General features: G+C 59.6%; 114 protein-coding genes (1 of these 114 cut by a window edge). 51 read left to right on the top strand and 63 right to left on the bottom strand.

The features are described from left to right. Positions 1-150 precede the first annotated feature (150 nt). Positions 151-1,866: a tetratricopeptide repeat protein gene (locus ACP15L_RS11975; RefSeq protein ID WP_425084325.1), complete on the top strand. Its 1,716-nt coding sequence runs from the start codon at positions 151-153 to the stop codon at positions 1,864-1,866. Further along, on the top strand, positions 1,856-2,677 hold the full coding sequence (locus ACP15L_RS11970) for a 4-(cytidine 5'-diphospho)-2-C-methyl-D-erythritol kinase (RefSeq protein ID WP_425084324.1): 822 nt from the start codon (positions 1,856-1,858) through the stop codon (positions 2,675-2,677). Before ACP15L_RS11975 ends, ACP15L_RS11970 begins: the two co-directional genes overlap by 11 nt. On the opposite strand, the gene ACP15L_RS11965 is transcribed toward ACP15L_RS11970, so the two are convergent. Beyond that, complete coding sequence (locus tag ACP15L_RS11965; protein WP_425084323.1) at positions 2,670-3,668, bottom strand: polyprenyl synthetase family protein; 999 nt, start codon at positions 3,666-3,668, stop codon at positions 2,670-2,672. The two genes, ACP15L_RS11970 and ACP15L_RS11965, sit on opposite strands and share 8 nt — an antisense overlap. A gap of 56 nt (positions 3,669-3,724) precedes the next feature. Between ACP15L_RS11965 and ACP15L_RS11960 the strand changes: the two genes are divergently transcribed. The 3 genes from ACP15L_RS11960 (at position 3,725) to ACP15L_RS11950 (ending at position 4,996) form a co-directional block, all read left to right on the top strand. Then, a complete protein-coding gene (locus ACP15L_RS11960) occupies positions 3,725-3,940 on the top strand; it encodes a DUF2007 domain-containing protein (RefSeq protein ID WP_037316655.1) in 216 nt (71 codons plus the stop codon). Continuing rightward, entirely contained in the window at positions 3,937-4,716 is a 780-nt protein-coding gene (locus tag ACP15L_RS11955) for a tRNA1(Val) (adenine(37)-N6)-methyltransferase (RefSeq protein ID WP_425084322.1), read from the top strand. The genes ACP15L_RS11960 and ACP15L_RS11955 overlap by 4 nt, the downstream gene beginning before the upstream one ends. 115 nt (positions 4,717-4,831) lie before the next feature. Continuing rightward, positions 4,832-4,996 (top strand): YdcH family protein, encoded by a 165-nt coding sequence (locus ACP15L_RS11950; protein WP_170379030.1) that lies wholly within the window; start codon positions 4,832-4,834, stop codon positions 4,994-4,996. Here ACP15L_RS11950 and ACP15L_RS11945 read toward each other — a convergent pair. From ACP15L_RS11945 to ACP15L_RS11900, 10 genes are all read right to left on the bottom strand, one after another. Beyond that, complete coding sequence (locus ACP15L_RS11945) at positions 4,993-5,859, bottom strand: EamA family transporter (RefSeq protein ID WP_170661210.1); 867 nt, start codon at positions 5,857-5,859, stop codon at positions 4,993-4,995. The genes ACP15L_RS11950 and ACP15L_RS11945 overlap by 4 nt on opposite strands. Next, positions 5,856-6,803, bottom strand: a complete 948-nt coding sequence (locus tag ACP15L_RS11940) for a transcriptional regulator GcvA (protein WP_170462641.1) — start codon at positions 6,801-6,803, stop codon at positions 5,856-5,858. Before ACP15L_RS11940 ends, ACP15L_RS11945 begins: the two co-directional genes overlap by 4 nt. A gap of 300 nt (positions 6,804-7,103) precedes the next feature. Next, entirely contained in the window at positions 7,104-7,826 is a 723-nt protein-coding gene (phbB, locus tag ACP15L_RS11935; RefSeq protein WP_425084321.1) for an acetoacetyl-CoA reductase, read from the bottom strand. 187 nt (positions 7,827-8,013) lie between these two features. Further along, positions 8,014-9,189: an acetyl-CoA C-acetyltransferase gene (locus ACP15L_RS11930; RefSeq protein WP_170379022.1), complete on the bottom strand. Its 1,176-nt coding sequence runs from the start codon at positions 9,187-9,189 to the stop codon at positions 8,014-8,016. A 195-nt stretch (positions 9,190-9,384) separates the two neighbouring features. Continuing rightward, complete coding sequence (locus tag ACP15L_RS11925; RefSeq protein WP_170553627.1) at positions 9,385-10,218, bottom strand: EAL domain-containing protein; 834 nt, start codon at positions 10,216-10,218, stop codon at positions 9,385-9,387. A gap of 76 nt (positions 10,219-10,294) precedes the next feature. Beyond that, positions 10,295-10,483, bottom strand: coding sequence for a hypothetical protein (locus ACP15L_RS11920; protein ID WP_170553624.1), 189 nt, complete (start codon positions 10,481-10,483; stop codon positions 10,295-10,297). Between the two features lie 94 nt (positions 10,484-10,577). Continuing rightward, a complete protein-coding gene (locus ACP15L_RS11915; protein WP_425084320.1) occupies positions 10,578-11,549 on the bottom strand; it encodes a sterol desaturase family protein in 972 nt (323 codons plus the stop codon). Then, entirely contained in the window at positions 11,546-11,932 is a 387-nt protein-coding gene (locus tag ACP15L_RS11910; RefSeq protein ID WP_170379014.1) for a hypothetical protein, read from the bottom strand. Before ACP15L_RS11910 ends, ACP15L_RS11915 begins: the two co-directional genes overlap by 4 nt. 106 nt (positions 11,933-12,038) lie before the next feature. Next, the gene (locus tag ACP15L_RS11905) at positions 12,039-12,401 is read right to left on the bottom strand and encodes a hypothetical protein (protein ID WP_425084319.1); all 363 of its coding nucleotides are present in this window, start codon (positions 12,399-12,401) and stop codon (positions 12,039-12,041) included. 62 nt (positions 12,402-12,463) lie between these two features. Then, positions 12,464-13,030 (bottom strand): TlpA disulfide reductase family protein, encoded by a 567-nt coding sequence (locus ACP15L_RS11900; RefSeq protein ID WP_170462648.1) that lies wholly within the window; start codon positions 13,028-13,030, stop codon positions 12,464-12,466. A 21-nt stretch (positions 13,031-13,051) separates the two neighbouring features. Here ACP15L_RS11900 and argH point away from each other — a divergent pair, with 21 nt between their 5' ends. The 4 genes from argH (at position 13,052) to ACP15L_RS11880 (ending at position 18,784) form a co-directional block, all read left to right on the top strand. Next, the gene (gene argH / locus ACP15L_RS11895; protein ID WP_425084318.1) at positions 13,052-14,440 is read left to right on the top strand and encodes an argininosuccinate lyase; all 1,389 of its coding nucleotides are present in this window, start codon (positions 13,052-13,054) and stop codon (positions 14,438-14,440) included. After that, on the top strand, positions 14,440-14,622 hold the full coding sequence (locus tag ACP15L_RS11890; protein WP_170469036.1) for an argininosuccinate lyase: 183 nt from the start codon (positions 14,440-14,442) through the stop codon (positions 14,620-14,622). The genes argH and ACP15L_RS11890 overlap by 1 nt, the downstream gene beginning before the upstream one ends. A 315-nt stretch (positions 14,623-14,937) precedes the next feature. Next, positions 14,938-16,203 carry a diaminopimelate decarboxylase gene (gene lysA / locus ACP15L_RS11885; RefSeq protein ID WP_425084317.1) on the top strand — a complete coding sequence of 422 codons (1,266 nt, stop codon included), beginning with the start codon at positions 14,938-14,940 and terminating at the stop codon, positions 16,201-16,203. A 37-nt stretch (positions 16,204-16,240) separates the two neighbouring features. Next, positions 16,241-18,784 carry a TIGR02302 family protein gene (locus ACP15L_RS11880; protein WP_425084316.1) on the top strand — a complete coding sequence of 848 codons (2,544 nt, stop codon included), beginning with the start codon at positions 16,241-16,243 and terminating at the stop codon, positions 18,782-18,784. A 108-nt stretch (positions 18,785-18,892) separates the two neighbouring features. Here the strand turns inward: ACP15L_RS11880 and ACP15L_RS11875 are convergent, their stop codons facing one another. Continuing rightward, the gene (locus ACP15L_RS11875) at positions 18,893-19,603 is read right to left on the bottom strand and encodes a zinc-ribbon domain-containing protein (RefSeq protein ID WP_425084315.1); all 711 of its coding nucleotides are present in this window, start codon (positions 19,601-19,603) and stop codon (positions 18,893-18,895) included. A 184-nt stretch (positions 19,604-19,787) separates the two neighbouring features. On the opposite strand from ACP15L_RS11875, the gene ACP15L_RS11870 reads away from it, so the two are divergent. The 4 genes from ACP15L_RS11870 to ACP15L_RS11855 are packed head-to-tail and all read left to right on the top strand — an operon-like array spanning position 19,788 to position 22,693. Beyond that, positions 19,788-20,465 carry a cell division ATP-binding protein FtsE gene (locus ACP15L_RS11870; protein ID WP_425084314.1) on the top strand — a complete coding sequence of 226 codons (678 nt, stop codon included), beginning with the start codon at positions 19,788-19,790 and terminating at the stop codon, positions 20,463-20,465. Further along, positions 20,462-21,361: a cell division protein FtsX gene (locus tag ACP15L_RS11865; protein ID WP_425084313.1), complete on the top strand. Its 900-nt coding sequence runs from the start codon at positions 20,462-20,464 to the stop codon at positions 21,359-21,361. Before ACP15L_RS11870 ends, ACP15L_RS11865 begins: the two co-directional genes overlap by 4 nt. Further along, positions 21,361-22,101 carry a lysophospholipid acyltransferase family protein gene (locus ACP15L_RS11860; RefSeq protein WP_425084312.1) on the top strand — a complete coding sequence of 247 codons (741 nt, stop codon included), beginning with the start codon at positions 21,361-21,363 and terminating at the stop codon, positions 22,099-22,101. Before ACP15L_RS11865 ends, ACP15L_RS11860 begins: the two co-directional genes overlap by 1 nt. After that, positions 22,088-22,693 carry a pyridoxamine 5'-phosphate oxidase family protein gene (locus ACP15L_RS11855; protein WP_425084311.1) on the top strand — a complete coding sequence of 202 codons (606 nt, stop codon included), beginning with the start codon at positions 22,088-22,090 and terminating at the stop codon, positions 22,691-22,693. Before ACP15L_RS11860 ends, ACP15L_RS11855 begins: the two co-directional genes overlap by 14 nt. A gap of 9 nt (positions 22,694-22,702) precedes the next feature. On the opposite strand, the gene ACP15L_RS11850 is transcribed toward ACP15L_RS11855, so the two are convergent. Further along, positions 22,703-23,296, bottom strand: coding sequence for an NAD(P)H-dependent oxidoreductase (locus ACP15L_RS11850; protein WP_170553580.1), 594 nt, complete (start codon positions 23,294-23,296; stop codon positions 22,703-22,705). Positions 23,297-23,398: 102 nt separating this feature from the next. Between ACP15L_RS11850 and ACP15L_RS11845 the strand changes: the two genes are divergently transcribed. After that, positions 23,399-23,977 (top strand): TetR/AcrR family transcriptional regulator, encoded by a 579-nt coding sequence (locus ACP15L_RS11845; RefSeq protein WP_425084310.1) that lies wholly within the window; start codon positions 23,399-23,401, stop codon positions 23,975-23,977. 22 nt (positions 23,978-23,999) lie between these two features. Here the strand turns inward: ACP15L_RS11845 and lpdA are convergent, their stop codons facing one another. The 10 genes from lpdA to mdh all read right to left on the bottom strand — a co-directional run bounded on the left by lpdA (position 24,000) and on the right by mdh (position 35,136). Beyond that, a complete protein-coding gene (gene lpdA / locus ACP15L_RS11840; protein WP_425084309.1) occupies positions 24,000-25,388 on the bottom strand; it encodes a dihydrolipoyl dehydrogenase in 1,389 nt (462 codons plus the stop codon). Between the two features lie 51 nt (positions 25,389-25,439). Beyond that, the gene (locus ACP15L_RS11835; protein ID WP_170469016.1) at positions 25,440-25,832 is read right to left on the bottom strand and encodes an MAPEG family protein; all 393 of its coding nucleotides are present in this window, start codon (positions 25,830-25,832) and stop codon (positions 25,440-25,442) included. Between the two features lie 123 nt (positions 25,833-25,955). Further along, on the bottom strand, positions 25,956-26,231 hold the full coding sequence (locus tag ACP15L_RS11830) for a hypothetical protein (protein ID WP_170469015.1): 276 nt from the start codon (positions 26,229-26,231) through the stop codon (positions 25,956-25,958). Between the two features lie 2 nt (positions 26,232-26,233). After that, on the bottom strand, positions 26,234-27,742 hold the full coding sequence (gene odhB, locus ACP15L_RS11825; protein ID WP_425084308.1) for a 2-oxoglutarate dehydrogenase complex dihydrolipoyllysine-residue succinyltransferase: 1,509 nt from the start codon (positions 27,740-27,742) through the stop codon (positions 26,234-26,236). 3 nt (positions 27,743-27,745) lie between these two features. Then, positions 27,746-30,703 (bottom strand): 2-oxoglutarate dehydrogenase E1 component, encoded by a 2,958-nt coding sequence (locus tag ACP15L_RS11820; RefSeq protein WP_425084307.1) that lies wholly within the window; start codon positions 30,701-30,703, stop codon positions 27,746-27,748. Next, positions 30,700-31,242, bottom strand: a complete 543-nt coding sequence (locus ACP15L_RS11815; protein ID WP_170378982.1) for a DUF805 domain-containing protein — start codon at positions 31,240-31,242, stop codon at positions 30,700-30,702. The genes ACP15L_RS11820 and ACP15L_RS11815 overlap by 4 nt, the downstream gene beginning before the upstream one ends. Before the next feature lie 10 nt (positions 31,243-31,252). Beyond that, entirely contained in the window at positions 31,253-31,693 is a 441-nt protein-coding gene (locus tag ACP15L_RS11810) for a hypothetical protein (protein ID WP_170691506.1), read from the bottom strand. Continuing rightward, positions 31,694-32,575 carry a succinate--CoA ligase subunit alpha gene (gene sucD, locus ACP15L_RS11805; protein WP_170378979.1) on the bottom strand — a complete coding sequence of 294 codons (882 nt, stop codon included), beginning with the start codon at positions 32,573-32,575 and terminating at the stop codon, positions 31,694-31,696. A gap of 84 nt (positions 32,576-32,659) precedes the next feature. Continuing rightward, the gene (gene sucC / locus ACP15L_RS11800; protein ID WP_170469002.1) at positions 32,660-33,853 is read right to left on the bottom strand and encodes an ADP-forming succinate--CoA ligase subunit beta; all 1,194 of its coding nucleotides are present in this window, start codon (positions 33,851-33,853) and stop codon (positions 32,660-32,662) included. A gap of 320 nt (positions 33,854-34,173) precedes the next feature. Further along, complete coding sequence (mdh, locus tag ACP15L_RS11795; RefSeq protein ID WP_170378975.1) at positions 34,174-35,136, bottom strand: malate dehydrogenase; 963 nt, start codon at positions 35,134-35,136, stop codon at positions 34,174-34,176. A gap of 161 nt (positions 35,137-35,297) precedes the next feature. On the opposite strand from mdh, the gene ACP15L_RS11790 reads away from it, so the two are divergent. After that, positions 35,298-36,053, top strand: coding sequence for a sulfite exporter TauE/SafE family protein (locus ACP15L_RS11790; protein ID WP_170378973.1), 756 nt, complete (start codon positions 35,298-35,300; stop codon positions 36,051-36,053). On the opposite strand, the gene ACP15L_RS11785 is transcribed toward ACP15L_RS11790, so the two are convergent. Next, on the bottom strand, positions 36,050-36,355 hold the full coding sequence (locus ACP15L_RS11785; RefSeq protein ID WP_425084306.1) for a hypothetical protein: 306 nt from the start codon (positions 36,353-36,355) through the stop codon (positions 36,050-36,052). The two genes, ACP15L_RS11790 and ACP15L_RS11785, sit on opposite strands and share 4 nt — an antisense overlap. Before the next feature lie 169 nt (positions 36,356-36,524). Here ACP15L_RS11785 and ACP15L_RS11780 point away from each other — a divergent pair, with 169 nt between their 5' ends. The 11 genes from ACP15L_RS11780 (at position 36,525) to ACP15L_RS11730 (ending at position 44,599) form a co-directional block, all read left to right on the top strand. Beyond that, the gene (locus tag ACP15L_RS11780; RefSeq protein ID WP_425084305.1) at positions 36,525-37,382 is read left to right on the top strand and encodes an HpcH/HpaI aldolase/citrate lyase family protein; all 858 of its coding nucleotides are present in this window, start codon (positions 36,525-36,527) and stop codon (positions 37,380-37,382) included. A 6-nt stretch (positions 37,383-37,388) separates the two neighbouring features. Then, entirely contained in the window at positions 37,389-37,940 is a 552-nt protein-coding gene (locus ACP15L_RS11775; protein WP_425084304.1) for an NnrU family protein, read from the top strand. 15 nt (positions 37,941-37,955) lie between these two features. Further along, positions 37,956-38,162, top strand: coding sequence for a DUF1737 domain-containing protein (locus ACP15L_RS11770; RefSeq protein ID WP_425084303.1), 207 nt, complete (start codon positions 37,956-37,958; stop codon positions 38,160-38,162). Then, positions 38,162-39,190 carry a MaoC family dehydratase gene (locus ACP15L_RS11765; protein WP_425084302.1) on the top strand — a complete coding sequence of 343 codons (1,029 nt, stop codon included), beginning with the start codon at positions 38,162-38,164 and terminating at the stop codon, positions 39,188-39,190. Before ACP15L_RS11770 ends, ACP15L_RS11765 begins: the two co-directional genes overlap by 1 nt. A 157-nt stretch (positions 39,191-39,347) precedes the next feature. Next, entirely contained in the window at positions 39,348-40,007 is a 660-nt protein-coding gene (locus tag ACP15L_RS11760; protein ID WP_425084301.1) for a DUF1194 domain-containing protein, read from the top strand. A 213-nt stretch (positions 40,008-40,220) separates the two neighbouring features. After that, a complete protein-coding gene (gene sdhC, locus ACP15L_RS11755; protein ID WP_425084300.1) occupies positions 40,221-40,604 on the top strand; it encodes a succinate dehydrogenase, cytochrome b556 subunit in 384 nt (127 codons plus the stop codon). 10 nt (positions 40,605-40,614) lie between these two features. Then, entirely contained in the window at positions 40,615-40,986 is a 372-nt protein-coding gene (locus ACP15L_RS11750) for a succinate dehydrogenase, hydrophobic membrane anchor protein (protein ID WP_425084299.1), read from the top strand. A 22-nt stretch (positions 40,987-41,008) separates the two neighbouring features. Continuing rightward, positions 41,009-42,817: a succinate dehydrogenase flavoprotein subunit gene (gene sdhA, locus ACP15L_RS11745; RefSeq protein WP_170378956.1), complete on the top strand. Its 1,809-nt coding sequence runs from the start codon at positions 41,009-41,011 to the stop codon at positions 42,815-42,817. A 91-nt stretch (positions 42,818-42,908) separates the two neighbouring features. Beyond that, a complete protein-coding gene (locus ACP15L_RS11740; RefSeq protein ID WP_425084298.1) occupies positions 42,909-43,535 on the top strand; it encodes a sulfotransferase in 627 nt (208 codons plus the stop codon). 13 nt (positions 43,536-43,548) lie between these two features. Further along, the gene (locus ACP15L_RS11735) at positions 43,549-44,328 is read left to right on the top strand and encodes a succinate dehydrogenase iron-sulfur subunit (protein WP_425084297.1); all 780 of its coding nucleotides are present in this window, start codon (positions 43,549-43,551) and stop codon (positions 44,326-44,328) included. A gap of 124 nt (positions 44,329-44,452) precedes the next feature. Further along, entirely contained in the window at positions 44,453-44,599 is a 147-nt protein-coding gene (locus ACP15L_RS11730; RefSeq protein WP_170468964.1) for a hypothetical protein, read from the top strand. A 275-nt stretch (positions 44,600-44,874) separates the two neighbouring features. On the opposite strand, the gene deoD is transcribed toward ACP15L_RS11730, so the two are convergent. From deoD to ACP15L_RS11715, 3 genes are all read right to left on the bottom strand, one after another. Further along, positions 44,875-45,588 (bottom strand): purine-nucleoside phosphorylase, encoded by a 714-nt coding sequence (deoD, locus tag ACP15L_RS11725; RefSeq protein WP_425084296.1) that lies wholly within the window; start codon positions 45,586-45,588, stop codon positions 44,875-44,877. Positions 45,589-45,607: 19 nt separating this feature from the next. Continuing rightward, on the bottom strand, positions 45,608-45,925 hold the full coding sequence (locus ACP15L_RS11720) for an H-NS family nucleoid-associated regulatory protein (protein ID WP_425084295.1): 318 nt from the start codon (positions 45,923-45,925) through the stop codon (positions 45,608-45,610). A 123-nt stretch (positions 45,926-46,048) separates the two neighbouring features. Further along, positions 46,049-48,016, bottom strand: a complete 1,968-nt coding sequence (locus ACP15L_RS11715) for a methylmalonyl-CoA mutase family protein (RefSeq protein WP_425084294.1) — start codon at positions 48,014-48,016, stop codon at positions 46,049-46,051. Between the two features lie 144 nt (positions 48,017-48,160). Between ACP15L_RS11715 and ACP15L_RS11710 the strand changes: the two genes are divergently transcribed. The 6 genes from ACP15L_RS11710 to ACP15L_RS11685 all read left to right on the top strand — a co-directional run bounded on the left by ACP15L_RS11710 (position 48,161) and on the right by ACP15L_RS11685 (position 55,071). Further along, the gene (locus ACP15L_RS11710; protein ID WP_425084293.1) at positions 48,161-49,549 is read left to right on the top strand and encodes a 1-acyl-sn-glycerol-3-phosphate acyltransferase; all 1,389 of its coding nucleotides are present in this window, start codon (positions 48,161-48,163) and stop codon (positions 49,547-49,549) included. Positions 49,550-49,660: 111 nt separating this feature from the next. Continuing rightward, complete coding sequence (gene ccrA, locus ACP15L_RS11705) at positions 49,661-50,947, top strand: crotonyl-CoA carboxylase/reductase (protein ID WP_425084292.1); 1,287 nt, start codon at positions 49,661-49,663, stop codon at positions 50,945-50,947. 364 nt (positions 50,948-51,311) lie between these two features. Further along, complete coding sequence (locus ACP15L_RS11700) at positions 51,312-52,031, top strand: helix-turn-helix transcriptional regulator (RefSeq protein WP_425084291.1); 720 nt, start codon at positions 51,312-51,314, stop codon at positions 52,029-52,031. 83 nt (positions 52,032-52,114) lie between these two features. Further along, positions 52,115-52,753 (top strand): acyl-homoserine-lactone synthase, encoded by a 639-nt coding sequence (locus ACP15L_RS11695; RefSeq protein ID WP_425084290.1) that lies wholly within the window; start codon positions 52,115-52,117, stop codon positions 52,751-52,753. 60 nt (positions 52,754-52,813) lie between these two features. Next, positions 52,814-54,346 carry an ATP-dependent DNA helicase gene (locus ACP15L_RS11690; RefSeq protein WP_425084289.1) on the top strand — a complete coding sequence of 511 codons (1,533 nt, stop codon included), beginning with the start codon at positions 52,814-52,816 and terminating at the stop codon, positions 54,344-54,346. Further along, positions 54,343-55,071, top strand: coding sequence for an SDR family oxidoreductase (locus tag ACP15L_RS11685; protein ID WP_425084288.1), 729 nt, complete (start codon positions 54,343-54,345; stop codon positions 55,069-55,071). The genes ACP15L_RS11690 and ACP15L_RS11685 overlap by 4 nt, the downstream gene beginning before the upstream one ends. A 3-nt stretch (positions 55,072-55,074) precedes the next feature. On the opposite strand, the gene ACP15L_RS11680 is transcribed toward ACP15L_RS11685, so the two are convergent. The 13 genes from ACP15L_RS11680 to trpS all read right to left on the bottom strand — a co-directional run bounded on the left by ACP15L_RS11680 (position 55,075) and on the right by trpS (position 66,549). After that, complete coding sequence (locus ACP15L_RS11680; RefSeq protein WP_170378931.1) at positions 55,075-55,842, bottom strand: TIGR02186 family protein; 768 nt, start codon at positions 55,840-55,842, stop codon at positions 55,075-55,077. Between the two features lie 2 nt (positions 55,843-55,844). Continuing rightward, complete coding sequence (locus ACP15L_RS11675; protein ID WP_170378929.1) at positions 55,845-56,765, bottom strand: sulfite exporter TauE/SafE family protein; 921 nt, start codon at positions 56,763-56,765, stop codon at positions 55,845-55,847. 257 nt (positions 56,766-57,022) lie between these two features. After that, entirely contained in the window at positions 57,023-57,991 is a 969-nt protein-coding gene (locus ACP15L_RS11670) for an ABC transporter permease (RefSeq protein WP_170691467.1), read from the bottom strand. Beyond that, the gene (locus ACP15L_RS11665) at positions 57,991-59,085 is read right to left on the bottom strand and encodes an ABC transporter permease (protein WP_170378926.1); all 1,095 of its coding nucleotides are present in this window, start codon (positions 59,083-59,085) and stop codon (positions 57,991-57,993) included. Before ACP15L_RS11665 ends, ACP15L_RS11670 begins: the two co-directional genes overlap by 1 nt. 1 nt (position 59,086) lies before the next feature. Then, positions 59,087-60,616, bottom strand: coding sequence for an ABC transporter ATP-binding protein (locus ACP15L_RS11660; RefSeq protein ID WP_425084287.1), 1,530 nt, complete (start codon positions 60,614-60,616; stop codon positions 59,087-59,089). Positions 60,617-60,700: 84 nt separating this feature from the next. Next, positions 60,701-61,699 (bottom strand): BMP family lipoprotein, encoded by a 999-nt coding sequence (locus tag ACP15L_RS11655; RefSeq protein ID WP_425084286.1) that lies wholly within the window; start codon positions 61,697-61,699, stop codon positions 60,701-60,703. A gap of 157 nt (positions 61,700-61,856) precedes the next feature. Continuing rightward, positions 61,857-62,270 (bottom strand): GNAT family N-acetyltransferase, encoded by a 414-nt coding sequence (locus ACP15L_RS11650; protein WP_425084285.1) that lies wholly within the window; start codon positions 62,268-62,270, stop codon positions 61,857-61,859. Next, positions 62,267-62,854: a tRNA (adenosine(37)-N6)-threonylcarbamoyltransferase complex dimerization subunit type 1 TsaB gene (gene tsaB / locus ACP15L_RS11645; RefSeq protein ID WP_170661170.1), complete on the bottom strand. Its 588-nt coding sequence runs from the start codon at positions 62,852-62,854 to the stop codon at positions 62,267-62,269. Before tsaB ends, ACP15L_RS11650 begins: the two co-directional genes overlap by 4 nt. Continuing rightward, positions 62,844-63,407 carry a NifU family protein gene (locus ACP15L_RS11640; RefSeq protein WP_170462695.1) on the bottom strand — a complete coding sequence of 188 codons (564 nt, stop codon included), beginning with the start codon at positions 63,405-63,407 and terminating at the stop codon, positions 62,844-62,846. Before ACP15L_RS11640 ends, tsaB begins: the two co-directional genes overlap by 11 nt. 69 nt (positions 63,408-63,476) lie before the next feature. Continuing rightward, entirely contained in the window at positions 63,477-64,070 is a 594-nt protein-coding gene (locus ACP15L_RS11635; protein ID WP_425084284.1) for a 2-hydroxychromene-2-carboxylate isomerase, read from the bottom strand. A gap of 6 nt (positions 64,071-64,076) precedes the next feature. Continuing rightward, on the bottom strand, positions 64,077-64,532 hold the full coding sequence (locus tag ACP15L_RS11630; protein WP_170378913.1) for a universal stress protein: 456 nt from the start codon (positions 64,530-64,532) through the stop codon (positions 64,077-64,079). 65 nt (positions 64,533-64,597) lie between these two features. After that, entirely contained in the window at positions 64,598-65,461 is an 864-nt protein-coding gene (locus tag ACP15L_RS11625; protein WP_425084283.1) for a branched-chain amino acid aminotransferase, read from the bottom strand. A 59-nt stretch (positions 65,462-65,520) separates the two neighbouring features. Further along, the gene (gene trpS / locus ACP15L_RS11620; protein ID WP_170639940.1) at positions 65,521-66,549 is read right to left on the bottom strand and encodes a tryptophan--tRNA ligase; all 1,029 of its coding nucleotides are present in this window, start codon (positions 66,547-66,549) and stop codon (positions 65,521-65,523) included. A gap of 86 nt (positions 66,550-66,635) precedes the next feature. Between trpS and ACP15L_RS11615 the strand changes: the two genes are divergently transcribed. After that, positions 66,636-67,322 (top strand): rhomboid family intramembrane serine protease, encoded by a 687-nt coding sequence (locus ACP15L_RS11615; protein ID WP_425084282.1) that lies wholly within the window; start codon positions 66,636-66,638, stop codon positions 67,320-67,322. Here ACP15L_RS11615 and murJ read toward each other — a convergent pair whose 3' ends face one another. Genes murJ through ACP15L_RS11600 form a run of 3 tightly spaced genes read right to left on the bottom strand, consistent with a single transcriptional unit; the run spans position 67,323 to position 72,812 of the window. Further along, positions 67,323-68,864 (bottom strand): murein biosynthesis integral membrane protein MurJ, encoded by a 1,542-nt coding sequence (gene murJ / locus ACP15L_RS11610; protein WP_425084281.1) that lies wholly within the window; start codon positions 68,862-68,864, stop codon positions 67,323-67,325. Then, positions 68,861-71,680: a [protein-PII] uridylyltransferase gene (locus ACP15L_RS11605; protein ID WP_425084280.1), complete on the bottom strand. Its 2,820-nt coding sequence runs from the start codon at positions 71,678-71,680 to the stop codon at positions 68,861-68,863. The genes murJ and ACP15L_RS11605 overlap by 4 nt, the downstream gene beginning before the upstream one ends. After that, the gene (locus ACP15L_RS11600; RefSeq protein ID WP_170378902.1) at positions 71,640-72,812 is read right to left on the bottom strand and encodes a penicillin-binding protein activator; all 1,173 of its coding nucleotides are present in this window, start codon (positions 72,810-72,812) and stop codon (positions 71,640-71,642) included. The genes ACP15L_RS11605 and ACP15L_RS11600 overlap by 41 nt, the downstream gene beginning before the upstream one ends. Positions 72,813-72,900: 88 nt before the next feature. Here ACP15L_RS11600 and rsmI point away from each other — a divergent pair, with 88 nt between their 5' ends. The 3 genes from rsmI to gshB all read left to right on the top strand — a co-directional run bounded on the left by rsmI (position 72,901) and on the right by gshB (position 75,125). Then, positions 72,901-73,758: a 16S rRNA (cytidine(1402)-2'-O)-methyltransferase gene (rsmI, locus tag ACP15L_RS11595; RefSeq protein WP_425084279.1), complete on the top strand. Its 858-nt coding sequence runs from the start codon at positions 72,901-72,903 to the stop codon at positions 73,756-73,758. Between the two features lies 1 nt (position 73,759). Continuing rightward, entirely contained in the window at positions 73,760-74,131 is a 372-nt protein-coding gene (locus tag ACP15L_RS11590) for a YraN family protein (protein ID WP_170639945.1), read from the top strand. A gap of 61 nt (positions 74,132-74,192) precedes the next feature. Continuing rightward, positions 74,193-75,125 (top strand): glutathione synthase, encoded by a 933-nt coding sequence (gene gshB / locus ACP15L_RS11585; RefSeq protein WP_425084278.1) that lies wholly within the window; start codon positions 74,193-74,195, stop codon positions 75,123-75,125. A gap of 195 nt (positions 75,126-75,320) precedes the next feature. Here gshB and ACP15L_RS11580 read toward each other — a convergent pair whose 3' ends face one another. The 4 genes from ACP15L_RS11580 to cobU are packed head-to-tail and all read right to left on the bottom strand — an operon-like array spanning position 75,321 to position 78,922. Next, positions 75,321-76,835 carry a YifB family Mg chelatase-like AAA ATPase gene (locus ACP15L_RS11580; protein ID WP_425084277.1) on the bottom strand — a complete coding sequence of 505 codons (1,515 nt, stop codon included), beginning with the start codon at positions 76,833-76,835 and terminating at the stop codon, positions 75,321-75,323. A gap of 47 nt (positions 76,836-76,882) precedes the next feature. Continuing rightward, entirely contained in the window at positions 76,883-77,767 is an 885-nt protein-coding gene (locus tag ACP15L_RS11575) for a glutathione S-transferase (protein WP_425084276.1), read from the bottom strand. Positions 77,768-77,825: 58 nt separating this feature from the next. Next, positions 77,826-78,404 carry a histidine phosphatase family protein gene (locus ACP15L_RS11570; protein WP_425084275.1) on the bottom strand — a complete coding sequence of 193 codons (579 nt, stop codon included), beginning with the start codon at positions 78,402-78,404 and terminating at the stop codon, positions 77,826-77,828. Further along, a complete protein-coding gene (cobU, locus tag ACP15L_RS11565) occupies positions 78,401-78,922 on the bottom strand; it encodes a bifunctional adenosylcobinamide kinase/adenosylcobinamide-phosphate guanylyltransferase (RefSeq protein ID WP_425084274.1) in 522 nt (173 codons plus the stop codon). The genes ACP15L_RS11570 and cobU overlap by 4 nt, the downstream gene beginning before the upstream one ends. Before the next feature lie 99 nt (positions 78,923-79,021). Between cobU and ACP15L_RS11560 the strand changes: the two genes are divergently transcribed. From ACP15L_RS11560 to ACP15L_RS11535, 6 genes are all read left to right on the top strand, one after another. Further along, entirely contained in the window at positions 79,022-79,900 is an 879-nt protein-coding gene (locus tag ACP15L_RS11560) for an RNA polymerase factor sigma-32 (protein WP_170378887.1), read from the top strand. Further along, positions 79,897-80,721, top strand: a complete 825-nt coding sequence (locus tag ACP15L_RS11555; RefSeq protein WP_425084273.1) for a ChaN family lipoprotein — start codon at positions 79,897-79,899, stop codon at positions 80,719-80,721. The genes ACP15L_RS11560 and ACP15L_RS11555 overlap by 4 nt, the downstream gene beginning before the upstream one ends. 63 nt (positions 80,722-80,784) lie before the next feature. Beyond that, complete coding sequence (coaBC, locus tag ACP15L_RS11550) at positions 80,785-81,981, top strand: bifunctional phosphopantothenoylcysteine decarboxylase/phosphopantothenate--cysteine ligase CoaBC (RefSeq protein ID WP_425084272.1); 1,197 nt, start codon at positions 80,785-80,787, stop codon at positions 81,979-81,981. A gap of 16 nt (positions 81,982-81,997) precedes the next feature. Further along, complete coding sequence (gene dut, locus ACP15L_RS11545; RefSeq protein WP_170642802.1) at positions 81,998-82,453, top strand: dUTP diphosphatase; 456 nt, start codon at positions 81,998-82,000, stop codon at positions 82,451-82,453. Further along, positions 82,453-83,502, top strand: a complete 1,050-nt coding sequence (locus tag ACP15L_RS11540) for a HesA/MoeB/ThiF family protein (protein ID WP_425084271.1) — start codon at positions 82,453-82,455, stop codon at positions 83,500-83,502. Before dut ends, ACP15L_RS11540 begins: the two co-directional genes overlap by 1 nt. A 62-nt stretch (positions 83,503-83,564) precedes the next feature. Further along, positions 83,565-85,580 (top strand): M3 family metallopeptidase, encoded by a 2,016-nt coding sequence (locus ACP15L_RS11535; RefSeq protein WP_425084270.1) that lies wholly within the window; start codon positions 83,565-83,567, stop codon positions 85,578-85,580. 27 nt (positions 85,581-85,607) lie between these two features. Here ACP15L_RS11535 and ACP15L_RS11530 read toward each other — a convergent pair whose 3' ends face one another. The 6 genes from ACP15L_RS11530 to ACP15L_RS11505 are packed head-to-tail and all read right to left on the bottom strand — an operon-like array spanning position 85,608 to position 92,175. Continuing rightward, positions 85,608-86,540 carry a 2-hydroxyacid dehydrogenase gene (locus ACP15L_RS11530; protein ID WP_425084269.1) on the bottom strand — a complete coding sequence of 311 codons (933 nt, stop codon included), beginning with the start codon at positions 86,538-86,540 and terminating at the stop codon, positions 85,608-85,610. Between the two features lie 15 nt (positions 86,541-86,555). Continuing rightward, positions 86,556-87,695 carry a rod shape-determining protein RodA gene (rodA, locus tag ACP15L_RS11525; protein WP_170462716.1) on the bottom strand — a complete coding sequence of 380 codons (1,140 nt, stop codon included), beginning with the start codon at positions 87,693-87,695 and terminating at the stop codon, positions 86,556-86,558. Next, on the bottom strand, positions 87,692-89,641 hold the full coding sequence (mrdA, locus tag ACP15L_RS11520; protein ID WP_170707286.1) for a penicillin-binding protein 2: 1,950 nt from the start codon (positions 89,639-89,641) through the stop codon (positions 87,692-87,694). Before mrdA ends, rodA begins: the two co-directional genes overlap by 4 nt. Then, entirely contained in the window at positions 89,638-90,174 is a 537-nt protein-coding gene (locus tag ACP15L_RS11515; protein ID WP_425084268.1) for a rod shape-determining protein MreD, read from the bottom strand. The genes mrdA and ACP15L_RS11515 overlap by 4 nt, the downstream gene beginning before the upstream one ends. Continuing rightward, the gene (mreC, locus tag ACP15L_RS11510; protein WP_170378866.1) at positions 90,167-91,069 is read right to left on the bottom strand and encodes a rod shape-determining protein MreC; all 903 of its coding nucleotides are present in this window, start codon (positions 91,067-91,069) and stop codon (positions 90,167-90,169) included. The genes ACP15L_RS11515 and mreC overlap by 8 nt, the downstream gene beginning before the upstream one ends. 59 nt (positions 91,070-91,128) lie before the next feature. Then, entirely contained in the window at positions 91,129-92,175 is a 1,047-nt protein-coding gene (locus tag ACP15L_RS11505) for a rod shape-determining protein (protein WP_039523195.1), read from the bottom strand. A 155-nt stretch (positions 92,176-92,330) separates the two neighbouring features. Here ACP15L_RS11505 and ACP15L_RS11500 point away from each other — a divergent pair, with 155 nt between their 5' ends. After that, on the top strand, positions 92,331-93,116 hold the full coding sequence (locus tag ACP15L_RS11500) for a 23S rRNA (adenine(2030)-N(6))-methyltransferase RlmJ (RefSeq protein ID WP_425084267.1): 786 nt from the start codon (positions 92,331-92,333) through the stop codon (positions 93,114-93,116). A 165-nt stretch (positions 93,117-93,281) separates the two neighbouring features. Here ACP15L_RS11500 and ACP15L_RS11495 read toward each other — a convergent pair whose 3' ends face one another. Continuing rightward, positions 93,282-94,850 carry a 2-isopropylmalate synthase gene (locus ACP15L_RS11495; protein ID WP_425084266.1) on the bottom strand — a complete coding sequence of 523 codons (1,569 nt, stop codon included), beginning with the start codon at positions 94,848-94,850 and terminating at the stop codon, positions 93,282-93,284. A 291-nt stretch (positions 94,851-95,141) separates the two neighbouring features. Between ACP15L_RS11495 and ACP15L_RS11490 the strand changes: the two genes are divergently transcribed. After that, positions 95,142-95,807, top strand: coding sequence for an SDR family NAD(P)-dependent oxidoreductase (locus ACP15L_RS11490; protein WP_425084265.1), 666 nt, complete (start codon positions 95,142-95,144; stop codon positions 95,805-95,807). Positions 95,808-95,811: 4 nt separating this feature from the next. On the opposite strand, the gene ACP15L_RS11485 is transcribed toward ACP15L_RS11490, so the two are convergent. Continuing rightward, the gene (locus ACP15L_RS11485) at positions 95,812-97,323 is read right to left on the bottom strand and encodes an MORN repeat-containing protein (protein ID WP_425084264.1); all 1,512 of its coding nucleotides are present in this window, start codon (positions 97,321-97,323) and stop codon (positions 95,812-95,814) included. 127 nt (positions 97,324-97,450) lie between these two features. On the opposite strand from ACP15L_RS11485, the gene ACP15L_RS11480 reads away from it, so the two are divergent. The 3 genes from ACP15L_RS11480 (at position 97,451) to ACP15L_RS11470 (ending at position 101,148) form a co-directional block, all read left to right on the top strand. Further along, complete coding sequence (locus ACP15L_RS11480) at positions 97,451-99,109, top strand: NAD+ synthase (RefSeq protein WP_425084263.1); 1,659 nt, start codon at positions 97,451-97,453, stop codon at positions 99,107-99,109. 324 nt (positions 99,110-99,433) lie between these two features. After that, entirely contained in the window at positions 99,434-99,655 is a 222-nt protein-coding gene (locus ACP15L_RS11475; RefSeq protein WP_425084262.1) for a hypothetical protein, read from the top strand. A gap of 161 nt (positions 99,656-99,816) precedes the next feature. Then, complete coding sequence (locus tag ACP15L_RS11470; RefSeq protein ID WP_425084261.1) at positions 99,817-101,148, top strand: NAD(P)/FAD-dependent oxidoreductase; 1,332 nt, start codon at positions 99,817-99,819, stop codon at positions 101,146-101,148. Between the two features lie 4 nt (positions 101,149-101,152). Here the strand turns inward: ACP15L_RS11470 and ACP15L_RS11465 are convergent, their stop codons facing one another. Continuing rightward, complete coding sequence (locus ACP15L_RS11465; protein WP_425084260.1) at positions 101,153-102,085, bottom strand: MBL fold metallo-hydrolase; 933 nt, start codon at positions 102,083-102,085, stop codon at positions 101,153-101,155. Positions 102,086-102,300: 215 nt separating this feature from the next. On the opposite strand from ACP15L_RS11465, the gene gltX reads away from it, so the two are divergent. Further along, positions 102,301-103,626 carry a glutamate--tRNA ligase gene (gene gltX, locus ACP15L_RS11460; protein ID WP_425084259.1) on the top strand — a complete coding sequence of 442 codons (1,326 nt, stop codon included), beginning with the start codon at positions 102,301-102,303 and terminating at the stop codon, positions 103,624-103,626. 10 nt (positions 103,627-103,636) lie between these two features. Here gltX and ACP15L_RS11455 read toward each other — a convergent pair whose 3' ends face one another. After that, on the bottom strand, positions 103,637-104,248 hold the full coding sequence (locus ACP15L_RS11455) for a gamma-glutamylcyclotransferase family protein (protein WP_425084258.1): 612 nt from the start codon (positions 104,246-104,248) through the stop codon (positions 103,637-103,639). A 95-nt stretch (positions 104,249-104,343) separates the two neighbouring features. Here ACP15L_RS11455 and ACP15L_RS11450 point away from each other — a divergent pair, with 95 nt between their 5' ends. Beyond that, positions 104,344-104,790, top strand: coding sequence for an RrF2 family transcriptional regulator (locus ACP15L_RS11450; protein ID WP_425084257.1), 447 nt, complete (start codon positions 104,344-104,346; stop codon positions 104,788-104,790). A gap of 4 nt (positions 104,791-104,794) precedes the next feature. On the opposite strand, the gene ACP15L_RS11445 is transcribed toward ACP15L_RS11450, so the two are convergent. Both ACP15L_RS11445 and ACP15L_RS11440 read right to left on the bottom strand, forming a co-directional pair. Then, positions 104,795-107,323 carry an ABC transporter permease gene (locus ACP15L_RS11445; protein WP_425084256.1) on the bottom strand — a complete coding sequence of 843 codons (2,529 nt, stop codon included), beginning with the start codon at positions 107,321-107,323 and terminating at the stop codon, positions 104,795-104,797. Further along, positions 107,320-108,015 (bottom strand): ABC transporter ATP-binding protein, encoded by a 696-nt coding sequence (locus ACP15L_RS11440; protein WP_425084255.1) that lies wholly within the window; start codon positions 108,013-108,015, stop codon positions 107,320-107,322. The genes ACP15L_RS11445 and ACP15L_RS11440 overlap by 4 nt, the downstream gene beginning before the upstream one ends. Positions 108,016-108,041: 26 nt before the next feature. Here ACP15L_RS11440 and ACP15L_RS11435 point away from each other — a divergent pair, with 26 nt between their 5' ends. Beyond that, positions 108,042-108,707: an arylesterase gene (locus ACP15L_RS11435; RefSeq protein WP_425084254.1), complete on the top strand. Its 666-nt coding sequence runs from the start codon at positions 108,042-108,044 to the stop codon at positions 108,705-108,707. A gap of 6 nt (positions 108,708-108,713) precedes the next feature. Here the strand turns inward: ACP15L_RS11435 and ACP15L_RS11430 are convergent, their stop codons facing one another. Together ACP15L_RS11430 and ACP15L_RS11425 are read right to left on the bottom strand one after the other, a co-directional pair. Beyond that, positions 108,714-109,268 carry a L,D-transpeptidase gene (locus tag ACP15L_RS11430; RefSeq protein ID WP_170378840.1) on the bottom strand — a complete coding sequence of 185 codons (555 nt, stop codon included), beginning with the start codon at positions 109,266-109,268 and terminating at the stop codon, positions 108,714-108,716. 151 nt (positions 109,269-109,419) lie between these two features. Further along, on the bottom strand, positions 109,420-109,626 hold the full coding sequence (locus ACP15L_RS11425; protein WP_170378838.1) for a cold-shock protein: 207 nt from the start codon (positions 109,624-109,626) through the stop codon (positions 109,420-109,422). A gap of 204 nt (positions 109,627-109,830) precedes the next feature. Here ACP15L_RS11425 and ACP15L_RS11420 point away from each other — a divergent pair, with 204 nt between their 5' ends. Continuing rightward, entirely contained in the window at positions 109,831-110,388 is a 558-nt protein-coding gene (locus ACP15L_RS11420) for an REP-associated tyrosine transposase (protein WP_425084253.1), read from the top strand. A 71-nt stretch (positions 110,389-110,459) separates the two neighbouring features. Here ACP15L_RS11420 and ACP15L_RS11415 read toward each other — a convergent pair whose 3' ends face one another. Together ACP15L_RS11415 and ettA are read right to left on the bottom strand one after the other, a co-directional pair. After that, entirely contained in the window at positions 110,460-111,125 is a 666-nt protein-coding gene (locus ACP15L_RS11415; protein WP_425084252.1) for a hypothetical protein, read from the bottom strand. Positions 111,126-111,167: 42 nt separating this feature from the next. Continuing rightward, a protein-coding gene (ettA, locus tag ACP15L_RS11410; protein ID WP_425084251.1) for an energy-dependent translational throttle protein EttA crosses the window boundary here: on the bottom strand, positions 111,168-111,861 show its 3' portion. The gene runs 974 nt beyond the window's last position; the window shows 694 of its 1,668 coding nt (coding positions 975-1,668); its start codon lies beyond the right edge, outside the window; the stop codon is at positions 111,168-111,170.

Genomic DNA, 111,861 nt, shown 5'->3' with positions numbered 1-111,861 from the left:
TTGGACGGTGCTCCTGCTTGATCCGTGCAGCAGGGCGGCCAGTTCTTAGGCGAAAACCGGTGCAATGGCGGCGTCGTGAACCTTGAGCCATTGCCTCTTGCGGGCCGAGGCCCTAGCTTAACGTGCAGTCAACGATAGCAAGGCAGGATTTTGGTGGTTTCCCTGGTTCGTCGCGTGGCACTGGCCGCGCTGCTTTCATCCTCGGTCGCAATCCCGGCATTTTCGGATACCGGGTCCGGGGCCTATTTGGCCGGACGTCAGGCAATCTACGAAAACGACTATGCCGCCGCCGAAAGGTACTATGCGCAGGCGTTGCGGTCTGATCCGCAGAACGCATTGCTGTTGGAAAGCGTCGTCGTCGCGCGGCTGGCGCTGGGCGAAGTTGAGCGCGCACTGCCCATCGCTGAGACGATTGAAGAGAATGGCCTTCCGAGCCAAGCAGCCCGGATTGCCATCGCCGCAAACCTGATCGCAGAGGGCGATTGGGTGACCCTGCTGTCACGTGATCCCGAAACGCAGGGCGTGGGTCCATTGGTCGATGGGTTGATGATTGCGTGGGCCTATCTTGGTCAGGGTGAGATGACCAAGGCGATGGAGCAGTTCGACTCGGTTACAACCCAGGAAGGGTTGCGCGAGTTTGCCCTCTATCACAAAGCGATGGCTTTGGCGTCGATCGGTGATTTCGAAGGGGCCGAGGCGATTTTCGCAGCCGATGACGGGGTCGTGGCCCGGTTCACCCGCCGCGCCGCGTTAGCCCGGACCGAGGTTCTGTCGCAGCTTGACCGGAATGAGGACGCTCTGACCTTCCTTGCCGATGTGTTTCAGGCCGGAAGCGATCCGTCGATCGCAGATTACACAAGCCGATTGTCAGACGGTGAAACACTGCCCTTCACCCATGTAAGAACGGCGCAGGATGGCATGTCCGAGATCTTCTTTTCGGTCGGTGCCGCGTTGAATGACGAGGCCGCGCCGGACTACGTTCTGCTCTATGCTCGCACGGCCAGCTTCCTGCGGCCCGATCACGTCGACGCCCTTCTGATGAGCGCTGAGCTCCTGTCGGAACTCAACCAGCTTGATCTTGCGGTCGAAGCGTATCGCGCGGTTCCCAAGGACAGCACCGATCACCACGTGGCCGAACTGGGCCGGGCTGATGTTCTGGGGCAATCCGGCAAAACCGATGCGGCGGTTGAGGTTCTGCAATCGCTGGCTGCGGAAAAGCCTGATCTTCCCAGTGTCCATGTCGCATTGGCCGATCTGCAGCGCCGTGAGGAAAACTACGCCGCCGCCGTTGACTCATACAACACGGCGATTGATCTGGCCGAGGGTGTCTCGGCCGCGAATTGGTTCCTTCACTATGCGCGCGGGATTTCTCATGAGCGCCTCAAGCAATGGGATCAGGCCGAAGCAGATTTCCGTCGCGCGCTCGAGCTGAACCCGGATCAGCCGCAGGTTCTGAACTATCTGGGCTATTCGCTTGTCGAACGTCGCGAAAAACTCGATGAGGCGCTGTACATGATCGAACGCGCCGTCGCGGCTCGCCCCGACAGTGGTTATATCGTCGACAGCTTGGGCTGGGTCCTGTTCCGCCTTGGTCGCTATGACGAAGCGGTCGAGCATATGGAGCGTGCGGTTGAGCTGATGCCGGTTGATCCGGTGGTCAACGACCATCTGGGCGATGTCTACTGGGCCGTCGGACGCGCCCGCGAAGCTGAGTTCCAGTGGAAACGGGCTCTGTCCTTTGTTGATCCCGAAGACACCGATGGTGAGGCTGATCCCGAACGCATCCGACGCAAGCTCGAGGTCGGTCTGGATACGGTTCTGTCCGAAGAGGGCGCGGATCCGTTGAAGGTTGCCAATGGCAACTAGCGGCTTTGCGCCCGCCAAGGTCAATCTAACCCTGCATGTCACCGGCCAGCGCGCGGATGGCTATCATCTGTTGGATTCGCTGGTGGCTTTTGCTGACATTGGCGATCAGCTGGCGTTTGAGCCGGGCGAAAGCCTTTCGCTCTCGGTCAGCGGAGAGCATGCCGACGGGGTTCCGACGGACAGCCGAAATCTCGTCTGGAAAGCCGCCGAGGGCACCGGTTGGACAGGCCATATCACGTTGAACAAGGTTCTGCCCCATGGCGGCGGCATTGGCGGAGGGTCCTCGGACGCGGCTGCCAAGCTGCGCCACGCGGCGGCGCAAGGGTTTGATATCCCGCCGCATCTTCCGACCGCGTTAGGGGCCGATGTACCGGTCTGCATGGTGGCCGAGGCTGCGCGGATGCGGGGGATTGGCGAGCAGGTGGACCGGGTCGCTTTGCCCCCATTGCCTGTCCTGCTGGTCAATCCTGGGGTTGAGGTTCCGACCGGATCGGTCTTTAGCGCTATGTCGTCGCGGGACAATCCGGGCTTGCCGGATCAAATCCCTTCATTCGCAGGCGTGGAAGATTGCGCCGCTTGGCTTGCCGTCCAAAGAAACGACCTTGAACAGCCCGCCATAAGCCAGGCCCCGCAAATCGGGCGTGTGTTGGAGGAATTGGCGGACACAAGGGATGTGCTGCTGGCCCGAATGTCGGGGTCAGGGTCGACCTGTTTTGCGCTCTACCCGTCGATGAAGGCCGCGCATTTCGCAGCCTATGAGATCGGCGCGGCCCAGCCAGATTGGTGGTGCCGCGCAACTATGCTCAGTTAAGGCGCGAGACCACGTAGTCGGCCAGATCGCGCAGCAGAGTGCGGATTTCGTGATTTGGCAGAACCACAAGCGAGGCTTTGGCCTTGTTCGCCCATCCCAGCGCGTCCTGACGGGTCGCCTCGAGCGTCTGGTACTTGTTCATAAGCCCAAGCGCATATTCCAGATCGCCATCCTGCTGGCGGCCTTTTTCGATCGTGCGCTCCCAGAAGATACGCTCATCCGCTGTGGCCTGCGCAACGGCTTTGATCACAGGCAGGGTCAGTTTGCGCTCGCGGAAATCGTCACCCACATTCTTGCCGGTTGCCTTGCTATCACCCTGATAATCCAACAGATCGTCAGCAATTTGGAAGGCAATGCCCAGGGCATCGCCATAGTCGAACAGAGCTTTGACCTGCGCGTCTGAGGCTTCCGCAATCACGCCGCCAACTTCGGTTGCTGCGGAAAACAGAGCCGCGGTCTTACCGCGCACGACCTGCAGATAGATGCTCTCATCCGTGTTCAAATCGGTGGCGGCGGTCATCTGGAGCACCTCGCCTTCGGCAATCGTTGCCGAGGCATTGGCGAGGATGTCCAGAACGCGCAGCGACCCTGTTTCAACCATCAGCTGGAAGCTGCGGGAAAACAGATAGTCGCCCACCAACACACTGGATTTGTTGTCCCACAACAGGTTCGCTGTGGGCCGCCCGCGTCGCTGGGCGCTTTCGTCGACCACATCGTCATGTAACAGAGTCGCGGTGTGAATGAACTCAACAGTCGCGGCCAGACGCACGTGATGCTCGCCCGAATAGCCAAACAGCCGCGCCGCCGCCAATGTCAGCATCGGGCGCAGGCGCTTGCCGCCCGCTTCGACCAGATGCGCGGTCACCTCGGGGATACGGGGCGCGTGTTCGGACGCCATGCGGGTCCGGATCAGCGTATTCACCGCCTCCATTTCGCCGGTCAACAGTTCGGCCAGCCGTTCGTGCGGCTTCGAGATTGTGCTGATGCCCATCACACTCCTGATACAAGGCTCGACTTTCGCCTTGCCTTGCCCTTACATCCATCCCCATGAAAGAACTATTGCGCAGCACCGATCCGACAATCCTGGCCTTTGCATCCGCTCTTCTTGAGGGCGAGGATATAGACTGCTTTCAGATGGACGTAAATATGAGCATCCTCGAAGGCGGCATCGGAATTTTCCCACGCCGTCTGATGGTTCGGGCTGACGACCTGACCCGAGCAGAGCGTGTGATGCGCGACAACGAGATCCCGCTGGGGCGATGACCGGGTTCAAGGAGGATGAGCTAAGCCGGAACGATTTCCTCGGCGGGCGGTTGCGCCTGTGGCAACCCGTGTCGGGCTATCGCGCGGGGGTCGATCCTGTTTTGCTGGCGGCCAGCGTGCCCGCAACCTCTAGTCAGTCGGTGCTGGAGCTTGGCTGCGGGGCAGGGGCGGCAATCCTGTGCCTTGCGACACGCGTCCCCGGTTTGGACCTGTGTGGTGTTGAACTGCAAACGGCCTATGCGGATCTGGCCCGCCGCAATGCCACAAAAAACAATATGGTGTTGGAGGTCGTTTCGGCTGATCTGAATGAGCTGCCCTCCGATCTGAAGCAGCGCCAGTTCGACCATGTGATCGCCAACCCGCCCTACTATCGCGCAGGCGCGCACACTGCAGCTACGGACAGGGGGCGCAGTGTGGCTTTGGGGGAGCAGACGCCTATTGCCGATTGGATTGATGTCGCGGCCAAACGGCTGGCCCCGCGCGGCTATCTGCACATGATCCAAAAGGCGGATCGCCTGCAAGATATGCTTTTGGCCTGTCGGGGACGTCTGGGCTCGGTCGAAGTGCTGCCGCTTGCGGCCCGCGCGGGGCGAGAGGCCGAGCTTGTGATTCTACGGGCCCGCAAAGGTGGGCGGGCGGCCTTCAGGCTGCATGCACCTATCATCCTGCATGCGGGACAACGACATGAGCGCGACGGTGACAGCTATACGCCGGAACTCTCGGATGTGCTGCGGCAAGGCGCTGCGTTGGGGCCGTTTCACGTCAATCGGCAATGACCAGCCGAATTTGTCGGATTTATCACTTTTTCTTCGCGTCTGCGGCGTGACAGGCTGGAAACGATATGCTCAACTTCTTACGTGACATCTAGACACGTAAACAAGGAGGATCGCCATGAGCGTGAGCGCACATCTGACGGAACTGAAGAAGAAGCACGAATCTCTCGGTCTCGAAGTGGAACAAGCTCAACGCGCGCCAGGCATTGATGATCTTCATATCGCCCAGCTAAAGAAACAAAAGCTAAGGCTGAAGGAAGAGATCGAGCGCTTATCGACCTAACCTTTAAGACTGGCGCGCGCCGCAACCACGGCACCGCCGGTGATCAAGACCGCCGCGATCGCCAATGTCCATGTCGGCATGGCGATCCCGGCAAAAACCAGAACCACGGTAGACAGCAAAGGCGCCGCGTAAGAGCTGGTGCCCAGCATCTGAATATCGCCCTGCTTGACCCCGATATCCCAGACATAGAACGCCAGACCGACCGGCCCCAGACCAAGGGCCAGTGTCGATAGCCAACTGAGCGTGGTGTCCGGCCAGACTGGTGCCTCAAGCGCGAAATGCAGGCCCCATGAGGCGATCGCCGTGAACACGCAGAAAACAGCGACCGAGCTTGTGGGCGTTTCACCCAGTCTCCGCGATAACACGGAGTAGCCTGACCATGTCAGAGCGCACAGGAACGCTAGCGCGTATCCCGGTAGGTGGTCGGCTTGAAACCCGGCGCTGCCGCCTCCGGTGATGATCAGCGCAGCCCCGGCAAAGCCCAAACAGGCCCCGATCAGGTGGCCCGCGCGCAGATTCTCTCCGGGCAACAGGCCCGAGAACAGGACGATAAGCAGCGGCCAGAGATAGGCAATTAGCCCCGCCTCGGCCGCCGGGGCCATCCGAAGGGCCGAGAAGTATAGCGCGTGGTAGCCGAACAGGCCCACCGTTCCAAAGGCGTAGACTTTCCAGCTGATGCGGCGCAGCTGGGACAATCCACCCGATCGCCACGTCCAGACAAGCCCCAAAGTACCGCCGATACTGAAGCAGATTGCATTCAGCAGCAGCGGCGGTGTTGGGGCTGACCCGACTGTGAACAGGGCCAGCAGCGCCCAAAGCAAAACCGCAATGAAGCCGATGGCGGTGGCGCGTTGTCTGGTCATGTGGATGAGACGTCTTCTACGGGAACGATGGTGAATTCATCCGAGATATGAGCGGTTTTTTCAATCTCCGCAACAAACCAATCGCGAAATGCTGCGACTTGAGGCCGGTTCTCCGCGCCGGGCAGGCAGAGAAATCGAAAGCGGCCTTTGGTCTCGATCGCGGTTTTAAACGGCGCGACAAGCCGCCCTTCCATCATGTCCTTGATGATCATCGCCCGTCGCCCCAAGGCCACGCCCACTCCGGCGACAGCCGCGTCAATCGCGTGGTCTGCGTTGGAAAAATGCGCCCCGTGGGTCGGCGTGAACTCGACGCCAACAGCGCGGAACCACGTCGGCCAATCCGCCGGAGGTTTCAAAAACGCAATCGAATCGTCATGTATCAGAGGCGCGTTGCGCAGGCTTTCGGGAGTCGTGAACTCAGCGGCCAGTTCGGGTGTCATGACAGGGGTTAGCCACTCTTTGCGAACCGGCAGGCAATAGAGGCCATCATCCCCGCCATAGCCAAACCGGATCGCGACATCCACGTCGTCCCTCTCAAGGTCCATATTGCGCAGGGTGGCTGAGAACCTCAGGTCGATTTCGGGATGGGCGCGGGCAAAATCGTAAAGGCGCGGAGCCAGCCATTTGGCCGTCAGCGCAGGTCCGGCCGTCACGGTGAGGGTGGTGTTGTCCTGCAGCCTTCGTGTTGCGGCCCATGCCGCCTTGAGTGACGCAAACCCCTCGGCAGCCCCTGGGGCGAGCGCTTTGCCCGCCTCGGTAAGCTCGACAGCGCGATTCAGGCGGCGAAACAGCGGATGGCCCAAATGGTCCTCAAGCGACTTGATCTGGAAAGACAGCGCCGCGGGTGTGACGTTCAACTCGTCTGCGGCCTTGGCGAACGACATGTGTCGCGCGGCGGCGTCAAAGGCACGCAAAGCGGTGAGAGGGGGGAGGCGATCACTCATGTCACTTAAGTAATACTTATCTGAATGCTTGAAAACTCTCGTTTGTGCCTTTTTCAATCAAGGGTCATGCTTAGGACAAGTCAAGTTCAGCTTTAGCAAAGGGGATCCGCCATGATCGAGATGTCAACAAACCCGTCTGTCCAGATTGCAATTCGTCGTGCCCATGAAGAGCGCAGCAGGCTTGTTCACAAAGTTCTGGGATGGGTATTTGGTTCCCGCTGACCGCAGCGCGCGCGGACTTACGGGATAAAGAAGGGCCGGTCCAAAAGGACCGGCCCGTTTTCGTTCAGTGCGCTGAAATCAGACGAAGAACTGAGCGCCGTTGGCCGAGATGGTCGACCCATTGATGAACTGCGAATCGTCCGACGCCAGGAAGGCGACGCAGCGCGCGATTTCCTCTGGCTCACCCAACCGACCGGCCGGAATCTGGCCGATGATCGACTCGCGGACCTTCTCAGGCACGGCCATGACCATTTCGGTGGCGATGTAGCCTGGGCAGATCGCGTTGGCGGTGATGCCCGCACGCGCGCCTTCCTGCGCCAGCGACTTCACGACACCCAGATCGCCCGCTTTGGTGGCTGCGTAGTTCACCTGAGCGAACTGGCCTTTCTGACCGTTGATCGAGCTGATGACGATGACGCGGCCAAACTTGCGTTCACGCATGCCGGGCCAGACGGGGTGTACGGTGTTGAACACACCGGTCAGGTTGGTGTCGATGACTTGATGCCACTGTTCAGGCGTCATCTTGTGGAAAGGTGCGTCGCGTGTGATGCCCGCATTGGCGACGACGATGTCGATGGGGCCAACCTCGGCTTCGACCTTTTCGATGCCCGCTTTGGATTCGTCATAGTCGGCCACGTTCCACTTGTAGGTGGCGATGCCGGTTTCCTCGGTGAATTTCGCTGCGGCTTCGTCATTCCCCGCATAGGTGGCGGCAACATTGTATCCTTCGGCCTTGAGCGCCTTGGAAATTGCTGCGCCGATGCCGCGAGAACCGCCGGTTACGAGTGCTGTACGTGCCATGGATGACTCCTCCAGTTTTGGTCGTCTTGGTAATTCTGTTACTCTGAGAGAGAATGTTGCGCAATATCGTTTCGTGTTCGATCTTGTCTTTCTGTCTGGCGATATTGTCGCAGCCGTTGTGTAAAGCTTGATTGTAACAAAAAAGGGCGTCCCGTGGACGCCCTTTTCTATTTAGATGTCAACGCACTTAGTCGCGCTCCACGCAGAGGGCGACACCCATGCCGCCACCAATGCAGAGGGTGGCTAGACCCTTCTTGGCATCACGGCGCTTCATTTCGAACAGCAGCGTGTTCAGAACACGGCAACCGGATGCTCCGATCGGGTGGCCAATGGCAATCGCGCCACCGTTCACGTTCACGATCGACGGGTCCCAGCCCATGTCTTTGTTCACGGCGCAGGCTTGCGCGGCAAAGGCTTCGTTGGCTTCGACCAGATCCAGATCGTCAACCGACCAACCTGCTTTCTCCAACGCTTTGCGCGAAGCGTAGATCGGGCCAACGCCCATGATCGACGGGTCAAGACCGGCAGTGGCGTAGGATGCGATACGGGCCAGAGGTTCAATCCCGCGCTTTTCGGCGTTCTCAGCCGACATCAGCAGGGTCGCCGCCGCGCCATCGTTCAGGCCCGAGGCGTTTGCCGCAGTGACCGAGCCGTCTTTGGTGAAGGCCGGGCGCAGTTTGGCCATTGCTTCCATTGTTGCGCCGTGACGGATGTATTCGTCCTTGTCCATCACGATGTCGCCCTTGCGGGTTTTGATGGTGAACGGAACGATCTCATCTGCGAACTTGCCTGCGTTTTGCGCAGCCTCAGCCTTGTTTTGCGAGGCAACGGCGAATTCGTCCTGCATGTCGCGGCTGATCTGCCATTTCTCGGCGACGTTTTCGGCAGTTTGACCCATATGGTAGCCGTTGAACGCATCCCACAGACCGTCGCGGATCATGGTGTCGATGTATTTCATGTCGCCCATCTTGTGACCCGCGCGCAGCGCAGCAGCGTGGGGGGACAGGGTCATGTTTTCTTGGCCACCAGCGGCGACAATATCCGCGTCGCCCAGTTGGATGTGCTGAGCACCCAGGGCAACAGCGCGCAGGCCCGAACCACAAACCTGGTTAATGCCCCAAGCCGCGCTTTCCTGCGGCAGCCCGGCGTTAATATGCGCCTGACGTGCAGGGTTCTGACCCTGAGCGGCGGTCAGGACCTGACCCATGATGGTTTCGCTGACTTCGCCTTTGTCGACGCCGGCGCGTTCGACGACGGCTTCGAGGACGGCAGCGCCCAGATCATGTGCGGGGGTATTGGCAAACGAGCCGCCAAAGCTGCCCACACCTGTACGTGCGGCGGATGCGATTACTACATTGGTCATATAATTTGTCCTTTACCGTCGTGGTCCAGCGGGAAATGTGACGACGCGGACCGCAGAGGGCCTCCTCTGCCCGTACCAGAGCGCCAATTTCTCCCCCCTCTAGTGCCTTCTGCAATAGCGCAATGCTGCACTTGCAGCAACGGACAGCTTGCCTCAGGCGGCAATCAGGCAGGTATTCGCGCGGCGGTGGGTCAACTAAGTCCCTGTTTTGGAATTTCTTTCTGCCTTCCAAGGCGGCGACAGCGTCGGTGCTCCAAACAGAAAACCCTGCATGCAATCGACGCCGCTTGCGCTCAGAAAAGCTGCGTCTTGCGGGTTTTCGACTGATTCGGCTGTGACCAAAATTTCGAACTCTCGCGCGACTGCGATCAATGCACGGACGAGTGCCTGGTTGTCGGGGTCGTTGCTGATGCCGCGAATGAATTGACCGTCGATCTTGGCGGCATCGAACAGGAATTCGCGGAAATGCCGAAAACTGAAATTGCTTGCGCCGAAATCGTCCAGAGCAAAGGCAATACCACGCTCCTGCAACCTGTCCATCAGGTCGATCACCAGCTCGGGCACCTGCATCGCGGATTTCTCGGAAATCTCCAAAATCAGCCGTTCGCCCAGATTGCTGTCCCGTTTGAGAAAGCGGTCCAGAATACGGGACCAGTGCGAATACCCGATCGAGCGCGCCGACATGTTGATCGACAGCCGGATCTGAGGGTTCCTGACCAGTGATTGCAATCCCATCTCAAGCGCTATGCAATCCAACTCGCGCCCGATTGGCGTGTTTTCCACCTGAGGCATGAATTCTCGCGCAGGGATGACCCGCCCTGTTTCATCCAATACGCGGATCAGCCCTTCGTAGAAGGCAACGTTATGAGGGGCCTGAGCCTGCATCACCGGCTGAAATGCCAGTTTGCATTGTTTGTGCCGAACCGCATCCGACGCCATCTGCAGTACAGATTGATCCCGACCGGAAACCGCCGAGGTCAAAGGGCTGTCTGGCCCGTCCTCGGCATCTACAATTGTCTTGTCTCGCATGCGCGCTGATCCCGAATGGCTCTTCGGTTGCAGTGTCGCAGGAAACAGATGAAGCTGCGGTTAATGCAGGTGATGATTAGCGCGCAGATTGCCACGCATGGCTGAGCGAGGCCGCTGCCCCGAACACTGCGCCCATAGCGCCAAGGATCATCATGGAGAACCCTATCAGGACAAGCGCTGATGCTGCCGTTGCGATGGCGGCGAACATGGCCAGAAGCACGCCCAGCAGTCCGACTGTGGTTGATACGGTTGTTACTCGGGTCATTCCGGCCTCCGGTCACTGGTTACGTCACGCCTGAAGTTCCATATGGACCGTTCAGGCCGGATTTCAACCGAAGCGGCGTGGTGCAACGCCGGGATCAGGCCTGTTTTGCTGCGGAATTAGGCAGGTTTTCGCGGGTTTGCTCGAATCCGGGCGTTCCGAGATCTTCGGGGTGGCGGGCCAGATGCTTTGCCTTGATCTGCGCTGAGCTGTCTCGGCTTCCATCATGGCTATAGCCGGGCGGGGCAAAACAATAGGCGAGGCGTTGCTTCAGCGTCAGCCCCGGTTGGGTCGCATCGCGCCATATGCCGACCCATTCGTGAAAGGCTACGCGCAGCGGGTTGAAGGTGGCGATGTTGTGAACCAGCCCATAGTCGACGCGGTCGTTTTCTTGTTCGGGGACAAAGGTACCGAACATCTTGTCCCAGATGATGAAAACGCCAGCATAGTTGCAATCCAGATAGCGCGCGTTGCGGCCGTGATGCGCCCGGTGATGGCTAGGGGTGTTCATGACCGCTTCGAACCAGCGGGGCATTTTGCCGATGGCTTCTGTGTGAATCCAAAACTGGTAGATCAGGTTGATGCCGCCCACGAACAGCACCATCGCCGGGTGAAAACCCAGCAGGATCAGCGGCGCACGTACCACCATCATGAAGGTAAACGTATAGGTCCATGTCTGCCGCAGCGCGGTGGTCAGGTTGTAGTGCTGCGAACTGTGATGGTTCACATGGCTGGCCCAGACCCAGCGGATACGGTGGCCAAACCTATGCACCCAGTAGTACCGCAGGTCATCCAGCACAAAGCACAGGATGATGATCGGGATCGACGTACCCAGATCGAGCGGCGTGATCCGCCACAGCCACATGAAGAACCCATAGGCGATAAACCCCAGAAGGAACCCCGACGCAATATTGCCCGCCCCCATGATCAGAGAGGTCACCGCATCGCGCGTCTCATACCTCCCGCCGCGACCTTTGACGGCGATCCAGACGAACTCGGCCAAAATGGCGGCGATGAAGAACGGGACGGCCCATTGGACGGCATCGGGAAAGGTGATCTGGTCGGTCATGCGGGCTCCATCAGGTTGCGCCAGTGGGGGCGCTCGAGGTCATCCAGATGGATGATGGCTTTGGGTGTGCCGAAATCGTGGAACAGAATCTCGAACCCGTCGGTGCGATCCAGCAAGTCATAGTCCAGCAGATGCTGCGCCACAGTATCCGCGCCAAAGGACCAGAGGAGACCCGGCCCTTTTTCCGTCCGCACCAGCGCGGCGTGGCGATCATGGGAAACCGTGACGTCGATAATTGTGTCTTCCGGGAAATGCCGGACCCATTGATCGCGCGCGGTTTCAGGAGACAGAACGCACCGCTGCGATCTGCCGGTCAGATGCAGCAACAGAGTGACCCCGGCAATTCCGCCGACCACAAGCACCAACAGAATTTCCAGTGGCATTCCATCCTCCTGCGCACAGAGTGCGGATCGGAGGATGGGCTGTCAAAGGTGGCGTTGCGTCAGCTTTGGCACAAGCTGGACCCAGAGATTCGTTGGGCTCTCAATCCTAGTTTGCGATCGTGTAGACGATTGCGTCGCCCTTGCCCTTGTTGCGAACGAACTCGACCTGATTGCCTTCTATTTTGACTTTCAAGCAATCCTCAGGGAATTTCTTTTGCCCAACGACGACGTTTCTGCACCAGTAGCGTTTGCTCCATGCCCAGGCACCTGTGAGCTTTGCGTTGTTGCGACCTATGCCTTCTATTTTACCATCGGACGATATGATCAACCAAGTATCGCCGCTGACCAGTTTTTTGTCGGCCACGGCTTCGATAAACTGGTTTTGTTTCTTGAGATCCTTGGCTCGCGCATCGGTACCCAATCCGGAAATGAAAAAAGCACCTGCGGCGATCGCAATAATTAGTCTCATCAAAATCCTCCCACTCATTACAGGCGGGAGGATAGCATGGTTTTCACCAGTATCTAAACCCTTTAGCTGTTGGCTTCGACCAGAGTCGAAATGATCGCCTTCGCACTGTCCGAGTTCCACTCGGCATCGCCGATCAGGCGGGCGATTTCGTTCCCGTCGGGGTCGATGATGACCGTGATCGGCAAACCGATAACACCCATCTCACGCGCCACGGCTTGTGAGGGGTCCTGATGGCGTGGCAGGTTGTCGATGCCGTTTTCCTCGAAGAACTTCTTGATCCCGGCAGGCGAGTTTCGCCCGGTTGCAAGGGTTAGAACCTCGAACTTGTCGCCTCCGAATTCGTCCTGTAGCTCGGCGATCTGGGGCATTTCCTTGCGGCAGGGCGCGCACCAGGTGGCCCAGAAGTTAAGCAGGACGTATTTGCCCTTGTAGTCCGCAAGTGAGGCCGTGCCGCCATCATCTTCCAGTTGGAAATCAACCGGCGTCACCGGCTTGGGTTCTTTATGCAGGATCAGCCGTTTCAGGCTGTCTTCACGCAAGGGGCCCAGCGTTTCGGCATCGGTCGCCAAAGCGGCATTTGCACCCAGCGCAAGGGCCATATAAAGGGGGATCAGACGAAATAGGCGCATATCAACTCCGGGTTTTCTTACATGACCGATCAATCCTCGAACCAGATGTGGGGCGGCCGCTTTGCCGCCGGTCCAGACGCGATCATGGAGGCAATCAATGCCTCGATCGGGTTCGATCAGCGGATGGCAGCCCAGGACATCGCAGGCTCGCGCGCCCATGCCGCTATGCTGGCGGCGACAGGCGTAATTAGTGATAGTGACGCGCAAGCCATTCGGGAAGGGCTACTCACAGTCTTGTCAGAAATCCAGAACGGTGAATTTCAGTTCTCGACTGCGCTCGAAGACATCCACATGAACGTCGAAGCGCGCCTGAAAGAGGTGATCGGAGAGCCTGCAGGCCGTTTGCACACGGGGCGGTCGCGCAATGATCAGGTGGCAACCGATTTCAAACTGTGGGTGCGTGACCAGTTGGACGCGGCAGAAACCGGCCTTCTGGCCCTGATCCGCGCGCTTTTGGCGCAGGCCGAGGCCGGGGCGGATTGGGTCATGCCGGGCTTCACTCACCTGCAAACGGCGCAGCCGGTGACCTGGGGCCATCACATGATGGCTTATGTCGAGATGTTTGGCCGCGATCTCAGCCGTGTGCGTGATGCGCGCGCCCGGATGAACGAATCTCCCCTTGGTGCCGCCGCGCTGGCCGGAACGTCCTTCCCTATCGACCGCCACATGACGGCCGAGGCGCTGGGCTTTGACCGCCCCGCCGCGAACTCGCTGGATGCCGTCAGCGACCGCGACTTCGCGCTGGAGTTTCTGTCCAATGCCTCGATCTGCGCCGTTCACCTGTCGCGCTTTGCCGAAGAGCTGGTGATCTGGTCCTCGGCTCAGTTCCGGTTTGTGACGCTCTCGGATCGGTTCTCGACCGGGTCCTCGATCATGCCGCAGAAGAAAAACCCCGACGCAGCGGAGCTGATCCGCGCCAAAGTCGGCCGCATCTACGGCGCACACACCGCGCTGATGATGGTGATGAAAGGCCTGCCGTTGGCCTATTCCAAGGACATGCAGGAAGACAAGGAACAAGTCTTTGACGCTGCCGACAACTGGATGCTGGCGCTGGCCGCGATGGAGGGCATGGTCAAGGACATGACCGCCAACCGCGACAGCCTTGCTGCCGCTGCGGGGTCAGGATTCTCGACCGCGACCGATTTGGCCGATTGGCTGGTGAGGGTTCTGGGCCTGCCGTTCCGCGACGCTCACCATGTCACGGGTTCGCTGGTTGCGATGGCTGAAAACAAGGGTTGCGACCTGCCTGATCTGACCTTGGAAGACATGCAGTCGGTCCATGCGGATATCACCGATGACGTCTATTCTGTTCTTACTGTCCAAAACTCTGTAAGCTCTCGTCAGTCCTATGGTGGCACCGCCCCGGATCAGGTGCGGGCGCAGGTTGAGCGATGGAAGGCGCTGGTGTGATGACAGTTCTACGCATAGCGGTGATTGTGGCGGCTGGGTTCGCGCTGGCCGGGTGTGGCGCGGATGGTGAGCCGGTTCAGCCAACGGCAAGCGTAGGTGTCGGCGTCGGCTCAAGCGGAACGCATGTGGGCGGAGGCATCGGCTTCCGCCGCGGGGGTTTTGGACTCTACCTGGGCGTTTAATCGCTGATCTCGTTGTAATTCCGGGTGAAACACCCAAATAGGGTCTGGCTCGCCAAGGCGCGGCCCTTCGTTCTAGTACTCAGAGACTGACTTCATGCGAGTTTTCGTATTTCTTCTGGCGCTCGTCGCGCTTGCGGCTTGCGAGCCGACCTCCAGCCAACGGCCGGCGCCGCAAAAAGAGCCCAGTTCAACCGGAGTCTCAGTTTCCGGCTATGCGCGTGTCGGCGTGTCGAACGATTTCTGAACGCCCTGCGGCGTATAGTTTCAGTGCGAATCCATTGATCCATAGTGCGGTTTTGGTCTAATCGCGCTTTTATGGATCACTTTCTCTACCGCGACGGCGCGCTTTTCGCCGAGGATGTCCCGATCTCCGAAATCGCAGCCGCGGTCGGAACCCCGTTCTATGTCTATTCGACTGCGACCCTTTTGCGGCATTTCAAGCTGTTCGATGACGCGCTTGAGGGCTCCGATCACCTTGTCTGTTATGCGATGAAGGCGGCCAGCAATCAGGCGATCCTGAAAACGCTGGCGCAGGCGGGTGCTGGAATGGACGTGGTCTCGGGCGGGGAATACCTGCGCGCTAAGGCCGCCGGTGTGCCGGGCGACAAAATCGTCTTTTCGGGCGTTGGCAAGACGGCGGATGAGATTCACACAGCGCTGACCGGTGGTCTCCGCCAGTTCAACGTCGAATCCGAGCCCGAGATGGAAGTGATCAACGCGGTAGCGACGGAGCTGGGTGTGGTTGCGCCGATCACCGTTCGGGTGAACCCGGATGTGGACGCCAAGACCCATGCCAAAATCGCAACCGGCAAGTCCGAGAACAAGTTCGGCATCCCGATCTCGCGCGCGTCCGAGGTCTATGCCCACGCGGCCTCGCTGCCGGGGTTGGAGGTGATCGGCATCGACGTCCATATCGGCTCGCAATTGACCGAGTTGGAGCCGTTTGAGCTGGCCTATACCAAAGTCGCCGAACTGACCGAGCAGTTGCGTGCAGAGGGTCACAATATCCGCCGCCTCGATCTGGGCGGTGGGCTTGGCATTCCCTACACCCGCTCAAACGACGCGCCGCCTTTGCCGTTGGAATATGGCGCGCTGATCAAGAAAACGCTGGGCCATTTGGGCTGCGAGATCGAAATCGAACCCGGTCGCCTGATCGCGGGCAATGCCGGTCTGATGGTCAGCAAGGTGATCTATGTGAAATCTGGCGAAGGGCGTGATTTTCTCATCCTTGACGGCGCGATGAACGATCTGATCCGCCCAGCCATGTACGAGGCGCACCATGACATCGTTGCGGTACAGGAACCCGCAGCGGGAGTGGAACAACAGCCCTATGACATCGTGGGCCCGGTTTGCGAATCCGGTGATACTTTTGCCAAACAGCGCAACATGCCGCCGCTTGCGCCGGGTGATCTAATCGCCTTCCGCAGCGCCGGGGCCTATGGCGCGGTGATGGCCAGCGAATACAACACGCGCCCCCTGATCCCCGAGGTTTTGGTGAATGGGGATCAATTTGCCGTAATTCGTGAACGCCCAAGCTTTGACGAAATCATAAACCGCGATACCATACCTGAGTGGCTCTGACGCGGTAGGCGCGCGGGCCAACACCCGGAGGCCCGCTTTGAGCGACAAACCAAACCTGCCCGTTCCCCGTCTGTCCGTGTGGATGACACATGCCGGATTGCTGGCCGAGCAGGTTTTGCGCGCGTTTTGGCCGTTTTTCTCGGTTTTGATGGCTGTTTTGGCCGCGTTGATGCTGGGTCTGCATGATGTTGTGCGGGTTGAGATCGTGTGGGGCGCAGCTGTCGTCGTAGCCATTGCGCTGCTTGTCAGCGCGATCTGGGGGATTCGGCAATTCCACCTGCCATCACGAGCCGAAGCGCTGGCCCGATTGGATGAAACCCTGCCCGGGCGTCCGATTCAGGCATTGATGGATGATCAGGCGATTGGTGCGGGGGATGCGGATTCGGTTGCCCTCTGGCAGGCGCACAAGGCGCGGATGGCGGACCGTGCCGCGCAAGCGCGCGTTGCCAAACCCGACCTGAGACTGGCCTCGCGCGATCCTTACGCTCTGCGCTACGCAGCTTTGCTGGCGCTGGTGGTCGCAGCCCTGTTCGGTTCGTTCTGGCGGATTGGCTCGGTGGCCGAGATGGCCCCCGGAACTGCAGTGGCGGGGCAAGGACCAACATGGGAAGGTTGGGTCGAACCCCCACGCTATACCGGACTGCCGACTCTCTATCTGGCCGATCAGACGGGTCCCACGCTGTCGATCCCTCAAGGCAGTCGCGTTACTCTGCGTTTTTATGGCGAGGTCGGCGCGCATAGCCTGACCGAAACAAGCTCTCCCTTAGGTGCCGAGGCCGCGACCGAAACTGAGCAGGATTTCACCGTTGCCCGTTCAGGCCAGATGCGCATTGATGGCCCCGCAGGACGGGATTGGATGGTGGACGTCATTCCCGACACCCCGCCGAGCATTGCGGTTGCTGATAAGGCCGAAGCCGAGGCAGGCGGGCAGATGAAGCTGCCCTTTACGGCTTCGGATGACTATGGGATTGTCTCTGGCTCGGCGGTTATCGAGTTGGACATGGCCTCGGTAGATCGTCGCTATGGTCTGACGGCTGACCCTGAACCGCGCGAGGTGATCGAGGTCGAATTGCCAATGCCGATCACCGGAGACCGCGCGGATTTCACCGAAGATCTTATCGAGGATTTCTCACAGCACCCATGGGCGCATCTGCCGGTTCGCATCACGTTGATGGCGCGCGACGCCTCGGACCAGGAAAGCACGTCCGAGCCATATTTGACCGATCTACCTGCGCGCCGATTCTTTGATCCCCTGGCGGCTGCGGTGATCGAACAGCGCCGCGATCTACTCTGGTCGCGGACCAATGCGCCGCGTGTGGCCCAGGTTCTGCGGGCGATCTCGCACCGGCCCGAGGAACTGTTTCGCTCCGATACCGCCTATCTGCGCTTGCGAGTCACCCTGCGGCGGTTGGAAAACTTCAACGACTACGGTTTGAAGGATAAACAACAGGCCGAGATCGCGCAGGCCCTTTGGGATCTGGCGGTTTTGATCGAAGAGGGCACTCTGGCTAATGCGCTGGAGCGGATGCGCCGGGCGCAGGAGCGTCTCACTGAGGCGATGCAAAACGGGGCCAGCGATGAGGAAATCGCTGAACTGATGCAGGAACTGCGAGAGGCCACGCAGGATTACCTGAACCAGTTGCAGCGTCTTGCGCAGGAAAACGGCGACAGTGATGAGCGCCAGTCCGGTCAGAATGGCGAAAGCATGCAAATGACGCAGGACGATCTGCAGGCCATGATGGATCGCATTCAGGAATTGATGGAACAGGGCCGCATGGCCGAGGCGCAGCAGGCGCTGGAAGAGTTCCAGCAGATGATGGAGAACATGCGTGTCACCCAAGGCCAGGGGCAGGGTGGTCAATCCGAGGGGCAACAGGCCATGGAAGGCTTGGCCGAGACTCTGCGCGAACAGCAAGGCTTGAGTGATCAGGCATTCCGCGATCTGCAGGAACAGTTCAACCCCGGCGCTCAGGCCGGAGAAAACCAGGGCAATGAAGGCCGCAATGGCGGTCAGGGCCGTGGCGAAAGCCACGAGGGTCAGGGCGGTCAGGGTCAGGGTTCGGATCAGGCTGGTGAAGGCCAACCTGGTGAGGGGTCTTTGGCGGATCGGCAGCAGGCCCTGCGGCAGGAACTGAACCGACAGCAACAGGGTTTGCCAGGTGCAGGCACCCCCGAAGGCGACGCGGCGCGCGATGCGCTGGGCCGCGCGGAAGGTGCCATGGAAGAGGCGGAAGAGGCGCTGCGCGGCAATGATCTGGCCGAAGCGATCGACCGGCAGTCCGAGGCGATGGAGGCTCTACGCGAAGGCATGCGATCACTGGGTGAAGCCATGGCGCAGAATCAGCAGAACCAATCCGGACAAGGCACCGAGGAAGGTGAGGCGCAAGCCAACAGCCGCGACCCGCTGGGCCGAAATCCCGGCGCGGCCGGGTCGATCTCCACCGATGACAACCTGTTGCAGGGTGAAGACGTTTACCGCCGCGCGCGTGAGTTGCTGGACGAAATCCGCCGTCGGACCGGAGAAACCGACCGGCCCGAGATCGAGCTGGAATACCTCAAGCGTCTGTTGGAACGGTTCTGAGCCGCTATATCGTTTCGTCTTAATCCTGAGACACGAATACCCTGCCACGCTTTCTGCGTTGTCGGGACATTCGTGTCACTTGGTATTTCAGGTAAAACCCGAAACGCTTTATTCCTGCGGCGCGCCTGCCCCGGCCTGCGTCTCAAGCCAGATACGGGCCTGATCAATCAAAGAGACGTAGGAGTCCAGCACCGGATCGGCTTGCGGCACGGCCTCACTGATCTGTTGCGCATTGCCATAGATCAGATACAGGATCACGCCGATGATCAGCATGACGGCAAAACCGCGCACGAAGCCACGGGATTGTTTGGCTGGGGGCGCGTCATCGCCCTCATCGCTCATCATGCCTGAATTGATGGTCTCAACGTCAGGAAGCTCATCCTTTTGGCCCGCATCCTCGGCGGTCTCGGTCGCAGTTGGGCGCTTGATCTGAAACTCGGGTTCGACAGAGTCTTCCAGCGCCAGATCTGGTTGCGTCTCAAGGCTGCTGCCTTCCTGAGAGCGCAGCTCCGCCTCACGCGCGGCCTCCTCCTTCAAAATGCTCGCAACGGCAGGGTCGACATTGCCGGTCTTGCCGCTATCGGGCGGAGTCTCATCAACAACCTCAACTTTTGTGTCGGGTTCAGGTGTCGGCTCCGGCTTAGCGTCCGGCTCGGCGGTGGCTTCAGGCGCGTCGGTAGTGGGTGCTGCGTCTTCCGGGTGCTTGGGCTGAAACCACGTCTGGTCACAGGCGGAGCACTGCACATCGCGCCCCTCTTCGGGGATAACCTCGTCCGGCACTTCGTACTGAGCGCCGCAATTCGGACATGTAAGTCTCATACTGCCTCCCCGGCCTGACGTTCGGCCCGATAGTAGTTTTTTTAGGGATGATATTCCGTTAAGACCCAACAGCAAAGGGCGTTTTCGGTTTCATGGGGCAAGTGTCGCCAATTGGACTCGGTGGAGGCATTGAAACCGCAGGCAAGCTCGGGCAAGAAGATCGGCAAAAGAACTGGGGACACCTGTGATCGAGCTAGAAAATGTCAGCTATACCTATGGCGACGGCGCATTGCTGAGCGATGTCTCAGTCAAATTGCAGCCCGGCTCGTTCCATTTCCTGACCGGACCTTCGGGCGCAGGTAAAACCACGTTGCTGAAGCTGTGCTATGGCGCGTTGTTGCCGACGTCGGGTCGGTTAAGCGTGTTTGACGAAGATATCGCGCGTCTGTATCGGGATCAGATGGCCCTGCTGCGGCGCCGGGTCGGGGTTGTGCATCAGGATTGCCAGTTTCTGGATCATATGACGCTGGCTGAAAACGTTGCCCTACCGTTGATGGTGTCGGGTCGCGCTGAGTCGGAAGAGCAGGACAACCTGACCGAGCTTTTGTCCTGGGTTGGGCTGGGCGCCCGATTAGACGCGCATCCACCTGAACTGTCGGGTGGTGAACGTCAACGCGCGGCTCTGGCGCGGGCCGTGATCTTGTCGCCGGACGTGGTGCTGGCGGATGAGCCGACCGGCAACGTCGATTGGGAGATGTCGCAACGGCTGCTGCGTCTGCTGATCGAGTTGAACCGAATGGGCAAGACCGTCCTGATCGCTACCCACGACCTGAGTCTGATCCGCGCGGCCAAAAGCCAAGTTCAAGCCCGCGTGTTGCGTATCTCGCAGCGCAAACTGCATCTGGCCGGAGCGGACTTATGAGCAATGGCGATATCCGCAACCTGCTGCGCCGGGATACGCGCGCGGACCGCGTTGTCCCTCCGACCGGGTACACCGCGCATCTGACCCTGTTTGTCTCGGGCGCAATGGCGTTTCTGGCGGTGTTTGCCCTGGCGCTTTCGCTCGCCTCGGGCCGGATCGCAGATCGCTGGGCCTCGGAGCTGGCGGGGGCTGCCACCTTGCGTATCAACGCCCCGACCGAGCAGATGGCGGCGCAGACAGAAACCGCGCTGACCGTTCTTGGCCAGACACCCGGCGTCGCCTCAGCCCGTGCACTGACGGCCGAGGAACAGGCCGCGCTGCTGTCCCCATGGTTCGGGCCGGACTTGCCGATTGAGACACTGCCGATCCCGCAACTGATTGAAATCGTTGAAGGCGAGCCGGGTCTCGACACGGCTGGTCTCCGTCTGCGATTGGGCGCCGAAGTACCCGGAGCGGTTCTGGATGACCATACCCGTTGGCGCGAGCCCTTAGTGGATGCGGCGATGTCCCTGCGACGGCTGGGCTGGGTCTCGATCCTGCTGATCGGTGGTGCAACCGCGGCTATGATCACGCTGGCGGCAAATGCCTCGCTTGCTGCGAATGCCAGCATCATCGCAGTGCTGCGGCAGGTGGGCGCGCGGGATCGGTTCATCGCCGGCGCATTTGTCCGCCGCTTTACCTACCGCGCCTTCTTTGGCGCATTTGTCGGAACGATGTTGGGGATGACGGGCGTTCTGCTCTTGCCCGACCCCTCGGACGAAGGCGGATTTCTGACCGGAGTAGGGTTTCAGGGGCTTGGCTGGGTGTTGCCCTTGCTGATCCCCGTTCTGGGCGCTGTGGTTGCCTTCTTCGCCACCTGGACCGCCGCCCGCCGCAAGTTGAAGGAGCTTTCCTGATGTCACAGGGCTTTCAATGGATCCGTTCCCTGATCTTCATGATTGTGATCTACGTTTGGATGCTGATCCTTGGAATCGTCTACCTGCCATATGCGATCTTCACGAAACAGGGCGCTTTGCGTGCATGCAAAACCTACGCGCGCAGCACGATGTGGTTGGCGCGATGGATGGTCGGCATAAGATGTGAGGTGCGTGGCACGGTACCCACCGGCGAGGTTGTCATCGGGGCCAAGCACCAGTCTTTCCTTGATATTATCATGATCTTCGACGCCATCCCGCATGGCAAATTCATCATGAAACGAGAGCTTCTCTGGACCCCGGTCATCGGAATGTATGCGCGTCGTTTGGGCTGCATCCCAGTCAATCGTGGTAAGAAGGGTGCGGCAGTGGCCAAGATGGTCAAAGACGTCGCCAAGGAATTCGCCGAACCCGGCCAGTTGGTGATTTACCCTCAGGGCACCCGCGTCGCGCCGGGCGTGTCCAAACCATATAAGGTCGGTACGGCGATCCTGTACAGTGGGCTGGGCTTTCCCTGCGTGCCGGTTGCGACCAATGCCGGCGTATTCTGGCCGCGCAGTGGTATCTTGCGCAAACCGGGGTTGGCGATCGTCGATTTCCTCAACCCGATTGAACCGGGCGTTGAACGGGACGCGTTTCTGAACCGTTTGGAAAATGTGATCGAGACACGCTCAAACGCTTTGATGAAAGAAGTGGGGTTTGATCCGGATGGAGTTCATTGAAGACACTCTGAGCCTAGAGGCGCTCTATGGCACGCCTGCTGCGCCGTCGTTGCGCAAGGTCGCGCACAGCCTGACGCCGCTCTACCGCCAATGGATCATGGCCTCGCGCCTATGTGTTCTCAGTACCGTTGGCCCCGAAGGCGTCGATGGCAGCCCGCGCGGGGACGATGGGCCCGTTGTTTTGGAGCTTGATCCCAATACGCTGGCAATGCCGGATTGGCGGGGGAACAATCGTCTGGATTCGTTGCGCAACATTGTTCGTGACCCGAGAGTCTCGCTGATGTTCATCGTGCCCGGCTCCAACACTGTGGTCCGCCTGAACGGGACGGCACGGGTATCTGTGGATCAAGGGTTGAGGGCGCGGTTCGAAAAGCAGGGCAAGCAACCGGCTACCGTGATTCTTATTTCGATTGCCGAGATCTACACCCAATGCGCCCGGGCCTTGCTGCGGGCTGGCACGTGGACCAGCGGCGATCAAAGCAGTGGATTGCCCACAGTTGGCGAGATCCTTGCAGAAGCCTCATCCGGTGAGGAAGGCGGCGCGCAATACGACTCTGAATGGGGGGCGCGCGCCGCAAAGACGATGTGGTAGGCACGGCACCTAGATAGCCTCTGCGCCAATTCTGGCCACTTTGGAAATCCAGCGATCGACGCTTCCTGGCTTTGGCTCGCTGGCCCCTGCGAAGTATGTGAACCGCGTTGGCTTGAAGCCGACGAAGCCGAGTATCTGATCGCGGACTTGCCGGATCAGTGCTTGACGGTAGATCAGGCGCATGAACCAGCCGGGCGTGTCCGAGGTCAGGATGACGCGCGCGGTGCGACCCGTCAGCATCGGGGCCGGAAAGCCCAGCTTGGTGGTGTTTCGAGTATCGAAGGTTCGTCCCGGGATGAACATGCGATCAATTAGGCCTTTCAGCTTTGCAGGCAGGCCACCCCACCACATAGGCGCGGTCATAACGAGATGGTCGCTCCATTCGAAATCTTGCAACAGCTTCTCAAGCTCGGGCTCAAGAGGTTTGAACTCGTGATAGTTGCCCTGTCCAAAATCGAGATCGAACTGAAGGTCGCTCAGATGGATCAGGCGGACTTCATGACCGTTCTGGCGCGCAGCGTCGCCGTAGGTTTTCGCAAAAGTACGGGACAGGCTGCTTTCGGCAGGGTGTCCGTCGAGGATCAGGATTTTCTTGGCGTGCATGGGATGTCTCCTAAAAATGACCGTGGTCAGTTTATTAGGTATAAAAATGACCATGGTCAATATAAAATTTGACCGCGGTCAAAAAACATGCAATCTGGCCTCATGCAAAAGACAGTCCAGAAACGCACGTTGAAAACCCGCGCCCGCCTGATGGCGGTGTCGGAAGAGTTGATACAGAAAAGCGGGTATGAGGGCCTTCGGGTGGAAGAGGTGGTGCAAACGGCCGGTGTCGCCAAGGGCACCTTCTTCGCGCATTTCCGCGACAAGGACGCGTTAATGGAGATCCTGATCGCGGACAGATTGAATGCGTGTCTGGATCAGGCCGAGGCAGGGCCATCACCCAAAACCGTCAGGCAGCTCATCGCAGCTTTGGAACCGGTCCACAGCTTCATGATGTCCGAGCGGTATGTCTTTGATCTACTGATCCGGTATTCCGGCGCAACCGCCATCGCGGATGTTGGGCCGATCGCCTATTGCTTTGAGCGGTATTTCCGGGTGGTGATGATGTGGTTGGACGCATTCGAGATGCGCAAGGATTTGCCGTCCGAACTATTGGCCGAAGGTGTGCAGGCCTTTGCGATTCAGGCCATGTCTCTCAGGTTCTGTGCGTTGCACTCGGCAACAACCTTCACCGACAGGCTTGAAACTTACCTGAATGCCTGGCTGACCCCGACAGGCTGATCGCTGCCGGGGTCAGAGAGCTTTAGCTGTGAATTGGGCCGTCACCACAGGCCAGAGCGGCCTCACGCACGGCTTCCGAATAGGTCGGGTGGGCGTGGCAGGTCAGGGCCAGATCTTCGGCTGACGCGCCGAACTCCATCGCGACGCAAACCTCGTGGATCAGGTCGCCCGCAGCGGGGCCGATGATATGCGCACCCAGAATCCGGTCGGTTTCCTTGTCGGCCAGAATCTTGACGAATCCGTCAGAGGCAAAGTTGGCCTTGGCCCGGCCATTGCCCATGAACATGAACTTGCCAACCTTGTAGGCGCGGCCCTGTTCTTTAAGCGTCGCTTCGGTCTCACCCACATTGGCAACCTCGGGCCAGGTGTAGATCACGCCGGGGATGACGCCGTAGTTCACGTGGCCGCGCTTGCCTGCCACCTGCTCGGCTGCGGCCATGCCTTCGTCTTCGGCCTTGTGGGCCAGCATCGGGCCTTCGGTGACGTCGCCGATCGCGTAGATACCCGGCACGTTGGTCTGCCAGTCCGAGCCGACCTTGATCTGACCGCGCGGCGTCATCTCGACACCCAGCGCATCCAGCCCCAACCCGTCCGAGTAGGGCTTGCGCCCAGTGGCGACCAGGACGGTATCGGCTTCAATCACATGTTCACTGTCATCCTTGAGCAGCTTGTAGGTGACTTTCGCTTTGGTTTTCGAGGCTTCGGTCTTTTGTACCGCCGCACCCATCACAAAGTTCAGGCCCTGTTTCTTGAGGATACGCTGGAAGGTCTTCTGTACCTCGGGGTCCATGCCCGGCGTGATCTCCTTGAGGAATTCGATCACCGTCACTTCAGCACCCAGACGGCTGTAGACCGAGCCCAGTTCCAGACCGATCACACCGGCACCAATCACCACCATCTTTTTCGGGATCTTGCCCAGCGACAGCGCCCCGGTTGAGGTCACGACGACTTTCTCGTCAACTTCAACGCCCGGCAGGGCCGACGGCTCGGAGCCTGATGCGATGATGATGTTCTTGGTGTCGTGAACCTCATCACCCACTTTGACCTTGCCGGCAGCCGGGATCGACCCCCAGCCTTTCAGCCAGTCGATCTTGTTCTTTTTGAACAGGAACTCGATGCCCTTGGTGTTGCCCTCGATCACCTCATCCTTGTAGGCCTGCATCTGTTTCCAGTCGACGGATGGAGATTTGCCCTTCAGGCCCATCTTGGCAAAGTTATGCTCGGCCTCGTGCAGTTGATGAGAGGCATGCAACAGCGCTTTGGACGGGATGCAGCCCACGTTCAGGCAGGTGCCGCCCAGCGTCTCACGCCCTTCGACAACGGCAGTTTTCAGACCCAGCTGGGCGCAGCGGATGGCGCAGACATAGCCGCCGGGACCGGCTCCAATTACGATGACGTCATAGCTGGACATTGAGGGCACTCCTTGGTGTGTCTTGGCCGCATCCTGGCGCGGCGTACTAAGCTATAGGGCTAGCAGGTAAAGGTAGATCGTCGCAAGAAACCCAGCCATCCACACGATAGTGCGCAGGAAGGGAACCGGGATTGCGAAGGCGTAGACCGGAACGAAAACGACACGCGCGATCAGAAAAATCTGCGCGGCTAGCAGCGATCCGGAGGTGAAGGCGTCCTTGGCGGACAGGATCAGAACGGCAGGGGCAAACAGGGCCATGGCGACGACCGAATTGGTCAGAGCCCGCTCGACCCGGCCCGCAACGCCGGTCAGGGCGGGCATATCATCTCGTGCGCCACCCAATGTCATCAACCCGACCTGCGACATGGCTGTCAGCACATTCAGCAAAACCACTACGACGATCAGAAGGCCGTACAGAGCAAGAATGGAAAGTTCGGAAGACATGACGAGTATCCTTTTTCAACCAGAGTCCGTTTGTCGGTTAGCATTCTCTGACATCAATAGCAGGCGCGCTTCACGTGTATTTGCGGGACTGTGTGCGGGGTGGTCCCGCACACAGCAGAGTTTTTACGGTAAGACCGGGTCCAGAAGTTTCACCTGGATATGGGCGACCCCACCGCGTTCGAGATGCATGGCCAGTTCTTCCGAGTCGAAGAAAGCGCGGGCTTTTTGTATGTCATCCACTTCGAACATGGCGATGGCGTGATCCTTTTGATCGGGGTCACGCCAGACATGCAGGTCGTGGATACCGGCGGCCTGGCGCATCGCGATGTCTTCGCGAAACACCTTCAGCCAGGCATCAAAGTCGGCCACATCGGCTTGCCACAGAACATGCGTTGCCATGATTACAGATCCATCAGTAGGCGGCGCGGGTCTTCCAGCGCCTCTTTCACGCGGACAAGGAAGGTCACCGCGCCTTTGCCGTCAACGATCCGGTGGTCGTAAGACAGCGCCAGATACATCATCGGACGGATCACAACCTGACCGTTGATCGCCATCGGGCGGTCCTGGATCTTGTGCATGCCCAGAATACCCGATTGCGGGGGGTTCAGGATCGGCGAGGACATCAGCGAGCCATAGACACCACCATTCGAGATGGTGAAGGTGCCGCCTTGCATCTCGGCCATGCTCAGCTTGCCGTCACGGGCGCGTTTGCCTTTCTCGGCGATGGCCTTTTCGATCGCTGCAAAAGACATCGAGTCTGCATCGCGGATGACCGGAACAACCAGACCTGTGGGTGTACCGGCGGCGACACCCATGTGGACGAAGTTCTTGTAGACGATGTCGGTGCCGTCGATCTCGGCATTCACCTCGGGCACTTCTTTCAGCGCATGGCAGCAGGCCTTGGTGAAGAAGGACATAAAGCCCAGACGTACGCCGTGCTTCTTTTCGAACTGGTCCTTGTACTGGCTGCGCAGGGCCATCACCTCGGTCATGTCCACCTCGTTATAGGTGGTCAGCATGGCAGCGGTGTTCTGGCTGTCTTTCAGGCGCTTGGCGATGGTCTGGCGCAGGCGGGTCATCTTGACCCGTTCCTCGCGCGCGGCGTCATCGGCGGCCACAGGCGCGCGCGGCACAGGTGCCGGAGCCGGAGCGGCAGCAGGCGCGGGTGCAGCAGCCGTTGCCACGGCGCGGGCCACGTCTTCTTTCATGATGCGGCCATCACGTCCGGTGCCAGAGACTTGAGTGGCGGACATACCGGCCTCGGCCATGGCTTTCTCTGCCGACGGAGCGTTGGCGACATCTTTGCCGGTTGCTGCTGCAGCCGGAGTTGCCGCGGCGGCAGGGGCGGGTGCTGGGGTGGCGCCTGCGCCTGAGCCCGAGATCACGGCCAATTTGGCCGAGGCATCCACAGTTGTGCCTTCGGGCGCAACGATTTCCGCCAGAACGCCAGCGGCAGGGGCGGGAACCTCGACCGAGACCTTGTCGGTCTCCAGCTCACACAGCATCTCGTCCTGCGCGACCGCGTCGCCAACCTGTTTGAACCAGGTCGAGACGGTGGCTTCGGTGACCGATTCACCCAGTGTGGGCACCATCACATCAACACTGCCACCCGACGCTGCCGGAGCGGCCGCAGGGGCGGGCGCTGCTGCTGCCGGAGCAGGGGCCGCGCCTTCGCCTTCGGCGATGGTCGCCAGCAGGGCGTCGACGCCCACGGTCTCACCTTCGGCGGCAACAATCTCGCCCATGACGCCAGCGGCGGGGGCGGGGACTTCGACAGTCACCTTGTCGGTTTCAAGCTCACAGAGCATCTCATCCACGGCAACGGCATCGCCGGGTTTCTTGAACCAGGTTGCAACCGTGGCTTCGGTAACAGACTCGCCTAGCGTGGGAACACGAACTTCAATGGTCATCGTTTACTTTCCTTCGAGGCTCAGCGCTTCGTTCACGAGCGCTTCTTGTTGAGCTTTGTGTTGGCTGGCCAGACCCGTCGCAGGCGAGGCCGAGGTTGCGCGGCCGACATAGAGCGGCCGTGTATGTTTGGCGCCGATACGGGTCAGCACCCATTCGATATTTGGCTCGATGAAGGTCCAGGCACCTTGGTTTTTAGGCTCTTCCTGACACCAGACGATCTCAGCCCCTTTGAAGCGCTCAAGCTCGTTGATCAACGAGTGCGCCGGGAACGGGTAATACTGCTCGATCCGCATCAGGTAGACGTCGTCGATACCACGGGCGTCGCGTTCCTCCAGCAGGTCGTAATAGACCTTGCCGGAACACAGAACCACGCGCTTGATTTTGTCGTCCGCTGCTAGCTTGGTGTCTGAGTTGCCTTGCTGCGCATCATCCCAAAGCACCCGGTGGAAGCTGGAGCCCGTGGTGAAATCCTCGGCCGTACTGACTGCCAGCTTGTGGCGCAGCAGCGACTTCGGGGTCACCAGGATAAGCGGTTTACGGAAGGTGCGGTGCAGCTGGCGGCGCAGGATGTGGAAGTAGTTCGCCGGTGTCGTACAGTTCGCCACGATCCAGTTGTCCTGACCACACATCTGCAGGAATCGCTCCAAACGCGCCGAGCTGTGTTCGGGGCCTTGCCCCTCGAACCCGTGCGGCAGCAGCGTCACCAGACCAGACATGCGCAACCATTTGCTTTCGCCCGAGCTGATGAACTGGTCGAACATGATCTGAGCCCCGTTGGCGAAGTCGCCAAACTGCGCCTCCCAAAGGACCAGAGCGTTGGGTTCGGCCAGCGAGTAGCCGTACTCAAAACCCAGAACCGCATATTCGGACAGCATCGAGTCAATCACTTCGTAATGCGACTGACCTGCGCGGATGTTGTTCAGCGGATAAAACCGCTCTTCCGTATCCTGATGGACAAAGCCCGAGTGACGTTGACTGAACGTCCCGCGCGTCGCGTCCTGACCGGACAGTCGAACCGGAAAGCCCTCAGTCAGCAACGAGCCAAAGGCCAGCGCTTCACCTGTGGCCCAGTCAAAGCCCTTGCCACTGTCGAACATCTGTTTCTTGTGGTCCAGCAGACGCGCAACGGTTTTGTGTACCGCAATATCCGCAGGGGCGTGGGTCAGTGCGTTGCCGATCTCGGCCAGAGTCGCCGGGGCGATGGCGGTTTCGCCGCGCACATAGTCCTCTTTGTTCTTGTCCAGATGCGACCAGCGCCCATCCAGCCAGTCGGCCTTGTTGGGTTTGTAGTCTTTGCCGGCCTCGAACTCATCATTCAGATGGGCCTGGAAGGCGGCCTTCATATCCTCGATCTCGCCTTCGGGGATCAGGCCGTCTTTGACCAGACGTTCGGTGTAGAGCGACAGAGTGGTCTTATGCGTCTTGATCTTCTTGTACATGATCGGGTTGGTGAACATGGGCTCATCGCCCTCGTTGTGACCAAAGCGGCGGTAGCAGAAGATGTCGATGACCACGTCCTTGTGGAACTTCTGGCGGAACTCGGTCGCGACCTTAGCCGCGTGCACTACCGCCTCGGGGTCGTCGCCGTTCACGTGGAATATTGGCGCTTCGACCATCAGCGCGATATCGGTCGGGTACGGGCTGGAGCGCGAGAAGTGCGGCGCAGTCGTAAAGCCGATCTGATTGTTCACGACGATATGCATGGTGCCGCCGGTCTTGTGCCCCTTGAGGCCGGACAGGCCAAAACCTTCGGCGACCACACCCTGACCGGCAAAGGCCGCGTCACCGTGCAGCAGGATGCCCATAACCTTGGTGCGGTCGGTGTCGTTCAACTGATCCTGCTTGGCGCGGACCTTGCCCAGAACCACCGGGTTCACCGCTTCTAGGTGCGAGGGGTTGGCAGTAAGTGATAGGTGGACGCTGTTGCCGTCAAACTCGCGGTCGCTGGAGGCACCGAGATGATATTTCACGTCGCCAGAGCCATCCACATCTTCAGGCTTAAAGCTGCCGCCCTGGAACTCATTGAAAATCGCGCGGTAGGGTTTGCCCATCACGTTGGCCAGGATGTTCAAACGGCCTCTGTGCGGCATGCCGATGACAATGTCGCTGACGCCCAGTGCACCACCGCGTTTGATAATCTGCTCCATCGCCGGGATCAGGCTTTCGCCACCATCCAGACCGAACCGCTTGGTGCCCATGTATTTGACATGCAGGAATTTCTCGAAACCCTCGGCCTCGACCATCTTGTTCAGGATCGCCTTACGGCCTTCCTTGGTAAAGGCGATTTCTTTACCGTAACCCTCGATCCGCTCCTTCAGCCAGGCGGCTTGTTCCGGGTCTGAGATATGCATGTATTGCAGCGCGAAGGTGCCGCAATAGGTCCGCTTCACGATCTCGACGATCTGCCGCATCGAAGCCATCTGCAGGCCCAAAACATTGTCGATAAAGATCGGCCGGTCCATGTCGGCCTCGGTAAAGCCATAGGTCTTCGGATCGAGTTCCGGATGTGTGCTGGCCGCGCGCATCCCCAGCGGGTCCAGATCGGCGGCCAGGTGGCCCCGGATCCGGTAAGCACGGATCAGCATCAGCGCCCGCAAGCTGTCTAGCACGGCGCGCTTGATCTGGTCATCGCTGACCTCTACGCCCTTGTCTGCCGCTTTTTCTTTGATCTTCTTACCCGCCGCCTTGGCATCGATCTCGACCCACTCACCGGTCAGCGCCCCAGTCAGATCATCCGCAGGCATCGGCGGCCAATCGGGCCGCGCCCAGGATGGCCCCTCGGCCTCACGCTGAACGTCCGGAGAAGCGTCGCCCATCGCCTTAAAGAACTCGGCCCAAGCGGCGTCCACCGCCCCGGGGTTCTTGGTGTATTGGGCATAGAGCTGCTCCAGATACTCGGCATTGTGGCCTTGCATAAAGCTTGAGGCATGGAACGCGGAATTGGGCGTGTGTTCGGTCATTGGGCTACCTCATATGGGTTGGGACCGTATTGGTTGGTGCCTGGTTGAGACGGGCGGGTCAGCCACCACAGAACCAGGAGGGGCGACACAAACAAAACAAGCAGTGTCGGAATGACGATCAGCAGAGTGGCACGTGTGAACAGAATGTCCAGATTGCCGCCATGCTGGAAACTCGAGGCAAGGCCGATGCCGAAAATCAGAACCGCAAAGGCCCCGAGGATCAGCAGGATCGGCAATAGAGCGTAAAGCCCACTGCGCCCGGAATCGTGCATCCGCCGCCATGCGACGGCCAGATGCGGGAAGAACACAATCAGGCTGACGATGCTTTGCACCGGTTGACGGGACGTGGCGGTTACGGATTTCACGCCATCCCCCTCGGTCACGGAGACCTGAGTGAAGAACTGCGCATCAATGATCCCGGCGATGATGCTCCAGATCACGATGAACAGGAAAAAGAACCAGTATTCGGGCCGTGAGGCGCGACCCGAGAAGGTGAAGAACTTGGAAAAACAAGTGCGGATCGCGTCAGAGAAGGTCATGGCAGTCAATTCACCCCCTTGCGTCGTCACATGAAAAAGAAACGATCAGCGCACGCTCCCTTCCGCGATTGGCTGAGAAAACGGCCCTTTTGCTGCCTATCAATTCGCAAACATAACCAACGCGCCGCACTATTTCATCCTTGGTGGATACGTTGTTTGCGCGAAAGCGGAATTGGTATTTTTTGCTCCCCGATAACTCGAGGTCAAAAAAACCTTTTTCCTTGGCGACTTGGTGTATGCCGCAAGCCTCGTCCTGAATAAACTGTCCCTCACTGGACCAGCCAATACGAACTTCACATTCCTTTGCTTTGGCTTGCCCAGCGGCAGAAGATGCGAATATCGCAGTCGCGAACAAAGACCACAGCCAAGCTAAAGATGAGAAGGATGGACGCAACGCGCCCACCCTTTTTTCGGGCGCCGCCCTTAGAGCGTATGCCCGGCAGTTGATCATTTACCCAATCGCTTCCAGCACTGCCTCACCCAGCGTCGCAGGGCTTTCTGCCACAACGATACCGGCCGAGCGCATGGCTTCGATCTTGTCCTCGGCGCCGCCTTTGCCGCCCGCGACAATCGCGCCTGCGTGGCCCATGCGGCGGCCCGGAGGGGCGGTGCGGCCTGCGATGAAACCGGCAACCGGCTTCTTGCGGCCCTTCTTGGCCTCATCCGCCAGGAACTGTGCGGCTTCTTCCTCGGCCGAGCCACCGATCTCACCGATCATGATGATCGAATGGGTCTCGTCATCCGCCAGGAACCATTCCAGCACGTCGATATGCTCGGTGCCTTTGATCGGGTCGCCGCCGATGCCTACGCAGGTGGACTGGCCCAGACCCACATCGGTGGTCTGTTTGACGGCCTCATAAGTCAGGGTGCCCGAGCGCGACACAACGCCGACCGAGCCGCGCTTGTGGATGTGACCGGGCATGATGCCGATCTTGCAGGCGTCAGGTGTGATGACGCCGGGGCAGTTCGGGCCGATCAGGCGCGATTTGCTGCCTTCGAGCGCGCGCTTCACCTTCATCATGTCCAGAACCGGGATGCCTTCGGTGATGCAGACGATCACTTCCATCTCGGCATCAATCGCTTCGAGGATCGAGTCAGCCGCGAAAGGCGGCGGAACATAGATCACCGAGGCATTGGCTTCGGTCACATGCTTGGCCTCGTGGACCGAGTTGAACACGGGCAGGCCCAGATGCTCCATCCCGCCTTTGCCGGGGGTCACGCCGCCGACCATCTTGGTGCCGTAGGCGATGGCCTGTTCAGAGTGGAATGTGCCCTGCGAGCCGGTAAAGCCCTGACAGATCACTTTGGTATTTTCGTCGATGAGGACTGCCATTTGGCGTTCTCCTATTTTAGGCGGGCCAAGGCCTGCCAGAATTCTTCGGAAAAGTGGGGCGAAACCCACTCCACGGAATTGGGCTTAGCCTTTCACGGCTTTCACGATCTTCTCAGCGCCGTCTTTAAGGTTGTCCGCCGCGATCACGTCCAGGCCAGAGGAATTGATGATCTCTTTGCCCTTTTCGACATTCGTGCCTTCCAGACGTACGACCAGCGGAACCTGCAGGCCGACCTCTTTCACCGCGGCAACAACGCCCTCGGCGATGACGTCACAGCGCATGATGCCGCCGAAGATGTTGACCAGAATGCCTTTGACGTTCGGGTCCGAGGTGATGATCTTGAACGCCTCTGTCACTTTCTCTTTGGTCGCACCGCCGCCCACGTCGAGGAAGTTGGCAGGCTCGGCACCGTAGAGTTTGATGATGTCCATAGTCGCCATCGCCAGACCCGCACCGTTTACCATGCAGCCGATCTCACCATCCAGCGCGATGTAGTTCAGGTCGTACTTGGAGGCTTCCAGTTCCTTGGGATCTTCCTCGGTCTCGTCGCGCAGCTCGGCGATGTCGGGGTGGCGGTAAACCGCGTTGCCGTCAAAGCCCAGCTTGGCGTCCAAAACCTTGAGTTCGCCGCTGTCTGAGACGATCAGCGGGTTTATCTCCAGCATCTCCATGTCCTTCTCGACGAAGGCTTTGTAGAGGATGCCCATCAGGCGCACACATTGTTTGACCTGCGCGCCTTCCAGACCCAGCGAGAACGCGATGCGGCGGCCGTGATAGGCCTGATAGCCAGTCACAGGGTCCACCGAGAAAGAGAGGATTTTTTCGGGCGTGGACGCGGCCACTTCTTCGATATCCATGCCGCCTTCGGTCGAGCAGACAAAAGAGATGCGGCTGGTCTGGCGATCCACCAGCAGGGCCAGGTACAATTCACGCTCGATACCGGAACCGGCTTCGATATAGATGCGGTTGACCTGTTTGCCCGCGGGGCCAGTCTGGTGGGTAACAAGAGTGCGACCCAGCATCTTCTTTGCTTCCTCGGCTGCTTCTTCCACCGACTTGGTCAGACGGACACCGCCTTTTTCACCTGCGTCTGCCTCTTTGAAGCTGCCCTTGCCACGTCCACCTGCATGGATCTGGGCCTTAACAACCCAAAGAGGGCCGTCCAGTTCACCGGCTGCGGTTTTGGCTTCCTCGGCGCGCAGAACCGCGCGACCGTCGGAGACCGGAGCGCCATAGCTGCGAAGAAGCGCCTTGGCTTGGTATTCGTGAATGTTCATCGAAATTGTCCCGTTTGACTACGATTAATCCGATATAGAGGTGTCTAGGGCGCATTTATAAAGGCTTTTTTGACCTCGGAGTGGTTTTTAGTGAAGATTTTTTCGATTTGTGATCACAGTATTTTAGGGTGTGATCACAAAACTAAACGGAATGAGTATTGATTCGAATCCACATCGAACGGAGTTTCAAAACCGCTTCAAAATAGGTATTTGCGACGTTTGCCCTAACATTCCAGGCGGCGGATTAGTGACGTAGTGGGCCCGCCGCATAAAAAAACCGGCCCATTCAGGGCCGGTTCTGAAATTGAGTCTTAGAGCGTTTAAGCCAGCGAGCCGTCGATACCCTTGCAAGCCTCAATCAGGCCCTTGACAGCGTTGACCGAGTTTTCAAAGCCTGCTTGTTCGTCTTCGTTCAGCTTGATGTCGACGATACGCTCGATGCCGCCAGCGCCGATGACGGTCGGAACGCCGACATACATTCCGTCAACGCCGAACTCGCCGTTGCAATAGGCCGCGCAAGGCAGAACGCGCTTCTGGTCTTTCAGGTACGCCTCTGCCATTTCGATCGCCGAGGTCGCAGGCGCATAGAAGGCCGAGCCGGTTTTCAGCAGGCCAACGATCTCGGCCCCGCCGTCACGGGTACGCTGAACGATGGCGTCCAGTTTCTCTTGCGTGGTCCAGCCCATCTCGACCAGATCGGGCAGCGGTATGCCGGCGACGGTCGAATAGCGCACTGATGGCACCATGGTGTCGCCATGGCCACCCAGAACAAAGGCGGTGACGTCGCGCATCGAGACGTTGAATTCTTCCGACAGGAAATGCGCGAAACGCGCCGAATCCAGAACGCCCGCCATGCCGCAGACCTTGTTGTGCGGAAGGCCCGAGAATTCGCGCAGAGCCCAGACCATCGCGTCCAGAGGGTTGGTGATGCAGATCACGAATGCGTCAGGCGCGTGGGCTGCGATGCCTTCGCCGACCGACTTCATGACTTTCAAGTTGATGCCCAGCAGGTCATCGCGGCTCATCCCCGGTTTACGGGCGACACCTGCGGTGACGATGCACACGTCTGCGCCTGCGATGTCCGCATAGTCGCTGCTGCCCGACATTGCGGCGTCAAAGCCTTCGGACGGGCCGGACTCGGCGATGTCGAGCGCCTTGCCCTGAGGCAGTCCGTCTGCGATGTCAAACAGGACGACGTCACCGAGTTCTTTGACAGCTGCAAGATGCGCAAGCGTGCCGCCGATGTTCCCTGCGCCGATCAGCGCAATCTTGGGTCTGGCCATTTGGAATATCTCCGGTCGGTATTGAAATCGCGGGTTTGCTAGTCGTTAAATGGCTTTTGCGCAAGGGTCCTGCGGCGCGGCATGCCACCGCATACCGTTTGCCATCCCCAATCCGGTTGCGCTAAACCGCCTGTGAATCAAGCCAATTCCCGGGACGCTGCATGTTTGAATTGAACCTGATGTTTTTTGCAGTCGCGATCCCGGCGGTGATCTTTGCGGGCATCTCGAAGGGTGGGTTCGGCTCGGGCGTTGCCTTTGCATCGTCGTCGATTCTGGCTCTGATCCTGACACCGGGGCAGGCGCTGGCGCTGATGTTGCCAATCCTCATGGTGATCGATGTGGCCACGCTGGGACCCTATTGGAAACGCTGGAGCTGGCCGGATTCGCGCCTGCTGATCCTGGGCGCGGTTCCGGGTGTTCTGCTGGGCACCTGGCTATACCGCGTGACAGATGACGACCTGTTGAGGTTGCTGATCGGAGGGATCTCGGTTGGGTTCGTGATCTGGCACGTCGCGCAAAGCAAGGGCTGGATTCGCGGCTTCACCCGCCGGTTGCCTGCCTCTGCAGGTCTGTTCGCGGGGCTTGTCGCCGGGTTTACCAGCTTTGTCAGCCATGCCGGAGGTCCCCCGGCCGCTGTCTACCTGCTGTCCCAGCGCCTGTCGAAGACCGAGTTTCAGGCCTCGACCGTTTTGGTGTTCTGGGTGATCAACGCAGCGAAATTCGTGCCCTACGCCTATCTCGGCCTTTTCACCTGGCACACGGCGCTGGCGGATCTTCTGCTAACCCCGTTCGCCATTCTGGGGGCGTGGCTGGGCGTCCGGGCGCATTTCATGCTGTCCGAACGCCTGTTCTTTGGCATCGCCTACGTATTGCTGACCCTGACCGGAGGCAAGCTGATCTGGGACGCACTGACTTAGGTGTTTGGCGGCAGGACATCGGCCATCTGCTCATAGGCCTGCCCCGAGGCCACAAGGCAGGTCATTCCGTCCGGCAGGGTCACCGTGATCGTCCAACTGCCGGATTGGTCCGAGGCAAACAGCTCCATCACCGCACCCTGACGCGCAATGCCGATCCCCCGGCGCGTTTCGCCATAGGTTTCGGCAAGGCGTTGCAACACATCGGCCCGAGGGGCGCAGTTGCGGGCCTGCGCCTGAACCTGTTGCGCCGCGAGGACCATGATTCCCAGCCCGATTGTCATCTTAAATACTGTCTTTTTCATCTCTGACCCCATCTGTCACCAGTCGTCCAAAGCCTGCGGTCAAGAGGGCGATATTGCGTTAAAGCAAAGAGCGTTGCGTCATTTATGCTGCGCTGCGGCGATTTTTACCTTGAACTTTCCTGAGAAAAATGCCCCTTTCTGCGCAACATTATTTCAACGGGAGAGGCCAATGCATCCGCGTCAGCGCCCATATCGCTCGGTTTTATACATCCCCGGTTCGCGTGACCGAGCCTTGGACAAGGCCCGCACCTTGCCGGTTGATGCCATCATCTTCGATCTCGAAGACGCGGTGTCTGCCGACGAAAAACCCAATGCGCGCGAGACGCTCAAGGCAGCTCTGGCCGCTGGAGGATACGGCCCCCGGGTCAAGATCGTGCGCATCAACGGGCTGGATACTCCGTGGGGTGCAGATGACGCCAAGGCCGTGCGCGAGATGGACGCCGATGCTGTTCTGTTGCCCAAGGTGAACTCGGCGGCGGATGTGGATGCACTGGCTGCGCTCACCGGGGATTTGCCGATCTGGGCCATGATGGAGACCCCGCGCGGTATGCTGAATGCGGCCGAGATTGCAGCGCATCCGCTGATGGCGGGATTCGTGATGGGGACAAACGATCTGGCCAAGGACCTGCAAACGCGTTTCCGTCCCGACCGATTGCCGCTGATGACCTCGCTTGGCCTATGTCTGCTGGCCGCCAAGGCCGAGGGGCTGATCATCGTTGACGGCGTCTACAACGCCTTCAAGGACACCGAAGGACTGGCCGCCGAATGCGAACAGGGCCGCGATATGGGCTTTGACGGCAAGACGCTGATCCACCCGGCGCAGATCGAGGTCACCAATGCAGCCTTCGCTCCGTCGGATGACGAGATCGACCTCGCACGCCGTCAGATCAGCGCATTTGAGGAAACCGAGGCGCAAGGGCAGGGCGTTGCCGTTGTCGACGGTAAGATCGTTGAAAACCTGCATGTTGTAACTGCCCGCGAAATTCTGGCAAAAGCGGAGGCGATTTCAGCTTTGCAAGCGGGGTAAGCCAGCATGGGCTTTGTTCTTCTGATCCTTGGTGTGGCGCTATGGTGGGCCGCACATCTGTTTAAACGCGTCATGCCTGCGCAACGCGCGGCCATGGGCGATGGCGGCAAAGGGGCTGTGGCGCTCGCGCTGGTGGCCGCGATTCTGCTGATGATCTTCGGCTACCGCATGACCGGGTTCATCTATGTCTGGGCGCCGCCAAGCTTCATGACCCATATCAACAACCTGTTGGTGCTGATCGCGATCTACATGATGAGCCCGGCCCCCAAAAAAGGCCGTCTGCTGCATAAGCTGCGCCATCCGATGCTGGGCGGGTTCAAGCTATGGGCCTTTGCGCATCTGCTGGTGAACGGCGATTTGGCCTCGATCATCTTGTTCGGCGGGCTTTTGGCCTGGGCCGTGGTCGAAGTGATCGTGATCAACAAATCCGAACCCGACTGGACCCCTGGCGAACCCGGCACCTATGGCATGGACGCGATGTTCTTTGTTGCCTCGATCGTGCTGCTGGGTGTGATCGGCTATATCCACGGGCTGGTCGGCCCGTCTCCATTCGGATGATAAGGACCTGTACGAATGGCAAAACTCTATCGCCTCCTGACCGAGGAGGACACCTCGGCCTTCTGTCACAATGTGTCGGACGCCTTGGCAAAAGGGTGGGAGCTCTATGGCGATCCCTCCTACGCCTTCGATCAGGCCAACAACGTCATGCGGTGCGCGCAGGCCGTGACCAAAGAGGTCGACGCGGACTATTCACCTGAGATGAAACTGGGGCAGCAATAATGGCAAAAACCAATCCGGGCCGCTTTTTTGAGGACTATTCCGTCGGGCAGGTGCTGCCGCACGCTGTCCCTCGCACCGTGACGGAGGGAGAGCGTGGCCTCTACCATGCGCTCTATCCTGCGCGCCATGCGCTGTATTCCTCGGATGAGTTCGCGCGGTCCTGTGGTTTGCAGGAAAGCCCGATTGATGATCTGGCGGCCTTCCACGTGGTGTTCGGCAAAACGGTGCCCGATATCTCGCTGAACGCAGTGGCCAATCTGGGATATGCCGAAGGGCGTTGGCTGTTACCGGTTCATGCGGGCGATACGCTGCGGTCGGTGTCCGAGGTGATCGGGGTCAAGCAGAACTCGAACGGCAAGACTGGCGTGGTCTGGGTGCGGACGCGTGGTCTGAACCAGTTGGACGAAGTGGTCATGGAATATGTCCGCTGGGTGATGGTGCGCAAGGCAAACCCGGATGCGCCAGCACCGGAAACACTCGTGCCCAAGTTGAAGAAAGTGCTGGAGCCAAGCGATTTGGTCATCCCCGAGGGGCTTGATTTCTCGAATTACGATTTCACCCTGGCGGGTGAGCCGCATCGTTGGGGGGACTATGAGATCGGTGAAACCATCGACCATGTGGACGGCGTGACAGTGGAAGAGGCCGAGCATATGCTGGCTACGCGCCTGTGGCAGAACACGGCCAAGGTGCATTTTGACCTGACCTTCCGCCCCGAAGGCCGCCTGATTTATGGCGGTCACGTGATCTCGTTGGCGCGGGCTTTGTCGTTCAACGGTCTGGCCAATGCGCAGATGATCGTGGGTCTGAATGGCGGCGCACATGCCAACCCCTGTTTCGCAGGAGACACGATCAAGGCGTGGTCCGAGGTTCTGGACAAGGCCGAAACCGACGTGCCCGGGGTCGGAGCGATCCGCCTGCGCCTGGTGGCGATCAAAGGCGGCGCGCCGTTCGAGCTGCGCGGTGAAGACGGAAAATACACGTCGGACGTGCTGCTGGACCTCGACTATTGGGCCTTGATGCCGATCTAAAGCGTTTCGGGTTTACCTGAATCATCAAGTGACACGAATGTCCCGAGAACGCTGCAAGCGTGGCAGGGTATTCTTGTCACAGGTATAACCCGAAACGCTTTAGATCGGGTTACAGTGATGTGAACACAGCGCCCGCAATCCGTGCTAGGGTGGCGGCATGTTGCTGCGTTTTCTCACCCTTTTCCTGTGCCTTACACGCCCCGCCGTGGCCTGTGATTTGGCGCTAGCCTTGGCGGTGGATGTCTCTGGCTCTGTCGATAGCAGCGAATATCGCATTCAGATGGATGGCCTTGCCGCAGGACTGCGTGACCCCGTGGTGTCCGAGGCCTTGGTACGCGGTCAGGCACAGGTGATGCTGGTGCAATGGACGGGCGAATCCCGCCAGCGGGTGACGATCCCGTGGACGAAAATCGACAGCTTTATCGCTCTGGAGAAGTTCGCTGATCAAGTTGCACAGGACCCAAGGGTCTGGCGAAACTTCTCAACCGCGATCGGAGAAGCTTTAGAGGCCACCCTGCTGCGGTTTGACGAAGTGGCAGAGTGCAGGCGACTGCTGATTGATATCTCGGGAGACGGAGTTTCCAACGAAGGGATTGAGCCGACGCAGATTCATGGCCTTCTGAAAGATCGAGGCGTGACGGTAAACGCAATTGCCATCGAAGAAAGCGAACCGGATCTGACGGCCTACTTCTTTGAGAACGTCATCTTCGGAGAGGGGGCGTTTGTCGTGTCGGCTTCGGGTTTTGCTGATTACCCGGAGCGCATACGAAAAAAGTTGCTGCGCGAGGTGACGCAGCAATCTGCCGGTTTTCGATGATCTGTAGGGATTCGTGATCACAATGCTTCTGCGTTGAAAACGCTAACATAGAATGATCGCATTGTATTTTGTGATCACACTTTTAAAGTGCGTGATCACAATTGGTCAAAATCACCGTTTTTGAGGCAATTTTACCTGTTTTTGCAGGTGCAGCACGTGACAGAAGCGGAAAAACAAGTAAAAAGTCTGGTAGCCAAAGTAAGAGGAGCCGCCATGGCCGATGTCAATCGGGGCAACCGCCCGCTCTCGCCACATATTATGATCTATCGCCCACAGATGACTTCCATGTCGTCCATCATGGTTCGGTTTTCCGGCCTCGGGGTGTTTGCCGTTGCCATTCTGGTCGTCTGGTGGCTGCTGGCAACGTCAACTTCGGAAAGTGCATTTGCGCTGATCGACGGGTTCCTGACCAGCTGGTTCGGCAAGCTGATCCTCATCGTCGCGACCTGGGCACTTTGGTATCACACGCTGGGCCGCCTGCGTCACGTTTTCTGGGACTTCGGCTACTGCCTCGACGTGAATACCTCGGAAAAACTGGGGATGGGCATGTTCATCGGGGCCACAGTCCTGACCATTCTCACCGTGCTTGTGGTTTAAGGAGACGGAGATGCGATATCTGACCGACCGCAAACGCGCGCAGGGCCTGGGCGCAGGGAAATCGGGAACACAAACCCATTGGCGTACCATGGTGCGCGCGATGATCCTGACCGTGCTGGTTCCCATATTTATCATCACCTTCGGACTGGGTCTCGGCGGCACGTATGAAGAGGTTCTGGCCTATTTCAGCCGTCCTTTCCCTGCGATTGTCACCGCCCTGACGCTAGTCGTGGGCCTGCAGCAGCTTATGTATGAGGCGCAGGAAACCATCGAAGACTATATCCATGGCATTCTTGAGAAAATCTCTCTCGTTGCGATGTGGGCGCTTGGTTACACGCTGATGGCTACGGGGCTGTTTGCCTTGGTCAAGCTGGCCCTGTGACGCGCGATAAGGAACAAGAACAATGACAGCAGCATATGAATATGAAACCCACGAATACGACGTGGTCGTCGTAGGTGCAGGTGGGGCCGGTCTGCGGGCGACATTGGGCATGGCCGAGCAGGGCCTACGTACAGCCTGTGTCACCAAAGTGTTCCCGACACGCTCACATACGGTTGCCGCGCAAGGTGGAATTGCCGCGTCCCTGTCCAACATGGGGCCTGACCATTGGCAATGGCACATGTACGACACCGTAAAGGGTTCGGACTGGCTGGGTGACACCGATGCGATGGAGTACCTTGCGCGCGAAGCTCCCAAGGCCGTTTACGAGCTGGAACACTACGGCGTACCCTTCAGCCGTACGGAAGAGGGTAAAATCTATCAACGCCCCTTCGGCGGTCACACCACCGAGTTTGGCGAAGGTCCCGCCGTGCAGCGCACCTGTGCAGCCGCAGACCGGACCGGTCACGCGATCCTGCATACGCTTTATGGACAATCGCTGAAAAACAACGCTGAATTCTACATCGAATATTTCGCCATTGACCTGATCATGTCCGAGGACGGGCAGTGTCAGGGCGTCGTCTGCTGGAAGCTGGACGACGGCACGATGCATGTCTTCAACGCCAAGATGGTTGTACTGGCGACCGGCGGTTACGGTCGTGCATATTTTAGCGCCACCTCGGCCCATACCTGCACCGGCGATGGCGGCGGCATGGTGGCGCGTGCCGGTCTGGCGCTTCAGGATATGGAGTTCGTTCAGTTTCACCCGACTGGAATCTACGGCTCGGGTTGCCTTATCACCGAGGGTGCTCGGGGTGAGGGCGGTTACCTGACCAACTCTGAAGGTGAGCGTTTCATGGAGCGCTATGCGCCCCAGTATAAGGACTTGGCGCCGCGCGACTATGTCTCGCGTTCGATGACGATGGAGATCCGCGAAGGTCGTGGTCACGGCGACGACGGGGACCACATCCACCTGAACCTCAGCCACTTGCCAGCCGAGGCGCTGGCGGAACGGCTGCCTGGAATCTCGGAATCGGCGCGTGTCTTTGCTGGTGTTGACGTTACCAAGGAACCCATCCCGGTTCTGCCGACCGTGCACTACAATATGGGCGGTATTCCGACGAATTATTGGGGTGAGGTTCTCAACCCAACTGCAGACAACCCAACCGCAGTTGTTCCCGGCCTTATGGCAGTGGGCGAAGCGGGTTGTGCTTCGGTCCACGGTGCCAACCGTCTGGGCTCTAACTCTCTGATCGATTTGGTCGTCTTTGGTCGCGCGGCGGCCATCCGGGCCGGTAAAGTAGTGGACGCAGACGCGCCGAACCCTGTGCTGAATCAGGCATCGGTTGACAAGGCATTTGATCGGTTTGACGCCGTACGGAACGCCTCGGGCGCAGTCCCGACCGCTGACCTGCGGCTTGAGATGCAAAAGACCATGCAGCAGGACGCGGCTGTGTTCCGGACCGCCAAGACCATGGCGGAGGGCGTCGAAAAGATGACAGCGATCGCGGCTAAGATGGACGATCTGAAGGTTTCGGACCGATCGCTGGTTTGGAATAGTGACCTGATGGAGTCACTGGAACTGACCAACCTGATGCCGAGCGCTCTGGCCACCATCGTGGGTGCCGAAGCACGCAAAGAGTCCCGTGGCGCACATGCGCATGAGGATTTCGCAGAGCGCGACGATGAGAACTGGCGTGTCCACACCGTCAGCCGGGTCGAGGGTAACAAGGTTGAACTCAGCTACCGTCCGGTGATCGTTGATCCTCTGACCAACGAGGATCAGGGCGGCATCAGCCTCAAGAAAATCGCGCCTAAAGCGCGGACTTTCTAAGTAGGAGCAACCATCAGGCAATGAGGTGCAAGCGCCACATACCCACCGACGCGACAAACGCCCCTTTCGGGCGCGGTGAGGGGTGCTTGCCATGACGGTTGAACAGCTGCCCTCGGGTCCGCGGGCCCCCAAGATCATCCTGATCGGTCTGAACCGCTGCGCCACCACGTCGCTGCACAAGCTGTTTCAGAACAGCGGCATCGCGTCGGTGCATTGGGTGGACAATCAGGGGGATAATCTGGCCCAAAAAATGGTGACGAATATCGCCATGGGTCGGAAACCACTGGATGGTTTCGGCCCGGTCCGGGCCTTTACTGACATTGCCTTTGTGAATGCACGGTTCATGCTGGATGGCACGCGGTTCTTCCGCGATTTGCACGCGGCGTATCCGGATGCCTATTTCCTGCTGAACACGCGCGATCGCGAGGATTGGATTTCCTCACGCGCGCTGCACAGCAATGGCGGCTATCTCGAACGCTGCTGCAAGGCCAACGGGATGGGCGCAGACGAGGTGAAACAGGGCTGGCGCCGGATGTATGACGTACACCACGACGAGGTGCAGGCCCATTTCGACGGGAACCCAAGGTTCCTGCGCTTTGATATCGACCGCGACGACCCTCAGGCGATTGCCGACTGGTTATCTGCGGATTTTGACGTGAACACTGCCCATTGGGGGCGCTACAATCGAGGCGCGACCGATCGCGCCCGGACAGGCTGAATGGAGAATTGACATGGTTCAACTGACCCTGCCCAAGAATTCCCGGACCACCACCGGTAAGACATGGCCCAAACCGGACGGCGCGAAGAACCTGCGCAAGTTCCAGATCTATCGCTGGAACCCCGATGACGGCCAGAACCCGCGTGTCGACACGTATTTCGTCGATATGGACACCTGCGGTCCGATGATTTTGGACGCGCTGATCAAGATCAAGAACGAGATTGATCCGACCCTGACCTTCCGCCGTTCGTGCCGCGAGGGGATCTGTGGCTCCTGCGCGATGAATATCGACGGGATCAACACGCTGGCCTGTATCTACGGCATGGATGAGATCAAGGGCGACGTGAAGATCTATCCGCTGCCGCATATGCCTGTAGTCAAGGACCTGATCCCCGACCTGACACATTTCTACGCGCAGCACGCCAGCATTATGCCGTGGCTGGAAACCAAGACAAACCGCCCCGCTAAAGAGTGGAAGCAGTCCATTGAAGACCGCAAGAAGCTGGACGGCTTGTATGAATGCGTAATGTGCGCCAGCTGCTCGACCTCGTGCCCCAGCTACTGGTGGAACGGCGACCGCTATCTTGGCCCCGCAGCTTTGCTGCATGCCTACCGCTGGATCATCGACAGCCGTGATGAAGCCACGGGCGAGCGTCTGGATGAGCTAGAAGATCCCTTCAAGCTGTATCGCTGCCACACGATCATGAACTGCGCCAAGACCTGCCCGAAGGGTCTGAACCCGGCAGCAGCGATCGCGCAGATCAAGAAGATGATGGTCGAACGCTCTGTCTGATCGACCGATGCGCTTGCCGTGCTGCGGCAAGCGCATGCCCCCTTTGCAAAAACGTCCGATGTCGTCGGTCCACCGACGCCGTATATTTGCGGAAGGGAGGAGTGATGAAATCAGGATCACTCCGATGAGTACACAAGCAAACACACCGAAAACCGACGCCAAGGAAGCTCTGACCTTGTTGGAGCAAGCTTGGGCGTATTACACGCCAGAACCGGTTGGCGCGCACGATCAACGAGAGCCTGAGTTGTTCGAATACGCCAACGCGGCGTGACACCGGCCTTGCCATTTGCGGCTGGAACGGGCCAAACAGATTTATGCCTGTTCTTCTGCTTCTTCTGGCCGCTGGGGTTTTCGCCTATTTCTTCTGGCGGTCCCGCACGTCTTCGCTGACACGCGACTGTCGCTGGCGATTGCATCGTGACGAAGATCTGTGGGTTTGTGCCTATTGCGGCGCGCGATCCGACGGTTCAGATCGTCCTTCGAAATGTCTGCGGCAATCAATCGGCAAATAGAAATCGGGCCGAGACATCCTCGGCCCGTTTCACTCTATGCTGCGTCCGGGAAGGCCGCTTGCAGTGCGATCTCGACCATGTCGCCAAAGCTGCGCTCCCGCTCAGATGAGGGCAGGGCCTCGCCCGTTAGCAGGTGATCCGAGACGGTTAGAACCGCAAGTGCCCGGCATTTGTGTCTGGCGGCTAGGATATACAGCTCGGCCGCTTCCATCTCGACCCCCAGAATGCCGTGACGCACCATCTGTTCGTTCAGATCGGGGCGCTCATCATAGAACACATCCGACGAATAGATCCCGCCCACATGGGTCGGTGTTCCCTTGGCTGCCGCCGCTTTGGCCGCGGCCTGCAACAGACCCCAATCGGCGCAGGGGGCGAAGTTCAGCTCCTTCATGATGCCTCGGGACGGAGTGCTGAGCGTGGTCGATGTCATGGCCAGAATAACATCGCGGACATTGACGCTGTCCTGCATACCACCGCAGGAGCCAATGCGGATCAGTGTCTTTGCGCCGAAATCCCGGATCAATTCGTTCACGTAAATGGAAAGTGAGGGCATCCCCATGCCGCTGCCCTGAATGGTGACAGGGTTCCCTTTCCACGTACCGGTAAACCCTAGCATGCCGCGCACGTCATTGACCAACCTAACGTCATCCAAAAACGTTTCCGCCGCCCATTTCGCCCGATAGGGATCTCCGGGCAAAAGAACGGTTTCTGCGATATCGCCTTTTTCTGCGCCAATGTGGATTGTCATTTCTGAAACGACCTCAAAATCAGATTTCCAATTCGGCGATATCGGTGCCGGAATTCAGCGCGTCATGTACCCATTGAGGTTTGCGACCACGGCCGGTCCAGGTTTGCTCCGGGGCGTTTGGGTTGCGGTATTTCGCTTTTGATTTCTGGGGCTTGGTGCCTCTTGGCGCGGTGTCCGAAAGCTCGGACAATGAAAACCCGAATTCGGCTGCGGCTTTTTCGGCGGCTTCCAGAGCGGCCTTGCGCTCGCGCTTTTCAGCATTTACCAGGGCTTTATCAATATCGTTGCGCAATTGCAGAAGTTCATTGCGCGACATGTTTTCAAGCTCATGTCCCATTATTTTTTTCCTCTTTCAGACGTTAGAGATTGCAAGTCCAATAGTTGCAGAAATTTCACACGCCGATATAGGCTATTCCCGTCATTTCGGGAATAGCAATAAAGAGTTTTTCAAAATGGGCCGTTATTCGGCGGCGATTTCCTGTGGGTCCACCAGCGCGACGATGTCGCCCATGATTGCGTTCAACTCGAAATTCTTGGGCGTGTAAATTCTGGCAACGCCCATTTTCTTCAAAGCGTCTGCGTCATCGTCTGGAATAATCCCGCCAACAATGACAGGCACGTGCGACAGGCCTGCCTGTTTCAGGCGGGTCATTACGTCTTCAACCAAGGGCAGATGACTGCCAGACAGGATCGACAAGCCGATTACATGGGCATTGTCTTCGGACGCGGCTGAGACGATTTCTTCTGGCGTCAGACGAATGCCCTCATAGCTGATGTCCATGCCGCAATCGCGGGCGCGGAAGGCGATCTGTTCGGCGCCGTTCGAATGGCCATCCAAACCCGGCTTGCCGACCAGGAATTTCAAACGACGCCCGAGCCGGTCACTAGCTGCATCGACCGAGGCGCGCAGATCCTCCAACCCTTCGGTCTTGTTTGAGACCGAGCCGGACACGCCGGTTGGGCCACGGTAGGTGCCGTAGACCTTGCGCATTTCCTCGGCCCACTCACCCGTGGTAGCACCGGCCTTGGCCGCAGCAATCGAGGGCTCCATGACATTCGCGCCAGTTTGCGCCGCCTCGCGCAGCGCAGCCAGAGCCGCCGCTACGGCCACGTCATCACGTTCGGCCCGCCAGTCGTTCAGACGATTGATCTGCTCCTGCTCGACCGCAGGGTCCACAACCATGATGCCGCCATCCTCGGTTTGCAGAGGCGAGGGCTCACCGTCGACCCATTTGTTCACGCCGACCACGATGGTCTCGTTCCGTTCAATACGGTTCAGGCGTTCGGCGTTGGAATCGACCAAACGGGACTTCATGTATTCGATCGAGGCTACGGCACCGCCCATGGAGTCGAGGTTGGCCAACTCGGCGCGCGCACCTTCTTTGAGGTCTTCGACCTTGGCATCAACCGCCGGGTTCCCGTCGAACAGGTCTCCGTATTCCAGCAGGTCCGTCTCGTAAGCCAGAATCTGCTGCATGCGCATCGACCACTGCTGGTCCCACGGGCGGGGCAGGCCCAAAGCCTCATTCCAGGCAGGCAACTGAACGGCGCGGGCGCGCGCTTTTTTCGATAGGGTCACGGCCAGCATCTCGATCAGGATGCGGTAGACGTTGTTTTCCGGCTGCTGTTCGGTCAGCCCAAGCGAGTTGACCTGAACGCCATAGCGAAATCTGCGGAACTTGGGGTTCTCGACACCGTAACGTTGTTGAAGGATTTCATCCCAAAGATCCACAAAGGCCCGCATTTTGCACATCTCAGTAACAAACCGAATGCCTGCATTCACGAAGAAGGAAATGCGCCCACACAGGGCGGGGAAGTCCTCGGCCGGGACGCGCGGGCGCAGTTCATCCAGCACCGCGATGGCCGTGGCGAGCGCATAGGCCAGCTCCTGTTCGGGCGTCGCGCCGGCCTCTTGCAGGTGATAGGAACACACGTTCATCGGGTTCCATTTCGGCACGTTGGTATAGCAATACTCGGCCACATCCGCGATCATCTTTAGCGACGGCTTGGGCGGACAGACATAAGTGCCGCGGCTGAGATATTCCTTGATCAGGTCATTCTGAACGGTGCCCTGCAGCTTTGAGACATCCGCGCCCTGTTCCTCGGCCACGGCGATGTAAAGCGCCAGCAGCCACGGGGCTGTCGCGTTGATCGTCATCGAGGTGTTCATCTGCTCAAGCGGAATCTGATCAAACAGGACCCGCATGTCGCCCAGATGGCAGATCGGCACACCCACTTTGCCGACCTCACCCCGCGCCAGTGTGTGGTCGCTGTCATAGCCAGTTTGAGTCGGCAGATCGAATGCCACCGACAGGCCAGTCTGACCTTTGGCCAAATTGCCGCGATACAGCGCGTTCGAGGCTTTGGCGGTGGAATGACCGGCATAGGTTCGGATCAGCCAGGGGCGGTCTTTCTGCATCTGCGTCATGGGCGGGCCTCGTGTTTCGGTGAGCAACAAAATTACGTCTACGGGTTCTAAATCGCAATTTTCAGGCATTGTCAATTCGCTGCGTTGCGGCATACGCGAAATGTCTAGATTGTGAGCCGTCTCGTTTGGTGGCAGTGTGGCCCGATGTTGAGAACCGTGGAACTTCCGCTGTGGCTATTCCTGTTGATCGTGGTCTTTGCCATGGTCACTTTTGCCTCGCATTTTCTGTTCCCGTCTGTCCGCTGGTTCTTTCGCCGCAGGCTTGAGAGAGCGGTCTCTCGGTTGAACCAGCGCCTGCAGCGGCCGATCCAGCCGTTCAAGCTGGCGCGGCGGCACGACATGATTCAACGGCTCATCTATGATCCTCAGGTCGGGCAAGCAGTGCAGCAGCACGCCCACGAAGAAGGTATCCCCGAAGCCGTTGCGTTCGAACAAGCGCGCCGATACGCGCGTGAGATCGTGCCCTCCTTTTCGGCTTTTGCCTATTTCAGCTTCGCCATTCGTCTGTCCCGGTTGCTGAGCAACGCGTTCTACAACGTGCATCTCAGTTACAAAGATGAAAGCGCGATCAAGGATATCGACCCCGAGGCGACGGTTGTCTTTGTGATGAACCATCGCAGCAATATGGACTATGTTCTGGTCACTTATCTGGCGGCGCAGCAATCCGCCCTGTCCTATGCCGTGGGCGAATGGGCCCGGGTCTGGCCGCTCAGCCGGTTGATCCGGGCGATGGGCGCGTATTTCATCCGTCGCAAATCGGGCAGTGAATTATATCGCCAGGTTCTGGCCAGCTACGTAAGACACGCGACCGAAGCAGGTGTAACGCAAGCGATGTTCCCCGAAGGCGGGCTCAGCCTGACCGGCGCTTTAGGGCGCCCCAAGCTGGGTTTGTTGAAATATATTATCGACGGCACCTCGCCTGAGGGGCGCGATGTGGTGTTTGTGCCGGTGGCGCTGAACTATGACCGCGTACTTGAGGACACGATTCTGACGCGCGCCGCCCTCGGAACTGATCGACGTTTTCGTGCGCGGATCGGGGTGATCACAAGCTGGGTTCTCAAGCAAATCTGGCGTCGGTTGATCGGTCGCTACAAGCGGTTCGGACTGGCCGCGGTTCGGTATGGTGAGCCGATATCGCTGAAAGACTTCGAGGCACGGGCAGGGGATGACGTGATGACTGACCTCGCGCGTGCGTTGATGAAACGGATTGGCGCGGCGATTCCCTTGGTGCCGGGACCGGCAGCCTGCTGGCTGCTGCGCGAGAATGGCCCTATGCCCGAACAAGAGGTGCGGAGTCGTATCCGTGCCCTCATGGAAGCCGATGGTCTGGCGCTGGCGGAATCAGAGGACGCCATCACCAGCGCTGTGGATCAAATGGTCGAACGGCGCATTCTGACCCTTGAAGACGGGGTTTTGAATCTGTCCGGGCAGCGCGAGGATCTTATGCAATACTACGCAGAGTCAGTGCCCGAACATGTGAAATCCGCCAATGCTGCGATCGCGAAAGATGTTTCTGCACCCGCTGGGTCATAAAATTACAAAAATAGATCGAAGATGGTTGCAATATTGCGCAACCCCTCCTATCCCTCTGTAGGAGAGGCGGCGATTCTGCGCCGCGGCAAAGATATTGAAAAGGAGGCCAGCATGGCTTTGGACACCGAAAGCGGTATCGCGTCGTACGAGGCACCCGAAAAGGACCTCTATGAAATGGGGGAAATCCCTCCGATGGGGTTTGTACCCAAGCAGATGTACGCCTGGGCGATCCGCAAAGAGCGTCACGGAGAACCAAATACTGCGATGCAGCAGGAAGTGGTCGATGTTCCCGAGCTGGACAGCAACGAGGTTCTGGTCCTCGTTATGGCGGCGGGCGTCAACTATAATGGCGTCTGGGCTGCTCTGGGCCAGCCGATCAGCCCGTTTGATGGCCACAAAGCCCCCTATCATATCGCTGGTTCGGATGCGTCGGGCATCGTTTGGGCCGTGGGTGACAAGGTCAAGCGCTGGAAGGTTGGTGATGAGGTGGTGATCCACTGCAACCAGGACGATGGCGACGATGAGGAATGCAACGGCGGCGATCCGATGTATTCACCCAGCCAGCGCATCTGGGGCTATGAGACCCCAGACGGGTCGTTCAGCCAATTCACCCGCGTGCAGGCACAACAGCTGATGCCGCGTCCCAAGCACCTGACCTGGGAGCAGGCGGCGTGCTATACCCTGACGCTCGCTACGGCCTACCGGATGCTGTTCGGGCACGAGCCCCATGACCTGAAGCCCGGCCAGAACGTTCTGGTCTGGGGTGCCTCGGGTGGTTTGGGCTCTTACGCGATCCAGTTGATTAACACGGCCGGTGCAAATGCGATCGGTGTGATCTCGGACGAAAGCAAACGGGATTTCGTGATGGGGTTGGGCGCCAAAGGCGTTCTGAACCGCAAGGACTTCAACTGCTGGGGTCAACTGCCCACGGTCAACACACCCGAATACGCCGAGTGGTTCAAAGAGGCTCGCAAGTTCGGCAAGGCGATCTGGGATATCACCGGTAAAGGCAACAACGTTGATATGGTGTTTGAACACCCCGGCGAAAGCACCTTCCCAGTGTCGACCTTCGTGGTGAAAAAGGGCGGTATGGTCGTGATTTGTGCTGGCACCACCGGGTTTAACTGTACCTTTGACGTGCGCTACATGTGGATGCACCAAAAGCGCCTGCAGGGTTCGCATTTTGCGCATCTGAAGCAAGCGGCAGCCGCCAACAAGCTGATGGTCGAACGCCGTCTGGACCCCTGCATGTCGGAAGTTTTCGCGTGGAACGATCTGCCCGAGGCGCATATGAAAATGCTGCGCAACGAGCACAAGCCAGGGAACATGTCGGTTCTGGTTCAGGCCCCGCGCACCGGCCTGCGCACTTTGGAAGAGGTTCTGGACGCGCGGCCCTAAGCCTATCCTGAAATAGACAAAAAGCACCCGCGAATCGGCCATCCGATACGCGGGTGTTTTGCCGTCTTGGAGGGCCCTTTTTTGTTTCAACAGTTTGGAATTTTGACCCTCACTATTTTTGGGGAGTAGAAACCGGTGAATAGGTCAAAAAGATCGCACATGTTATGGTTGTGTTAACACTTCGTTAACTGTTTCAGAGAGACCCTTATGGCGCAAAATGAGTGGATATTGGACGTATTGTCGGACCTCAACGCGTTCGCTGTTGCGAATGGGTTGACTGCCTTGGCCGAACAGCTGGACGACACCAAGCTGATTGCCGCAGCCGAAATCGCGTCCATGACAGATAAGGCACGGGCGCCCGCGGATGGGAACAGAACTCGATTTGGGTCAGATCCTGAAGGATTTGGAAAACACCAGCACGCTTGATGAGCTTGGCTCGGTCGCCATTCGCCTGCGCGACTGTCTGAAAGTCGAACATCTGACATATCATTGGGTGGATGCCGCCGGAGATCAGTACGGCTATACCACCTATTCCGATGCCTGGGATGAACGGTATCGCGAAAAAAACTATCACCGCATCGACCCTGTGATACTGGGGTGTTTCCAACGATTTCAACCGGTTGATTGGAAATCGCTGGACTGGTCCGGCAAGGTGTCCAAAGCGTTTCTTAAGGATGCATTGGAACATGGGGTGGGCAATCAGGGTTATTCGATCCCGATCCGAGGGCCGAACGGGCAGTTTGCGCTGTTCACCGTCAATCACAGTTGTGACGACGACACTTTGCAGGATTTCATCTCGACCTTTGGCCGCGAATTGATTCTCGTGGCGCATTACATCAACCGCAAAGCACTGGAGTTTGAAAAGGACAGGCAGCCTGAAGCGACCCGAGGTCTGTCTCCGCGTGAAATTGATGCGATGACGTTGCTTGCGCAGGGCTTCAGCCGCGCGCAGGTCGCGCATTCCCTGTCGATCTCGGAACACACGCTTAGGGTCTACATTGAAAGCGCGCGCTCGAAACTGGGCGCGCAAAACACGACACACGCGATCGCGACCGCGCTCAGCCGTGGGTTAATAGTCGTTTAAGCAACGTACGGCCTTAGAACAGTAAATTAACCACGACTTCGTACCCCTTTCGTTCCTGCACAGGACGACAAGGGGAATTAGTCATGTTGCGTTATTTGTATGCTGATGAGCTGCATAAATTTCCAGCTTTGGCCAACGGGATGTTTCGCGATCGCGCGGATCAGTTCAAAACCCGGCTGGGATGGGACGTTTACGTCAATGAAAAAGGAGAAGAGCGGGATCAATACGATGATCTAAACCCGCTCTATGTGATTTGGGAGGAGCCGGATGGCAGCCATGGAGGCTCAATGCGGGTTCTGCCGACCACGGGCCCGGTCATGGTGAACGAGGTGTTCGGGCCTCTCAACGAAGGCGAGCCAATTTGCAGCCCTCTGATCTGGGAGGTCACGCGCTTTTGCCTGTCGCGTACAGCCAGCCCCCATACGGCTGGGGCTATCATGCTGAGCGGCGGCGAAATGATGGAGGGGTTCGGTCTGACTCATATCGCCGGCGTCTTTGATGCGCGGATGATCCGGATCTACCGCCTGATTGGGTCGTCGCCAATTGTGTTAGGGTCCGAAGGGAAAGGGCGCGATCAAATCTCGGTTGGTTTGTGGCCGTATTCCGCGGATGATTGCAACCGCGTGGCGGATCGGGCGGGCATCCCGCGCGAGCTTTCGCGCCTGTGGTTCAGAACCGCGTTCGGCCCAGCCAAACAGCACCGGTTTGCGCTGTCGGCCTAGGGTCCTGAAAACCCAAATCCGTATCTGGTGAAGGGTGGCGCGGCCCTGTAGGGTCGCGCCATGTCTTTGCCCAATGTGACCTTCTCAGAAGACCAGGCCGCCGCCTATGACAGCATCGCCGAGATGCTGCGCTCTGCCGGGGTGGACCTTGAAGATGATGCGCTACTGAAACTGCCGGGGAACGGTGAATCGGGCGTTATGGCCGTGATCGGCAAAGCTGGTTCGGGCAAGACCCTTTTGCTGGCGGAACTGTATAAGGCGCTGGCCGAGACGGGCGTTCACATCGTCTCAGGCGACTATGAAAGCCGCAAGTCTCGCGACAAGCGCAGCCTGGCGATTCTGGCCCCCACTAACAAGGCCGCCAGCGTTTTGCGCCTGCGGGGGGTGCCCGCGACGACCATCCATCGCATTCTCTATACCCCCGTCTACGACCCTGAATATGAACGCATCGCCGAGTGGCTTGAGGGTAATGACGAACGGCCCGAGATCGAAGGCCTGACGGATGAGGCGCTGGATCGGGCCGCTGCCTTCTATCAGAACAACAAGTCGATCCCCGGTGCTCTGGCCGCCGCCGGTTTGCGCGGGTCGGATTTCATTACCGGCTGGAAGCGCCGGGAAGAGCCGCTGGACATCGGCTTTGTCGACGAAGCCTCGATGCTGGATGATCGCCAGTTTGATGATCTGAAGGAGATCTTTCCAACGTTGCTGCTGTTCGGCGATCCGGCGCAGCTGGCGCCGGTGAACCAATCCGGCAACATGGTGTTCGAAACCCTGCCCGAGCCGCGCAAGCTGACCCTGCATCGCATCCACCGTCAGGATGCCGACAATCCCATCCTCGATCTGGCTCATGCGCTTGCTGACCCTGCCATGGGCTTTGAGGATTTCGAGCGTCTGGTCGAAGACACCGCGCGTCGCGATGACCGTGTGGTCTGGGGGCAGCGGGTCGAGGTTGATCTGATGGCCCGCAGCCCGGTTCTGGTTTGGCGCAACGCAACGCGCATCCGTCTGATCCAGGCCTTCCGGCAGGTCCATGGCGCGCCCGAAACGGAGCTGCTGGAAGGTGAGCCGCTGATCTGCGACGGGATTGAGCTGCCTCTGAAACACCGCAAGAAACGGCTGGATCTTGAGGCGCGCGGTCTGATCAAGGGTGCTCAGGTGGTTTATCTGGGGCCGGGGCGAAAACCCGGTTTCTCGCGCCTTCATGTCATGGGGGCCGAGGACCCTCAGGTCAGTGCGGCGTCGATTGTGCAGATCGAAAAGCCGGATGAGGAGGAACCGTTCATCCCCTATGCAGCGCGTATGGGCGCGACCTTTCTGCATGGAGCGGCGGTGACCATCCACAAGGCGCAGGGCTCGCAATGGGATACGGTGCAGGTCTTTGCGCCGGACATCTACGCCGCGGCCCGCATGGGCCGGACCGAGGCCGGACAGCCCTTGTGGAAACGACTGGCCTATGTTGCCATCACCCGCGCGCAGGAACGGTTGATCTGGGTGGTGCGCAATCGGTTGTCCAAACCCACCCATCCTCTGCGCGTCGATGATCTGCGCGCCATACCGGCGGCGACCCTGACACTGGAGGCTGAAGAGACATGAAATCCATCCTCATAACCGGCGCGAGTTCCGGCATCGGAAAGGCTACAGCTGAGCTGTTTCTGGCCGAGGGCTGGACCGTCGGCCTGCTGGCCCGCAGCGAAGACAAACTGGTGGAAATGGCCGAAGGGCATCGCAACGCCATCCCTCTGGTTGCGGATGTGACCGATCCGGTGGCGGTTGCGCGCGCCTTTCGGTCGTTCTCGAACAGGGCCGAGCGGCTGGACGTTCTGTTCAACAATGCAGGCATCTTCGCACCCGGCGGTACGATTGATGAAATCGCGCTGGAGGATTGGTACCAAAGCGTCAACGTCAACCTCAACGGCATGTTCCTGAGCGCGCGTGAGGCGTTTCGGATCATGCGTCATCAAACCCCGCAAGGCGGGCGCATCATCAACAATGGCTCAATCGCGGCGCATGTGCCGCGCCCGAACTCAGTGCATTACTCTGCAACGAAACATGCCATCACCGGACTGACACGCAGCCTGTCGCTGGACGGGCGTGATTTTGGCATTGCCTGTGGTCAAATCGACATTGGGAACGCCCGCACTCAGATGGTGCAGGGGCTGGTCGATGCTGCGATTGCCGACGGTGCGACGCCCGATCCGACCATGGATGTGGAAGACGCGGCCAAATCGGTGCTGCACATGGCAAATCTGCCGCCCGAGGCCAATGTGCAGTTCATGACCGTGATGGCCACGACCATGCCCTATATCGGCCGGGGCTGAGCGCTACTTTTCGCGGAGCAGACGGAAAGCCGTCGAGGCCCCCCAACCAGCGGCAATTGCGATAACCAGTGACATCAGCCCGTACCAAACGGGCTGTTCGCGGGACATGTTGTAGAGAAATCGCTCCAGCCCCACTTTGCGCACGTCGATGGTGGTTTCGTATTGCGACACCACATTGCCGCCCCGCGTCAGGAAGATGCGCGCGGCATAGTCGCCTTCGGTCAGGTCGGCGGGCATGTCGATGGAAGTACGGAACAGGGTTTGTTCATCCACAGCAACCGTGTTTTCGCGGATCGAATACAAGCTCTCGCTTTCGCGAATGCGTATCACGGCATCGGCAAAGTCCTGAGCGGCCTCGATATGCATGGCCGCCCCGACCGAGCGGATGGCCCGCTCTATGGAAACCCGATAGCGAAGATCCTCGGTATTGGTGAGGATTTCTTTGAATGGCCCGCTGGTGGCAACAGCATAGAAGCTGGGGGCCAGATCGACCTCGACGCTGTCGGAGTTCACCCAGATTCCCAGTTTACGTTCTTTGCGGCGCACGGTCAGAGGCTCGGATGGGCCCGCGACGGTGACGATCACCTCAAGCGGAGGGCCTTCGGGGATCGGGGCTTCGCGTTTGATGGCCCCGAAGATCAGAATCTCGGACCCGTCGAACGTTGCGGTAATAGCAACCCGGTCCTGGCTGAGGCCCAGGACCACCTGCTCTTCCGCGGCAGCCGCGGGCAGGCAGAACAGGCACAGGGCGGCGATCAATGAGCGGACCATAGTCAGTGCCCTCCGCTGGCGCCAAGCGAATACAGCTCGGACGGTTCCAGAAGCAGATCAAGCGCCAGCTTGCCGCAAACGACCAACACAAGCGCGGCAAGCAAAACCCGCAATTGCTCGGCTGGCATCCGGGCCCCGATCACGGTTCCGATCTGAGCCCCAATAACGCCGCCGACCAAAAGAAGCACGGCCAGAACCACGTCCACGGTGTAGTTCGTGGTGGCGTGCAGCATTGTCGTGAAGGCGGTGACGAAGATGATCTGGAACAGGGATGTCCCGACCACAACCTTGGTGGGCATGCCCAGCAGATAGATCATGGCAGGCACCATGATGAAGCCGCCGCCAACGCCCATGATCGCGGACAGAACGCCTACGCAGAGGCCGACCAGAACCGGAGGGATGACCGAGATATACAGGCCCGAGGTGCGAAAGCGCATCTTGAAGGGCATCGCATGGACCCAGCCGCGCTGACGACGCTTGGCAGGTGCCGCTCCCCCTTTCTTTGCTTTTCGCAAGGCGCGCAGGCTTTCGATGAACATCAGGCTGCCGATCACGCCAAGGAAGACGACGTAGCATAGTGTTACCAGCAGATCGACCTGACCCAGGCTCTTTAGGTAGTTGAACACGACAACGCCAAGTGCGGCCCCGATGAGGCCGCCTATCAAAAGCACTGTGCCCATCCTGAAATCGACCGTCCTTCGCCTGAAATGTGCCAGAACGCCCGAGAAGGACGAGGCCACGATCTGGTTGGCTTCGGTCGCGACGGCAACCGCCGGAGGGATGCCGATAAAGAACAGAAGCGGCGTCATAAGGAACCCACCGCCGACTCCGAACATGCCCGACAGAATGCCGACCATGCCTCCGAGCCCTAGCAATAGAAAGGCGTTTACGGAGACTTCGGCAATCGGAAGGTAAATTTGCATGGCATGCTCTAGTCGTATTGAGTTCGGCTGTGCAAAGCGGTGGACCCGCCGGCATCGGAAATGCGTGCAGCCTGAATATCGGGCGCTTCGGTCACAGGCCTACCACCCGTCTTTGGCAAATACGAGAGGAGGTTTGCACTCTTTTCTATCAGAGGAAACACGCACATACCCTCTTAGAGCGGTTGCGGCATGCAAAATCAACTCTGCATGCCGCTCTGCAGCGAACAGGACCCAGAATTGGCCCTGAACTGGACTTATCAGCGTTCTTTCACGTAGGGCTCGCCACCGGCGCGGGGCGGAACTGCCTTGCCAACGAAGCCCGCAAGAATCACCACGGTCAGGATATAGGGCAGGGCGTCCATCACCTGCACAGGGATCACGATGCCGCCCAGATCGATGTTCTGGAACCGCAGCGCGATGGCCTGAAGCAGACCAAACAGCAAACAGGCCCACATCGCGTGCCAGGGCCGCCATTTTGCAAAGATCAGCGCCGCCAGTGCAATGAAACCGCGACCAGCTGTCATTTCCTTGACGAACCCAGCCTGCAGGGCGGTCGCAAGATAGGCCCCGGCGATACCGCAAAGCACGCCGCAGATGGCTACAGCCGCAAAGCGCAGGCCGACGACCGAGACGCCGGCAGTATCCACGGCAGCCGGGTTTTCACCCACAGCGCGCAACCGCAACCCGAACCGGGTGCGATATAGGATCCACCACGTCGCAGGCACCATCAAGAAGGCGATATAGACAAGGATCGAATGGCCGGACAGCAGCTCGGAGTAGATCGGGCCGATGAAGGGCACGTCGCTCAGCGCTTCGGCGAAGGGGAAGTTGATCGGCTCAAATCGGCCTTGACCGAACAGCGACGGGGTGCGCCCGCCCTGTTGGAACCAGCTTTGCGCGATCAGAACCGTCAGGCCTGAGGCCAGGAAGTTGATCGCCACGCCAGAGATCAGCTGATTGCCTCGGAACGTGATCGACGCTACGCCGTGTAGTGCCGACAAAACCAGAGACGACACGATCCCCGCGAGCAATCCCAACCAGACCGAGCCGGTCACTGCAGCAACAGCGGCCGAGAAGAAGGCCGAGATCAGCATTTTGCCCTCAAGCCCGATGTCGAAGATCCCGGCGCGTTCGGAATAGAGGCCCGCAAGACAGGCCAGCAGCAATGGTGTCGCCAGGCGGACGGTGGAGTCTAGAACCTGGATCAGTGTTACGAACGAATCCATCACTGAGGCTCCTTCCGCAGGGCAAGGAACAGCTTTTCAAGCGGCATCCGCACCATGTTGTCCAACGCTCCGGTAAACAGGATCACCAGCGCCTGAATGACGACGATCAGCTCACGCGGGATGGATGTCCACAAGGCCAGTTCGGCACCGCCTTGATAGAGGAAGCCGAACAGAAGCGCCGCGAGGAACACGCCGAACGGGTGCGAACGGCCCATCAGCGCCACGGCGATCCCGATGAAACCCGCGCCTTCGGTTGAGTTCAGAACCAGACGTTCTGCCTCACCCATCACGTTGTTGATGGCCATCAGACCAGCTAACCCGCCCGAGATCAGCATGGCGATGATGGTGATGCGAACCGGCGAGATCCCGGCATAGACGGCACCGGTTTCCGAATGACCATAAGCCCGAATTTCATAGCCCAGCCGGGTGCGCCAGATCAGCGCCCAGACCACGAAACAGGCGATGATCGCCACGAAGAACGAAATATTGGCCGGTGCGCCGCGGAACATCACATTCTCGGCGGTCGAGAACATGGATTGGAAGGTCGGCAGGTGAACCGCCTCGGGGAAGCGCGCGGTCGCTGGGTCCTGCGAGCCTTGCGGTCGCATGACGTTCACGAGCATGTAGTTCAGGAAGGCGGCAGCAATAAAGTTGAACATGATCGTGGTGATCACGATGTGGCTGCCGCGTTTGGCCTGCAGGTAGGCCGGGATTGCCGCCCACGCTGCGCCAAATACAGCGGCCCCCAGTCCTGCAGCGATCAGAGCGATGCTCCAATGCGGCCAAGGGATGTAGAGACACACCATGGCAACGCCAAGACCACCCAGCATCGCCTGACCTTCGCCACCGATGTTAAACAGCCGCGCGTGAAAGGCTACGGCCACCGCAAGCCCGGTGAACATGAAGTTGGTCGCGTAGTAGAGCGTATAGCCCCAGCCATAGGTCGACCCCAGCGCGCCTGTGACCATCAGGTTCACGGCCTCAACCGGGTTCTCTCCGATGGCGAGGATCACCAGCGCCGACAGGATCGTGGCCAACACTAGGCTGATGATGGGGATCAGCACGACGTCGGCCCATTTGGGCATTTTTTCCATCTTACGCGGCCTCTCCCGCAACACCGGCCATCAGCAGGCCCAGTTCTTTTTCATCTGTCTCATGGGGCAGACGCTCACCCATGATATGTCCGTCAAACATCACGGCGATCCGGTCCGAGAGCGAGAAGATCTCCTCCAACTCGACCGAGACCAGCAGGATCGCTTTGCCTTGGTCGCGCAGGGCTACGATCTGTTTGTGAATGAATTCGATCGCGCCAATGTCTACGCCACGGGTCGGTTGGCCGACAAGCAACAGGTCTGGGTTCCGCTCAATCTCGCGCGCGACGACGATCTTCTGCTGGTTGCCGCCCGAAAAGCTTTTGGCGGTCAGCCAGCCGTTCGGGGGACGCACATCGAATTTCTCGATTTTGGCTTCGGTGTCCGCGCGCAGGGCGGCGTTGTCCATGAAGATGCCGCGCTTGTAGGCCGGGTCACGGTGATAGCCGAAGGCAACGTTTTCCCAGGCATGGAAGTCCATGATCAGACCTTCGCGCTGACGGTCTTCGGGGACGTGGGCGATGTGCTGCGCGCGACGCGCCTGACCGTCAGACCCAGCCCCGCTGAGGGGAAGCGGCGTACCGTTCAACTTGATCGACCCCTGACCGGGGCGCATCCCACCCAGAACTTCCAACAGTTCCGACTGGCCGTTGCCCGCGACGCCTGCGATGCCGACGATCTCACCGGCGCGGACGGTCAGGTCGATGCCTTTGACACGCTCAACACCTGCCGCATCGAACACGCGCAGGTCTTGGACCTCAAGAATGGGTTTTCCGGGCTGCGCGGGGACCTTGTCGACCTGTAGGAGGACCTTGCGGCCCACCATCAGTTCGGCCAGATGCTCCGGGCTGGTCTCAGACGTTTTGACCGTGGCCGTCATCTCTCCGCGCCGCATGACCGAGACGGTATCGGTGTTCTCCATGATCTCGCGAAGCTTATGCGTGATCACGATGATCGTCTTCCCTTCGGCCCGAAGACGATCGAGGATGCGGAACAGCTGGTCGGCCTCGGCCGGGGTCAGAACGCCGGTGGGCTCATCAAGGATCAGGATCTCGGCCTTGCGATACAGCGCCTTGAGGATCTCGACCCGTTGCTGCATGCCCACGCCGATTTCATCGATGCGCTTGTCGGGGTCGACGAACAGCTCGTATTCTTCTTCCAGCGCTTTCAACTCTTTCCGGGCCTTTGCCAGAGACGGGGCCAGCAGACCGCCATCCTCGGCGCCCAGAACAATGTTTTCCAGAACGGTGAAGTTTTCGACCAGCTTGAAGTGCTGGAACACCATCCCGATACCCGAGGCGATGGCCGCCTGACTGTCTGGAATGTCGGTCTTGGTGCCGTTGATCCAAATCTCACCTCTATCGGCTTTGTAGAAGCCGTAGAGAATGCTCATCAGCGTGGATTTGCCCGCACCGTTTTCACCGATGATCCCATGGATCGTGCCGGGGGCGACGCTGATGGAAATGTCTTTATTGGCCTGAACCGGCCCAAAGGCTTTGGAAATCCCTTTGAGCTCAATGGCGGGGACTGTCATGTCTTGTCCTTGGGTTGCCGAAGGGCCGCGCGGTTCGCGGCAGAGTGGGAGGCGAGGCGGAGAAATCCCCGCCTCGCTATTGTATTAGAACTGCAATGCGGGGCAGCTGTCGTTGTCGTAGTAGCTGACGACAGTCACGTTGCCCGCGATGATGTCGTCACGCGCCTGATCGACGGCTGCTTTCATGTCGCCAGACACCAGCGACGCATTGTTGTCGTCCATCGCAACGCCAACGCCTTCCTCGGCCAGGCCCATGGCGAACACGCCGGTTTCGAGGTTTTCACCCGCTTTCATCGCGTCATAGACGGCCACGTCCACGCGCTTGAGCATCGAGGTCAGAACCTTGCCCGGGTGCAGGTGGTTCTGGTTGCTGTCCACACCGATCGACAGGATGCCTTCATCCGCCGCGGTCTGCAGAACACCAACACCGGTGCCGCCCGCGGCTGCATAAATCACGTCAGCGCCCTGGCTGATCTGCGCTTTGGTCAGCTCGGACCCTTTAACCGGGTCGTTCCATGCGGCTGGGGTGGTGCCAGTCATGTTGGCAACAACGTTGATGTCAGGGTTCACAGCCTTGGCGCCTTGCGCATAGCCGCAACCAAAGTGGCGGATCAGCGGAATATCCATGCCGCCGATGAAGCCGACAGTGCCCGATTCCGACGCCATCGCAGCCATCATACCAACGAGGTACGAGCCTTCATGCTCGGCAAAGCCGATCTGACGGATGTTCGGGGCGTCCAGCCAGGTGACGTCAACCGCAACGAACTTGGTGTCAGGATAGTCGCCGGCAACGGCGGACAGAGGATCGGCCATGGCAAAGCCCATGGTGATCACCGGGTTCGCGCCAGCTTCGGCGAAACGGCGCAGGGCCTGTTCACGCTGTGCTTCGGACTGAAGCTCAATCTCGCGATAGGTGCCGCCGGTTTCGTTGGCCCAACGCTGTGCGCCGTTATGTGCGGCTTCGTTGAACGACTTGTCGAACTTGCCACCCAGGTCAAAGATCAGAGCCGGTTCGGCCAGTGCGGCACCCGCGGTCAGAGCGACGGCGGCGGCAGCGCCCATCAAGGATTTCATCAGGGTCATTTGGTACTCCCGTTGTTTTTGTCGGTTCGAGGTTAAACTAGCCTCGTTTACCCACCTATAGCGAGCATAACCGTTGTGATGACGGGAATTAAGGCCGTATGCAACAGGCAGGGTCAACTGATTTTTGACCACTTGGTCTAAAAAATGGCGACTTTATTCAAGGCAGGGCGCGTTCCATCACAATTGCATCGCAATTTGAGACGGAATCGCGTGTATAATAGGCTTTTCGCCGCCCGCATGGGCTGTATCCGAAGCGTTCATAGAGCGCGATAGCGGCCCCATTGTCTGCCGCCACGTCAAGAATCGCGCGCGCCGCGCCCAGATCAGCGGCAACCGCATGCCAGTTTTTCATGCAGGCTGCAGCCAAACCCTGACGCTGATACAGGGGGTGAGTCGCGATGGTCAGCAACTCGGCCTCGTCCGCGATGACCTTAAACAGGGCAAAGGACTTGGGGTCTCCGACAACATGGGTGAAGCGGTTTTGCAGCAGGTCTTCGAACTCGGCAGCCGTCCACGGGCGCGCCTGTGTGAAGGCCGCAGCGTGGGTCAGGGCCATGTCGTTCGGGGTCATTCGTCCAGCAGCACAGGAGGGAGGTCGCGAGAAGGCGCCGCATCCGCGGGACGAATGTAGAGCGGTGCGGGTGGTTCCGTTTCCGTGCCGAACCTGCGCGCCGCGACATGGGCGATGGCCTGAACATGCGCGTTTGGGTCCGTGGCAGTGAAGAGGGGGCCAAGCCCCTCGGCCTCGGCCCGAAGCATCAGGCGTGGGCCTTCTGAGGTCTGTACATAGACCTGATCGCGCGGGGCCGAGATCGCGGGTAGGTGACCGTCGGGCACGTTCTCGGTCAAGGCATCAAAACCTGACACGCCGACGGCCGGGATGTTCAGACCCAATGCAAGCCCACGCGCCGCTGAAACCGAGATTCGAATGCCGGTGAAGTTTCCTGGGCCGATGCCAACACCGATGGCGTCCAGGTCTTTCCAGCCAAGACCGGCCTCAGACAGAACCTCCTCCAGCAGCGGCAGCAGGCGTTCGGCCTGCCCACGTGACATGGCCTCGGCCCGCGTGACGACAATTTCAGAGCCACGCAACAAAGCGGCCGCGCAATGCGCGGCCGATGTGTCAAATGCCAGAAGGGTCGGTTCAGACGGCAACGGGGCGAACCTCGGTCACTTCGGGGATGTAGTGGCGCAGCAGGTTCTCGATCCCCATTTTCAGGGTCAGGGTCGAGGACGGGCAGCCCGCGCAGGCCCCTTGCATATGCAGGTAGACCACGCCGCGGTCAAAGCCGTGGAAGGTGATGTCGCCACCGTCCTGAGCCACCGCTGGGCGCACACGGCTGTCCAGCAGGTCCTTGATCTGATCGACGATTTCCGAATCCTCGCCGGTATGTTCGGCATGGCCGGATGCGGGTGCCGCTTCGGCCCCCATGACGGGCTGGCCGGATTGGTAATGCTCCATCACCGCGCCGAGGATGCTTGGCTTGATATGGTCCCAATCGACGTCATCCGCTTTGGTCACGGTGACAAAGTCATTGCCAAAGAACACGCCGGTCACGCCGCTGACCGCAAAGATGCGCTGGGCAAGCGGCGATTTTTCGGCGGCTTCTGCGGATGGGAAGTCGGCTGTGCCTGCCTCAAGCACCGTCTGGCCGGGCAGGAACTTCAAGGTTGCCGGGTTCGGGGTGGATTCGGTCTGAATGAACATGAGGCAGCTCCGTTTTCGTTGCTTCTGATATGCGGGCAGCCGCCGTGGAAGTCAAGATTTGGAACCGTTCTAAATTGCGAGAGCGTGGTTTATCGCGTCAACCAACCGGTCATCACCCCAGAAAACCTCATCCCCGACGACAAAACTGGGTGCGCCGAACAAGTCGAGTTCTTTGGCGCGGCTGGATTGAGCAAAGAGCGCCGCTTTTACCTTTGGGTCTTGTGCGCTCTCTATGAAAGCGGCGGGCAGACCTGCGGCTGCAAGGCAATCGGTCAGTGTCGATGCGGCCGAGATATCGCGGCCTTCGCCGAACTCGGCCATGTAGACGGCACGGGTAAACGCGGCCCGCTGGTCTTGGGACGTGATGGCCACTGCCAAACGCGCAGCGGTCAGGGAATTCTGCGGAAACGGATCGGGGCGCTGAAACGGCAGCGCGCGCGCGGCGCATAAACGCTCCATATCGCGCCACATGTAGCGGCCCTTGGCGGGGTAGATCGTGAATGGAGAGGTATTCCAGCCCTGTTCGGCAAAGATGGGCCCCAAAAGAAAGGGCTGCCAATCTATGGGCACCCCCTTTTCAGCGGCCAGTTGCTCGATCCGCATCGCACTGAGGTAAGAATAGGTTGAGGCGAACTCGAACCAGAACTGAACGGGTGCTGCCATGGTGCCTCAGGTAATCTCTTCCAGTTTTTCCTTGCTCAGATCACCTGGCACGATGGTGATCGGGATCGGCATGCTGCCCGAGTTCTTGGTCAGCTGAGTCACCAGCGGACCCGGCCCTTTCTTGTCGGTGCCGGCGCCCAGAACCAGGACCCCAATCTCCGGGTCGGACTGTACGTGTTCGATGATCTGTGCCACCGGATCGCCTTCGCGAATGGCCAATTCAGGCTCAACGCTCTGCTTGTCGCGCATCCATTTGGCGAAGACTTCGAAATGGGCGTGGATGCGTTCGCGGGCCTCTTCACGCATGGTTTCGGCCACACCAATCCAGTGATTGAATTCGTCCGGCGGGATCACGGACAGGATTGTCACGCCGCCGCCGGTATGCGCGGCCCGCATCGCGGCAAAACGCATGGCGTTCAGGCATTCGCGGCTGTCATCCAGAATGACGAGAAACTTGCGCATTTGGGTCCTCTTGATTTTCTGGGATCATGCCCGACCGATAGCGTGCTGGCAACTCGGGTAAATCCCTAGCGCTCGCTTGCTGCCCAATCCCAGTAGAGCGCGCGGGCGCGACGGGCGATAGGGCCAACCTGATATTGCGTGTCGTCCAGAGCGGTCACGGGCGTCACCTTGTTCATGTTGCCGGACATGAACACCTCATCCGCCGCATGGAAATCATCAAAGCTGAGGACTGACTCATGTACATTAAAACCATCGGCGCGCAGGTTCTTGATGTGCCGTGCGCGCGTGATCCCGGCCAGAAAGGTGCCGTTGGGCATGGGGGTAAAGACCTCACCGTCTTTGGCCATGAAGATATTGGCGGTGGCGGTCTCGGCCACATTGCCCATCGCGTCGGCGACCAGCGCGTTCGAGAACCCTTTGGAGCGCGCCTCAGTCAGCATCCGGGCGTTGTTCGGGTAGAGACACCCGGCCTTGGCATTCACCACGGCGGATTCCAGTACCGGACGGCGGAACCGGGTGGTCGTCAACGTGACCGAGGCCGTCTCGGGCGCCATTGGGATCTCTTCAAGACAGATGGCGAAACCGGTGCTGTCTTTCTGGGGCACGATGGCCGTGACGTCTCCGTGGATGCCCCAATACATCGGGCGGATATAGACAGCCTGATCCGGGCCATAGGATTGCAGCCCCTCGCGCACCAGATCGACCATCTGTTCCGGCGTCACGGTCGGGGTCAGCATCAAAGCCTCGGCGGAACGGTTCACGCGGGCGCAATGGGCCAGCAGGTCGGGGGCCATGCCGTCAAAGTAGCGCGCGCCATCAAAGACCGAGGACCCTAGCCACGACCCATGATCCGCCGCCCGCATGATCGGAGCGTCCCCTTCATGCCATTGGCCTTCGAAATAGGTGCGGATATTTTTGCCGACTGCCATAGCGCCCTCCCTTAGCTTTCGGCAAACCTAGGAGGGCGTCAGGCGAAGGTCCAGTGCAATCAGCGCGATGCAGCGCCGACCATGCCCACAATCTCGTAGGTTTGTTTCAGGATCGGGGCGGCAATCGCGCGCGCCTTTTCCGCACCACGGGCAAGGATCTGGTCAATCTCGGATTGTTCACCCATCAGGCGGGCCATCTCGGACGAGATCGGAGACAGTTTTTCGACCGCCAGTTCCGCAAGCATCGGCTTGAACTCACCGAACTGTTTGCCGCCAACGTCCGCCAGCACCTGCGCGGCCGAGCTGTCGCTAAGCGCGGCGTAGATATTGACCAGATTGCGCGCCTCGGGGCGATCTTCCAAACCGTCGACTTCCGATGGCAGGGCATCCGGGTCGGTTTTGGCCTTGCGGATTTTCTTGGCGATCGTGTCGGCATCGTCGGTCATGTTGATGCGGCTCATGTCTGACGGATCAGACTTGGACATCTTCTTGGAGCCATCACGAAGGCTCATGACCCGCGTGGCCGCCCCTTCGATCACAGGTTCGGTGACCGGGAAGAAATCGACGCCGAAATCGTTGTTGAACTTGATCGCGATGTCGCGCGTCAGCTCCAGATGCTGTTTCTGGTCTTCCCCTACAGGCACATGGGTCGCGTGATAGATCAAAATATCCGCGGCCATCAGCGCGGGATAGGCAAACAGACCCAGCGAGGCGTTTTGCGTGTTCTTGCCCGCTTTGTCCTTCCATTGGGTCATGCGCTGCATCCAGCCCATCCGGGCGACGCAGTTGAAGATCCACGCCAGTTGCGCATGTTCAGGCACCTGGCTTTGGTTGAACAGGATGGATTGTTCCGGGTCGATGCCCGCCGCGATATAGCCCGCGCACAATTCGCGCGTGTTGTGCGACAAGGCGGCGGGGTCCTGCCAGACAGTGATCGCATGCAGGTCAACCATGCAATAGATGGTTTCGAACTCTGGCCCCTGCATATCCACAAAGCGCTTCATCGCGCCCAGATAGTTGCCCAAGGTCAGCCCGCCCGAAGGCTGAATGCCGGAAAACACGCGCGGCGTGAATTGGGTCTGGGTCATCGAAGGGAACTCCCGTCTGGAAAAATCAGCCCTCGTCGCTTACCCATGAGGCCAAGGGACGTCAACAGCCGCGAAAGGCCAGCCCAATGAGCAGTGAGAATTATACATCCGCCGTGAACCCTCTGCCGCCCCTCGTGGTGGCCTTGGTTCTGTTCATCATGGGGATCGAACTGGCGTTTACGCTGGGCGCTCGGGGTCTGGTCGGAGGGCTAGGCGCGGTCGGGTGGAGGCTGGATGCGCTGCAGAGCTACGCGTTCTCGGCCGATATCTTCGATTGGATGGTGCAAAACGGGCGCTGGCCGTTCGAGCATGTCATCCGTTTTGTGACTTATCCGTTCGTTTCGGGCAGTTTTACGCAGGCGGTGTTTGTCTGCGTTTTCGTGCTGGCCATGGGCAAGATGGTGGGTGAGGTCTTTGGCGGCTTTCCGATGCTGCTGATCTTCGTTCTGTCGGGTGTCGGTGGCGCGCTCGCGTATGCGCTGTTTCTGGACCCGTCTTATCCGCTGGTCGGAGGGTTCCCTCCGGTCTATGGGCTGATCGGGGCGTTTACTTGGCTGCTTTGGCGCAAGCTCTCGTTGGTTGGGGCCAATCAGGCGCGGGCGTTTCAGTTGATCGCCGTGCTGATGGGCATTCAGCTGCTGTTTGGCCTGCTCTTTGGAGGCACAGGTGACTGGGTGGCCGATCTGGGCGGTTTTGCCACCGGGTTCGGCCTTTCCTTCTTTTTGGCGCCGGGTGGTTGGGCGCGTATCAAGGGCCGCATCCGGCGCGAGTGATCAAGACCGGCGCAGGGCCGTTTTGAACTCGGACAGTCTAAATGCCCCCAACAGGTGGCCGAATGCGAAGTAGCTGACCGCTGCAACCATGATCAGCGCAAGCAGAGCCAAATAGCGCCACCCGGGCACATCAAGCGTCCAGCCGAAGAGTTGAATAGCGGCAAACAACACCACGCCCATCCCGACCGATGCCAAGATGATCCGCCCCGCGCGCCGCCGGAAGCGGTCGTCGAACCGCGTCTCATCGCCCATATTCCGCGCGCCAAAGGCCAGTAGGCCAACCATGGCCCAGCCAGCGGTAGAGGCCGCAACGGCAGGGGCAATCCATCCGAAAATCGGGTAAAGGCCAAAGGCAAGCGCCGCGTTGATGATCATTGCCACCAAAGCATAGTGGAACGGAGACCGCGTATTCTCGCGCGCGAAATACAGCGGTTGCAGCAGCTTCTGCAGCATGAATGCGGGTAGGCCGATGCCATAGATCGCAACGGCCAGGGCTGTGGCGGCTGTGTCCTCAGCGGTGAACTGGCCCCGCTGAAACAGGACTGACACCAGCGGGTTCGGGATGATCAGGAAGGCTACGGTCGAGGGCAGGGTGAGCAGCAACATGAACTCTCCGGCCCGCGAAAACGCATTGCGCGCGCCCGCTTTGTCATCCGCGCGCAAGCGGCGAGACAGGTCGGGCAGCAGAACGATTCCGATGGCGATCCCGACGACGCCAAGAGGCAGCTGATACAGACGATCTGCTGCAAATAACCAGCTGACGGCTTTCTCGGTTTTTGAGGCCACAAGTTGCCCTACGACCAGATTGACCTGCGTCACCCCCATGGCCAAGGCGGCGGGTACGGCGATACGGACCATATTCCGCATCTCGGGCGTCAGGCGTGGCAGACCGAAGCGTATGCGGATACCGGCGCGTTCGGTGGCGACCCAGACCAACGCCAACTGCGCCACACCTGCCACAGGGATCACGGCGATGAGCCAGCGAATAACCTCACCTCCGGATATCGCGCCAGCGATCAGGGCGGTGCAGGCGAAGATGTTCAGAAGAACGGGCGCTGCGGCGGCGGCTGCAAATCGCCCCGTTGCGTTCAGAACGCCCGAAAACAGCGCCGCCAGCGACATGAACAGAATATAGGGGAAGACGACATAGCCATAGTCGACCGCCAGATCGAAGCGTTCATCGCCGTAAAACCCCTCGGCCGTCAGCCAGACGAGGCCGGGCATGAACACCATCGCCAGCCCGACCAGGGCCAATACCGCGGCGACCAACAGGTTGAAAGCGTCTTGCGCGAACTCTTGCGCGTTCTCTCCGCCCTCTAGCCGTTTGGAAAACATCGGCACGAAAGCCGCGTTGAATGCGCCTTCGGCAAAGAAGCGGCGGAACATGTTGGGCAGACGAAAAGCCGCGACAAAGGCGTCCATCACTGGTCCGGGGCCGATGAAAGCGGTCAGCAGAATTTCACGCAGAAAGCCCAGAATGCGGCTGGCCAACGTCCAGAAGCCGACCGTGAAAAAGCCGGAAAACAGCCGGATCTGCTTCATGAGGCCGCGCGCTCGGCGCCCTCGGTGATGGCTTTGCGCAGTTTGGTCTCAAGCCCGCGCTGTTTGCTTTCCGAGTGGTATTTCAGCCCGAACATGTCCTTGACGTAGAATGTATCCACCACCTGCTCGCCATAGGTCGCGATCACGGCGTTGGCGATATAGACATTGGCCGCTGCCAGCGTGCGCGTCAGGTCATAAAGCAAGCCGGGGCGGTCGCGGGTATCGACCTCGATGATCGTGTAGATCTCGGACCCGTCATTGTCAAAGGTGATATGGGTCGGCACGTTGAAAGCGCGTTCGCGTTTCTTGATCTTGTCGCGCGATTTCAGCGCGTCGCGGGCCACGACCTCGCCTTTCAGCGTTTTGTGAATCATCTGGGTCAGACGCGGCAGACGGCTGGCTTCGAACGGGTGACCTTCGGCATCCTGTATCCAGAACGCATCCGTTACATAGCCATCCTTGGTCGTGTAGCTGCGGGCATCCACGACGTTAGCACCGACCAAGGCCAAGGCCCCGGCGATCCGCGCAAAGATACCGGGGTGATCACCCATGGCAAAGCAGGCGCGGGTGGCGTCTCGATCCTCGTCCGGGTGCAGGCGGATTTCCATCGCGCCGGGATCGCCGCTGTGTTCCAGCGCCCGTAGCATCTCGGCAAATTCCACATGGGTCGAGACGTTCAGGCCCTGCCAGTACGGAGCATAGTGCCGCCCGGTTTCCGTCTTCAGATCGGCCTTGGACCATTCGGCCAGTTCTGCGCGCAGAAGTTTCTTGGCCTCGGCCCCGCGATTGGCACGGTTCAGATCCTCCATGCCGGTTTCCAAGGCACGTTTGGTTTCCGCATGCAGCGCGCGCAGCAACGTTGCTTTCCAGTTGTTCCACGTATTGGGCCCGACACCGCGAATGTCACAGACGGTCAGCACGGTCAGCAGATCCAGCCGTTTGACCGTTTGCACAGCCTTGGCAAAATCCCGTACGGTCCGAGGGTCCGAGATATCGCGTTTCTGCGCCATGTCCGACATCAGCAGGTGATAGCGCACGAGCCATTCGACGGTTTCGGCGTCGGATTTGTTCAGCCCCAGCCTGGGTGCCACTTTCCGCGCGATTTGTGCCCCGAGGATCGAGTGATCTTCAGGCCGGCCCTTGGCGATATCGTGCAACAGCAGCGCAACATAGAGGACCTTGCGGTTCACGCCCCCTTCAAGGATCGAGGACGCCAGCGGCAGCGATTCAACAAGCTCTCCGCGTTCGATCTGGGCGAGGTTGACGATGCACTGGATGATATGCTCGTCCACCGTGTAGCTGTGATACATATTGAACTGCATCATTGCTACGATGGGTTCGAACTCGGGTATGAAGGCTGATAGCACCCCAAGTTCGTTCATCCGGCGCAGGGCGCGTTCCGGGTTGCCATGTTTCAGCATCAGGTCGAGGAAGATACGCTGGGCTTCCTTGTCGTTGCGCATATCTTCGTCGATCAGGTGCAGATTGGCCGTGACCAGCCGCATAGCATCCGGATGGATCAGCATGCCTGTGCGCAGGCCTTCCTCGAACAGGCGCAACATGTTCAGCTTGTCGGTCAGGAATGTATCCGGATCGGCAATGTCCAGACGACCATGAACCATGCTGTACCCGGGTTTGACCCGAGGGCGGCGGCGGAAAATCCGCTCCAGCAGCGGAGCACCTTTCATGTGCAGGGCTTCCAGCTTGGTCAGGAAGATCCGTGTCAATTCCCCTACGCTGGTGGCATGGCGGAAATACCGCTGCATGAACACTTCGACGGCTCGCCGCCCGGCCCGATCTTCATAGCCCATGCGCGCCGCAACCTCGACCTGCATGTCGAAGGTCAGCTGTTCGGTCGGGCGACCTGTGACCAGATGCAGGTGCGAGCGCACGGCCCAAAGGAAATTCTCGGCCTCGGCAAAGGTCTTGAATTCATCGGGTGTGAACAGGCCCAGCGGGACCAGCTCGGCCACGTCTTGCACACCGTAGATGTATTTCGCTATCCAGTAGAGCGACTGTAGATCGCGCAGCCCGCCTTTGCCCTCTTTCACATTGGGTTCGACCACATAGCGCTGGCCCTGTTTCAGGTGGCGTTCGTCGCGTTCCTGAAGTTTGGCCTCGATGAACTCACGCTCAGTGCCCTTGAACAGATCGGCCTTGAGGCGTTGGTCCAGCTCCTTGGCTAGATTCTTATCACCAGCCAGATAGCGCTGTTCCAGCATCGCGGTGCGGATGGTGAAATCTTCGGTCCCCAAACGCAGGCAATCCTTGATCGTGCGTGAGGAATGGCCGACCTTCAGGCGCAGATCCCATAGGATATAGAGCATGGATTCAATCACGCTCTCGGCCCAAGCGGTGATCTTGTAGGGCGTCAGGAACAGCAGATCGACGTCTGATGCGGGTGCCATCTCACCGCGCCCATAGCCGCCGACCGCCAGAACAGCGATGCGTTCTCCCTGCGTCGGGGTGGCCAGAGGGTGCAGATGCTTGCTTGCCACGCGCATCGCGGTGCCGACCAGACAATCCGTAAGGTAGGTATAGGACCGGGTCAGAGGGCGCGCTTCGAATGGGCGGGCGGCAAACGCCTCGGCGATGGCAGCGCGCCCGGCCTTTTGTGCACCACGCAGAATACGCACCGTTTCAGCACGCAACGCGGAATTGTCAGTACCTGCCTCGAACGTCGCAGCAAGCTGAGCGTCAACGCGGGCACTGTCGAAAATATCCTCTGGCGGGCAGATTAGTGTGTTTTCAGGCACTGCAGTCAGGTGAGGCTGGTCAGAAACCGGCCCCTGAGAAGCTTTGAGGGGCAGGGTCAATCACAACCACCTGTTTGTTCTGGATCGTGGCAACCGCCAGACCGCGTTCATTGGTACCGTCCGAGCGCAGGCGGAAGATGCCGCCAACACCCTGGAAACCGGCGCTCTGCGTCAGCGCAGCCCCGGTCAGAGCGTTCGATTTGCCTTGGCTGACAAGCGCCCCGATCGCGGCGATCCCATCATAGGCCAATCCGCTGATCGGATGAGGTGCTTCGCCATAGGTCGCATTGTAGCGCTGACGATAGGCCTGCGCTTTTGCGGGATCAGGCAGGGCAAACCAACCGCCCTGAACGCCGGGCAGTTCCAGCGTTTGGGCCGGAATGTCCCACCGTGTCAGACCGATATACTGGGAGGTCGATGGCGAAACCCCCGCTTCGGGCAACAATTGCGAGAACAAGGGCAGCGCGCCTGCGGTGGTTGCAGTCAGGAAGACCGAGTCCGCCCCCGTCGAATCCATGGCGGACTTGATGTTGGGCACCGCGTTGATCACGCCCTGCTGCGACCGGTCGTAACCGACGCTGCCAGCGTTGTTCATGCTGCTGCTGGCCAGCGCATTGGCAATGGCCGAGCGGCCGGCCTCTCCGGCTGCGTCATTGCTGTGTACGATGATTGCTCCGGTCTTGCCCTGTCTTCCGCCATAATTGGCCAGTCGATTTGCCGTGTTCTGGAATGTCGGCCCCAGTACAAAGACATTTCCACCCGCGATGCTGGTGTTGTTCGAGAAGGACAGGACGTTCACGTTGTTGTTCAGCACCGCAAGGCCGGCCGCGTTGGCGGCTTGTGCATAGACCGGCCCGATGATGATCTTGGCCCCATCCGCCACAGCCTGTTGCGCCACGCCTGAGGCCGTGCCGGCATTGCCTGCCGTATCATATACACGCAGGTCGATCGTAACGTTCGGCAGGTCCGACATCGCCAGACGTGCTGCATTTTCAAGGCTTTGCGCCAGCGCTGCGTCGCCAGACTGGCCTGATCCGCGCGGAACCAGAAGCGCAACGGGCACCGGTTCCGAGGTGTTGATCGAGGGGCCTCCGCCGACGCCAGTAGTTTCACATGCGGCCAGAAAAACGGCGGTGGTCAGGGCGATCGTGGTTTTGGCCAACTTGCTTACGGACTTGCAAACGGTAAACATCTAAAAGAAAACTCCCTGATCCGGCGGCTTGCGACGCTGCTGTTCTATCGAGCCGCGATAATAAACGTCACGCTGTGAGGGTCCAGCTTTGAATTTCCAAAACATAAGTTTGGCTGCTGGCCTGTATTTTGTTGCCACTCCGATCGGTACAGCGCGCGATATTACGCTCAGAGCGTTGGATGTGCTGGCTTCGGCCGACATGATCGCCGCAGAAGACACCCGTAGTCTGCGCCGGTTGATGGAAATCCACGGTATCCCCTTGGGCGGGCGACGCATTCAGGCCTATCACGACCACAGCGGAGCGGGCGCACGCGGCAAGATCATGGATGCTTTGGCCGCAGGGCAATCCGTTGCCTATGCGTCCGAGGCCGGTATGCCGCTAATCGCCGACCCGGGCTACGATTTAGGGCGGCAGGCGGCCGAGGCCGGGCACACCGTCACTTGCGCACCGGGCCCGTCCGCCGTGCTGACGGCGCTGACATTGGCGGGCCTGCCAACGGATGCGTTCTTTTTCGCGGGTTTTTTGCCGAATGCGTCGGGCGCTCGTCGCAGCCGAATCGAGGCGTTGCGGGATATTCCCGGAACACTGGTGTTCTACGAATCACCCAAGCGCGTCGCTGGATGCTTGTCCGATCTGTCCGACATCCTCGGCTCCGACCGGCAGGCGGCTTTGTGCCGCGAACTGACGAAGAAGTTCGAGGAAGTTCGACGTGGCTCTTTGCAAGACCTGGCAGAGGCCTACCGAGACCAAACCCCCAAGGGTGAGGTCGTTCTGCTCGTGGATCGCAGCCATTCGCCAAGCGTTAACGAATCTGACGTAGAAGAGGCATTGAAACAGGCCTTGCAAACCCATTCGGTTCGGGATGCGGCGGATTTGGTGTCAAAGATGTATGAACTTCCCAGACGTCCCATTTACCAGCAGGCTCTCAAACTGGGAAAGGGATGACATGACGCAGCGTGCGGTGCGGGGGTCGGTATCTTATCATGCGGGGCAATCTGCGGAATTGCGGGTTGCAGCCGACTACGAACGCCGCGGATTCTCGATCGCTCACAGACGCTGGCGCGGTGCCGGGGGTGAGATTGACCTGATTGCGCGGGGTGACGAAGGGCTCGTTTTCATTGAGGTCAAGAAAAGCACCAGTTTCGACAGGGCTGCGGCTCGGATCACCCCACGGCAGACCCAGCGTATCTGCGCATCAGCGGCGCAGTTTCTTGAAAATGAACCCGGCGGGCAATTGACGAATGTTCGGTTCGACGCGGCGCTGGTCGATGGCACGGGCGCTGTTCAAATCATCGAAAACGCCTTCGGACCGGTCTAAGCACCATTGAACCCCTCGGCCTGCTGCGCCATGTATCTGGCGTGAAGTTGAGGGACATGCCATGAAAATCGCCTTTCAAATGGACCCGATCGGGGCCGTGGATATCAACGCCGACAGCTCTTTCCGCCTCGCGGAAGAGGCACAGGCCCGCGGGCATGAGCTGTTCTTCTACGGGCCGGATCAATTGGCCTATCAGGAGGGGCGGATCACCGCGCGAGGACAAGACATGCAGGTTCAGCGCGTTGCCGGAGACCCCGCGGTCCTCGGTCCCGAGCGTGAAGTTGATCTGGCTGAGTTTGACGTGGTGTGGCTACGTCAGGACCCGCCGTTCGACATGCATTACATCACCTCGACGCATCTGCTGGATCGGTTGAAGGGGCAGACATTGGTGGTCAATGACCCGTTCTGGGTACGCAATTACCCCGAAAAACTGCTGGTTCTGGATTTCCCCGAATTGACCCCTCCGACCACGATTGCGCGGGATATGCAGACCATCAAGGCCTTCAAGGACAAGCATCAGGACATCATCCTGAAACCTCTCTATGGAAATGGAGGGGCTGGGGTGTTCCGGTTGGATGCCAATGACCGCAACCTGACCTCGCTGTATGAGCTGTTCACCGGATTCTCGCGCGAGCCGTTGATCGTTCAGAAATTCCTGCCAGATGTGAAGAGCGGCGATAAACGCGTGATTCTCGTGGATGGAGAGCCGGTGGGTGCCATCAACCGCGTCCCGGCCGAAGGTGAGACGCGTTCCAATATGCATGTTGGCGGGCGACCCGAAAAGATCGGTTTGACCGAGCGGGATCTCGAAATCTGCGCGGCCATAGGCCCTCTACTAAAGGAAAAAGGCCAGATTTTTGTCGGGATTGACGTGATCGGAGACTACCTGACCGAGATCAACGTCACCTCCCCCACTGGCATTCAGGAGCTTGAGCGCTTCAACGGTGAGAACATCGCCGAAAAGATCTGGCAGGCGATTGAGGCTAAAGTCTAAGCGCTACAGGCGTTGGGCGGCGCTTAGGTGTTCGATGCGGTCCGTTCATTGGAATGCACGGTCGCACTGAAGGTCGAGTTCCTCGCTTGAACATGGCGCAAGCGAGGAACTGCGGGGCTTGTCTAGGACGAAGGGCAATGATCGGTTCCGCCGTTTTTTTCCCAATCGGCCTCGCAACATACTGAGGGCGAACATCTAAGCCACGGCCCTTGCGCTGATCCGAAAGCTTAGCGCTTCGGCCACGTGCGGTCGCCGGATATCAGCGGAGCCATCCAGGTCAGCTATGGTTCGCGCGACCCGTAGGATGCGGTGAAATGCGCGTGCTGACAGGCCGAACCGGTCGGCGGCCTTGAGCAACAGCTCTTTGCCCTCAGCATCTGGGGCGGCGACCTCTTCCAGAAATTTACCTTCGATATCAGCGTTTTGGCGTACGCCCTCGTGACCTTCGAACCGAGCGGCCTGAATAGCACGTGCCTGTTCCACACGCGTGGCCACGGTGGCCGAACTGTCGCCAGACGGCGGCAGATCAAGGTCGGTGAACGCTACCGGAGGCACCTCGATGCGCATATCGAACCTGTCCATCAAAGGGCCGGAGATGCGGTTCAGGTAGTCTTCGCCACAGCCCGGTGCGCGGGAACAAGCGCGGGACGGATCGGTCAGGTACCCGCATTTGCACGGGTTGGCTGCCGCGACCAGCATGAAACGGCAGGGGTACTTCACATGGGCGTTGGCGCGGGCGACCATGACCTCTCCGGTTTCGATCGGTTGGCGCAGGGTTTCCAAAACGGTGCGAGGGAATTCGGGGAACTCGTCCATGAACAACACCCCGTTATGGGCCAGAGAGATTTCTCCGGGTTTTGCACCGCGTCCGCCGCCGACAATCGCCGCCATCGAGGCCGTGTGATGCGGTTCGCGAAAGGGCCGCGTCCGGTTGATGCCGCCTTCGTCCAATAACCCGCATAGGGATTGGATCATCGATGTTTCCAGCGCCTCCACCGGGGTCAAAGGTGGCAGTATTCCGGGCAGGCGCGCGGCGAGCATGGATTTGCCCGATCCCGGCGTGCCGATCATGATCAAGTGGTGACGCCCTGCCGCAGCGATCTCTAATGCGCGTTTGGCACGTTCCTGTCCTTTGACATCGCGCAGATCGCGAGTGTTGGAGGACAGGCTGACTTCGCCCGGTGTGGCCGCAGCCAACGGGGCCTGACCGGAAAAATGGCGCACCACGTCGCCCAGCGAACCGGCTCCGATGACCTGAGTGGCGTCTACCCAGGCAGCCTCGGCGCTTGAGGCGCGGGGGCAGAGCAGGGCGCGATTCTCGGCCGCCGCCGTCATCGCGGCAGGCAAAGCGCCTACGACCGGAACCAGCGACCCATCCAAGGATAGTTCGCCCAAGGCAACAGTGCCCTCGGCCGCGTCTGCTGGGATGATCTCCAAAGCGGACAGGAGGGCGACGGCGATGGGAAGGTCGAAATGGCTACCCTCTTTGGGCAGGTCGGCGGGGGACAGGTTGATGGTGATGCGTTTGGACGGCAAGGCGATGGCCATGGAGCCAAGCGCACTGCGCACTCGATCTCGGGCCTCGGACACTGCTTTGTCCGGCAGACCGACGATTGAAAAGGCGGGTAGGCCCGGTGAGACGGCGCATTGCACCTCGACCGGGCGGGCATCAACCCCTTGAAACGCAACCGTGTGAGCGCGGGCAACCATGGCAATCCTATTCTTGGTTAACAGGACGTTGCTGCCATGGCCGAGGTTTAAGAATGGTTAACGGCTGCGCGCATTGCGGTGAATTTGGGCCATGCGCCCGGGTCGGCGACTGTTTTGTCGCGGCAGAACGTGTTGCAGAACCCCCAGCGTTGGCCGTCGAGGTCGAGGAAATCGGTGACCGGATCGCCGGAATACGGACAGTGCGCGTTGACCGAGGGGCCTTCTTCGGCGGGTCGTGCCTCGGACGGTTCTCCAACAGGCCAGTGGGCCGAGGGGGAATATTCCGGGTAGGGGTACGGATTGTATTGAACGGTCAGTCCCATCGCGCGCCATTGTCGGACCGATGTGTCTGACAGCAAGCTCAGGCAATAGTTGCGACTTTCGGCTGAGACTGGCAGATCATATCCAATGATCCGAGCCGCGACAGGGGTGTAGAAGACATCGGCCAGCGAGTAGGCTCCGAACAACGGCCCCTCTGACTGGCCCGAGATCGCCCGGGCATGCGCCCAAAGCGTCTCAATCCGGGCGAGGTCTTTCAAAGTGTCCGGTGACGGCTGGAAACCTTTCCAGACATGCGCCAACTGCATCGGGCACTCCCCGCGCAGCGTGGCAAAACCCGCGACCATTTCGGCGCAGAGCCAACGGGCGGTTGCGCGCGCGGCGGGGTCTGAAGGCCAAAGGCCAGCTTCGGGGTGCCGTTCAGCCAATGTCTCGGCCAGCGCTAGGCTTTCGCCCACAACCGTACCATCGGGCAGACGCAGAGCGGGAACCAGACGGGCCGGAACAAGGGGTTCCATATCCGTGGCCATGGTGCCGGAATAGAGGCCAACCAAGTGGCTGCGATAGGGCAGGCTGAACTTCTCGAGCATCAACCAGCCGCGCATGGACCAGCTGGAAAACAGGCGGTCACCGATAAAGAGATCATAGGTCATGATCAAAGGATGGCGGAGCCGGAAGCGCTCGTAAATTAGTGATTTGTGACCTGCGGGATCACGGAAGATGATTGATGGCACCAACGGACCATTCGCCCGCGTGATGGGCGATCTGGGTGACCGACAGGTTGTCGATCCGGTGTGAAAACGCTTGTTGCGCCTCAATATTCAAAGCGCGCTGTACTTGCGTCAAGATCACTCCGAAATGGGCAACAATGACGAGATCCGCGCCCGCATGTGCGGCCATCAGTGTATCCACGGTTTTGTCGACCCGCGCACGGACCTCGTTCCAGCTTTCTCCGTTTGGAGGGCGCACTTCGCCGGGATTGTCCCAATAGGCAAAGGCAAGCTCGGGGTCTTCGGCTTCGATCTCGGCGAAACCGCGCAGCTCCCATGTGCCGAAGTTGATCTCGCGCAGGTCTGGGTGGTGGGGCAGGCGCAGGCGCTGGCCTTGGATCGCCGTTGCCGTATCCGCCGCGCGCGACAGGTCGGATGAGACAACAACCGCGTCCGCAGGGATGTGATCGTGCAACCGCTGCAACGCGGCATGATCGCTCAGATCGGCCGGGAGATCGGACCAGCCGACCATCGTTTTGGCATGGGTGGGACCATGGCGGACCAGGTGCAGACGTGTCATGGCAAGTGTCCCTTCAAGACCATGGGCAGCCCCGCCGTTATCTGAACCACCAGGTCGGCCTGCGCCGCAAGCGCGATGTTCAACCGACCCTGCGCTTCACGGAACCGGCGGGCGAGGGCGTTTTCGGGCACGATGCCATGACCAACCTCATTCGAGACGATCACAAGCTGCGCCGGGCAGCTGCGCAGGGCGCTCAGCAGTTGGGCTTGGGCCTGATCCAGATCGTTCTCGGCCAGCAGATGATTGGTCAGCCACATCGTGGCGCAATCAATCAGGCAGGCGTGATCTGGGCTGAGTTCGGCCAAAACCGGGGCAAGGGCCAGCGGTGCCTCGATGGTTTCCCAGCCGGACCCGCGTTGTTCGATGTGGCGATCGACCTTTCGCTGCATCTCGCCATCAAACACTTGTGATGTCGCAAGATAGATCCGGCTTTTCCCTGAAGTTACAATCAGTTGTTCGGCGTAGGCCGACTTACCTGATGCAGCCCCACCCAGCACAAAGGTTAAATTGGCGGTCACAATTCTTACCTTTCTGGTGATCCACTTGGTGATGATCTGCGTATCGACCCTAAGTCGGCAAGGCAAGCCCGGCTGATGCCTGCAAAAAGGGAGAGTTTCATGGCACTGGACAACGCATCCGATTTCTCGATGTCCCGCAAAGCGATGAAGGCCGAACTGCTGGACGCGGAAACCGAATTGCAACTGGCCTATGCGTGGCGCGACAATCGCGACGAACAAGCACTGCACCGACTGATCACCGCCTACATGCGTCTAGCTATTTCGATGGCGGCCAAGTTCAAGCGCTACGGCGCTCCGATGAATGATCTTATCCAAGAGGCCGGTCTTGGATTGATGAAAGCCGCCGACAAGTTTGACCCGGATCGCGGCGTGCGGTTCTCGACCTACGCGGTGTGGTGGATCAAGGCGAGCATTCAGGACTATGTGATGCGTAACTGGTCGATGGTGCGGACCGGTTCGACCTCATCCCAGAAATCTCTGTTCTTCAACATGCGCCGCGTTCAGGCCCGGTTGGAGCGCGAAGCCGCCACCGAGGGGCAAGAGCTGGATCGGCATCAGCTGCACCAGATGATTGCGACGGAAATCGGCGTCCCCTTGCGCGATGTCGAGATGATGGAGGGGCGTCTATCCGGCTCGGATTTTTCGCTCAACGCGGTGCAATCGGCCGATGAAGATGGGCGTGAGTGGATTGATGCGCTGGAAGATGATCGTGAGCAGGCCGCCGAGGCGGTTGAACATCGCCACGACACCGAGCAGCTGCGCGAATGGTTGCTGATGGCGATGCAATCTCTTAATGACCGCGAAAGATTTATCGTGCGTGAACGCAAGCTGCGTGAACCGGCCCGGACCCTTGAAAGCTTGGGAAATGAGCTGGGTCTGTCGAAGGAACGTGTACGGCAGCTTGAGGCCGCAGCCTTCACCAAGATGCGCAAGAACCTTGAAGCCCAATCGCGTGAGGTGCAACACTTCATCGCATGACAAGATTTGCGATTCTGCTGTGTGTGCTGGCGTCTACAGCCAGCGCATTGCGCCCGGTCCAAGCCGGTGAGTTGATCCCCGAGGATGTCCTTGCAGCTATGCAGGACGCAGATGTGGTGATCCTTGGTGAAATCCACGATAATCCGCGTCACCACCTTGTGCAGACCGAGGCGTTGGGCGCGATTGCTCCGTCGGCGGTGGTGTGGGAAATGGTCACCGAAGAAGGCGCGCAGCGTCTGGCGCAGACCGCCGCCTCCAACCCCGAAGAATTGTCTCGGATCCTGCGCTGGGCGGAGTCTGGCTGGCCCCCACTGAGTATGTATTACCCAGTCTTTCAGGCCTCGGACGCGCCGGTCTATGGGGCCATGGTTCCACGCACAGCTGCGCGCGCTGCGATGGAAAAAGGCGCGGCCACGGCCCTTGGCGCCGACGCCGCGCGCTATGGCCTGACCGTTCCGCTTTCGCCCGAAGATCAGGCCGCGCGCGAGGCGGATCAACTGGCCGCCCATTGCGATGCTCTGCCGGCCGAAATGTTGCCACAAATGGTCTCGATCCAACGTCTGCGAGACGCTGTGCTGACCCGTGCGATCCTGCGCGCGGACGAGGAAACCGGTGGTCCGATTGCTGTAATCACCGGCAATGGCCACGCTAGGACTGACCGGGGTATCCCGACCTTTCTGTCGCGCCTGAAGCCGGGGCTGAAGGTCTTTGTGCTAGGCCAGTCCGAAGGCGGCGCAATCGACGGAACCTTTGATGCGGTGATCGATAGCCCGGAAATCGAGCGTGAAGACCCTTGCAAAGCGTTTGAGACGCAGAATTAACCGCTGGAACTACCCGGTGGCCTTGCCTAATGTCGGGACCGACCGGGACGGGAAGGGCTGAACATGCTGGCATCCAAACGCATTCTGCTGATCATCGGCGGTGGCATTGCGGCCTATAAGTCGCTCGATCTAATCCGACGGCTGCAAGAGCACGGTGCGCAAGTCACTCCCGTTTTGACCCGCGCTGCCGAGGAGTTCGTGACGCCTTTGTCGGTTTCCGCACTCGCCGGTCAGAAAGCGTATCGAGATCTCTTCGACCTGACGGACGAAGCCGAGATGGGGCATATTCAACTGTCGCGCTCCGCTGACCTGATCGTCGTTGCCCCAGCTACCGCAGATATGATGGGCAAGATGGCGGCAGGATTGGCCAACGATCTGGCCTCGACCCTTCTGATGGCCACTGACACGCCCGTTCTGTGTGCACCTGCCATGAATGTGCGTATGTGGGACCACCCGGCGACCCAGCGCAATCTGAAGCAGTTGCAGCAGGACGGCATCCGCTTTGTAGGACCCAACGAGGGCGACATGGCCTGTGGCGAATATGGCGCGGGCAGGATGTCCGAACCGCTAGAGATCGTTGCCGCCGTTGAGGCGCACCTGGCCGACGGGCCGTTGAAGGGTAAACGTATTCTTGTAACCTCCGGCCCAACGCATGAACCGATTGATCCGGTGCGCTACATCGCCAACCGCTCATCCGGGGCGCAGGGGACTGCCGTTGCCCGCGCCTTGGCGGCGCTTGGGGCTGATGTGGTTTTTGTCACTGGTCCCGCCGACGTTCCGCCGCCCCAAGGCGTGCAGGTCGTGCAGGTCGAGACAGCACAGCAGATGTCGGACGCAGTGGATGCGGCGCTCCCTGTGAATGCAGGAGTGTTTGCCGCAGCAGTCGCCGACTGGAAAGTGGCCACCGCCTCGGATCGGAAACTAAAGAAAAGCCGTGATGGTCTGCCCTCGCTGGAGTTCGCCGAGAATCCCGACATCCTGAAACGCGTCTCGCAGATGGGTGCGGGTCGCCCTGATCTGGTTGTGGGTTTTGCGGCGGAAACCGACGATGTGATCGACAACGCGACGGCAAAGCGCGCCCGCAAGGGATGCGACTGGATCGTGGCAAACGACGTCAGTCCGGCAACCGGCATCATGGGGGGATCGGAAAATGCGGTCGTCCTGATCTCGGATCAAGGGGCCGAGAGCTGGCCGCGTATGGGCAAAGACATGGTCGCCGCGCGTCTGGCACAAAAGATCGCTGACGCGCTGGCCGGATAAGACAGAAGGAATACAGATGGTAGTTATCCGCGTGATCCGGGAAGAGGGGGCAGACGCCACTGTTCCACTGCCTTCATATGTGACCTCAGGCGCAGCCGGCGCTGATGTGCGCGCCAACCTGCCCGAAGGCGCGTCTATTTTCCTGGAGCCCGGGCAGCGCGCCCTTGTCCCAACCGGCCTGCGGATCGAAATCCCAGCGGGGTATGAGGTGCAGGTCCGTCCGCGGTCCGGCTTGGCATTGAAGCACGGCATCACCCTGCCCAATACGCCGGGGACCATCGACAGCGACTATCGCGGCCCGCTGGGTGTGATTGTGATGAACGCAGGGCAAGACCGGTTCGAGGTCACCCACGGAGAACGTATCGCGCAGCTTATCGTTGCGCCTGTCGTGCAGGCCACGTTCGAACTGACCGAAAACCTCGGCGAGACCGAGCGTGGGTCGGGCGGGTTCGGCTCAACCGGGCGCGGCTGATGTTGCTGGTTCTAGTCCTTGCCGCAGGTCTTTGGGGCGTCGGCTATATAGCGGGCGTGTCCCGGACGGCGCGTGTGACTTCGGTCAGTGTGCTTATGGTCGGGGTGATCCTGTCGCATCTGGTTTTGCCGAGCGGTCATCCTCTGCGCGAAGCAACAGGAGGATCGGCAGCGCTGTGGCTGACGCTGGCCGGGGCGGCCGTTCTGGTTGTGGTCTATGGCAAGGGGCTGAAAGCGCTGCGAAATCGGGCGCAGCCCGAAGCGGATCAGGCCGAGGCCAAACCCTCGGACCGGTTCACTCAAACAGAGCTGGACCGCTATGCCCGCCATATCGTTCTGCGCGAACTGGGTGGACCGGGGCAGAAACGGTTAAAAAAGGCTCGCGTGCTGGTGATTGGGGCCGGGGGTCTCGGCGCTCCGGCCTTGCAGTATCTGGCTGCAGCGGGTGTGGGCACGATCGGAGTGATCGACGACGACGTGGTCGAAAACGCCAACCTTCAGCGTCAGGTCATCCACCGCGATGCCGATATCGGAATGCCCAAAGTTTTCTCGGCCCAGCAGGCGATGGAGGCGCAGAACCCCAACGTCACCGTCCTGCCCTACAATCGGCGCCTGAGTGAAGAGATCGCGCGAGACCTATTAGGCGACTTTGATCTGATCCTGGATGGTACCGACAATTTCGAAACCCGCTATCTGGCCAATCGCACGGCCGTTGCTTTGGGCAAACCGCTGATCTCGGGCGCGTTGTCGCAATGGGAAGGGCAGCTGAGCGTCTTCGACCCGGCCATGGGTGCCCCCTGCTACCAGTGTATTTTCCCCGAAGCCCCCGCAGCCGGTCTGGCCCCGTCCTGTTCCGAGGCAGGCGTGATCGGCCCCTTGCCGGGTGTGGTTGGCTCCATGATGGCGGTTGAGGCGATCAAGGTCATCACCGGGGCTGGCCAAGCGCTGCGCGGCGAAATGCTGATCTATGACGCGCTTTATGGTGAAAGCCGCAAGATCACCCTGTCCAAGCGTTCTGACTGCCCGATTTGCGGTGCGGGTGGCGAATAAACGCAGTGTTGCTCTGGATCATCTGATCGGCCCTTCCTAGGTTGTGGGCAAAGGAGATCTGAATGACCAACCCGATCCTGTCCGACTGGACCACTCCGTTCGAACTCGCCCCTTTTGCCAAGATTTCGGACGACGATTTCGCCCCCGCTTTAGATGAGGCGCTGCAGGCGCATAACACGCAGATCAACGCGATCGCTACAAACGCCGAAGCCCCGAATTTCGCCAACACGATCGAAGCGCTTGAGGCGGCGGGTGAGCAACTGGACAAAGTGCTGTCGGTTTTCTTCACGGTAGCGGGCGCGGACAGCAATCCGAAACGAGAAGAGCTGCAGCGGGAATTTTCGCCAAAGCTAGCGGCGCATTTTTCGGGGATATCCTCGAACAAGGCGCTGTTCAAACGCGTGGCTGACCTCTGGGCGCGGCGCGACGAACTGGGCCTGAGCGACGAACAGGCCCGCGTGTTGATGCTGTCTCATCGCGGTTTTGTCCGGGCTGGTGCTGCGTTGGAGGGCGAGCAGGACGCCCGGATGCAAGAGATCAAGGCACGGTTGGCGTCACTGGGAACATCTTTCACCCAAAACCTGCTGGCGGATGAGCGCGACTGGTTCATGGACCTGTCCGAGGATGACCTGCAGGGCCTGCCGGATTTCGTTGTTGATGCCGCACGCGCGGCGGGTCAGGAAAAGGGCGCTGTTGGTCCAGTAGTCACCCTGTCGCGGTCGATCATTGTGCCGTTCCTGCAATTCTCCCCCCGTCGCGACCTGCGGGAAAAAGCCTATCGCGCATGGACCGCGCGCGGGGCGAATGGTGATGACACCGACAACCGCGACATCGCCGCCGAAATCCTTAGCCTGCGCGAAGAGCGCGCCAAGCTGTTGGGATATAACAGCTTTGCCGACTACAAGCTTGAGACGGAAATGGCCCGCTCGCCCGACCGCGTCCGCGACCTGCTGATGCAAGTATGGGAGCCTGCGAAGGCGCGCGCCGACGCAGATGCCGAGATGCTGACCGCGATGATGCAGGAGGATGGCGTCAACGGCCCTCTGGCGGCGTGGGACTGGCGCTACTACGCCGAGAAACGCCGCAAGGCCGAGCATGATCTGGATGAGGCCGCGCTGAAACCCTACCTGCAACTGGACCGGATGATCGAGGCCTCGTTCGCCTGCGCCAACCGTCTTTTCGGGTTGGAGTTCAAACCGCTGGACGTTCCGCTCTACCACCCTGATTGCCGGGCGTGGGAGGTGACGCGCTACGGCAAGCATATCGCGGTCTTCATCGGTGACTATTTCGCACGTGGGTCCAAACGGTCGGGCGCTTGGTGTAGCGCAATGCGGGAGCAAGCGAAGTTCCCCAAAGAACAGGCTCCGGTCGTGATCAACGTTTGCAACTTTGCGAAAGGCGATCCGGCTTTGTTGTCCTATGACGACGCGCGCACGCTGTTCCACGAGTTCGGGCACGCTCTGCATCAGATGCTGTCGAATGTGACCTATGAAAGCATCTCGGGCACGTCCGTGGCGCGCGACTTTGTCGAACTGCCAAGCCAGCTTTACGAACATTGGCTGGAGGTCCCCGAGGTTCTGGCCGAGTTCGCCACCCACGCGGACACAGGCGAGGCAATGCCGCAGGAAATGCTGGAGAAAGTGCTGAAAGCCGCGAATTTCGATCAGGGGTTCCAGACGGTGGAATATGTCGCCTCGGCTTTGGTTGATCTGGCCTTCCATGAGGGCGCGGCCCCGGCGGATCCGATGGCGAAACAGGCCGAGGTCCTGGAAAGCATCGGCATGCCCGCAGCCATAGGCATGCGCCACGCGACCCCACATTTCGCGCATGTTTTCGCGGGCGATGGCTATAGCTCGGGCTACTACAGCTACATGTGGTCCGAAGTGATGGATGCCGACGCATTCGAGGCCTTTGAAGAGGCCGGAGGTGCATTTGATCCCGAACGCGCCAAAGCTCTGGAAGACAACATTCTCTCCACCGGCGGCTCGCGCGAGGCTGAGGAGCTGTATCTGGCCTTCCGGGGCCGGATGCCGGGTGTCGAAGCTTTGTTGAAAGGGCGTGGCCTGATCGCAGCTTAAACCGTTATCCCCCGGTCCTTGGGGGGATCAATATCCCAGCTGGCGATCCACCAGATGCACAAACGGCTCGCCAGCTTCCCCGCGCCGGATATTTTCGACGATCACCTGCGCCGCCGTGACCGGTCGGGTTTCCGAGGCGATATGCGGCGTCACCGTCACGTTCGGATGCGCCCAGTAGGGGTGATCCGCGGGCAGAGGCTCAACCCGGAACACATCCAGCGTGGCATGTCCAATCTGGCCTGTGTTCATCGCCTTTAATAGCGCCTCATCGTCGATCAGAGGCCCACGCCCCGGATTGATGATCCGCGCGCCTTTGGGCATCAGCGAAAGGGTTTCGGCGTTCAGAGTGTTCTCGGTCGCCGGTGTGCCAGGCAGCAAGAGAACGGCGATCTCGGCCTTTGACAGAGCCTCTCGCAACCCATCTTCGCCGCTCAGGCAGGTTACTCCGGGGACGGCTTTGGGGGTGCGGCTCCATCCGGTGACTTTGAAATTCAATGCCGCCAGCGCTTGGGCAGCCTCCTGCCCCAATGCGCCAAGGCCCAGAATGCAGACCTGACGTTCGTTCGCCAATGGTGGCGCGTCAGGCGTCCACACACCGTCTTGCACTTTGATGTGCTGGTCCATCCCCAGATGATAGCGCAGCACATGTCCCACGACCCATTCGGTCATGCCTTGGGTCAGCCCGTGATCCACCATCCGCGCCAGTGGCACGGTCAGCGTTTCGTTCCCTGCGATCTTCTCAACCCCAGCCCAGAGGCTGAGAACCGCTTTCAGCTGGGTATAGGGCGTGAAATCCAGCAGCCCGCCGCTTGGGGCGTAGACGATGTAGTCCACCTCATCCTCGGGGAATTCGGTTGCAAGATTGAACGCGACGCCTGCCTTTTGCAGCCCCTCGGTCAGAAGCGGCTGGTACACCGGCCAAAGCTCAGGACGTGCGGAGAACAGGACATTGACGGGCATGGAGGGGCTTTCCGATCAGCGGGGGCGGTGGATATGGGCGCTTTGCACAACGCCGAAGGCGGCCATCAGAACCAGCATGGCCGAACCGCCATAGCTGACCATGGGCAGAGGTACCCCTACAACCGGAGCCAGCCCCATCACCATCGACATGTTGACCGCAAAGAACAGGAAGAAGTTCAGCGCGATACCCATGGTAACCAGCGATGAGAACCTGTCTTTGGTCGACAGGGCCGTAACCATGCAAAAGATCAGGATCAGCGCGTAAAGCAGCAACAGGGTGATGCCGCCGACAAAGCCGAACTCTTCGGCCAATGTGGTGAAGATGAAATCGGTGTGTTTTTCAGGCAGGAAGTTCAGCCGCGATTGCGTGCCCTGCATGAACCCGCGTCCATTCCATCCACCCGATCCCAGGGCGATCTTCGACTGGGTGATGTGATAGCCCGCGCCCAGAGGGTCGGTAGACGGATCAAGAAACGTGTCGATCCGGCGGAACTGGTAGTCCTTCAGCAACTGCCACTCGGTCCCTCGGCTGTTGAAAACGGCCGCAATCAAGCCGACCACGGCTGCGATCACGGCCGCGAAATAGGCCCAGTGTACACCGGCCAGAAACATCAGCCCTCCACCTGCGGCCAGCAGCAGGATCGAGGTCCCAAGGTCCGGCTGGCGCAGCACCATGAAGGTAGGGATCAGGATAAGAACGACCGGGATCAGCACCCAGAGCGGACGCGAGGTTTTGTGCGAGGGCAGCCAGTCATAGTAGGCCGCCAGCAGCATCACCAGCGCGACTTTCATCACCTCGGACGGCTGAAGGCGCATAAACCCAAGGTCGATCCAGCGCTGTGCGCCCATGCCGATGGTGCCGAACAGCTCCACAAACACCAACAGCGCGATCGAAGCCAGATAGGCCAGTACCGACATGTTGCGCCAGAACCAGATTGGCACCAGCGCGACGATGAACATCACCGTCAGGCCCAGCCCGAAACGTTCGATCTGTGGTTCGGCCCATGGCATCCACGAGCCACCTGCCACCGAGTACAGCATCAGGAACCCGGCACTTGCCGTACTGATCAGCAACAGCGTCAGAGGCCAGTTCATATAGAGGAATTTGCGAAACCCCGAGGGCGTGGATTTGACCGCATATTCAAGATAGCTCATGCGCGGTCCTTCTCGCTGGGGCGCGCTTTGGGGCGGCGGTCGCCCTCGAGCCGTTTTTGTTGTTCCTTGATGCGCTCTCGATCTCCGGCCGGGTAGGCCTCGAGCGGTGGGGTGCCGTTGTAAAGCGCCTGAAGCATGATGTCGCGCGCGACCGGAGCCGCCGCTTTGGAGCCACCGCCGCCATGTTCGACCACAACCGCGATGGCGTATTTGGGTTTGTCGTAGGGGGCGAAGCTGACGAACAGCGCATGGTCGCGCCGTTCCCATGGCAGGTCCTCGTTGCGGATCACACCTGCGGCCCGTTCTGCTTTGGTGATGTTGCGCACCTGGCTGGTACCGGTCTTACCCGCCATGCGAAGGTCATCGGCGATGATCCGGCTGCGATAGGCCGTGCCACGCCGGTCGTTCGATACTGACCACATCGCCTCGCGGATGTAGTTCAGATTGGCTGGGCTGATCCCAAGCGGCTCACCCGCGCCGGTTGGCTGTTCGACCCCATCAATCGAGCGGACCAGACGCGGTGTCACGGCCCGCCCCGTGGCGATCCGCGCGGTCATCACAGCCAGCTGCATCGGTGACGCCAGCATGAATCCCTGTCCGATCGAGGCATTGGCCGTATCACCGATCAGCCAGTCCTCGCCATGAGTGCGTTGCTTCCATTCCTGATTGGGCGCCAGACCGGCACGCACAGCGGACATCGGAATGTCGTGCTTGATGCCCAGGCCGAGGGTCCGCGCCATCTCTGAGATTTTGTCGATGCCAACTTTGATCGCCACGTCATAGTAGTAAACGTCGCAGCTGCGTTTGAGCGATGTATTAAGGTCGACCATGCCATGCCCCCCGCGTTTCCAGCAGTGAAAGCGGCGGCTGCCGACCTTGAGGTGGCCGGGGCAGTACACGGTGTTGCCGGGGCCAACGACACCGGCCTCAAGCGCGGCCAAGGCGGTGACCATTTTGAAGGTCGATCCGGGCGGGTATGTGCCCTGAACCGTCTTGTTGGCCAGCGGGCGGTATTTGTCCTGCGTCAGGATCTGGTAATCCGCGACCGAGATGCCACGCACGAACAGGTTGGGATCGAAACTGGGGGCCGAGGCCATCGCCCTTAGATCGCCGGTTTCGCAATCAATGACAACGGCGGCGGCGCTTTCTCCGGCAAGCCGTGCTTGAGCGTATTGCTGTAGGTCCGCGTCGACCGAGAGTTGCAGATCAGCACCCGGTTGGCCTTCCTGCCGGTCCAGCTCGCGCATGACGCGGCCGGTGGCGTTAACCTCAACCCGCTTGGAGCCTGCTTTGCCGCGCAGGTCGATCTCTTGCTTGGCCTCAAGGCCGACCTTGCCGATCTGGAACCGGGGGATGCGCAGCACTGGCTCGGGGTCTTCGATCTGGCTGAGGTCATAGTCGCTGACCGGGCCGACATAGCCGACGATATGGGCGAAATCCTCATAGCGCGGGTATTGCCGGGTTTGCCCGACCTCGGGCGTGACCCCTGGTAGGGCCGGGGCGTTCACCGCGACTTTCGAGATATCTTCCCACGTCACCTGATCGACCAATGTGACCGGCAGGAACGGGGCCGAGCGTCGCATTTCCGTGCGCGCGCGCTCAATCTCATCCTCGTTCAGGGGGATCAGGTCCGAGAGTTTGGCGATCACCTTGTCGATGTCACCGGCATCCTCGCGAACAATTACGATGCGGTAGGACGGTGAGTTCTGCCCTATTATCTGCCCGTTGCGGTCATAGATGCGCCCCCGCGTCGGCGGGATAAGGCGGATATTGATCCGGTTTTCTTCGGCTAGAAGACGATATTCATCCGCTTGATCGACTTGCATGTACCGCATGCGCGCGGCTAACCCGCCAATAAAAACCGCCTGCAGACCGCCAAGCAGCAGGGCCCGCCGTGGCAAACGTTTATAGGCGACACCTTCGCTTTTGATCTTGCGTTGTTTCATGCACGCGCCCCCGCAGCGCTGGCATCCGCGGCCGAGACGCGGCGCACGCCGAATACACTCTGAGAAAGCAGAACAATGACCGGATAGGCCAGAATTGTCAGCACAAGCTGAATCAAAACCGGTAACAAAGCCGCCTGATCAACAGACAGGATTGCAAGGACGATCCGGTTGCCCAGAAAGACGCCAGTAACGACGGCGCTGACAGACATCCATTCCGCCACAAAGCCCGCATCCCGCATCCCGGGTGCCGAAGCCCGCAAGTATGCCGCGCCCAGCACCACCAATGCGGCCAACAGGCCCGGCGGGCGTTGCAGCAGCAAATCGGCCAGCAACATGACCAAAGCGACCAAAACGGTCGGCACATAATCCGGCTGCCGAAGCACCCAAGCAAAAGTAAGGACGATCAGAAAGTCCGGAAAAGGCCAGCGATCCGGCTGCGTATCCAGCGGTAGCAGATGCAGGAACAGAACGAACACCGCGAGCGCCCCGTAAAGACCGCGCATCGCCCATTTGTGAGAGGCCGGTTTATCCATCACCAGCTTCCTCAGACGACAACGAAGCAGCGGGGCGTGAGGGGCCGACGATCTGACCCGGATCGCGGATCGTGGGGGCCGAGTTGTAGCGAAGAACGCGCAGGAACTCCAACCGTTCGAAATCGGCGGAGAGGCGCACGCGCAGGCGACCTCCGGGGTCGGCGGCGATCTGGCCGATCAGCAGACCGGCGGGAAACACGCCTCCATCGCCCGAGGTCACGACCCGGTCGCCGGGGCGCACAAGCTCACGGTTTTCCAGAAACTCGACCGAAGGGGCAGGGGTATTGTCGCCCGTGATCAAAGCGGTCTGGCCCGAGGGCTGGATGGTGGCGGGAATGACGCTTGAGGCGTCCGTCATCAGAATGACGCGCGCCGTATCCGGCCCAACACCCGAGATACGGCCAACCAGGCCGATCCCGTCCATCGTGGCCCAGCCATCGACGATCCCGTCCCGTTCCCCAACATTCAACAGCACCGACTGCCGGAAGGGAGAGCCGCTATCGGCCATCACCACGCCGGTCACATAGGTCAGGCGCGGGTCAAGCCGCACATTGTTCAAATCCAGTAGCCGCGCGTTTTCCTGTTCCAGCTGCAACGCTGCCTCTTTCCAGGCGCGCATCAGCCGCAGTTCCGAGCGCAGCTCGCGGTTCTGCTCGCTCAGGCTCTGATAGCTTTGGAAATCACGGAACAGGTTGACGGTTGCGGTGACCGGAACCATGGCCCAATCCATTGAGGGCACAACAGCATCTACAACCTGCGCGCGGAACCGTTCAACCCGAGGGCTGTCGATCCGCCAGACAATGAAGATGCCCAGCAGGCACAGCACAACGATCCCCAGAAGCAAACGCCTCAGTGGGGCCGTGTAGTCGTCGCGCTGTGATCGGTCTTTTGCCACAGGTTACCTTCCCGTGCTGCTCGGGCCGAGTTTACCCTATTTTCTAAAGGGTGCGCGCCTTAGCTTTCGTAGTCAATCGCGTGGCGCAGCTGTTTTTCGTATTCTAGCGCCTTGCCGGTGCCCAAAGCCACACAATTCAGGCTTTCATCGGCAATCGACACGGCCAGACCTGTCTGTTCGCGCAGAGCCAGATCCAGATCGCCCAGCAGTGCTCCGCCACCGGTGAGCATCACGCCACGATCCACGATGTCTGCGGCCAGATCGGGGGGCGTGGTCTCCAGCGCGGTCATTACAGCCTCGCAAATCTGCTGGACGGGTTCCGACAGCGCCTCGGCGACCTGAGCCTGACTGATCTCGATTTCTTTTGGCACGCCGTTCAGTAGGTCGCGACCACGGATATGCATCGACTGGCCGCGGCCATCGTCGGGCATGCGCGCGGTGCCGATGGTGGTCTTTATGCGTTCAGCGGTGGATTCGCCGACCAGAAGGTTCTGCTGACGACGCAGGTAGGAGATGATCGCCTCGTCCATACGGTCTCCACCCACGCGGACCGAGCGGGCGTAGACGATATCCCCCAGCGACAGAACCGCAACCTCGGTGGTGCCGCCACCGATATCGACGACCATGTTTCCGGTCGGATCGGTGATTGGCATGCCTGCGCCAATTGCCGCTGCAATCGGTTCGGCAATCAGGCCAGCGCGGCGCGCGCCTGCGGACAGAACCGACTGGCGGATCGCGCGTTTTTCAACAGGGGTCGCGCCATGCGGGACGCAGACGATGATCTTTGGCTTCGAGAAGGTCGAACGCTTATGCACTTTGCGGATGAAGTGCTTGATCATTTCCTCGGCGGTGTCGAAGTCGGCAATCACGCCTTCGCGCATCGGGCGAATGGCTTCAATCGAACCCGGTGTCCGACCCAGCATCAGCTTGGCGTCTTCGCCAACCGCCAGAACCTTTTTCACGCCGTCCTTGACGTGATAGGCTACAACCGAGGGTTCAGACAGGATCACACCGCGCCCCTTGACGTAGACCAGCGTGTTTGCCGTTCCAAGGTCGATAGCCATGTCCGCTGTGAACAGGCCGCCCAGATTGCCAAAGATCCCCATGTTTCCCCTGATCCTGTATGTCGGTTTTTCTACTGCCCGCGACTCGACGGTTCCGGGACGGATGACTTATAGGGTGCCAACTCGCCCGGTAAAAGGGCTGATTCCGCGGCAATCAGCACCTTTTCGCCTCATTTGCAGGGACTGTAGAAGGCAATATGCTCTCATATCAACATATTTACCACGCCGGGAATCTGGCTGATGTGCAAAAGCACGCTTTATTGGCATGGGCGCTGTCCTATCTGACCCAAAAGGACAAACCGCTGACTTACGTCGAAACCCATTCGGGACGTGGGCTTTACAGACTAGATTCAGACGAAGCCCGCAAGACCGGAGAAGCAGCCGCCGGGATTGAGCGTGTTCAGCGTGGCGCATGGTTTGGCGATGATCATCCGCTGGCGCAAGCGATCGGGATGACACGTGCGCGTTTTGGAGAGGCCAGCTACCCCGGATCGCCCCTGATTGCAGCTAGCCTGCTGAGGTCGCAGGACAGTCTGCACCTCGCCGAATTGCATCCGCAGGAATATGCGGCTTTGTCACTGGCGGTGCCGGGGGGCAATGCGCGCGTCTACAAGCAAGACGGGTATGAGCTGGCGCAGTCCCTACTGCCGCCGACGCCCAGACGGGGTATGCTGTTGATTGACCCCAGCTACGAGGTGAAGGCGGAATATGACCGCCTTCCGGGGATAATCGCCAAGCTGCATCGCAAATGGAATGTGGGCGTGATCGCTTTGTGGTACCCGATCCTGAAGGATGCCCGTCAAAAGCCGATGGTGGACGCGCTGACGTCTCAGGATTTCCCGAAGGTGTTGAAACACGAGGTGACATTCGCCGCAGCGCGCAAAGGGCATGGGATGGTCGGGTCTGGAATGTTCGTGATCAACGCGCCCTTTGGGTTGGATCAGGAAACCCACAGACTGTCTGCTTTGTTCAAAAAACTTTGAGGTCTTGGAGAGGAACAAGCAAACCTCGCGCCCCGTTTGCCTGCATCAAAGATGCCGTCAAACGCGTTGGGCCCGGCAGCGCGCCGCAGGCGCGCTGCCGGGCCCAAAACCCAAGATGGGTCGGCGAAGCCGGGCCGCCGCGGGTGCGGGAGCCCTTTGCCGTTTCTAGGTCAGGTCTTTGTAGCTGATCTCACGCGTGTCTGCGCCGGGGCCGGTTTTCTCGCGGCGAACGATCAGGCGGTTCAGCGCGTGGATATAGGCCTTGGCTGACGCAACGACCGTGTCTGTGTTGGCCGATTGGCCGGTTGCGATCATGCCGTCTTCGCTCAGGCGGACCGAGACTGTGGCTTGCGCGTCGGTGCCTTCGGTGACGGCATGGACCTGATACAGTTGCAACCGGGCTGTGTTGGGGTAGATCGCGCGGATCGCTTTGAACGTTGCATCCACAGGCCCGTCGCCATGTTCGGTGGCGATGATGTCCTTGCCGTCCATTTCAAGTTCGACGGTTGCCTCGGCCTGGCCCCCGGTGCCGCAGGTCACTTTCATCGAGACAAGCTGAAGATAGTCGTCATGCTCGTCCATGGTCATGAGCGCGATCAGGTCGTCGTCGAACACCTCTTTCTTGCGGTCGGCCAGATCCTTGAACCGCACGAAGATGTCCTTGAGCTGGTTATCGCCCACATCAAAACCCAACGTCTCGAGCTTGTCGCGCAGCGCGGCGCGGCCCGAGTGCTTGCCCAAGGGCAGAGAGGTGCCGGACAGGCCGATATCCTCTGGGCGCATGATCTCGAAGTTTTCGCGGTTTTTCAGCATGCCATCCTGATGGATGCCGCTTTCATGCGCGAAGGCGTTCTTGCCTACGATGGCCTTGTTGAACTGAACGTTGAAGCCCGACACGGTCGCCACGCGGCGCGAGATATGCATGATCTTGGTGGTGTCGATGCCCGTGTGCCAAGGCATGATGTCGTTGCGGGTACGCAGCGCCATCACAACCTCTTCCAAAGCCGTATTGCCCGCCCGTTCGCCCAGACCGTTGATGGTGCATTCGATCTGACGCGCACCGCCTGCAACAGCGGCAAGAGAGTTCGCGGTCGCCATGCCGAGGTCGTTGTGGCAGTGGGTGGCAAAGATCACCTCATCCGCGCCCGGTACGGTCTCGATCAGGCGTTTGATCAGGTCGGCCGACTCCACCGGGGCGGTGTAGCCCACCGTGTCAGGGATGTTGATCGTGGTTGCGCCCGCTTTGATCGCAATCTCGATCACACGGCAGAGGTAGTCCCACTCGGTCCGCGTCGCATCCATCGGTGACCACTGAACGTTTTCACACAGGTTGCGCGCATGGCTGACGGTTTCGTGGATTTTCTCGGCCATCTCGTCCATCGTCAGGTTTGGAATGGCGCGGTGCAGGGGGGATGTGCCGATGAAGGTGTGAATACGGTTCTGCTCGGCGTGTTTCACCGCCTCCCAGCAGCGGTCGATATCGGCGAAGTTCGCACGGGCTAGACCGCAGATACGGCTGTTTTTCGAACGTTGCGCGATCTCGGATACGGCCTTGAAGTCGCCCTCGGATGCGATGGGGAAACCGGCTTCGATAATGTCGACGCCCATTTCGTCCAGCAGCTCGGCTATCTCGAGCTTTTCGTCATGGGTCATTGTTGCGCCGGGGCTCTGCTCGCCGTCGCGCAAAGTGGTATCGAAGATCAAGACGCGGTCTTGGTCGGTCACGTTGGTCATGGGGTTCTCTTTCTTCTTCTGTCCTAAAGCCTCTTGGCGCGCTGGCGTCCTCCTCTGAGCGGGCGCGCCGGTTGGCACGCTCAGAGGCGGATTAGGATCAGTAGGCCACGCAGCGATGCACCGCGAAGGGCGGTGTCGGCAACAAGGATATCTGCGCGGTTGATCATGAGGACGAGGTTATACCCAGCTTACGCAGAATGAAAAGAACCAAAATGAGGGCGTGTTCCTTTCTGTGCGAATTCTTGGAGACCTATCATTGATCCAACCATCGCCGCCGCTAGGTCGTGAGACATGAAAACAGCTTTGGTTATAGGCGCCTCTGGCGGAATTGGTTCGGCGCTTTGCGCGCGTCTTGAGGGGCTAGGCGTGCAGGTCACAAGCCTGTCCCGGTCTTTTGACGGGATTGATCTGACCCAACCGGAGCAGGCTTTGCAGATGTTGGATGACCTGCCTGACCCGTTCGATCTGGTTCTGGTCGTCTCTGGCGCGTTGGAGATCAACGGGGCGGAGCCGGAAAAGACGATCCGCGCTGTATCTGCACAGGCAATGATGGATCAGTTTGCGTTGAATTCGGTTGGCCCGGCCCTGGTCCTCAGCCGTGCGCACAGATTGCTACCACGCGACAGGCGATCTGTTTTTGGTGTTCTGTCGGCGCGTGTGGGGTCGATCGGAGACAACCGTATCGGGGGTTGGATCAGCTACCGGGCCGCAAAAGCTGCGGTGAATCAGATCGTCCATACCTCGGCGATCGAACTTTCGCGCACGCACAAACAGGCGATCTGCGTGTCTTTGCATCCCGGCACTGTCAAAACGGCCTTCACGCAGAAATACCTTGGTCGGCATCCGGCGGTGGAGCCTGAAGAGGCCGCGATGAACCTGCTGAACGTGGTCAGCGGTCTGACGAGTGATGACACGGGTGGGTTCTTCGACTGGACCGGAAAACCCGTTCCGTGGTAGCGGGTTAGCCGTCGGAGGGTTCAGCCTGCGCTGGTTCCTCAGCGTTTTCGGCCTGAGCGGGTTGATCCTCTTGCGCGGGCGCTTCTTCTGCTGCGCTTTGCGCGGGCAGCGCGTCATTGTCCCACACGCCAGTCTCCTCTTGGCCGTTGGCATAGCGCATGGTGCCTTCGCCGTGGCGTTTGTTGTCGAGGAAACCGCCTTCGTAAACGTCGCCTGTGCTGTAGGTCGCGACACCCACTCCGCTGATTTTGCCGTCAACCCAATCGCCCGTGTAGGTGAAGGTGCTGGGCGTTGTGATCGTGCCTTTGCCGTGGCGCTTGCCGTTCAGGAAATCTCCGTCATAGATCGTGCCGTCCGCGTAGCTGGCCTTGCCTTTGCCCTGCCGCGCGCCATCGACCCATTCGCCCTCATAACGGTAGCCATTGGCAAAGGTGACGACGCCGGTGCCGTGGCTGACCGCATTCCGGAACTCGCCGGTATAGACGACGCCGTTTGGGTATGTGGCCTTGCCTCGGCCCTCGAAGACACCCGCAACCCACTCACCATCATAGACGGTGCCGTCGGGATAGGTGTTCTGGCCCTTGCCATGCGGCAGGTCCGCACTGAGTTCACCGATATAGGTTGAGCCATCGGGATAGGTGATCTCACCAAAACCTTCGATCTGACCACGGGACCAGTCGCCTGTATAGCTGTAGCCATCTGTCCCGGTGAAGGTGCCTTTGCCGTGGCGCTGATCGTCTTCGTAGTCGCCCTCATAGACGTTGCCGTTGGCATAGGTTTCCTTGCCTTTGCCCTGACGGCGCCCGTCCAGCAATGAGCCCTCGTAGACATCCCCGTTGGCCAGCGTCAGCCGCCCGGTGCCTGTCATCACGTTGTTCTGCCACTGACCGTCATATTCAACGCCGTCCGACTGAACCAGACGACCTTGACCATGGCGCTGACCCTGTTCGATCTCACCTTCATAGACAGATCCATCGGCCGAAGTGATCTTGCCTATGCCCTGCTTTTCACCCTCAACCCAGTCGCCCTCGTAGGCGTATCCGTTGGGGTCGGACAGAGTGCCCTTGCCGTGATGGCGCGCGTCTTTGAACGCGCCTTCATATCGCAGGCCATTGGCATATTGGGCCACGCCGGTTCCGTTGATGGCCCCGTTGGACCACGTCCCTTCGTAGGTGCCGCCATCGGGATAGGTGATCTTGCCCTGGCCGTCTGGCTGGCCATCGGCGAAGGAACCTTCGTAGATCGCGCCATTTGCAAAGCGCGCCGTGCCTTGCCCCTGAATCTTGCCTTCGATCCATTCGCCCGAATACTCGAACCCGTTGGGTAGCCGATACGACCCGGTCCCGTGCCGCAAGCCGTTCAGGAAGGTGCCTTCATAGACACCTCCGACCTCGTCATCCTTGACGATGACGGTTCCGTCCTGTGCAAAGGCTGCCGCTGCGATCAGGGTCATGGCCCCTGCAGCAATCGAATTGCGGATCACATCCATTGTTGTTCCTGCCTGCCCGGTCATCATTGCTTGCTTTCTTCGGCGCAAAACTAAGGGACCGTCACGGGCAGAGCAACGGCTTTTGCCGCATGGCCCTTTCACTCGCGCGGTGATCTGCTAAATGCAAATGGACTGACGAAGGCAAGAGGGCAGCATGGCCGACCGTTTCCGCATCACTCTGGCGCAGCTTAACCCCACCGTGGGGGATATTCCCGGCAATGCTGCCAAAGCGCGCGCAGCGTGGCACGAGGCCCGCGAGGCCGGGGCTGACATGGTGGCCTTCCCTGAGATGTTCATCACCGGCTACAACACGCAGGACCTTGTGATGAAGCCCGTGTTTCACCGCGCTGCAATGGCCGCGATTGAGGCATTGGCCGTGGACTGTGCCGAGGGTCCCGCCATTGCCATCGGTGGGCCGTGGGTCGAGGACGGGCGCCTCTACAACGCTTATGTGATTCTGAATGGCGGGCGAATCACCAGCAAGTCCCTGAAACACCATCTGCCGAACGAAACGGTCTTTGATGAGGTGCGTCTGTATGATTCCGGCCCGCTGGGTGGGCCGTACTCGGTGGGCAATTTCCGCATCGGTAGCCCAATCTGCGAAGATGGCTGGCACCCGGACGTGGCTGAAACGCTGGAGGAAACCGGGGCCGAGTTTCTGCTGATCCCCAACGGCTCGCCCTATTTCCGGGACAAATACGATGTGCGTCTGAACCACATGGTGGCCCGCGTGGTCGAGACCGGCCTGCCGCTGATCTATCTGAACATGGTTGGCGGGCAAGACGATCAGGTTTTTGACGGAGCAACTTTCGGTCTTAACCCGGGTGGTGAGCTTGCCTTCCGCATGCCCGTATTCGACGAAGCGATACGCCACGTGGACCTCGAGCGTGGCGATGACGGCTGGCGCATCGTCCCGGCCGAGATCGTCCCCCAACCGGATGTGTGGGAGCAAGACTACCGCGCCATGGTCCAATCCTTGCGTGACTACATGGGCAAGACCGGTTTCAAAAAGGCGGTTCTCGGGCTGTCAGGCGGGGTCGATTCAGCCCTGGTTGCGGCCATTGCCGTTGACGCGATTGGCGCTGACAATGTGCGTTGCGTGATGCTGCCATCGGAATACACCAGCCAGGCCTCGCTGGACGATGCCGAGGCGGTCGCCAAGGCGCTGGGCGTTCACTATGACTATGTGCCGATCTCGGACAGCCGCGCGGCGGTGACCGAGACACTTGCCTCTTTGTTTGCCGGTCGCGATGCCGATCTGACCGAAGAGAACATCCAGTCCCGCCTGCGAGGTGTGTTGCTGATGGCGATCTCGAACAAATTTGGTGAGATGCTTTTGACCACCGGTAACAAATCCGAGGTTGCGGTTGGTTATGCTACCATCTATGGCGACATGAACGGGGGCTATAACCCGATCAAGGACCTCTACAAAACCCGCGTGTTCGAGACCTGCCGCTGGCGCAACGCCAATCATCGCGACTGGATGATGGGGCCTGAAGGCGAGGTCATCCGACCGTCGGTCATCGACAAACCCCCAAGCGCCGAGCTGCGCGAAGATCAGAAAGACAGCGACAGCCTGCCGGACTATCCGGTTCTGGATGGCATTCTGGATATCCTGGTCGATCAGGATGGCTCGATCGCCGATTGTGTTGCGGCCGGTTTCGATGAGGCCGATGCCAAACGGGTCGAGCATCTGATTTACATCAGCGAGTATAAACGGTTCCAGTCCGCCCCCGGCACGCGCCTGACCAGCCGGGCCTTCTGGTTGGACCGTCGCTATCCGATCGTGAATCGTTGGCGTGATCAGGGGTAAATATGGCACATTGTTTCCCGTTTATGGTATAGTGCCGCTCTGAGCTCTCGCATTGTTTCCGATACCGTGCGTGCCCCGTTCGTTTTCCGGGGTGATCCGCAAGCTATCCTTGTTTTTGCGACATTTTTCCGCCACATTTATGCTTGGATATTGCCTCATGTGAGGCGGGTGTGACGTATTGTTCTGCGAGGGGCGCAGGGTCATGGCAAACTGTTTTTAGCCTGACGACGCCACATCCGGGTGGGATGTCTGAGTGAACAGTGTGGTGTTACGATGAATGAGCAATATGATAAATCGCTTCACGCGCCGCGTGCGCTGAATACGATGGAATCTCCTCCCCAAGAGTTGGACGAGGAGAAACTGGATGCGGCCATCGCGGACATGCTGAGGGAAGATGCAGGTCAGCAGAATGTCGCGCCGATGAAGCGTCCTGAATTCCCTGATCTTGTCCCCCAGGAAGAGGTCCGGACCGGGTCAAAGCCCAAGGTCAGCGGGTTCTCGGCCAATCTGCGTCAGAAATGGGCTGAGCTGTCAGGCGCTGCGTAAATCACCAGGCTAAAGTCGTAAAAGGTGCGGCGTGTTTCGCGGCACCTTTGGCGCGCGCGCCACAGGTCTGCACAATCCTTTTGTGAACCTCAAAAAACCGGTTGCCAGTAGCACAGCGGTCGGTCTCCATGGCGGTCCATGCGATTGTCCATGAGCTTTTGATGCCCGGTCCCAAGCCTACTGTCTTCGACTCCGATCTCTCATTGCCGAAACAAACCGATATCGTCGTGATTGGCGGCGGTATCATTGGTGTATCCACGGCCTTGGAGCTGGCTGAGCGGGGTGTTTCGGTCCTGTTGTGTGAAAAGGGTCAGATCGCGGGCGAGCAAAGCTCTCGCAATTGGGGATGGGTGCGTCTTGGGATGCGCGACCCGAGGGAGATCCCTCTGATGCAAGAGTCGCTGCGCCTTTGGCGCGGGATGGAGGACCGGATCGGACGTCAGACCGGCTATACGCAGTCGGGGATTCTGTTCGGAGCCTCTGGCCAGCGGGATGCGCGAAATCTTGAACGTTGGATACGCCATGTCGACGGGTTGAACACCGGCGCACAGATCGTCGCCGGGGCCGAACTGGCCGAGCTGATGCCTGGGGCGCAGTCGGATATCTCAAGCGGTCTCTACATGCCGCAAGACGGCCGGGCCGAGCCGCAATGGGCCGCCCCCGCCATCGCCGAGGCCGCGCGTGATCGCGGGGCGATCATCATTACCAGTTGCGCCGTGCGCAGCGTCGATATGCAAGAGGGGCGCGTTGCCGGAGTATTCACCGAACGGGGCCGCGTGGCGTGTGACCGGGTGGTTTTGGCCGGCGGGGCTTGGTCGCGATTGTTTGCGGGAAATGCCGGGATCGATCTGCCTCAACTGAAGGTGCTGAACACAGTCATGCGCGTGTCGCCGGTGGTCGAGGGGCCAGAGGTCGCGTTGTGGTCGGATGGGTTTGCAATTCGAAAGCGGGCGGATGGTGGTTATACCATCGCCTCGGGTCATGAAAACACGGTGGATATCGTGCCCGACAGTTTCCGGCTGGCCCTCAAGTTTCTGCCAGCCTTCGCACAGGAATGGAGATCGCTGCGCTTTCGCCTGTCGGGTCGCTGGGCGACCGAGGCGCGCGAAGATCGGCGCTGGCTGCCCACCGATGTGACTCCGTTCGAACATTGCCGCGTGCTGGATCCAGAACCGTCGCAAAAGGTTATCCGTGGGGCATGGGCGAATGCGCGCAAGAGCTATCCGGCGCTGGAGCAGGCCGAGATCGTCCAAAGCTGGGCGGGGATGATTGACGTGACACCGGACGCGATCCCGGTTCTGTCGCCAGCCGATGATCTGCCGGGCCTGTTCATTGCCACCGGATTTTCTGGCCACGGTTTCGGCATCGGCCCCGGCGCGGGTCTGTTGATGGCAGATCTGGTCATGCACAGAACGCCCTGTGTGGATCCGGCCGCGTTTCGCCTGTCTCGTTTCACCGATGGCTCAAAGGTCCGGCCGGACCCTGGGTATTGAAGGCTTAGCCCATCATTTGATAGCTGACAGGCACAAAGCGGAAGCCGTCGCCTCGGGTCTCGACATATCCAGCGCCCGGGAAGGGCATGTGATAGCCGATCATGGGCACCTTGTCGGCGGCCAGCAGGCCCAAAATCTTACGGCGTGATTCCGTTGCGGCAGCCTTGTCCATGTCGAACCGAACTTCCCATTCGGGGTGCGCAAAGGACCAGACATAGTGATTGGCAAGGTCCGCAGTCAGGATAAGGCGCTGGCCGTTGCTTTCCAAGTGGTAGACCATGTGACCGGGGGTATGCCCAAAGGTCGCCATCGCCGTCACGCCCGAGGCCACGTCTCCGCCATCCTCAATAAAGGTCATCTTCTCGGCCAGGGGGGTGACCTTGGCAGCAACCAGATCGCCGACCCGGTTCCCGGCTTCCTGAGCGGACCAGAAATCATATTCCGGTGCAGCAGTGACATAGCGCGCATTTGCGAATGTCGGCGCATCATCGGCGGTCATGCCGCCGATATGGTCTGGATGCATGTGGGTCAGCACAACCACGTCAATCTGATCGGGCGTGACACCTGCATCTGCCAAAGCGGCCTGAATGCCGCCCTGACCAAGTCCGGTATCGAACAAGATCAGCTCCGAGCCTGTATTTACCAGAGTCGGCGTGAAAAAGAATTGTGCCACGTCGGGCGAGATGAAGTTTTCGGCTGAAACTTTGGCGAATTCCTCATCCGAGGCGCCGCCACCAAAGATTTCCTGCGCGCCGTCGCGCGGCAGGCTGCCATCAAGCAGGGTCGTGACCGTGAAGTCGCCCAGCTGGAATGATCTTGCGATAGTCGAGTTCGCCTTTGTCTCGGCTCCGGCCGCCAAAAGTGGGGTCGCTGCGGATGCAAATGGAAGGGCTGCTGCGGCGCCCAAGGCCGCTCTGCGTGTTAAATTGATGGCCATTTCTTAGTCTCCCTGTCAGAACGCCAGCGAAAAAGGTAGTTCGCTGCGGGTCGCGTGCCACTTTATACACCGGTACTTAGTCTGCGTGGATGAACATTGCGTGTTAATATTTGTTCATCTTGCGATCTGGGGGGCTGAGGAGCTTGGGTAGTCCAAAACGCCTGCTGGACAAAAACGCGCCTTTGTGACAAGAGCCGCGCCAACAGGAGACACCCATGACAACCACCCGTTTCGCCCCGTCGCCCACCGGTTACATCCATGTGGGCAACCTGCGCACCGCTCTGATGAACTACCTGATCGCCCGCAAGGCAGGCGGCACCTTCATCCTGCGCATCGACGATACCGATCCTGAGCGCTCGAAAGAAGAGTATGTCGACGCGATCAAACAGGATCTTGAGTGGCTGGGCCTGCATTGGGATCGGGTTGAGCGTCAGTCCGAACGTTTGGACCGCTACGCCGAAGCCGCTGACAAGCTCCGAGAAATGGGCCGGTTCTATGAGGCGTTCGAGACACCGACCGAGCTGGATCTCAAGCGCAAGAAGCAGCTGAACATGGGCAAGCCGCCGGTCTATGACCGAGCCGCGCTGAACCTGAGCGAGGCCGAGAAAGACGCGCTGCGCGCCGAGCGTGGCAATGGCGTCTGGCGGTTCAAACTGGATCACGAGCGGATCGAGTGGAATGACGGCATTCTGGGCGACATCTCGATTGATGCGGCCTCGGTTTCCGACCCGGTGCTGATCCGCGGCGATGGGCAGGTTCTCTACACGATTGCGTCTGTCGTGGACGATACCGAGATGGGCGTGACCGACGTGGTGCGCGGCTCGGACCACGTCACCAACACTGCAACGCAGATTCAGATCATCGAGGCGCTGGGTGGCACTTGCCCGCGCTTTGCCCACCATTCGCTGCTGACCGGTCCTCAGGGTGAGGCGCTGTCGAAACGTCTGGGAACGCTGGCGCTGCGCGATCTGCGTGAACAGGGCGTGCAGCCGATGGCTCTGCTGAGCCTGATGGCGCGTCTGGGCTCGTCTGACCCGGTTGAGCTGCGTTCCGAGATGGCTGAGCTGATCGACGGGTTCGATATCAACCGTTTTGGCGCGGCTCCGACAAAGTTCGATGTGCAGGACCTTTTCCCCCTGACTGCGAAGCACCTGCAATCGCTGCCGCTGGCGGATGTTGTAGACGCCGTTGCCGAGGCAGGCGTCCCTGCCGACCTGGCTGAGCCGTTCTGGGCCATGGCGCGCGAGAACATCACCACTCTGGACGATCTCAAGGGTTGGTGGGAGCTGTGCCGGGATGGGGCGGAGCCTCTGATCGCGGATGAGGATCGCGACTTCATCGCCGAGGCGATTGCGCTTTTGCCGGAAGGTCCGTTTGATGGCGAAACCTGGGGCAGTTGGACCAAGGCCGTCAAAGAGGCCACGGGCCGCAAGGGCAAGGGCCTGTTCATGCCGCTGCGCAAGGCACTGACCGGGATGGAGCGCGGGCCTGAGATGGCAGCACTTTTGCCTTTGCTGCAAGTGATCCGCGCGAGAGGCTGATTGTCAAACCTTAGAACTTGAAAGAGGCAGGCAGTTCGTTTGCCTCTTTTTGTTGGTGCGGTTGGATGACCCGCACCGACGCCCGGCGCAAGCGATCGTCAACAAAGTCTGTCTCGTCAGGTTTGAGCTGTTGGTGGCGCGGGTATCTTGGCTCGGCCCTGTCATTCACGACAGGTGCGTCCCAGCCATCCGTTGTTGCGAAGAACCGGTCGACCCCGTCCGGCCCAAAAACACGCAGATATCCTTGCACAACGACGTCGATGTAGCTGAGCAGCAGCGGATGATGATCTGTCGGCGCATTGTGCCGGTCCCTCGGCACCGCATAAACAGCGATTTCCACATCCTGCGTAAGAGGGTGCGCGACCGACTGCGTGGCGGGAATGCGGTCATAGGCCCATTCACGCTCATCCAGCGCGGCCCAGTCGTTTTTGGGTACATGGGCGATCATGCCTTCGATCTCGGAGTCAGGATCACGGACTGCCGTCAGGAACGCGACCGAACGCAAGTCGGTATGCTTCCATGCCCGCCGCCAACCTTTAAGCTTTGCGGGTCGGGGATCGGGAAAGTCATGTGTGGCCAGGTTCACGAGGCTGCCATAGCCAAAGAAATAGGGGTCTGCCATCAGCGCGGGATGTCCTTTGGGTCGATTGATGTATGTCAAACCGCTTTTTTGCCGGACATGCAATAAGATCACATCATTGATTTAGGGAGGCCCTTATGCGGATTACCAAACGGACGAATATTGCCGTGCGCCTGTTGATGTATTGCGCGGCACATCCCGAAAGGCTGGTGACCAAGGCCGAGATCGCCGAGGTCTGCAACATTTCCGAGAACCATCTGGCTCAGGTGATCAACCAGTTGAGCCAGCTGAACTATCTCAGCACCCAACGGGGCCGCAATGGTGGCATGTCGCTGGCGCGCTCAGCTGATGAGATCCGGGTGGGGGCTGTGTTCCGGGATGTGGAAGGCGCATTACCGATTGCCGAGTGTTTTGCGGATGCCGATAACACCTGTCCGCTGACCAATGCATGCCGATTGAAGCTGGCGCTGAAGGACGCGGCTGAGGTGTTTTATGCCTCGTTGGACGATATCACGCTGGATGCTTTGATTTGCGACAACGATCCTTTGTTGAAAATCCTGCAGCCCGTCGCCTGCGTGCGCTAAGGGGTCAATCGCTGGCGCGCAGGATGCGGGCTGGTCTTACCGCCAGCGGACGTAGAGCGAAGGCAAGCCCTGCACCCAGTGTCACGACCATTCCGGCCAACACGATGCCAACGGCTGAAGGCCATATAACTGTATAGCTGGTGTCGAAGATATATTTAGCGACGGCCCAGCCCCCCAGAATGCCGACCAGAAGGGCGACACCCCCGGCGGCCGCCCCGAGCAAGACAGCACGCAGAGCAAAGCTGAACAGGATGCGCTGCCGGTTCGCCCCAAGTGTTTTCAGAACCGCAGCCTCGTAGCGGCGCGCGGGCTCTCCGGCGGCGGCTGCGCCGATCAGGACCAGAAATCCGGTCAAAAGCGAGACGCCTGCTCCGTAGGAGGTTGCCGCCGCCAACCCGGCCAGCAGGCCCGACACCCGGTCAATCGCGTCCCGCACCCGGATCGCAGTGATATTGGGATACTGATTGGCCAGATCGCGCAGGATCGCGGTTTCGGCCTGTTCCTCGGCATAGACAGTGGCGATGAAACTGTGTGGTGCCCCGGCCAGCGCGGAAGGGTTCATCGACATTATGAAGCCCATGCCTGCCGTTGAAAAGTCGACCTCGCGCAATGAGGTCAGGCGGGCCGTGATATCTCGGCCCAAGATGTTGACCGTCAGTTCATCCCCAAGGGTCAGGCCCATCTCCGCGGCCTCTTCAGCGGCGAAGCTGACCTGCGGTTCTCCGGAATAGTCTTCGGCCCACCAATCGCCTGCTGTGACGCGGGCGTTTTCGGGCGGGTGGGTCGAGTAGGTGATGCCTCGGTCGCCTTCCAGAACCCAATGGTCCCCGGCAACGTCGCGCGCGGGGCGTCCGTTGATCTGGGTGATGATGCCGCGCAGCATCGGTGCACTTTCGATGCGGCTGACGGATGGGTCAGATTCCAGTCGCTCGGTGAACCCTGGCATCTGGTCCTTTTGGATGTCGACAAAGAAATAGGACGGCGCGACATCCGGCAGGTTGCCCGAGATCGCGTTGCGCAAGGTCCCATCGATCTGCCCAACGGCGGCCAGAACAGACAGGCCGAGACCGAGGGACAGGACCACCGATGCCGCGCCCTCACGTGGGTCGGAAATAGCCGAGAGCGCCCATCGCAGCGCAGGGCGGCCACGTGCTGCGGGTTTGCCCGCGCGGGCGAGGCGGCCGATGGCGATGGCCGACAGGGACAGAAGGATGAGCGCGCCCACCAACCCGGCGCTGGTCCAAATCGTCAGTCTGGCCGAGCCGCTGAACCACGCGGCGATTGCGATCAGCAGGACCAGCCCGAAACCGGTGGTCACGACATAGATGGGTCGAGGGAGGGCGCGGGCCGTGGTCAGCGCATCACGGAACAGGGTTGCGGCGCGCACTTCCTCAGTTCGGGCCAATGGCCACAGGGTAAACAGGAAAGCGGTCAGAATGCCGTAGATCGCAGCCTCGGCCAGAGCTTGCAGGTAGAGGGCGAAAACCGCCGGGATCGGCAGCAGGCTTTCGATCATTGGGGCCAAAGCCAGTGGCAGCAGCCCACCCAGTGTGACGCCGATGGCTATTCCGATCCCCGACAAGAGCCCGATCTGGATCATATAGGTCCGGAAGATCGTCGCGCGGTCGGCCCCCAAGGTGCGCAAGGTGGCGATGGTTTCGGTCTTTTGCGACAGGTATGCGCGGACGGCTGCGGATACGCCTATGCCACCGACTGCCAGCCCCGAAAGACCGACCAGAACCAGAAATGCGCTGAGGCGGTTGACGAATTCAGTGATGCCCGGCGCCCCGTTGCGGGCGTCGGTCCAGCGCATGCCGGTGCCATCAAAGGCCTCCTTGGCCTGCTGGGAGAGGTCTTCAAGATCAGTGCCTCTGGATAGATCAAGGCGGTATTTGGTAGAAAATAGCGTGCCAGGGGCCAATAGGCCGGAGGCCTGCAAGTCCTCGGTTCGGACCAGTGTTCTTGGCCCAAGGGCGAATCCGTCCGCCGCACCGTCCGGCTCATGACGCAGGGCCGCCATCAGGACAAATTCCTGCGTGCCCAAGGCAAAACGATCGCCGACCGTCAGCCCCATCCGGTCGATCAATGCGGGGGCCATGGCGGCACCGGGCAGACCGTCTGCGCCCGCAAAAGCGTTGTCCAGAGGTATGTCCGGGGCCAGAGTAACCGCGCCCACCAAGGGATAAGCGCCATCCACCGCTTTGACTTGTGTCAGGGCGCGCTCGGTTCCGGTGTCTTTCGCGGCGACAGCCATCGACCGAAAATCGACAACCTCGGACACTTGTTGCGCGGTCTCGTCCATCCAGCGCCGTTCTTCGTCGCTGGCAAAGCGATAGGTGAACTCAAGCTGCGCGTCCCCGCCCAGTAAGGCAGCCCCTTCCTGCGTCAACCCTGTCTGGATGGCCGAGCGGACCGAGCCGACCGCAGCGATGGCGGCAACCCCAAGGGCGAGACAGGCGAGGAAGATACGAAAGCCGCGCAGGCCTCCGCGCAGTTCACGACTTGCCAGCCGTCCGGCCAGTCGCAGGCTCATTCCGCGGCCTCTTGCTTGGTCTCATCCGAGATGCGGCCGTCGCGCAAGCGCACAACGCGGTCGCAGCGCGCCGCCAGCGATGGGCTGTGCGTGACCAACACCAAGGTCGCGCCGTGCTTGTCCCGCAGACCGAACAGTAGATCAACGATAGCGGCACCGTTGGTTTCATCCAGATTGCCCGTAGGCTCATCCGCCAGAAGGATCTGTGGGCGCGGGGCCGAGGCGCGGGCCAAGGCAACCCGCTGCTGTTCACCCCCCGACAATTGCGCCGGATAGTGGTCGCGCCGATGGGACAGGCCGACGGTGTCGAGTTCTGCCTCTGCGCGGGTGAATGCGTCCTTGTGGCCGGCCAGCTCCAACGGGGTGGCGACGTTTTCCAGTGCTGTCATGGTGGGGATCAGATGGAAATTCTGGAACACGATACCCATCGTGTCGCGCCGAAAGCGGGCCAGCGTATCTTCATCCATCATCGTCAGATCCTGACTCAAAGCCGAGACGCGACCGCCGGTCGCTTGCTCCAACCCGCCCATCAGCATGAGCAGCGAGGACTTGCCCGACCCGGATGGCCCGATCAGCCCCAAGCTCTCACCCTTCATCACGGATAGAGAGATTTCATGCAGAATATCGACCCGCCCGGCATTGCCATCCAGAGACAAAGAGGCATTTTGGAGCGTAAGAACAGCTGAAGTCATCGGTCTTTCCATCGGAGGGCAGTCTATTGGGATATGGAGCGTTTGCAGCTCTTCGCAAGGTTCTGGTTTCAGGGCTGTTTGTCAGTTGGGGCTATACGGCAACAGCCGAGCCCGTGGTGATTGCCGCATTGGGGGATTCGCTGACCCAAGGCTATGGGTTGGTCGAACAGGATGGGTTCGTCCCACAGCTGGAACGCTGGCTGCAGGTAAACGGCGCTGAGGTTCGGTTGATCAACGCGGGTGTTTCGGGGGACACAACGGCAGGCGGCGCGTCGCGGGTCGAGTGGACTTTGACGCCGGATGTGGACGCGATGATAGTCGCGCTGGGTGGCAACGACTTGCTGCGGGGCCTCGACCCCGACCTGTCGCGCGCCAATTTGACCGCAATCCTGAGCGCGGCCGAAACAAACGATGTCGACGTGTTGCTGATCGGCATGCAGGCGCCCAGCAACTATGGACCGGACTACAAACAGGCGTTCGACACGATCTACCCGGATTTGGCTGAACAGTTTGATGTCCTCTACGCCGAAAGTTTCTTTGACGGTCTCGCCTCGGGTGGTGATCCGAACGCCGTCAGCCAATACATGCAGCCGGACGGGATTCACCCGAATGCCCAAGGCGTCGCGCAGATTGTCGAGGCGCTTGGCCCATCCGTGCTGGAACTGGTCAAGATGTCGGGTGAACAGGGCTAGCGGTCGTTAGACGACTGTGACAACCGTTCCGATTGGCACACGGTTGTAGAGATCTACCACGTGTTCGTTCATCATCCGGATACATCCGTTGGACGCGGCCCGTCCGATCGTCTGCGGCTGCGTTGTGCCGTGGATGCGGAAATAGGTGTCGACCCCGTTCTGGAACAGATAGAGCGCCCGCGCGCCCAATGGATTGTCCCCCCCGCCGGGCTGAACATAGTCGTTATCCTTGAAACGGGCATAGGCCACCGGATCCCGCTCGATCATCTCTTGCGTAGGCCGCCAGGTGGGCCATTCCTTCTTCACGTCGATGGTCGCAGTGCCGGTGAACTCCAACCCGGCTTTGCCGACCCCACAGCCATAGCGGACCGCCTTGCGCGGTTCGGTCACGTAATACAGATAGAATGATCGCGGCACGACCAGCAGTTGCCCCGGCTGAAACTGCTTTTTGATCCGGACAAATTGCGGTGTGGGATCATACTCGGCAGCCTTCTTGGCAACGGCAATACCAGGGAGAAGGCTCAGGGCCGTTCCGGCCAGAAAAACACGACGTGTGAACATGTGCGCCTCTTGAATTGACCTGAAAAATCATCACTCGAATTCCAGAATGATATCTTAATTGGTCAATTATGGGGCAGATATTACGAAATTGTGATATGAGGCCTTACGGCCACAAAAAAGGGCGGGGTTTACCCCCGCCCGTCTGAGTGGCTTATGCCAGCTCGATATTGTCCGCGCTTTCGCGACCGTCACGGCCCGAGCGCAGCTCGTAGGTGACTTTCTGGTTGTCGGCCAGACCGGTCAGGCCCGAGCGTTCGACGGCTGAGATGTGAACGAAGATGTCTTTGCCGCCATCTTCGGGTGCGATAAAGCCGTAGCCTTTGGTGGTGTTGAACCATTTTACGGTGCCTGCAGGCATATCCGTGTCTCCTGTTTAGTGCTGCCCACGTGGATGCGGCAGCCTGGCGTCGTCGGTCTGGATCGAATGACTGAGCGCCGTAGAAGGAGACAGTGGGTCGAAATAGAAAAACGTTAGCCCTTTGGATATGGCATTGGGGTGGGGATGTGGCAAGGGTTGAATCGGTTGACGCGTTGGCAGCCATAAGCGCGTTGGGATGCCTTTATGAGAAACTACCGCCGCGTTCGAATACTCGGAGCGAAGTATTTCTTCAATGTCTCTTTGGCCGACAGGTCGTCCGATTTTTTGGTGCGAAACGTTGCGCATTCGCGTGCGGCTTTTGGGGCGCCACGATATGAGCTGTCTTTGTGGTGCGATGCGTTTGTGGTCTTGCCCAATTGTTTGCACGCAATTTGGAGTTCGCCACCGGGGGATGCGGATTACTCGACGCGTTTGGGCGCGATCACAGCGCGATTAACCATGCGTGTAAACAAAACAAGTCGTAGGTCGGGATTCAGCCCGGCACCCGCGACGTCAAACCTGAGCGTCGTGACAACTGGCAGATTTGCCGAGCTGAAGCCCGGTCTACGGCAGAACAAACGCGAAGCGACTTCTTGGCAACGCAAGTTTTGGAAGCACCGTATCTGTGATGAAACGGATTACCGCAATCACATGGCATATTGTTGGAGCAATCCGGTCAAGCATGAGTTCGTACAACATCCAACCGATTGGCCGTATTCGTCGATCCATCGCGATATCCGTGCGGGTCGGGTGGGTCCATAGTGGAGGCAACATCACCGTGGGCACGTACGGAGAACCTTAGGATGGGGTTAAACCTAGTCCTATGCTTGTTACTAGAAAAGACATTCGGAGATATATGCTCCAAGACGCGCGAACTTGCTGTTGGAACTTTCAATCGCAACGGTGCAAGAAAAAACGAGCGCATTCTTCGACGAATAGCGAACCGGGACAATCACATACCGATTCAAACCTTCTTCGTGGCTCATGTTTGAGATAAAGAATACACCGACGATCCCGTGCGCTCCTTTATCGTCACCAAAACTACTATTGGCGATAACGTCATCAAAAAAGCGTTCTTGTTCGAACCTAACAGTGGAGTGCCACGATCTGTCGTGAAAGTCGCCTACCTGCCGATATTCACCGTGGCTTCCCAAACTTGGAAGATGGCGATCATCGTGTCCAAGTTCGAACTCCACTACGCCCGGAAACTCTGCTGAGTAGTAAATTGCATCAGGATGATCGCACGTATCATGATCCACGATCAGGTCGAGAACTACCAAAGACCATGCATTGTCGTTCAAGAACTGAAGAAATTCTTGCCTTTCAGCTTCGCGATTGCCGAGGCCGTCGCTTACTTGTTCGGGTGAACAGGATGTAATGTGCGTGTTGATATAGGGTGCAGTTCTAGTAGCCCAAAAATACTCATACAAACCTACGAAAGTCGCTAGCGCCCCAATTGCCGTTAGCGACCAATTCGCGAAACGAAAAGTAGTGTTCATAGACCCCTGATGGGAGCTTAGAGCACTGATTTCAAGCGAAAATCACCGCGCAAACTTCTTGTGTTTCAGCCGCTTGGGCTCCAGTGCATCCGGTCCCAGACGGCGCTTTTTGTCTTCTTCGTAGTCTTCGAAGTTACCCTCGAACCACTCCACATGGGCATCGCCCTCAAACGCCAGAATATGCGTGCAAATCCGGTCGAGGAAGAAACGGTCGTGTGAGATCACAACGGCGCAGCCGGCGAAATCGACCAAGGCGTCTTCCAGCGCGCGCAGGGTTTCGACGTCCAGATCGTTGGTCGGTTCGTCGAGCAGCAAGACGTTACCGCCCTCTTTCAGCAGGCGGGCCATGTGGACGCGGTTGCGTTCACCGCCGGATAGCAGTGAGACCTTTTTCTGCTGATCGCCGCCCTTGAAGTTGAAGGACGAGCAATAGGCGCGGGAATTGACCTGCGCGTCACCCAGTTGAATGATCTCGGCGCCGCCGGTGATTGCCTCCCAAACGGTGTCGTTGTCGGTAAGGTCATCGCGGGACTGGTCGACATAGGACAGCTCGACCGTGTCACCCAGCGTGATGGTGCCGCTGTCGGGCTGTTCCTGACCGGTCAGCATCTTGAACAGCGTCGATTTACCGGCGCCGTTGGGGCCGATAACGCCGACGATGCCGCCGGGGGGCAGGGCGAAGTCCAGCCCTTCGATCAGTTGCTTGTCGCCCATGTGTTTGGACAGGCCCTCGACC

Source organism: Ruegeria profundi, from assembly GCF_049800715.1.
GTDB classification, from domain to species: Bacteria; Pseudomonadota; Alphaproteobacteria; order Rhodobacterales; family Rhodobacteraceae; genus Ruegeria; species Ruegeria profundi_A.
This window is presented reverse-complemented; position numbering and strand designations above follow the sequence as displayed.

Bases quoted from the DNA above. Each gene is read 5' to 3' on its own strand.
- ACP15L_RS11970 (WP_425084324.1), top strand. From the start codon at position 1,856: ATGGCAACTAGCGGCTTTGCGCCCGCCAAGGTCAATCTAACCCTGCAT.
- ACP15L_RS11965 (WP_425084323.1), bottom strand. From the start codon at position 3,668: ATGGGCATCAGCACAATCTCGAAGCCGCACGAACGGCTGGCCGAACTG.
- ACP15L_RS11960 (WP_037316655.1), top strand. From the start codon at position 3,725: ATGAAAGAACTATTGCGCAGCACCGATCCGACAATCCTGGCCTTTGCA.
- ACP15L_RS11955 (WP_425084322.1), top strand. From the start codon at position 3,937: ATGACCGGGTTCAAGGAGGATGAGCTAAGCCGGAACGATTTCCTCGGC.
- ACP15L_RS11950 (WP_170379030.1), top strand. From the start codon at position 4,832: ATGAGCGTGAGCGCACATCTGACGGAACTGAAGAAGAAGCACGAATCT.
- ACP15L_RS11945 (WP_170661210.1), bottom strand. From the start codon at position 5,859: ATGACCAGACAACGCGCCACCGCCATCGGCTTCATTGCGGTTTTGCTT.
- ACP15L_RS11940 (WP_170462641.1), bottom strand. From the start codon at position 6,803: ATGAGTGATCGCCTCCCCCCTCTCACCGCTTTGCGTGCCTTTGACGCC.
- phbB (WP_425084321.1), bottom strand. From the start codon at position 7,826: ATGGCACGTACAGCACTCGTAACCGGCGGTTCTCGCGGCATCGGCGCA.
- ACP15L_RS11930 (WP_170379022.1), bottom strand. From the start codon at position 9,189: ATGACCAATGTAGTAATCGCATCCGCCGCACGTACAGGTGTGGGCAGC.
- ACP15L_RS11925 (WP_170553627.1), bottom strand. From the start codon at position 10,218: ATGCGAGACAAGACAATTGTAGATGCCGAGGACGGGCCAGACAGCCCT.
- ACP15L_RS11920 (WP_170553624.1), bottom strand. From the start codon at position 10,483: ATGACCCGAGTAACAACCGTATCAACCACAGTCGGACTGCTGGGCGTG.
- ACP15L_RS11915 (WP_425084320.1), bottom strand. From the start codon at position 11,549: ATGACCGACCAGATCACCTTTCCCGATGCCGTCCAATGGGCCGTCCCG.
- ACP15L_RS11910 (WP_170379014.1), bottom strand. From the start codon at position 11,932: ATGCCACTGGAAATTCTGTTGGTGCTTGTGGTCGGCGGAATTGCCGGG.
- ACP15L_RS11905 (WP_425084319.1), bottom strand. From the start codon at position 12,401: ATGAGACTAATTATTGCGATCGCCGCAGGTGCTTTTTTCATTTCCGGA.
- ACP15L_RS11900 (WP_170462648.1), bottom strand. From the start codon at position 13,030: ATGCGCCTATTTCGTCTGATCCCCCTTTATATGGCCCTTGCGCTGGGT.
- argH (WP_425084318.1), top strand. From the start codon at position 13,052: ATGACCGATCAATCCTCGAACCAGATGTGGGGCGGCCGCTTTGCCGCC.
- ACP15L_RS11890 (WP_170469036.1), top strand. From the start codon at position 14,440: ATGACAGTTCTACGCATAGCGGTGATTGTGGCGGCTGGGTTCGCGCTG.
- lysA (WP_425084317.1), top strand. From the start codon at position 14,938: ATGGATCACTTTCTCTACCGCGACGGCGCGCTTTTCGCCGAGGATGTC.
- ACP15L_RS11875 (WP_425084315.1), bottom strand. From the start codon at position 19,603: ATGAGACTTACATGTCCGAATTGCGGCGCTCAGTACGAAGTGCCGGAC.
- ACP15L_RS11865 (WP_425084313.1), top strand. From the start codon at position 20,462: ATGAGCAATGGCGATATCCGCAACCTGCTGCGCCGGGATACGCGCGCG.
- ACP15L_RS11860 (WP_425084312.1), top strand. From the start codon at position 21,361: ATGTCACAGGGCTTTCAATGGATCCGTTCCCTGATCTTCATGATTGTG.
- ACP15L_RS11855 (WP_425084311.1), top strand. From the start codon at position 22,088: ATGGAGTTCATTGAAGACACTCTGAGCCTAGAGGCGCTCTATGGCACG.
- ACP15L_RS11850 (WP_170553580.1), bottom strand. From the start codon at position 23,296: ATGCACGCCAAGAAAATCCTGATCCTCGACGGACACCCTGCCGAAAGC.
- ACP15L_RS11845 (WP_425084310.1), top strand. From the start codon at position 23,399: ATGCAAAAGACAGTCCAGAAACGCACGTTGAAAACCCGCGCCCGCCTG.
- lpdA (WP_425084309.1), bottom strand. From the start codon at position 25,388: ATGTCCAGCTATGACGTCATCGTAATTGGAGCCGGTCCCGGCGGCTAT.
- ACP15L_RS11835 (WP_170469016.1), bottom strand. From the start codon at position 25,832: ATGTCTTCCGAACTTTCCATTCTTGCTCTGTACGGCCTTCTGATCGTC.
- ACP15L_RS11830 (WP_170469015.1), bottom strand. From the start codon at position 26,231: ATGGCAACGCATGTTCTGTGGCAAGCCGATGTGGCCGACTTTGATGCC.
- odhB (WP_425084308.1), bottom strand. From the start codon at position 27,742: ATGACCATTGAAGTTCGTGTTCCCACGCTAGGCGAGTCTGTTACCGAA.
- ACP15L_RS11820 (WP_425084307.1), bottom strand. From the start codon at position 30,703: ATGACCGAACACACGCCCAATTCCGCGTTCCATGCCTCAAGCTTTATG.
- ACP15L_RS11815 (WP_170378982.1), bottom strand. From the start codon at position 31,242: ATGACCTTCTCTGACGCGATCCGCACTTGTTTTTCCAAGTTCTTCACC.
- ACP15L_RS11810 (WP_170691506.1), bottom strand. From the start codon at position 31,693: ATGATCAACTGCCGGGCATACGCTCTAAGGGCGGCGCCCGAAAAAAGG.
- sucD (WP_170378979.1), bottom strand. From the start codon at position 32,575: ATGGCAGTCCTCATCGACGAAAATACCAAAGTGATCTGTCAGGGCTTT.
- sucC (WP_170469002.1), bottom strand. From the start codon at position 33,853: ATGAACATTCACGAATACCAAGCCAAGGCGCTTCTTCGCAGCTATGGC.
- mdh (WP_170378975.1), bottom strand. From the start codon at position 35,136: ATGGCCAGACCCAAGATTGCGCTGATCGGCGCAGGGAACATCGGCGGC.
- ACP15L_RS11790 (WP_170378973.1), top strand. From the start codon at position 35,298: ATGTTTGAATTGAACCTGATGTTTTTTGCAGTCGCGATCCCGGCGGTG.
- ACP15L_RS11785 (WP_425084306.1), bottom strand. From the start codon at position 36,355: ATGAAAAAGACAGTATTTAAGATGACAATCGGGCTGGGAATCATGGTC.
- ACP15L_RS11780 (WP_425084305.1), top strand. From the start codon at position 36,525: ATGCATCCGCGTCAGCGCCCATATCGCTCGGTTTTATACATCCCCGGT.
- ACP15L_RS11775 (WP_425084304.1), top strand. From the start codon at position 37,389: ATGGGCTTTGTTCTTCTGATCCTTGGTGTGGCGCTATGGTGGGCCGCA.
- ACP15L_RS11770 (WP_425084303.1), top strand. From the start codon at position 37,956: ATGGCAAAACTCTATCGCCTCCTGACCGAGGAGGACACCTCGGCCTTC.
- ACP15L_RS11765 (WP_425084302.1), top strand. From the start codon at position 38,162: ATGGCAAAAACCAATCCGGGCCGCTTTTTTGAGGACTATTCCGTCGGG.
- ACP15L_RS11760 (WP_425084301.1), top strand. From the start codon at position 39,348: ATGTTGCTGCGTTTTCTCACCCTTTTCCTGTGCCTTACACGCCCCGCC.
- sdhC (WP_425084300.1), top strand. From the start codon at position 40,221: ATGGCCGATGTCAATCGGGGCAACCGCCCGCTCTCGCCACATATTATG.
- ACP15L_RS11750 (WP_425084299.1), top strand. From the start codon at position 40,615: ATGCGATATCTGACCGACCGCAAACGCGCGCAGGGCCTGGGCGCAGGG.
- sdhA (WP_170378956.1), top strand. From the start codon at position 41,009: ATGACAGCAGCATATGAATATGAAACCCACGAATACGACGTGGTCGTC.
- ACP15L_RS11740 (WP_425084298.1), top strand. From the start codon at position 42,909: ATGACGGTTGAACAGCTGCCCTCGGGTCCGCGGGCCCCCAAGATCATC.
- ACP15L_RS11735 (WP_425084297.1), top strand. From the start codon at position 43,549: ATGGTTCAACTGACCCTGCCCAAGAATTCCCGGACCACCACCGGTAAG.
- ACP15L_RS11730 (WP_170468964.1), top strand. From the start codon at position 44,453: ATGAGTACACAAGCAAACACACCGAAAACCGACGCCAAGGAAGCTCTG.
- deoD (WP_425084296.1), bottom strand. From the start codon at position 45,588: ATGACAATCCACATTGGCGCAGAAAAAGGCGATATCGCAGAAACCGTT.
- ACP15L_RS11720 (WP_425084295.1), bottom strand. From the start codon at position 45,925: ATGGGACATGAGCTTGAAAACATGTCGCGCAATGAACTTCTGCAATTG.
- ACP15L_RS11715 (WP_425084294.1), bottom strand. From the start codon at position 48,016: ATGACGCAGATGCAGAAAGACCGCCCCTGGCTGATCCGAACCTATGCC.
- ACP15L_RS11710 (WP_425084293.1), top strand. From the start codon at position 48,161: ATGTTGAGAACCGTGGAACTTCCGCTGTGGCTATTCCTGTTGATCGTG.
- ccrA (WP_425084292.1), top strand. From the start codon at position 49,661: ATGGCTTTGGACACCGAAAGCGGTATCGCGTCGTACGAGGCACCCGAA.
- ACP15L_RS11700 (WP_425084291.1), top strand. From the start codon at position 51,312: ATGGGAACAGAACTCGATTTGGGTCAGATCCTGAAGGATTTGGAAAAC.
- ACP15L_RS11695 (WP_425084290.1), top strand. From the start codon at position 52,115: ATGTTGCGTTATTTGTATGCTGATGAGCTGCATAAATTTCCAGCTTTG.
- ACP15L_RS11690 (WP_425084289.1), top strand. From the start codon at position 52,814: ATGTCTTTGCCCAATGTGACCTTCTCAGAAGACCAGGCCGCCGCCTAT.
- ACP15L_RS11685 (WP_425084288.1), top strand. From the start codon at position 54,343: ATGAAATCCATCCTCATAACCGGCGCGAGTTCCGGCATCGGAAAGGCT.
- ACP15L_RS11680 (WP_170378931.1), bottom strand. From the start codon at position 55,842: ATGGTCCGCTCATTGATCGCCGCCCTGTGCCTGTTCTGCCTGCCCGCG.
- ACP15L_RS11675 (WP_170378929.1), bottom strand. From the start codon at position 56,765: ATGCAAATTTACCTTCCGATTGCCGAAGTCTCCGTAAACGCCTTTCTA.
- ACP15L_RS11670 (WP_170691467.1), bottom strand. From the start codon at position 57,991: ATGGATTCGTTCGTAACACTGATCCAGGTTCTAGACTCCACCGTCCGC.
- ACP15L_RS11665 (WP_170378926.1), bottom strand. From the start codon at position 59,085: ATGGAAAAAATGCCCAAATGGGCCGACGTCGTGCTGATCCCCATCATC.
- ACP15L_RS11660 (WP_425084287.1), bottom strand. From the start codon at position 60,616: ATGACAGTCCCCGCCATTGAGCTCAAAGGGATTTCCAAAGCCTTTGGG.
- ACP15L_RS11655 (WP_425084286.1), bottom strand. From the start codon at position 61,699: ATGACCCTGATGAAATCCTTGATGGGCGCTGCCGCCGCCGTCGCTCTG.
- ACP15L_RS11650 (WP_425084285.1), bottom strand. From the start codon at position 62,270: ATGACCCCGAACGACATGGCCCTGACCCACGCTGCGGCCTTCACACAG.
- ACP15L_RS11640 (WP_170462695.1), bottom strand. From the start codon at position 63,407: ATGTTCATTCAGACCGAATCCACCCCGAACCCGGCAACCTTGAAGTTC.
- ACP15L_RS11635 (WP_425084284.1), bottom strand. From the start codon at position 64,070: ATGGCAGCACCCGTTCAGTTCTGGTTCGAGTTCGCCTCAACCTATTCT.
- ACP15L_RS11630 (WP_170378913.1), bottom strand. From the start codon at position 64,532: ATGCGCAAGTTTCTCGTCATTCTGGATGACAGCCGCGAATGCCTGAAC.
- ACP15L_RS11625 (WP_425084283.1), bottom strand. From the start codon at position 65,461: ATGGCAGTCGGCAAAAATATCCGCACCTATTTCGAAGGCCAATGGCAT.
- trpS (WP_170639940.1), bottom strand. From the start codon at position 66,549: ATGACCCAGACCCAATTCACGCCGCGCGTGTTTTCCGGCATTCAGCCT.
- ACP15L_RS11615 (WP_425084282.1), top strand. From the start codon at position 66,636: ATGAGCAGTGAGAATTATACATCCGCCGTGAACCCTCTGCCGCCCCTC.
- murJ (WP_425084281.1), bottom strand. From the start codon at position 68,864: ATGAAGCAGATCCGGCTGTTTTCCGGCTTTTTCACGGTCGGCTTCTGG.
- ACP15L_RS11600 (WP_170378902.1), bottom strand. From the start codon at position 72,812: ATGTTTACCGTTTGCAAGTCCGTAAGCAAGTTGGCCAAAACCACGATC.
- ACP15L_RS11590 (WP_170639945.1), top strand. From the start codon at position 73,760: ATGACGCAGCGTGCGGTGCGGGGGTCGGTATCTTATCATGCGGGGCAA.
- gshB (WP_425084278.1), top strand. From the start codon at position 74,193: ATGAAAATCGCCTTTCAAATGGACCCGATCGGGGCCGTGGATATCAAC.
- ACP15L_RS11580 (WP_425084277.1), bottom strand. From the start codon at position 76,835: ATGGTTGCCCGCGCTCACACGGTTGCGTTTCAAGGGGTTGATGCCCGC.
- ACP15L_RS11575 (WP_425084276.1), bottom strand. From the start codon at position 77,767: ATGACCTATGATCTCTTTATCGGTGACCGCCTGTTTTCCAGCTGGTCC.
- ACP15L_RS11570 (WP_425084275.1), bottom strand. From the start codon at position 78,404: ATGACACGTCTGCACCTGGTCCGCCATGGTCCCACCCATGCCAAAACG.
- ACP15L_RS11560 (WP_170378887.1), top strand. From the start codon at position 79,022: ATGGCACTGGACAACGCATCCGATTTCTCGATGTCCCGCAAAGCGATG.
- ACP15L_RS11555 (WP_425084273.1), top strand. From the start codon at position 79,897: ATGACAAGATTTGCGATTCTGCTGTGTGTGCTGGCGTCTACAGCCAGC.
- coaBC (WP_425084272.1), top strand. From the start codon at position 80,785: ATGCTGGCATCCAAACGCATTCTGCTGATCATCGGCGGTGGCATTGCG.
- dut (WP_170642802.1), top strand. From the start codon at position 81,998: ATGGTAGTTATCCGCGTGATCCGGGAAGAGGGGGCAGACGCCACTGTT.
- ACP15L_RS11540 (WP_425084271.1), top strand. From the start codon at position 82,453: ATGTTGCTGGTTCTAGTCCTTGCCGCAGGTCTTTGGGGCGTCGGCTAT.
- ACP15L_RS11535 (WP_425084270.1), top strand. From the start codon at position 83,565: ATGACCAACCCGATCCTGTCCGACTGGACCACTCCGTTCGAACTCGCC.
- ACP15L_RS11530 (WP_425084269.1), bottom strand. From the start codon at position 86,540: ATGCCCGTCAATGTCCTGTTCTCCGCACGTCCTGAGCTTTGGCCGGTG.
- rodA (WP_170462716.1), bottom strand. From the start codon at position 87,695: ATGAGCTATCTTGAATATGCGGTCAAATCCACGCCCTCGGGGTTTCGC.
- mrdA (WP_170707286.1), bottom strand. From the start codon at position 89,641: ATGAAACAACGCAAGATCAAAAGCGAAGGTGTCGCCTATAAACGTTTG.
- ACP15L_RS11515 (WP_425084268.1), bottom strand. From the start codon at position 90,174: ATGGATAAACCGGCCTCTCACAAATGGGCGATGCGCGGTCTTTACGGG.
- ACP15L_RS11505 (WP_039523195.1), bottom strand. From the start codon at position 92,175: ATGGGGATCTTTGGCAATCTGGGCGGCCTGTTCACAGCGGACATGGCT.
- ACP15L_RS11500 (WP_425084267.1), top strand. From the start codon at position 92,331: ATGCTCTCATATCAACATATTTACCACGCCGGGAATCTGGCTGATGTG.
- ACP15L_RS11495 (WP_425084266.1), bottom strand. From the start codon at position 94,850: ATGACCAACGTGACCGACCAAGACCGCGTCTTGATCTTCGATACCACT.
- ACP15L_RS11490 (WP_425084265.1), top strand. From the start codon at position 95,142: ATGAAAACAGCTTTGGTTATAGGCGCCTCTGGCGGAATTGGTTCGGCG.
- ACP15L_RS11485 (WP_425084264.1), bottom strand. From the start codon at position 97,323: ATGATGACCGGGCAGGCAGGAACAACAATGGATGTGATCCGCAATTCG.
- ACP15L_RS11480 (WP_425084263.1), top strand. From the start codon at position 97,451: ATGGCCGACCGTTTCCGCATCACTCTGGCGCAGCTTAACCCCACCGTG.
- ACP15L_RS11475 (WP_425084262.1), top strand. From the start codon at position 99,434: ATGGAATCTCCTCCCCAAGAGTTGGACGAGGAGAAACTGGATGCGGCC.
- ACP15L_RS11470 (WP_425084261.1), top strand. From the start codon at position 99,817: ATGCCCGGTCCCAAGCCTACTGTCTTCGACTCCGATCTCTCATTGCCG.
- ACP15L_RS11465 (WP_425084260.1), bottom strand. From the start codon at position 102,085: ATGGCCATCAATTTAACACGCAGAGCGGCCTTGGGCGCCGCAGCAGCC.
- gltX (WP_425084259.1), top strand. From the start codon at position 102,301: ATGACAACCACCCGTTTCGCCCCGTCGCCCACCGGTTACATCCATGTG.
- ACP15L_RS11455 (WP_425084258.1), bottom strand. From the start codon at position 104,248: ATGGCAGACCCCTATTTCTTTGGCTATGGCAGCCTCGTGAACCTGGCC.
- ACP15L_RS11450 (WP_425084257.1), top strand. From the start codon at position 104,344: ATGCGGATTACCAAACGGACGAATATTGCCGTGCGCCTGTTGATGTAT.
- ACP15L_RS11445 (WP_425084256.1), bottom strand. From the start codon at position 107,323: ATGAGCCTGCGACTGGCCGGACGGCTGGCAAGTCGTGAACTGCGCGGA.
- ACP15L_RS11440 (WP_425084255.1), bottom strand. From the start codon at position 108,015: ATGACTTCAGCTGTTCTTACGCTCCAAAATGCCTCTTTGTCTCTGGAT.
- ACP15L_RS11430 (WP_170378840.1), bottom strand. From the start codon at position 109,268: ATGTTCACACGTCGTGTTTTTCTGGCCGGAACGGCCCTGAGCCTTCTC.
- ACP15L_RS11425 (WP_170378838.1), bottom strand. From the start codon at position 109,626: ATGCCTGCAGGCACCGTAAAATGGTTCAACACCACCAAAGGCTACGGC.
- ACP15L_RS11420 (WP_425084253.1), top strand. From the start codon at position 109,831: ATGAGAAACTACCGCCGCGTTCGAATACTCGGAGCGAAGTATTTCTTC.
- ACP15L_RS11415 (WP_425084252.1), bottom strand. From the start codon at position 111,125: ATGAACACTACTTTTCGTTTCGCGAATTGGTCGCTAACGGCAATTGGG.